Below are 113233 nucleotides of genomic sequence, written 5' to 3' on the forward strand. Positions count from 1 at the left end.
TAGAAGGTCCACATCCGGTAGAAGCGCTCGTCATACAGCGCGACAATGTCGTCGCGCGCCGCGATGGTGCGGTCGTACCAATGCTTGAGCGTATGCCCGTAATGCATCCGCAGCACTTCCACATCGGTCATGTAGAAGCGCAGCCCCTCATAACCCTTCGCGATCTCCGACAGCGCGGGGATATAGCCGCCGGGAAAGATATATTTGAGCGTGAACTTGTCGGTCACCCCCGGCCCGCCGGCGCGACCGATCGTGTGGAGCAGCATCACGCCCTGCGGCGTCAGCAGCTCGCGGCATTTGCGGAAGAAGGTGCGGTAATGCGGCGTGCCGACATGCTCGAACATGCCGACCGAGACGATGCGGTCGAACTGGCCGGTGACGTGGCGATAATCGATCAGCTCGAAACGGACCTTGTCGGCCACCCCGGCTTCGACTGCACGTCGCCGCGCGACCTTGAGCTGTTCCTCGGACAGCGTCACGCCCAGCACTTCGGCGCCGGTCCTGGCATGAAGATACAGCGCCATCCCGCCCCAGCCACAGCCGATGTCGAGCACGCGCATCCCAGGCTCGAGCGCCAGCTTGGCGGCGATATGCGCCTTCTTGTCGCTCTGCGCCTGCTCCAGGCTGTTCGCGGGGTCGGTGAAATAGGCGCAGCTATATTGGCGATCGATGTCGAGGAAGAGATCGTAGAGCCGGTCGGACAAGTCGTAATGATGCGCGACGTTGCGCTTCGATCGCTTCGCCATGTTGTAGCGCCCGATCCGGAACGCGGCGGCGCCGACCAGCCGTCGCAACGCCGTCGGGTTCAGCGTCGCCGTACCCGCTTCCCAGCGATGATTGGCGGTGATGAGGTTGAGCAGGCCGAGGATGTCGCCCTGCTCGATCACCAGCCTGCCGTCCATAAACGCTTCGGCGGCGCCCAGGCTCGGATCGCGCAGAATCGCGCCCGCCGCGCCCTTTGCCAGCCGGATCGTTACCGGCGGCAGGTCGAGCGATGGCGTTCCAAATTCGCGTTGCGTTCCGTTCGAGTGAAGTACGGTGAGTGTGCCTCGCCTGACCGCGTGGGCGAAAAACCGGTCGATCAACATCAGTAGACGTTCTCCAGGCTTCCCCGCCCCGTTGCGGCAAACCTAGGGATCGGGAAAGTTTCCGCAATGCGGAAAAAACGCGCCGGTCAGATTCCGGCGTACCATTCATAGCCGTTATAATCCTCCCAGAACCCGCCCTTGCCCTTGCCGATGCCGTCGAGCGTCGCCACCGCCTCGACTCGCATGACGTATTTCGCCTGCTTGTAACCAAGCTGGCGCTCGACCCGCAGCCGCACCGGCGCGCCGTGCCCGACCGTCAGCGGCGCGTCGTTCATCGCCCAGGCAAGGATGGTCTGGGGGTGGAAGGCATCGACCAGGTCGATCGATTCATAATAGGGCTGGCCGGCGATGCTGTCGCCGCAGTGCAGCACGATATAGCGCGCCTCGGGCCGGAGCCCTGCGAGCTGGAGCAAGGTCTCCAGCCGAGGCCCCTGCCACTTGCCGATCGCGCTCCAGCCCTCGACGCAATCGTGGCGGGTGATCTGCGCGCGCTGAGGCAGCGATCGCAGGTTGGCTAGGCTGAGCGACAGCGGGCGCGCGACCAGCCCGTCGACCGCCAGCCGCCAGTCGACAAAGCGATTGGCGGCCATCGCGGAATAGCTGGGGGTGTTGGGATTGGCGGTGCCGTTGACGCGGAAGCGCGGGCTCCTCTGGTCGGCGCGGAATTCGCGGGCCAGCGCCGCGCGCCCCACGATCGATCGCTGGAGGAAATGATGCGCCTCGTCCGCCGACATCAGCACCGGGCTGTCGCTCAGCGAATCGCATCCGGCGAGCAAGGTCGCGCCGCCGGTGACGAGCAGGTTGCGGCGTGTGATCATTTGCGCTCCCCCGTCCCCGGTACACGCCACCAGCCGGTGATCATCGACCGCACTTCGTCCAGCGGCCCGGCGAGCATCACCAGCGTCAGATGCACCAGCACGAAGCCGGTGAGCAGCGCCATCGCGATGAAATGCACCGACCGCGCCGATTGCCGCCCGCCGAACAGGTCCGCGATCCACGGCCACATCCCCGGCGCCAGCGCCAGCCCGCTGAGGATCAGCACCGGCAGCAGCACGAACAACACGCCGATGTACGACAGCTTCTGGAAGATATTGTAATCGCGCGGGCTCTCCGGATCATGGAAGCGCAGCGCGAGATGCGCGCGGAAATCGGCCCATAAATGCCGGCCCGAAAGCTCGCGGCGACGGATGCGCAGGTCGCGCTGGACATGGCGGTTGGCCAGGCTCCCCAGCAGATAGACGAGCAGCCCGAACGCCAGCACCAGCGCGAAGAAAAGATGCCAGTGGCGCGCGCCCGACAGGCTGTAGTGGCTGGGGATCGTCACCCAGCCCGGAAAGCGCGGCAGCTCCAGCCAGGCGGGGTCGTAATTCGCGCCGAAATGCCCCCAATAGAGCCGTGGATGCGCGTTGAAGATCATCAGCCCGCTGCCGATCATCACGAACACCGCCAGCGCGTTGATCCAGTGCCACAGGCGCGTGATCAGCCGATGGCGATATACCAAAGCATCCTTGCCCGAACCGGGATCGCTCGCCATGTCATCCCTTTCCCGTCCGCCTCGCCAATACGCCATTCGCGGTATCGGGCCAAAAGGTTTCACCGCTGATGCCCGATGCCGATTTCCATTTCTACGAGCCCGGCAAGGGCCATGGCCTCCCCCATGACCCGCTCAACGCCATCGTCGCGCCGCGCCCGATCGGCTGGGTCAGCACCGTCTCGCCGGACGGCGTCCGCAACCTCGCGCCGTACAGCTTCTTCATGCTGTTCAACTATCGCCCGCCGATCATCGGCTTTTCGTCGATGGGGTGGAAGGACAGCGTCGCCAATGTGCAGGCGACCGGCGAGTTCGTCTGGAACCTCGCCACCCGCGCGCAGGCGGAGGCGATGAATGCCAGCTCGGCGAGCGTCGCGCCCGAGATCGACGAATTCGCGCTGGCCGGGCTCGACGCGCTTCCCTCGACGCTGGTCCGCCCGAATCGCGTCGCGGGCAGCCCGGTGCAGTTCGAATGCAGGCTGACCCAGCTCGTCCGGCTGGAGACCAAGGAGGGCGCGGCGCTCGACCAATGGCTCGTGCTCGGCGAAGCCATTGGAGTGCATATCGACCGCGCAATGCTGGAGGACGGCATCTACCAGACCGCACGCCCGCACCCGATCCTGCGCGGCGGCGGCCCGGCGGACTATTTCGAGATTGGCGAGGATGCGCTGTTCAAAATGCCGCGCCCGCGCTGAATCTAGAAATAGGCGCGGCGGAAGAACACCAAAGTCGTCGCCGCCGTCACCAGCAGCGTCCAGATCCGCACCAGCCGGGGCGACAGCCGCTTGCCGAGCTTCGCCCCCAGCCAGCCGCCGACGATGCCGCCCGCGAGCATCGGCAGGCACGCCGACCACCGGATCAGCCCCGAAGCGACGAACACGAATGCCGCCGCCAGATTGGCCACCGCGAGCATCAGCGTGCGGATCGAGAAGAGCGAGCGCGGATCGGCCCCCGCGAGCAGCCCATAGGTCGCCGTGGTCATCAACCCCACGCCGCCGCCGAAATAGCCGCCATAGATCCCCAGCAGCGACTGCGCGACGACCAGCGTGCGCGGCCCGATCGCAACGCGCGCGCGCAGCCATTCCGACGCCACCCGCCCGAAGGCGATCGCCGCGAACGCGACAAGCAACAGCCACGGGATCAGCACGTCGAAGGTCCGGGTCGGCGTCACCACCAGCAGCATGCTCCCCGCCAGCCCGCCGGCAAAGGTGATCGCCGCCAGCGTCCGCACCCCGAGCCCGCCGACCGGCGCCAGTTCGTCGCGAAACGCCCATGCGCTCGCCCCCGCTCCCGGCAGCAGCGCGACGTTCGACGTGGCATTGGCGACATTGGCGGGCAGCCCCATCGCGATGAGCGCGGGCAATGTGGCAAAGGTCCCGCCCCCCGCCAGCGCATTCATCGCACCGCCGAGCATGCCCGCGGCGGCGGCGAGCGCCAGCCCGGCAAGGTCAACCAAGCGCGGCCATCTTCTCTTCGGCCTGGCGGTCCAGCTCGGCGCGGCTCTTCTTCTCGCTCGCGGTCTTCAACTGCCCGCATGCCGCATCGATGTCGCGCCCGCGCGGGGTGCGCGTCGGGGCGGAGATGCCCGCTTCGAACACGATGTTCGAAAACGCCTTGATCCGCTCCGGCGCGGAACATTCATAGGGCGCGCCGGGCCAGGGATTGAACGGGATCAGATTGACCTTGGCGGGCAGCTTGTACTTCTTGATCAGCCGGACCAGCTCGCGCGCATCGGCGTCGCTGTCGTTCTTGTCCTTCAGCATCACATATTCGAACGTGATCCGCCGCGCATTGTTCGCGCCGGGATAGTCGGCGCACGCCTGGAGCAGTTCCTCGATCCCGTATTTGCGGTTGAGCGGGACGATCTCGTCGCGGACTTCCTTGGTCACGGCATGGAGCGACACCGCGAGGTTGACGCCGATCTCTTCCCCCGCGCGTGCCATCATCGGCACCACGCCTGAAGTCGACAGCGTGATCCGCCGCTTCGACAGCGCGATCCCGTCGCCGTCCATCACCAGCTTCAGCGCATCGCGGACATTGTCGAAATTATACAGCGGCTCGCCCATCCCCATCATCACGATGTTGGTGAGCATCCGCCCCTCGGGCTGGCTCGGCCATTCGCCCAGCGAATCGCGCGCGAGCATCACCTGGCCGACGATCTCGGCGGGGAGCAGGTTGCGGACCAGCCGCATCGTGCCGGTGTGGCAGAAGCGGCAATTGAGCGTGCAGCCGACCTGGCTCGACACGCACAAGGTCCCCCGATCGGCGTCGGGGATGAACACCATCTCGTAATCCTGCGCATCGTCCGAGCGCAGCAGCCATTTGCGCGTGCCGTCGCTGGAGACCTGCGCCTCCACCACCTGCGGGCGGCTGATGACGAAACGCTGCGCCAGCCAGGGCTGCATCGTCTTGGCGATGTCGGTCATCAGCGCAAAGTCGGTGACCCCGCGATTATAGATCCAGTGCCAGAGCTGCTTGGCGCGCAATTTGGCCTGTTTGGGCTCGAGCTGCGACGTCTCCAGCGCCATGCGCAGGTCGAGCTTGGAAAGCCCGAGCAAGTCGATACGCCCATCGGCGCGCGGCACCAAGGCGCGCGGAACGGGCACGGGGTCGATGTGGCCGGGTATCTGCATCATTCTTCCTTGGCGTTCCGGCGTGGCAAGAAGCAATCACGAATGCCATCGACATGCTCGATGAGGTCTTGCGCCGCTCTCTGGTCGCCCATGCGATCCAGGATAACATCTATTCCCTCTCGCCGAGCGAGCTTGGCGGCGGGGACGAAATCGGCATCTGCCGCGACGATCACGATCTGATCGACCTGATGCTTGAAGGCCAGCGACGCGACATCCAGGCCCAGGCGCATATCGACGCCCTTCTGCTTGGTATCGACTTCGAAATCCTCGTCCATGGGCACGAAATCGGTCGGAGACTGGATCAACCGCGCGGTCGCGCTCTCGCTCAGGCGCCATCTGGACGTGTCGTTCAGGCGCCCCAGCCGCAGCGCAACTTTGCGAAGCTTGCGCACTTCGGCGTGAAGGTCGAGCCGAAACCGGGCCTCGACGGTCTTTCCCCAATCCACCGATTTGCGGGAAAGCGGCCGGTGCATCCGCTTCGTTAGCGGCGTGCAATCGTAAAAGAAAATCCGGTAGAAGTCGCGGGACTCGGAAAGCTGGAGTTCGTGCCCAGAAACCTGCTCGATCAGCAGAGGGTAGCCGATCCTGTGGCTCAAATGCCAATATGCCAGCAGGCCTAGGCCGTGCGCGACGCTTTTGGGATCGTTGCGATCATGGTCGGGGAAACAATGCTTGAAGCGACGCAAAAAGAACGCCCCATCAACCAGAATTGCCGTTGCCATCGCAATGTCCAGAAAACAAATTGTCCCCGGGAGCGGCCTTGAGCGGATACCTGCTCTTTCGAGCGCCTCAAGACGGCAAGCCGGGGACGGGATATGCTTTAAGTAGCAACATCCTCGGGAAAGTCAAGAATTCGCCTCCCACCGGGCCGCAGGGAGCCAATCCGCGCTTAGTGCGTATCTCCTATCCCGTGCAGGCAACGCACCGTCGCGGACAGACTTGCCATTTGCGTCCGCCGGAACCCAGCTTGACACGGGGGCGAACCGAATTTTGGAGAAAAACGTGATGCTTATCCGATCTATCGCACTGGGTGCGGCGCTGATGACCACCCCGATTGCCTTCGCACAGACCGCTCCGCAGACGACGCCGGGCACGCCGACGACGCCTGGGACCCAGACCATGCCGGGCACTCCCACGACGCCGGGAACCCAGACCATGCCGGGCACCCCGACCACGCCCACCACGCCAGGCACGCCCACGACCCCGGGCACGCCCATGACCCCGGACGCGACCGCCAGCGCGACCACGCCCGCCCCCGTCACCGACGCCGAAGTCACCCAGTTCGCCACCGCCGCGCTGGCCGTGACCAAGGTTCAGAGCGACGCGACCGTCCCGGCTGCGGACAAGAACGCCAAGTCGATCGAGGCGATCACCGCCGCCGGGATCGAACCGACGCGCTTCAACGAGATTTCGGAGGCGATGCGCAACGATCCGGCGCTCAACCAGCGGATTCAGACTGCTGCCGCGGCGATCACGACCCCGGCCCAGTAAGAGAACGGGGCGGTACGGCGTACCGCCCCCCTGTTGCGCGCCGGTAGCTTCACGCAGTCGCCGGTGCGATGCATCCGAGCCCGGCCAGCGACGCGCGCATCGCATCGTCGAGCGGCGTGTGCGGCTCCGATCCCAGAAATTCGACCAGCGCGGCATTGTCGAGCCGAAGCGGGTGCTGCCAGAACGGTCGCATCTCGCGCAGCTCACGCATCGTGGTGTTGAACGGCGCGATCAGCGCCAGCAGCGCCCAGGGCATCGCTTTCACCGTCGGCGTCGTGCCCGCAGCCCGCGCGATAGCGCCGGTGAACGCGCTGCCATCGGCATCCCAGACTCCGGCGAAGTGGAACCGGGCGAAACGCGGCAACGCGGCGTCACGGTCAAGCAATAGGGCAAAGGTCTCCGCCAGATCGGGCAGATACGCCCAGGCATGCCCCGCACCGGGCGCGCCCGGATATTGGATCGCGGCCACCGGCTGCCCCGGCTTGACCAGCCCCTGCGCCAGCCAGCCATTGCCGCACTTCGGCCCGAAGAAGTCCCCCGCCCGCACGATCAGCGCCGCGACGCCTGAGTCCTGAATGCGCCGCTCCATCGCAACCCGAATGCGCCCCTTGCGGGTCTGCGCCGATTGCGGCGAATCGGGCACAGCGACCGGGGTCACAGCGGGATCGTAATTGTAGATCGTGCCGGGCAGAACCAGCCGCGCATCGTTCGCCAGCGCGGCGGCGATGCTGTTCTCGACCATCGGCAGCACCAGCCTGTCCCAGTCGCGATAGCCCGGCGGGTTCACCGCATGGAACACCGCCGACACCCCCTCCGCCGCGCGCAGCACCGCGGCGCGGTCCATCGCGTCGCCCTCGAACCAGGTGATTGCGGGGTCCAGGCCAGGCCGGATGCCGCGCACCAGCCCGCGCACGGCCCAGCCGTGGCGGAGCAGCGCGCTTGCGGTTTCGCCGCCGACGCCGCCGGTCGCCCCCAGGATCAATATCGTCTTCTGCATGTCCGCCTCCATCGCTTCGATGCGTCCGGAGGTGGGCTCTTCGCGGCATGTTTGAAATTGTCGAACTTTGCCATCGCGCCTATATATTTTTGATGAGCCAGCGCGACCTCGCCACCGATTGGGAACGCCAGCGCGCCTTTCTCGCGGTCATCGACGAAGGCAGCCTGTCCGCCGCCGCGCGCCGGCTGGGCGTGGCGCAGCCCACCGTCCGGCGCCGGATCGCGGACTTGGAGGCGGTTGCCGGCGGCGCGCTGTTCACGCGATCACCCAACGGATTGCTCCCCACCGAGCGGGCGCTGCTGCTCGCCGACCATGCCCGCGCGATGGCGCTGGCGGCGGACGCCTTTGCCCGCTCGGCATCCGCCGACGCGCACGAGATCGCAGGGACGGTGCGCATCTCCGCCAGCGACGTGATCGCAGTCGAGGTGCTGCCGCCGCTCCTCGCGCCGCTGCTGGCGACACACCCCGCGCTGACGATCGCGCTGAGCCCGACCAACCGCGCCGAGGATGTGTTGCGTCGCGAAGCCGATATCGCGATCCGGATGGTCGCGCCGCGGCAGGAGGCGCTGGTCGCGCAGCGCGTCGGGACGGTGGTGCTGGGGCTGCACGCCCATCCCGGCTATCTCGCGGTGCACGGGACCCCCGCTTCGCTGGCCGAGGCGGGCGCGCACCGGTTCATCGGGATCGAGAATGATCAAGCCCTGTTGCGCGCGGTGCAGGCGCGGGGCCTGACGATTGCGCACAAGGATTTCGGCTTCCGCACCGACAGCGACCTCGCCCAGCTCGCCGCTATCCGCGCGGGCATCGGCATCGGCGTGTGCCAGGTCCCGCTCGCCCGCCGCGGCGGGCTGATCCGAGTCGCGCCCGATGCCTTCGCGTTCGACCTGGAAACCTGGGTGGTGTGCCACGAAGACATGCGCGGCATCGCGCGGGTGCGCGCGGTGTTCGACGCGCTGGTCGCCGGGCTGCGCGGCTATATGGCCAGCTAGCGCCCCGCGCAGCCCAGCGCCGCCGCGTCGATCGCCGTCGCCGCGCCCTTCAGCGCATAGGTGTCCGCGAATGGCGCGCCATTGGCGCCGACGCTCTCCACGCTCATGCTCCGCCCCGAACGGATCGCGGCGACCACCGCCGAATCGGTGCGCGAATCGGGCGCCCAGGCGTCGGCATCCCCCGCGGTCAGCTCGAACCGGCGCTCCCCGATCGACAGCGTCACGCGGGCGCTCGCCGCACGGGCGCGGCTCAGCCGGATATGGAGCTGGTTGCGCACACCGTCGCGCGGCCAGGTCGCGATGCTGGCAAAGGGGCGCGACGCCGCCTTGCGCCCCGCCGGCTCGGCGATCGCAAAGCAATGCAGCGGCGAGGGATCGCGAAACGCGCCCCAGCTGTCGAACACGCCCAGCGCATCGCGCGGCAGCATCACGAGCAGCAGCGCCAGCGCGATCATGCCGGCGCCGCGCCGCGCCCCGTGCCGGTATGGACCACCGTCTCGATGCCGTTCTCGATCCGCACCACCGATCCCTGGGGCAAATCGGGTGCGACGGCCGCGTCGAATTGCGGCATCACGTCGCGCCCGGTCATCACCCCGCGTAGGATGCGGCTCGACATGCCGTGCATGATCACCAGCCGGTCGCCGGGATCGTCATCGGTATCCGCCAGCCACGACGAGACCCGCGCGGCGATCGAATCATACCATTCGCCGCCGGGCGGGGGCCGCGAATACAGGCCATGCTCGACATCGAGGAACCCCGGCGCCTCGGCATGGAGATCGGCATAATAGCGCCCGCTCCATTCGCCCATGCCGATTTCGACCAGTCGGTCGTCGGTGCGCGCCTGGTGCCAGTCGAGCTCGAGATGCTCGGCGATCACCGCCAGCGTCTGGAGCGCACGCCCCGCGCTCGACGACCACAAGGTGATCGGCGGACGCGGGCCCAGGACCGCACGAAGCGCCACCCCCATCGCCTCGGCCTGCGCGAATCCGGCGCGGGTGAGCGGGGTGTGCGGGTGGTCGCCCTGCATCCGGCGGGCGATGTTGAACACGGTCTCGCCGTGCCGCGCGATGAAATCGCGTCCCTTGCGGTTGGTGGCCATGGTGCTTCTCCTCACTGGTCCGGATGCGAAACGCAATGTTTCGGTCGAAGTTCGTTTCGTTCAGGCAGGGGCAAGCTGCGGTACTCCACTAGCACACCCAGCCCGGGCACACGGGCTCGGTAAAAGAAATCAAGGGAGTATTCATGCGTATCTCACCCACGCTCGCGCGCCGCTAGCCCGCGCATCGGCATTGCCCGCGCACCGCGCCACGCACGCCGAAACCTTTTGCATTTTCGTGTTTTTCCGGCCGGCGCGGCTGCGCCCGGTCCTGTCTTGTCCTGCCCCATTCTGGGCCAGTCTCGCTTAAAGGGAGTATCCATATGCGTACCAAGATTTTCATCGCCGCCCTCGTCGCCAGCACCGCCTTCGCCGCGCCGGCCTTTGCCCAGACCGCCGATTCGGGCTTCACCGGCCCGCGCGTCGAAGCGATTGTCGGCTGGGACCATGTCGGCGACGATTCGCTGAACAATGGCTCGCGCGACGGCGTCACCTATGGCGGCCAGATCGGCTATGACGTCCAGATGGGCAGCGCGATCCTCGGCTTCGAGGGTGAGGCCACCGGCTCGACCACGCGCGATACCGCCAATGGCGTGCTCGTGGTGGGCGATCGGCTCCGCGCCAAGGCGGGCCGCGACCTCTATGTCGGCGGTCGCGTCGGCTTCCTCGCCAGCCCCAATGCGATGATCTACGCCAAGGGCGGCTACACCAATGCCCGGTTCGACACGAGCTACAACTCGGCGGCGACCGGCCTGATCGAGGACCATGACACGGTCGATGGCTGGCGCGTCGGCGCGGGCGCCGAGGTCAAGCTGAACCAGAAGGTCTATGTGAAGGCCGAATATCGCTATTCGAAGTATGACGAAGGCAATAACGGCATCGACGCGCATCGCCATCAGGTGCTCGGCGGCGTCGGCATCCGTTTCTGAGACGCTTTCCGCGCCGAATTTGGTGTGGATCAAAGGGTCGGGGCGCTTGCCCCGGCCCTTTTTGCCGTTAAGGGTAAGAATCGGCGAACTGCCACCGGCCGCACGGCTATTGGTGGAATAAGGGCGGCGGCCCGGGGGTTTGGAAGACATGAAGGCGACGATCGAACGCGCAACTCTGTTGAGGGGCCTCAGCCACGTCCAGTCGGTGGTCGAGCGGCGCAACACGATCCCTATCCTCTCGAATGTGCTGATCGAAGCGCAGGAGGGCGGCAGGATGCGGCTGATGGCGACCGATCTCGATCTCCAGATCGACGAGACGATCCCGGCGGCGGTGGACCAGCCCGGCGCGATCACCGTGTCGGCGCACACGCTGTTCGACATCGTGCGCAAGCTGCCCGAGGGATCGCAGGTCGAATTGTCGGCGGCGGAGGGGCGGATCACCGTCAACGCCGGCCGCGCCAAGTTCACGCTGTCGACGCTGCCGCGCGACGATTTCCCGATGATCGCCGAGGGCGAATTGCCGGTGACGTTCGAGCTGCCTGCGGAAACGCTCAAGCAGATCATCGACAAGACGCGATTCGCGATCTCGACCGAAGAGACACGCTATTATCTCAACGGCATCTTCCTGCACGTCACCGATGAGGCGACGCCGCTGCTGCGCGCCGCCGCGACCGACGGCCACCGCCTCGCGCGCGTCACCGTGGCGCGGCCCGACGGTGCCGAATCGATGCCCGACGTGATCGTGCCGCGCAAATGCATCGCGGAGCTGCGCAAGCTGCTCGACGAAGTCGACGGGTCGGTCGGCGTGTCGCTGTCCAATTCGAAGGTCCGCTTCGACCTGGGCCAGGCGATCCTGACGTCGAAGCTGATCGACGGCACCTTCCCCGATTATTCGCGCGTCATCCCGACTGCGAACGACAAGATCCTCAAGATCGACCCCAAGAGCTTCATGCAGGGCGTCGACCGCGTCTCGACGATCGCCACCGAAAAGACCCGCGCGGTCAAGATGGCGCTGGATCGCGACAAGGTGATCCTGTCGGTGACCAGCCCCGAAAACGGCGCTGCGGCGGAGGAAGTCCCCGGCGACTATACCTCGCTGCCGTTCGAGATCGGCTTCAACAGCCGCTATCTGATGGACATTCTCGGCCAGATCGAAGGCGATTTGGTCGAGGTCCACCTCGCCGACGCCGCTGCGCCGACGCTGATCCGCGAGAATGATTCGTCGCCCGCGCTGTACGTCCTCATGCCGATGCGGGTGTGACCTAAGCACCGTCCCTGACTTGAAATCGCGCTCGGGTCCCGCTATTTACATTCGTGTAAGTTAGCAGGATTCGAGACGATGGCGACTCAGGCACCCACCGCACCCCAGCCCGGGCTTCCGATGAAGCGCGAATGGGGCACTGCGCTGTCGGCGCTGCGCAAGCTGCTCGCGAACGGCGACGATACCACGCAGGTGTTCTACATCATGCGCGCGCTGAACGGCGACGTTACCCAGCGCAATTATCGCCGGCTGCTCACCGTCCCCGGTGGCGGCAGGATCGCCTATCGGCGGCAGGAGCTGGCGCAGCGCCTGTCGGACCGCGGCTGGATCGACGGCTTTGCCGAGGGCACCGTCGGCGCCACCTATCGCGCGTTCCTCGATGCGACCGGCTATTCGGCGCAGGGGCTGGCCGAGATCAGCATGGCCGAGGGCGCATTCCTGGGCGCCGATGTCGAGCATCCCTATGCCTGGATGGGCCGGCGCGAGCGCGACATCCATGACCTGTGGCACACGCTCACCGGCTACAAGGCCGACGAGCATCTGGGCGAGGCGTGCCTCGTCGCCTTTTCCTATGCGCAGACCGGCGGGCTCGGCTGGGGGCTGATCGCGGTCGGCGCGGCGCTCAAGAGCATCCGCGTTACCGGCAGGCTCGATTTCCTCAAGGCCGTGGTCGAGGGCTATCGCCACGGCAAGCGCGCGGCGTGGCTGCACGGCGAGGATTATGAAACGCTGCTCGCCGAGCCGCTTGATTCGGCGCGACGCCGCCTGCGCATCGCCGTACCGCGCGCCTATCGCGTCGCGCAGGCCAGTCTGTCGGCAGCGGGGCTCAGCGGAATCTGACGCGTCAGCGCGATGGCGGGGCACCCGACGCGGCGGCAGCCGCCTGGGTCCGCGCGCGTTCGGCGACGAGCCGCGCCTTGAGCGCTGGCACGGCCAGCACCGTCGGTGGCAGCGCGAAGATGTCGGTCGAGATCGGCGCCTTCTCGACGCTCGACAGCGTAAGCGCGGTCGCGAAGCGCAGCACCATGCCCTTGTCGAGCATCTCGGCGATCTTCTTCTCCAGGTTGCCCTGCCCGCCCTGGACCTGTGCCATGCCCGCCGCACCCAGCCGGGTCTGCATCGCCAGCGCGCTGCCGGCGTTCGCCAGCGCGGGGTCGCCGCTGATCACGGCCTCGATCGTCTCCGCAGGCGGCGCCTTGGGCGCGCGGACCTTCCACACATCGCCCGTCTGTCCGGCGATCGTCTCGGTGCCTTCCTTGACCAGCGCATAGTCCGGCTGCGGCCCCAGCCCGGTGGGCTTCATCCCCCCTTCGCGGGCCAGCGCCCCCATCACCGACACGAAATCGGCGATCCGCGCGGCATATTGCCCCTGGCTGTCGGCGATCAGCAGATATTCGGTGCCGCCCTTGCGGATCAGCGTCTGCCCCTGGCTGTCAACCCGCGCATCGCCATTGGCCGCCGCCTTGACCGTGATCGTCCCCGCTCCGCCGGCCAGCGCATAGCGCGCCGTCACGTCCTGCGGCGCTTTCTCGCACCCGGCGAGCAGCAGCAGCGCGGCCCCGATCAATGCCTTGCGGATCATGTGCACTCCTTTCCCCCGTCATCGGCGAAGCGGTGTTCGACGGCAAGGGGTTGGGCTAAAGGAGCGGCAATATGGCCGTAACCCGCCTGATCCTCACCGATTTCCGCAACCATGCCGAGGCGGCGCTGGCGCCCGGCAGCGGCTTCGTCGTGCTGACCGGAGAGAATGGGGCGGGCAAGACCAATGTGCTCGAGGCGGTGTCGCTGCTCGCCCCCGGCCGGGGCCTGCGCCGCGCCGCGCTGGGCGAGATGGCGCGACAGGGGGCCAGCGGCGGGTTCGGTGTCGCGGCGCGACTGGGCGATGTCGACATCGGCACCGGGACCCAGCGCGACGCACCCGAGCGGCGGCTTGTGCGAATCAACGGCGCGCCGATGCCCGCGACGACGCTGGCCGAATGGGTGACGGTGCTGTGGCTGACCCCCGCAATGGACCGGCTGTTCGTCGAGGGGCCGGGCGAGCGCCGCCGCTTCCTCGATCGGCTGACGCTGGCGCTGGCGCCTGCGCACGCGACGCATTCGACGCGCTACGAGGCGGCGATGCGCGATCGCAACCGCCTGCTCGCCGAGGATCGCCCCGCCGACCCCGAGTGGCTGGCGGCGCTGGAGGCACGGATGGTCGAGCATGGCGGCGCGATCGACGCCGCCCGGCGCGAGACCGTCGCGCTGCTCGCCGCGCGAATCGCCGCGCAGCCCGAGGGGGTGTTCGCCCGCGCCGGGCTGGTGCTGGAGGGGTGGCAGGGCGATGGCGCCGCATTGGCGCAGGCGTTGCGCGAAGGGCGCCGCCGCGATGCTGCGGCGGGCCGCACGCTGGCCGGACCGCACCGTACCGACCTGGCGGTCACGCATCTGGGCAAGGGCCAGCCCGCGCATCTCTGTTCGACCGGCGAGCAGAAGGCGCTGCTGCTGGGGCTCGTGCTCGCGCATGCCGAGCTGGTCGCCGATCGCATCGGGCGGGCGCCGGTGCTGTTGCTCGACGAAGTCGCCGCGCATCTCGACCCCGAACGCCGCGCCGCTTTGTTCGCCCGGCTGGCGGGGGCGGGGCAGGTGTGGATGACCGGCACCGAACCCGCGCTGTTCGACGGCATCGCCGGCGATGCGACGCGCTATACGCTTGGCGACGGGGCGATCCGGGGTGGCTGAGAGACCGTTTGGAAATTCGCGAAAGAGCGAATTTCAAGGCGGTGCCTCCCTCCGCACTCTTTCCAACGATGCTTCGCATCGCCGGAACCTTGGAGTGCTCCGCCCGCTCCCCCACCCGGCCACCCATAGAATAATGCCGTTGGGTGGCCGGGTGGGGGAGCGGGCAGGCACCGCGAAATGCGCCATGCGCATTTCAAAACGGGCTCTGACGCCGCGTGCCATTTTGCTTTCGTTCGGCGACTCGAATCCCTATATGCTCGCTATGGCAACAGACCCCAGCAACATTCCCAACAGCAATGATTACGGCGCCGATTCGATCAAGGTCCTGAAGGGCCTCGACGCAGTGCGCAAACGCCCCGGCATGTATATCGGCGATACCGATGACGGGTCGGGCCTCCACCACATGGTGTTCGAGGTGAGCGACAACGCGATCGACGAGGCACTGGCCGGGCATTGCGACCGGATCGTGATCCAGCTCAACGCCGATGGATCGGTCTCGGTCGAGGATAATGGCCGCGGCATCCCCACGGGTATCCACACCGAAGAGGGCGTGTCGGCAGCCGAAGTCATCATGACCCAGCTCCACGCCGGCGGTAAGTTCGAGAACACGTCGGACGACAATGCGTACAAGGTCTCGGGCGGTCTCCACGGCGTCGGCGTCTCGGTCGTCAATGCGCTGTCCGAATGGCTCGACCTCACGATCTGGCGCGACGGGCAGGAGCATTATATGCGCTTCGCCCATGGCGACGCAGTCGCCCCGCTCAAGATCGTCGGCCCGGCTGAGGGCAAGAAGGGGACACGCGTCACCTTCTTCGCGAGCCCGGCGACGTTCAAGATCACCGACTATGATTTCGACAAGCTCGAGCATCGTTATCGCGAGCTGGCATTCCTCAACTCGGGCGTCCGCCTGTTCCTGCGCGACGCGCGGCATGAGGAAGTCAAGGAAGTCGAGCTTTATTACGAAGGCGGCATCGCCGCGTTCGTGAAGTGGCTCGATCGCAGCAAGCAGCCGCTGATGCCCGATCCGATCGCGATCAGCGGCACTCGCGACGACGTGACGATCGACGTCGCGCTCGAGTGGAACGACAGCTATTACGAGAACGTCCTCGCCTTCACCAACAACATCCCCCAGCGCGACGGCGGCACCCATCTCGCCGCGTTCCGCGCGGCGCTGACGCGCACGCTGAACAACTATGCCGACAAGTCGGGCGCACTGAAGAAGGAAAAGGTCAGCCTCACCGGCGACGATATGCGCGAGGGGCTGACTGCGATCGTCAGCGTCAAGCTGCCCGATCCCAAGTTCAGCAGCCAGACCAAGGACAAGCTGGTCTCGTCCGAAGTCCGCCAGCCGCTCGAATCGCTGATGGCCGACAAGCTCGCCGAATGGCTGGAGGAAAATCCCGGTGTCGCGCGCCAGATCATCCAGAAGGTGATCGACGCCGCCGCCGCGCGCGAAGCCGCGAAGAAGGCGCGCGAGCTGACCCGGCGCAAGGGCGTGATGGACATTGCGTCCCTCCCCGGCAAGCTGGCCGATTGCCAGGAGCGCGATCCCGCCAAGTCCGAACTCTTCTTCGTCGAGGGTGATTCGGCCGGCGGATCGGCCAAGCAGGGCCGCGACCGCCATTTCCAGGCGATCCTACCGCTGCGCGGCAAGATCCTCAATGTCGAGCGTGCCCGCTTCGATCGCATGCTCGCCAGCCGCGAAATCGGCACGATCATCACCGCGCTCGGCACCGGCATCCGCGACGATTTCAATATCGAGAAGCTGCGCTATCACAAGATCGTGATCATGACCGACGCCGACGTCGACGGCGCGCATATCCGCACGCTGCTGCTCACCTTCTTCTATCGCCAGATGCCCGAGATCATCACCAACGGGCACCTCTATATCGCGCAGCCGCCGCTGTATAAGGCGACCAAGGGCCGGTCCGAAGTCTATCTGAAGGACGACAGCGCGCTTGACCAATATCTGGTCGATGCCGGTGTCGGCGGCAATGTCCTCGAAACCGCAGGCGGCACGCGCAGCGGCGAGGATCTGCGCGACCTCGTCGAACATGCCCGGCGGATGCGCACGCTGATGCGCTATGTCCCGCGTCGCTACGACCCGATGATCATCGAGGCGCTGGCGCTGGGCAACGGGCTCGATCCCGCCGCCTCGCGCGAGCAGCGCGCGCAGAGCCTGACGACGGTGGTGACGCGGCTCGACGCCGCCGATGCCGAGGCGCGCTGGTCTTCGCGCGTGACCGAGGATGGCGGCTATCATTTCGAGCGGCGCTGGCGCGGCGTGACCGACCATCACATCGTCGAGGCCGCGTTCCTCGTCTCGGCAGAGGCGCGCAAGCTCCATACGCTGGCGACCGAGCAAGCGCCGAGCTATTTGCTGCCGTCGAAGCTGGTCCCGTCCAAGTCGATCCCCGTGACCGAAGCCGATGCCGTCGAGGCGCTGGCCGAGGAGGGCGAGGAGCCCGTGACGCTGGCCAAGGGCGAAAGCCTGGTCTCGCGCCCGAGCCAGTTGCTCGACGCGATCCTGGCGGCGGGCCGCAAGGGCCTGGCGATCCAGCGCTACAAGGGGCTGGGCGAGATGAATGCCGAGCAGCTGTGGGAAACCACTCTCGACCCGCAGAACCGCTCGATGCTCCAGGTCGAGGTCGGCCAGGCCGATGTCGCCGACGCGATCTTCACGCAGTTGATGGGCGACGTGGTCGAGCCGCGCCGCGACTTCATCCAGGAAAACGCACTCAGCGTCGCCAATCTCGACGTGTGATATCGATTCCGCCGGCGCAACTGTTGCGCCGGCGAGTCGTTACGGCTGGGTTCGCTCCGCTGGAGAATTCCCATGCTCGTCGCCCTCGCCCTGCTCGCCGCCGCCCCGCTGGCGACTCCCGCTGTAGAGCCACAGGCGCGAAAGCATCGGGTGGTCCGCGCACGGCTGAGCCGGCGCACGGCGATTTCGGGGCTGACCCCCGCCGCATGCAGCGCCGATCCGAACTGCGCCAAGCGCCCCGACGAACGCTACCGGATCACGCCAGAGCCCGAGGCGAAGCTCGACCCGCAGCGTGAGGCCGCGGGCCAGAGTTGGAAGACGTGCGGCACCACGGGCATGCCGGTCTGCCCCAGCCGGGGCCGCACGCTGCTCAAGACCGGGCTGGACGATTAACCCGCGACGATGTGCATCCACATCGGCGCACCCGCCAGGCTGGGCGATCCGCGCAGCTTCTCCAGCGCATGCGTCACCGACCGCTCGGGCACTTCATGCGTGACGATCGCGACCAGAACGGCGCCGCCGGCCGTAGCGCCGCGCTGCATCAGGCTCTCGATCGAGACGCCCGCGTCGCGCATCGCGGCGGCGATTTCCGCCAGCACGCCGACCTTGTCCACCACTTCGAAGCGCAGATAATGCCGTCCGCGCCGCTCGCCAGTGTCGGCGGCGGGCTGGTCCGCCAGCGCGTCGGCGGGCATCGCATAGGGCGGACCGAATTCGCCGCGCGCAATGTCGATCAGGTCCGCGACTACGGCGCTGGCCGTGGGGCCATCGCCCGCGCCTGCGCCCTGGAACAACAGCCGCCCGACGAAATTGCCCTCGGCGACCACCGCGTTGGTGGACCCCACGACATGCGCGAGCGGGTGGCTGAGCGGGACCAGATGCGGGTGGACGCGCTGGAACAGCCCATGCGGCCCCGCATCCGCAACACCCAGCAGCCGCACGCGATAGCCGAGCGCCGCCGCCTCGGCGATGTCTGCGGCCATGACGTGGCGGATGCCGGTCGCGGCGACGTCGCCGAACGCAGGCTGCGCGCCGAACGCGATGCTGGCCAGGATCGAGAGCTTGTGCGCGGCATCGACGCCATCGATGTCGAAGCTGGGATCGGCCTCGGCATAGCCCAGCGCCTGCGCCTCGCTCAGGATATCGGCGAAGTCGCGGCCCTCTGCCTCCATCTTGGACAGGATGAAATTGCAGGTGCCGTTGAGGATGCCGTACACGCTGCCGATCACATTGGCCGCAGCGCCCTCGCGCAGCCCCTTGATCACCGGCACGCCGCCCGCAACCGCCGCTTCGAACTTCAGCGCGACCTGCGCCGCCTCCGCCGCGCGCGCCAGTTCGAGCCCGTGATGGGCAATCATCGCCTTGTTCGCCGTGACCAGGCTCTTGCCCGCACCCAACGTCGCGCGCGCCAATGCCAGCGCCGGGCCGTCCGACCCGCCGACCAGCTCGACCACCACGTCGATATCGGGATGCCGCACCAGCTCCGCCGGATCGTCGATCCAGGCAAAGCGCGACAAGTCGAAGCCGCGATCCTTGCCGCGATCGCGCGCCGACACCGCGACGACTTCGATCGCCCGCCCCGCGCGCCGCGCGATCAGTTCGCCATTGGCGTCGAGCAGGCGCACGACGCCCCCGCCCACGGTTCCCAGGCCAGCCAGCGCAATCCGCAACGGTTTCGTCATGCAATCTCCTCCGCGACGCCTGCCGCTAGAGGAAATCGCGCCCGCCTGACAACCACAAAGCCCTTAGCCTTTGTTTGGAAATGCGCCGTGGCGCATTTCGCGGCACCGGCCCGCTCCCCCGCCCGGCCACCCATAGAATACTGCCGTCGGGTGGCCGGGCGGGGGAGTGGGCTGGTGCCGCACTGAAATTCGCTCTTCCGCGAATTTCCAAACAGCCATTACTTCTTGATCAGCCCGATTTCGACCAGCCGCTCGTGCAGATAGTCGTGCGCGGTGATCGGCGAGGGATAGCGGTTCGGACGCGCGCCATCGATGCAGCCGGGCAGCGTCTCGATCAGGAAATCGGGTGCCGGGTGCAGGAAAAACGGCATCGAATAGCGCGAATGCCCGCGTCGCTCGGGCGGCGGATTGACGACGCGGTGCGTGGTCGAGGGCAGGACATGGTTGGTCAGCCGTTGCAGCATGTCGCCGACATTGACGACCATCGCGCCCTCGGGCGGTTTGATCGACAGCCATTTGCCATCGGCGTCGAGAAGCTCGAGCCCCGCTTCCTCCGCCCCGAGCAGCAGCGTGATGAGGTTGATATCCTCATGCGCCCCGGCCCGAACCTCGGGCGCGTCCGCATCGACCGGCGGATAGTGGAGCAGCCGCAATACCGAATTGCCGTCCTTCACCGCCGGATCGAACCAGTCCGGAGCGAGCCCGAGATAGCGGGCGATCGCAGACAATAGCCGGTCGCCGGCATCGTCGAACGCCTGGAACAGTTCGAGGAAGGTCTCGCGAAACCCCTCGGGCCGGTCGGGCCAGACATTGGGCGCCATCTGCGCGGCAAACCGATGCCCCGCAGCCAGTTCGCGCCCGACGTGCCAGAATTCCTTGAGGTCGACATGCGTCGCGCCCTTGGCAATCTCGGTCTTGAACGGCGTATAGCCGCGCGCGCCGCCGGCCCCGTCGAGGTACAACGCGCGCTTTTCGGCCTCCGGAAGCGCGAAAAACGCCTTGGTCATCGCCCAGGCGCGCTCGATCAGCGGCTGGGGAATGCCATGGTCACGCACGACCGCGAAGCCAAACTGCTGGAACGACTGGCCGAAGCGCTGGGCGAAGCCGTCCGGATCGGATGCCTGGTCGGCCAGCGAGAGCGCCGGGATTTCGGCGAGAGTGTCAAACATGTGAGTCTCCGAGTGTTGTCACCTCGTTAGACCCGCACGCCGGGTTCGAACAAGCCGCGCGTCCCCGGCTACCCCTGGACTTCGAGTACGCCCTTCGTCTTCTGCTCGCCGTCGCCGGCCAATCCCAGCGTGAAGCGATCGCCTTCGTCGGTCGTGCCCTTCAACCCGGTGCCGTCGGCCTCGACCTTGAACCCGCGCTGGATCATCGCGTCGCGAAACCATTGCGCGACGGTCGCCACCGATGCGGGGCTCTCGAAAGCGACCTTCACTGCGCCCTGGCTGCCGCCGGCGCCCGTGTCGCCGCCCGCGATGTGAAAATCGGTCACCGTCGATTTCGGATAGAGTTTGACGCCATTGAGGTCGAAATCCTCGGCGTTGATCGTGACCTTGGGGATCTTGAACGACCCCTGGAAGCCTTCGGCCTTGATCGCGACCTGGCCATTGCCGTCGGTGGTGATCGTCGCATTGTCTTCGCCGCTCGCGTCGATCGAAAAATTCGTGCCGGGCCCGGTCCCGTTGCACGCGGCAAGGGCTCCGGCGAACAGGACGGGCAGCAGCAGGGCGAATCGGCGCATCGGGCTCTCCACGGCGTATTATGACAATAATACACTATTCCGCGACGGCAAAGCGGTCAAGCAGGGGTGACGCACGCGCGCCGATGCGCCATGGCGCCCGCATGCAAACGCCGACTCTTCCCGCCGAAAGCAAGAACAACGCGCCGCTAGGGTTCGGCGAGTTCGTGAGCCTGATCGCCGCCATGATGGCGCTGACCGCATTGGGCATCGATTCGATGCTCCCGGCCCTCCCCGCGATCGGCGACAGCCTGGGCGTCACCGAAGCCAATCACCGCCAGTTCGTGATCACCGCGTACCTGATCGGGTTCGCGTTCGCCCAGCTCGCTTACGGTCCGCTTTCGGATCGCTATGGGCGGCGCCCGGTGCTCGGCATCGCGCTTGTATCCTATGTCGTCACCAGCGGCATCGCCGCCGTCTCGGGCAGTTTCGTACTGCTCCTCATCGCCCGCGCCGCGATGGGCAGCGCTGCGGCGGGAGCGCGGGTGATCACGATCGCGCTGGTCCGCGATTGCTATGCCGGGCGCGCGATGGCGCGGGTGATGAGCCTGGCGTTCATGGTGTTCATGGCCGCGCCGGTGCTCGCCCCTGCGTTCGGCCAGGGCGTGATCTGGGCCGGGGGATCGTGGCGGATGATCTTCTGGGGCGTCTCGGCGGTCTCGGCGGTCGTCGCCTTGTGGTTCTGGCTGCGCATGCCCGAGACGCTCGACCCCGCCGCGCGCCAGTCGCTTCGCCCGGCGCGCATCCTGGGCGACTATCTGATGGTGGTGCGCGATCGCGCCGCGGTCGGCTATACGCTGGCGATCGCGCTGCTCTCTGGCGGGCTGTTCGGGTTCATCGGCTCGATCCAGCAGATCATGGCGCAGGTGTTCGGGCGTCCCGACCTGCTCGTCTTCGTATTCGCGGGCGTCGCGGGCACGATGGCGTTGGGCTCGTTCCTCAATTCGCGGCTGGTGATGCAGCTCGGGACCCGCCGCATCTCGCATAGCGCACTGGCGATGGTGGTGCTGACCGCCGCCGTCCACCTTGGCGTCACGCTGGCGGGCCTGGAAAACCTGTGGACCTTCGCGGTCCTCCAGTCGCTGATGATGGGCTGTTTCGGGCTGGCGACGTCCAACTTCTCGGCGATGGCGATGGAGCGGATGGGGGCGATCGCCGGCACCGCCTCGAGCATCCAGGGCTTTGTCACGACGTTCGGTGGCGCATTGATCGGCGCCTATATCGGCCAGTTGTTCGACGGCACCACCATCCCGCTGTACAGCGGGTTTCTACTCATGGGCGTGGCCGCTTTCGTGGTAGTAGCGGTCACCGAGCGCGGGCGAATGTTTCGACCCACCTGAAAGCCAGGGAACGTCGGCGGCGGTTCGCCGTTCGCGCTCAGCCAGGGGAGCAAAGACCGCTCCCGCGCGAATGAGAGGACAGGCAATGGGCGGTTACCAGATTCCGGGCCAAGGCCCCGGCGATGACGGTTTCGACGAAGAAGGCTATGACGAGAGCCAGCGCGCCGAGATTCTCGAGGCGACCAATGACGGACCCACCGACGGGGCGATCCTGACCGACCTCGACCCCGATCTCGGCGACGATTCGGACGATGACGCCGACGACCTGCACATGGTCGACGACGAACTTGGCGAAGAAGATGACGACGTCGACGCCGACGAAGACGAGCAGGACGAGGATGAGGTCCAGGCGGATTTCGACGAGGACACGCTCGACGAGGACGACGATCTGGACGACGCCGACGACGAAGCGCTGAAGCCGTAAACCGATGGTGGACGCCACGCACTTCGCAGTGCGTGGCGGTCTGCATCTTCGCTTTCTCGGTGGCTCTTCGGGTGGTATGTTACACCATCGCAAGCAAGGAGAGGTGCCATGGTACGAACTGCCCGCATTGCCGAGCCCGTTCCCTTCAGCACGATCAACGTGACGCCGTTCATCGACGTGATGCTGGTGCTGCTCATCGTGATGATCCTCAGCGTCCCCATCGCCACCCACAAGGTGCCGATCGACTTGCCAGTCGGCGGCGAGGCGTCCGACCTCGAAGTACCCCACCGGCTGAGCATCGATCAGGCGGGTGCGCTTGCCTGGGACGGTCGTGCGGTGTCCGACGCCGCGCTACCGGGATTGCTGGCGACGATCCGGCGCGAGCCGGCGGCGGTGCTCCACATGCAGACCGACCCGGAGGCGCGGTACGAGCGCTTCGATTCGATACTGGCAGTGGTCAAGCGCGCCGGTATCGACCGGCTAGGCTTCATCGGAAATCGCCCGCTCGACGACTGATACCGGGAACAGGCGCATCCGGCCGGACGTTCGTTACGCATCCGATCGTCTATGAGGGATGGATGCGCCTGATTTTCCCGCTCGCAGCCTGCGCGCTCGCCGCCTGCTCCGCCCCGCCACCCGCCAACGATGCGGCCTCGAACGACAGCGTCGCGGGCGCGCCGACGCGGCTCGACATCGCCGAATCGCCCGCGGCGATGGCGAGCCCGGAGCCGCTCGATCCCCCCGCCCCCGGCGAACCCGGCGGGCTTCCCGACGATCGCACCCCGGTCAGCGAGGCGCCGTTTACCGAGGACAGCGCGCAGGGCGCGGCGAATGTCGTCCAGACCTATTATGCGCTGATCGGTGAGAAGAAATATCGCGACGCCTGGGCATTATGGAGCGAGGCCGGGCGGGCGTCGGGCATGAGCGCACAGGCATTTGCGGCAAGCTTCGACAAATATAGCGAGTATCACGCCAATATCGGCGCACCGGGCGCAATCGATGCCGGGGCGGGCCAGCGTTATGTGACTGTCCCGGTGCAGGTCTATGGCCGGCTCAAACAGGGTGCGCAGCCATTCAACATGCTGGGCTCGATCACGCTGCATCGAACCGCGAACATCGACGGCGCGACCGTCGAGCAACGCCGGTGGCGCATCCGTAGCGCCGACATCAAGCCTCGTCCTGGCGGCGCCGCGCCCGCCCCGTCGCCCGCGACTACGGTGGATAACCACTCGCGCGCCACCTATCGCTGCGTCGACGGGTCACGCCTCGTCGCGCGCTTCGACCCCGACAATCGCAGCGTGACGATCGAGGCGGGCGGCCAGCGCCGGACGCTCCGGCAGGAGCGCGTCGCATCAGGCATCCTCTATGCCCGGGACGGCTATGTGCTGGAGGGCAAGGGCGACCGCATGACCTTCTCCACGCCGCACATGCCGCCGCTCCCCTGCACGGTGAACCGCCGCTGAGGCTGTGCTAGGCTGGCGCCATGGCTCGCTTCACGACGCGTATCACCGCCTCCAATGCGGACATCGACATCCTTGGCCACGTCAACAACGCGGTCTGGGTGAAGTGGATTCAGGACGTGGCAGTCGCGCATTGGGATGCGGTCGCGCCGCCTGCGCACCGTGACGCCTATATCTGGGTCGTGACGCGGCACGAGATCGACTATCGCGGCAATGTTTCCGCAGGCGAGACCGTCACCGCCGAAACCTGGGTCGCAGAGCCGCCGCGCGGGGCGCGCTTCGACCGTCACATGCGCTTTACCGGCGACGACGGCCGGGTGCGGGTCGAGGCGCGGACGACCTGGGCACTGCTCGACCGCGCCAGCGGGCGGCTGTGCCGCGTTCCCGCCGACGTCGCCGCGCCGTTCCTCGATTAGCCGCTGTTGCGCAGTGCAGTGGCGATCGCGTTGATCGACAGCAAGATGCCCTCGCCGATCCGGGCATCCTCCTCGCCCGCACGATGGCGCTTGAGCAGCTCGATCTGGAGCAGGTTGAGCGGCTCGATATAGGGCAGCCGCAGCCGGATCGACGTTTCCAGCCCCGGATGCTTTTCCAGCAGCCGCGTCTGGCGCGTTACCGTCAGCAGCCCGTCATGCGTCGCCTGCCACCCGTCGCGGATGCGACCGAAGATCGAGGTTCGCAGCGCATCGTCCTCGACCAGCGCGGCATAATATTCGGCGACGGCCATGTCCGACTTGGCGAGCACCATCTCCATGTTCGCCAGCGCCGAGGCGAAGAAGGGCCAGCCCGCCGCCATCTCGCGCAGCAGCCCCTTGTCGGGGAACGCCTCCAGCGCGGCGCCGACGCCGTACCAGCCCGGCAGCATGATCCGCGCCTGCGCCCAGCTGAACACCCAGGGAATCGCGCGCAGATCCTCGATCGCGTCCGATTTCTTGCGGCTGGCGGGGCGCGACCCGATCTTGAGGCCGGCAATCTCGGCGATCGGCGTCGCCTGGCGGAAAAAGGTGCGGAACCCCTCGGTCTCGTACACCAGCCCGCGATAGGCGCGGAACGCCGTGTCCGACAGCGTGTCCATCGCCGCCGCGAAGCGCTCCGCATCGGCGGGGGCGAGCTTTTCGGGCTCCAGGCTGGCGATCAGCGTGGCGGAGGCCATCGCCTCCAAATTGGTCATCGCGCTTTCGCGGGTGCCATATTTGGCGGCGATCACTTCGCCCTGTTCGGTGATGCGGATGCGGCCCTGCACGGTGCCGCGCGGCTGGGCCAGAATCGCGGCGAACGACGAACCGCCCCCGCGCCCCACCGCGCCGCCGCGCCCGTGGAAGAGCTGCATCGCGATGTCCGCCTTCTCGAACACGGGCTTTAGCGCGGTCGATCCGCGCGAAAGCTGCCAGGTCGAGGTGAGGTAGCCGCCGTCCTTGTTCGAATCGGAATAGCCGATCATCACTTCCTGATGCCCGCGCTCGCCGGCGATCGCGGCGACTTCGGGCAGCCCGAGCCACGCCTCCATGATCGCCGGCGCGCTTTCGAGGTCGCCGATCGTCTCGAACAGCGGGATCGCCATGACGGCGGCGCTGGGCTTGTCGCCAGGGACGTACAGCCCGGCTTCCTTCAGCAGGACATGGACCTCGAGCAGGTCCGACACCGATTGCGCCATCGACACGATATAATGGGTGATGCACTGCCGCCCATATAGCCGGTGCGCCTCTGCGGCGGCCTTGACGATCGCGAGTTCGGAGGCGGTTTCCTCCGAATATTCGGCATAGGGGCTGGTCAGCAGCCGCGGGCTCTCCAACTCGCGGCGGAGCAGTGCGACGCGGGCCTCCTCGTCCAGCGCCAGATAATCGTCGGCGACCCCGGCGGCCTTGAGCAGTTCGGCCACCACGCGCTCATGCACCGCGCTGTTCTGGCGCATGTCGAGCGTCGCGAGGTGGAAGCCGAACGTCTCGACCGCGCGGATCAGCCGCCCCAGCGCGCCGCCGGTTGCCAGTGGCCCCGGCCCCTCGGCGACGAGCCCGCGCGCGATCTCCGCCAGTTCCTCGCGGAACTCGCCCGGCGTCGCATAGGGTGCACCCGAGATCGGCGCGGGGCGCGGCGCGGGCTTGCCGGTCAGCGCCTGATGCGTCGCCGACAGTCGCGCATAGATGCCCGAAAGCGCCCGTCGATAGGGCTCGTCCTCGCGGCTCTTCGCGGTGTCGTGGCTCGCCTCGGCCAGCTTGAGCACCCCGGCGCTGATGGGGGTATGCTCGGTCGAGATCGAGAGTTCCGCCCCCAGCGCATGGACCGACTCGAGATAATAGACGAGCACCGTCTCCGCCGAGCGCGCGAGCGCGAGCTGCATCGAATCGGCGGTGACGAAGGGATTGCCGTCGCGGTCGCCGCCGATCCAGCTTCCGGCCCGCAGGAAACTGGGTGCGCGCTCGCCCAGTGCCCGGTCCCATCGGGCATAGAGCGCCGGGAGCACGGGGAGGAACACGTCGCGCAGATAGGACAGCGCGGTCTCGACTTCGTCCGCCACGCCCAGCTTCTCGCGCCGCAGCACGCGCGTCTGCCACAACAGCGCGATCTGGCGCAGGATCGCTTCCTCGACCTTGTCGCCATCCTCGGTCTCGTCGCGGCCCAGATCCTTCAGCGCCATTAGTTCGGCGATGCGGTTCTTGTGGTCGATCATCGACTTGCGGCGAACTTCGGTGGGATGCGCGGTCAGCACCGGCACGATCAGCGCGTTTTCGAGCAGCGCCATCACTGCGTCCTCGCCGATCCCCTGCGCCTTGAGCCGCTTGAGCGCGTGGGGCACATCGGCATCCTGCTCGGTGGCGACGCCCTGGCGATCCTCGGCAAGGTTCGCGAGCATCGAAAACAGCATGAAGCCGCGGACGAAATCGAGCGTGTCGTCGAGCGAGAGCCGGTCGAGCCCCGAATCGATCGCCCCGGCGCCGGCAACGCCGCGATGCCGGTCGACCGAGGTCGCGCGGATATATTCGATCCGCTTGAACAATTCCTCCCCGCCATAGGCGCGGATGACGTCGCCGAGCAGGCGCCCCAGGAAGCGGATGTCGGGATTGTTGGTGATCGCAAGACTGGCCATGGCGAATTGCTGCACTGCGCAAGGCCGCGGGTCAACCGCGCGCTGCGGGGAAGCGCGCCGATCAGGGGGCGAGCGGTCGCTCCACCCAGTGCGCGCCTCGTGAATCGACCGAAACGGTGACGCCGACCTTGCCGCAATGGACCAGGAAGGCGCCCTGGCCGCAGGGAGTCGCGGGCGGCGTGGTCAGCCGCGCCTCGCGCAGCCGGGCATCCTCGGCACCGGCGCCGCGCTGCACAAAAGGCACGCGAAACCGGTCGGCGTTTCGCAGCGCACAGACCACGATCTCGTCATCCTGATCGGTGACGCGACACGGCACGTCGGCGCGGGTTTTCTCGCGATAGGCCGCCATGGCTGCCTCCAGCGTCATAGCGTCTTGTGCGAATATCAGCAGCATCGGCAACAACATCGCGAGACTCTCCCCATCCCTGATCGCAGGATTGCGGAAAGATATGGCAGAATTGCGGGACAAGCCGCGCCGACAACGTTAGCAGCCTCGACAGTCCATCCACCCGCACCTATCGCCGCCACACACATATGAGGGGTTCCCACCACATGCAGACCGCCAGCCATGTCCTAGATCGCGTCCTAGTGCTCGAAATGGTGCGCGTCACCGAAGCCGCGGCGATCGCCGCATCGACTTTGGTCGGGCGCGGCGACGAGAAGGCGGCGGACCATGTCGCGGTCGAGGCGATGCGCGAGGCGCTCAACCAGCTCTATATGGACGGCACCGTCGTCATCGGCGAAGGCGAGCGCGACGAGGCGCCGATGCTGTTCATCGGCGAAAAGGTAGGGTCGGCGATCGGCAAGGGACCGAAGATCGACATCGCGCTCGATCCGCTGGAAGGCACCACGATCACCGCCAAGGCCGGGCCGAACGCACTGGCCGTGCTGGCAGTCGCCGAGCAGGGCGGGCTGCTCAACGCCCCCGACGTGTATATGGACAAGATTGCGGTCGGCCCCGGCTATCCCGACGGCGTGATCGACCTGGCGAAGTCGCCGACCGAGAACATCAAGGCAGTCGCTGCGGCCAAGGGCGTGGCGCCCAACGAAATCATCGTGTGCGTGCTCGATCGTCCGCGCCACGAGGCGCTGATCGCCGAGCTGCGCGGGCTGGGCTGCGGCGTGATGCTGATCGGCGACGGCGACGTGGCGGGCGTGATCGCGACCACCGATCCCTCGACTACGATCGACGTCTATATGGGCTCGGGCGGCGCGCCCGAGGGCGTGCTGGCCTGCGCGGCGCTGCGCTGCGTCGGCGGGCAGTTCAAGGGGCGGCTGCTGTTCCGCAACGACGACGAACGCGCGCGTGCCCGCAAATGGGGCATCGAGGATCTCGACAAAATCTATGACCTCACCGAACTGGCCAAGGGCGACTGCATCTTCGCCGCGACCGGCGTGACCGACGGATCGCTGCTCGAAGGCGTCAAGCGCGTCGGCGGCAAGATGACCACCGAGAGCGTCGTGATGCGCGCCAGCTCGGGCACCGTCCGCTGGGTGAAGGGCGAGCACCGCATTTGATGCTGCTGCCGGCGCTGCTGCTTGCGGCAGCGCTGGCCGCCTGTATGCGCTTCGTCCGCAATGACGTGCGGTCGTTCGCGCGGTTCAAGGCGGCGGGCGACACCGGGGCGCGGCAGCGGAGCTTCCTCCGCTGGACCCGGCGCGCGGCGGTGACGTTCCTGGGGATGCCGCTGCTCGGACTTGCGCTGCTCGGGAGGCTGGACGCGATCCTCGCCTTTCCACCGGAATTCGCGCCTGCCATGGCGGCGGTTCCCGCGATGCCGTCGCTGTCGGCGGGGTACGCCGCCGGGGTCCTGGCCGCCGTGGCGGTCGGCGGGATCGTCGGCGGGCTCCTGGCGGCGCGGCGCAGGCCGGGACGCCCGAAGCGCCTCGACATCGATGCGATGGTCCCGCGCAACCGGGCGGAGGCGCTGCGCGTCGCGCTGCTCGGCGCCAATGCTGCGGTTTCGGAGGAGCTGTTCTTCCGCCTCTATCTCCCGCTGCTGGCCGCGCTGGTCGGCGCGGCGCCGTGGCTGGCGTTCCTGCTCTCGACGCTGCTCTTCGGGGCGATGCACCGGTATCAGGGCGCGCTGGGGGTGGTGTTGACGACGTTGCTCGGCGCGCTGTTCGCCTTTGCCGCGCTGGCCAGCGGGGGGCTGGCGGTGCCGATCCTGCTGCACCTGCTGGTCAACCTGAACGGGCTGATCCTGCGCCCCGCCGTCAAGGTGCTCGCCCGGCGCCGCGCCGATTGACAGCGGCGCGCGCGCCCCGTCTATTTCGCGCAACGCGAAAGGGACGTCATATGCGCAGCTTGCTCCTCCTCCTGGCATCGGTCGCCATAGCAGCACCGCTGGCATCGGCCCCGGCGCGGCAGGCGGCACCCGCCGCGCAGGCCGAGGGCGCAGCGTTCGTCGTCGAGGAAGCGATGATCCCGATGCGCGACGGCGTGAAGCTCCACACCGTCATCCTGCGCCCCGCCAACCAGACCGGCCCGCTGCCCATCCTGCTGGGCCGCACCCCCTATGGCGCCAGCAACCGCGCGCCGCGCACCGTGCCCGCGCAATGGGCGGCGCTGGCCAAGGACGGCTATATCTTCGTGACGCAGGACATGCGTGGCCGCTTCGGCTCCGAAGGCAGCACGTTCACGCTTTCGACCGAGGTCAAGAAGGGCAAGGGCGCCGTCGACGAATCGACCGATGCCTATGACAGCGTCGACTGGCTGGTGAAGAATGTGAAGCCCAACAACGGCAAGGTCGGGATGTGGGGGGTATCCTATCCCGGCTTCGCCGCCGCGATCGCGCTCGCCAATCCGCACCCCGCGCTGAAAGCCGTCAGCCCGCAGGCGGCGTGGATCGATTATTGGATCAACGACGATCTCCACCGCTATGGCGCAATGCGGCTGACCTATGCCACCGACTGGGTTTCCAGCCTTCAGATGAGCAAGGATAACTGGGAGTTCCCGTACGACCGGTTCGATACCTATCAATGGTTTCTGGAGGCCGGGTCGCCCGCCGATATCGAGGCCAAGTACTTCAAGGGCGGGTCGCCGCGCTATCAGGAGATGATCGATCATCCCGATTATGACGACCACTGGAAGAAGCAGCGCTGGTCCGACAGCCTGAAGCGCACCACCGTCCCGACGCTCAACGTCGCGGGCTATTGGGACCAGGAGGACCCATGGGGGAGCTGGCAGATCTTCTTCAAGCAGAAGCAGGACGATCCCAAGAACCTGTCGCTGATGGTCGCCGGTCCCTGGGCGCACGGCACCTGGCGCTCACCGGGCAATGCGCTGGGCCGCATCCCGTTCGGCGTGGACAGCGGGACGCAGTTCATGGCGCAGGTGGAGGCGCCCTTCTTCGCCTATTGGCTCCACGGCAAGGGGACCAAGCCCGATTACGCGATGAAGAGCTTCCAGAGCGGATCGTGGCAGTGGAAGACCTATGCCCAATATCCGCTGGCCGCCGCCAAGCCGACCGGGCTGTACCTCCACGCCAATGGCAGCCTGAGCTTCGAGGCGCCCGCCGCGGGCGAGCAGTGCCGCGACTATGTCAGCGATCCGGCGCGCCCGGTGCCGTTCCGCCCGCATCCGATGTCGGCGACCTATGCCACCCCCGACTGGCGCTGGTGGGAGGCGGAGGACCAGCGCTTCGTCGACGACCGGCCCGATGTGCTCAGCTATGTCAGCGCGCCGCTGACCGAGGATCTGACGATCACCGGCAATGTCGCGGCGAAACTGATGGCGTCGACCAGCGGCACCGACAGCGATTTCGTGGTCAAGCTGATCGACGTATTCCCGGAGGATTACGAGACCCCGAAGCGCGAGCTGGGCGGCTATGCCAAATCGCTCAACGGCTATGAGCTGCCGATCGCAATGGAGGTCCGGCGGGGGCGCTATCTGAAGAGCTTCGAGACGGCGACGCCGCTGGTGCCCGGCCAGGTGATCGCATGGGACGTGCCGCTGCGCGACCATGACCATGTGTTCAAGAAAGGGCACCGGCTGATGGTGCAGGTCCAGTCGAGCTGGTTCCCGGTGATCGACCGCAACCCGCAGCAATTCGTCCCCAATATCTACAAGGCCAAGCCGTCGGACTATGTGAAGGCGACGCAGAAAGTGTGCAGCGGGTCGGTGGTGACGCTGCCGGTGGTGCGCTGACCGGGCGACCCCGAAGTTTAGGAAGTTTAGGGTCCTCGCGGCTACCGGCGGTGTCCGGGCAAGAGGCGCGTCAGGCGCATACCGCCGGACGCGAGGGGGCCGACGCCTTGTAGGTCAGGATGAACTCGCAGTGCCCGAGCGCCTCCGACTTGGTCTGCGCGCCCTGCGCCACCGCCACGATGCGGTCGACGATCTCGGCGCCGACCTCGTCGAGGGTCCCGCGGCCTTCGAGGATGCGGCCCGCATCGACATCCATGTCGCCCACCATCCTTCGGTAAGTATCTGGATTTGCACTGATTTTTATCACCGGCGAGATCGCCGACCCGACCACCGAGCCGCGCCCGGTGACGAACAGGTTGACATGCGCACCGCTGGCGATCAGCTCGCCGATCTCGGCATTGTCGACGATATTGGGGAAGCCGAACTTCGGATCGCCCGGCGGCACCACGTCGAGCAGGTAGAGGCCGGGGCCGGGCACCGGCTCGGCGGGATCGATCACGCCGTCGATCGGGCGGCTGCCCGATTTGGCATAGGCGCCCGCGGATTTTTCCTCCTGGCTCGACAGCCCGCCCTCGGCATTGCCCGGCGCGAAGCTGCCATAGCCCATCGCGCGATAATAGACCTCGGCCTTGTGGACCGAGGCGATCAGCGCTTGGGCGACCTCGGGAGTCGCGGCGCGGCTGGCCATATGGCCCTCGCAGCCGATCATCTCGCCGGTTTCCTCGAACACGCAGGCTGCGCCCGCATCGATCAGCGTGTCGAACGCGCGGCCCACCGCCGGATTGCCGGTGATCCCGCTGGTCCCGTCGGACCCGCCGCAGATCGTGCCGATCACGAGTTCGGACAGCGCCATCGGCACGCGCGTCGCGCGCGCATCGGCGTCGGCGCGGACACGCTCGACTGCGGCGATCCCCACTGCGATCGCCGGCCCGGTGCCGCCCGCGTGCTGAATCACCACGGTCTCGACCGGGCGCTGGTGCGCGCGGGCATTGGCGGCCAGCGCCTCGCGGTTGAAACTCTCGCACCCCAGCGACATCAGCACGACGCCGCCGACATTGGGATGCGTGGTGAGCGCCTTCATCATCGCCAGCGCATAGTCATTGGGATAGCAGCCGGGAAAGCCGATCAGCTGGACGCGCGGATCGTCGATCTTGTCGACGATGCGCCGCGCGACATGATGCGCGCATTCGACCAGATAGACGACGACGATGGCATCGCGAATGCCCTTGCGCCCGTCGCTGCGCAGCCAGCCCGTCATTGCCGCGTGGTTCATGAATGGTCTCCTGCCGCGTCACGCAGGTGCGCGGGGATATAGTCGCTTTGCATATTGTGGATATGCACCCAGCCACCCGCCGGCACCGCCGCGGTCGCCGATCCGATCGGCATGCCATATTTGATGATCTTGTCGCCCGCTTCCAGGTGCGAAAGAGAAATCTTATGCCCGAGAGCGACAGGCTCGGTGATCGGAAGCGCCATGCCTTCGACCCGGATGGTTTCGCCGGGCACCAGATCGCGGCACGCGACCGCGACATTGTCGCTAGGCGAGATGCGGATCGCAGCGGCGGTCATCGCGGCGGCGCCGGCAGGGGTGCGTCGGCGCGGACGAGGCCGGTGCTGCGGAGTTCTTCCCAGAAGGCGAGCGGGATCGCCTCGCGATACAGGTCGACGGTCTGCGCCACGCGCGCGGCGCTGCCGATGCCGGGGATGACGCTCGCGACCAGCGGATGCGCGAGGACGAAGGCGAGCGCGGCGGCGGGGAGGCGGACCTTGTGCCGATCGGCCACCGCCTCGATCGCGCGGACGCGGGCCAGCACGGGTTCGGGCGCCGGGCCGTAATCATAATGGATCGTGTCTGCGCGCCGCGTGCCGGTGGCGAGGATGCCGCTGTTATACGGGCCGCCGATCACGATCGACGTGCCCGCCGCTGCGCAGGCCGGGAACAGCGCATCCAGCGCATCCTGTTCGAGCAGCGTATAGCGCCCGGCGAGCAGGATCGCGTCGAGCCGCGCTTCCTGCATCACCTCCAGGCACACCGCGATCTCGTTCACGCCGATACCGAAGCCCGCGATGCTGCCCTCGTCGCGCAGCCGCGCAAGCGCTTTCAGCCCGCCGCCGGTGGTGAGCTGCTGCCAATAGCCGTCCGCCGCCTCGCCATGCACGTACCCGCCGATGTCATGGACATAGAGCAAGTCGATCTTCGCCACCCCGAGCCGCTGGAGGCTGTGCTCGTGGCTGCGCAGGATGCCGTCATGGCTATAGTCGTAGCGCATCCGGAACGGCATCGGCGAGCGGAAGCCGTCGCGTTCGGAATCGTCAGTGACGGAGGGATCGGGGTCCATCAGCCGCCCGACCTTGGTGGAGATCACGGCATCGGGCTGAAGCCGCAGCGCGTCGCCGACGCGGCGTTCGGACAGCCCGCGCCCGTAATGCGGCGCGGTGTCGACATAGCGCAGTCCCGCGGCCAGCGCCGCATCGATCGCCGCGCGCGCGTCCGCGTCCGACACGGGATGATAGAGGTTGCCGAGCGACGCCGCGCCGAAGCCTAGTTCGGGAACGGTGAGGCCGGTGCGGCCGATCGGACGATGGGGAATGACGGTCACAGGTCGAGGTCCAATCGATAGAGGCGGTTGGCGTTACGCCCCCAAAGCGCGGCGCGTTCGTCGTCGGACAGCCCGGTGAGCAGCGCCTCATAGGCCGTAAGCGTCACGTCGAGCGGCGCGAACAGCCGGTCGGTGGGGAAGTTGCTGGCGATCATCACGCGGCGGGTGCCGAAGCGGTCGATCACTTCGTCGACGATCGGCGCAAAGGCGGCGACGTCGAACGGGGCATGGACGAAGCCCGCGCCCGAGAGCTTGATCGACACCTGCGGCATCGCCGCCAGCGCAGCGAGCCCGGCGCGCCACTGCTCCAGCCCGTCCGCCGGGATCGGCAGGCCGAGATGGTTGACGATCACCGGTACGTCGGGGTGCAGCGCGGCGGCCTCCGCCAGCCCGGCGAGCTGCGGCGGGAAGCCGTGAAAATCGTAGCGGAGGCCATGCCGCGCGAGCAGCCCGAAGCCGCGCCGCCACGCCGGATCGACCGTGAGATCGCGCGGGTAGGCCTGGCGGCTGGCATCGGGATGCCAGTTGACCAGATGGCGGACGCCGCGCACCCGAGGCCGCGCCGCCTGGCGTTCGAGCAGCCCCTCGACATCGGGCGCGTCGAGTTCGACGCGGGCGACGATCGCGGTCGGCAGGCCCGTGGCATCGGCGACGTCGTTCAGCCAGTCGGTCTCGCGCTCGCCATCGTCCGGGTGGGCGCCGGCATCGACATGCACGGCGCCCACCAGATTCCACTCGGCCGCCGCCGCGCGGTGATCCGCCACGGTGTAGGTGCCGGCGATCGACGCCTTGTCGGGCTCGTCGAGCCAGGGATAGCGCAGCCGATCCCGGTCCCACAGGTGCAGATGCGCGTCGACGAACGGAGGCCGCGCCATGTCAGCCGCGCGGTGCCCAGGCGATAAATTCCTGGCGCTGCTCGCCCAGTTTCTCGATGCCCAGGGTCACGACGTCGCCGGGCTTGAGATACCAGGGTTCGGGCTTTTGCCCCAGCCCGACGCCCGGCGGGGTGCCGGTGGTGATGATGTCGCCGGGCTCCAGCGTCATGAACTGCGAGCAATAGGCAATGATCTCGGCGACCGGGAAGATCATCGTCCGGGTGCTGCCGTCCTGCAGCCGCTTGCCATTGACGTCGAGCCACATCGACAGGTTCTGCGGATCGCCCACTTCGTCGGCGGTGACCAGCCAGGGGCCGACGGGTCCGAAGGTCGGGAAGCCCTTGCCCTTGTCCCAGGTCGCGCCGCGCTCGGCCTGCCAATGGCGCTCTGACACGTCGTTGATGACGCAATAGCCGGCGACATGCGCGAGCGCGTCCGCCGCCTCGACATATTCGGCGCGGGTGCCGATGACGACGCCCAGCTCGACTTCCCAGTCGGTCTTCTTCGAATCGCGCGGGATCACCACGGGGTCGTTGGGCCCTTGCAGGCAGCTCACCCATTTGTTGAACACCACCGGCTCTTCGGGGATCGGCAGGTTCGATTCGGCGGCGTGATCGGCATAGTTGAGCCCGATCGCGATGAACTTGCGCGTGCCCGCCACCGGCACGCCGTAGCGCGGCGCGTCCTCGACCAGCGGCAGGCTGGCCGCGTCGATCGCCGCGAGCGTTGCCAGCGCATCGGGGGCCAGCGCATCGGGCGAGAGATCGGTATGGCCAGCGAGCGACCGCAGCCGGCCCTCGGCATCGATCAGGCCGGGCTGTTCGTGCCCGGGGGCGCCATAGCGGCAGAGTTTCATCGCATATCCTTCGTAGCGGCCAGAATGGAACGGTCGATCTTCGGCGCGGCAACAACGCCGGCCAGCGCCAGTGCGACGCGCATTTTAGGGTCGACCCGAGCGCCGCGCGACGCCCAATAGTCATCGCATATGTGATAACTTGATATCATCGATCGTCAAGGACGCCGTCGCGGGGGCGGCGGCTTGCCAGCATCGGACCGATGTCGCTACCCATGTCGATTCAGTGCAAGGTGAAAGACTCCGATGGCCCAGCGGGACGAGACGACGACGCAACGCAAGGGCAGCTACAGCGCCCCCGCGCTCGACAAGGCGTTCCTGATCATCGAGCTGCTCGCGAACAATCCCCAGGGGCTGCTCGCCAGCGAAATGGCCACCGCGCTCGGGCGGTCGCTCGGCGAATTGTTCCGCATCGTCGTGGTGATGGAAGAGGCGGGTTATCTCCAGAAATCGCGAGTCACCGATCGCTACACGGTGACGTATAAATTCCTCGACGTCGCCTATCGCGCCACCCCGGCGCGCAAGCTGGTGGTGACGGCGCAGCCCGAGATGCAGGCACTGGCGGCGGCGATCGGCCAGTCGTGCCATCTGGTCGTGCTCCAGGGCGGCGAAGGGCTGATCATCGCGCGCGAGGAAAATCCGGGGGTGCGCGGTTTTGCGCTGCGCGTGGGGGCGTCGATCGACCTGGTGCGCAGCTGTTCGGGGAGCATCCTCCTCGCCTTCTCGTCGGAGGAAGTCGCCGAGCGGTTGCTGGCGCGCGCGGCGGCGCTGCGCAAGGAGCCGGTCGGCCATGGCGCGCTCTCGACGCGGCTGCAAAAGGTCCGGGCCGACGGCTATGTGCTGCGCGAGAGCGCCGTCACGCGCGGCGTGACCGATATCAGCTGCCCGATCTTTGGCTTCGACGGCGAATTGCTCGCCGCGCTCACCGTGCCGTTCATGGACCTGATCGACGGGTCGCAGCTCGTGTCGATCGAAGACGCCTGTGTCGAACTGCGCGCGACCGCACAGCGCATCTCCGTCGCGCTCGGCTGGCAGCCCCCGGGCGCGCAGGCGGACTGACGCGGCCGCCCGCCCCTCAGCTTTTCAGCCGATACCCCGTCCGGAAGATCGCGACGATCAGCCCCAGGCACAGCGCCAGGAACACGCCGGTGAACCCCAGGCTCCACGCGATGTCGACATCGCCCTTGCCGAAGAACGCCCAGCGGAAACCGCTGATCAGGTATACGACCGGGTTGAACAGGCTGACGGTGCGCCACGGCTGGGGCAGCATGTCGATCGAGTAGAAGGCGCCGCCGAGAAAGGTCAGCGGCGTCACCAGCAGCGCCGGCACGATGTTGAGCTGTTCGAACCCCTTTGCCCAGATGCCGATGATGAAGCCGAACATGCTGAACGTCACCGAGGTGAGCACCAGAAAGGCGAGCATCGCCGCCGGATGATCGATTCGCAGCGGCACGAACAGCGCCGACGTCGCGAGGATGATCAGCCCGATCACGATCGACTTGGTCGCCGCCGCGCCGACATAGCCGACCACCAGTTCCAGCGCCGAGATCGGGGCCGAAAGCAGTTCGAAGATCGTGCCGGTGAATTTGGGGAAATAGATGCCGATCGACGCATTGGCGATGCTCTGCGTCAGCAGCGAGAGCATGATCAGCCCGGGGACCAGGAAGCTGCCATAATTGACGCTGCCGATCGAATCGATCCGGCTGCCGATCGCGCCGCCGAACACGATGAAATAGAGCGACGTGGTGATGACCGGGGTGACGATGCTCTGCCACAAGGTGCGCAGCGTGCGCGCCATTTCGAAGCGGTAGATCGCCCAGATGCCATGGAAATTGATGCCGGTCATGCCGCTGCCTCCGCGCTGGCCGGTTCCTTGCGCTCGACAAGGTCGACGAAAATATCCTCGAGGCTCGATTTCGACGTGTCGAGATCGGTGAACCCGATGCCGTGATCGGCCAGCGCGCGGAGCAGCGAGGGGATGCCGGTGCGCTCCGCCTGCGCGTCGAAACTGTAGCGCAGCTTATGCCCCTCATCCTCGAGGCTGAGCTGCCATTCGGCCAGCGCGGGGGGAATCGCCGCCATCGGCTCGACCAGCGATATGTCCATCTGGCGCTTGCCCAGCTTCTGCATCAGCGCGGCCTTGTCCTCGACCAGCAGCAGCCGCCCCTTGTCGATCACGCCGACACGGTCGGCCATCTCCTCGGCTTCCTCGATATAATGCGTCGTCAGGATGATCGTGACGCCGCGTTCGCGCAGCGTGCCGATCAGCCGCCACATGTCGCGCCGCAGCGACACGTCGACGCCCGCCGTGGGCTCGTCGAGGAACAGGATGTCGGGTTCGTGGGACAGCGCCTTGGCGATCATCACGCGGCGCTTCATGCCGCCCGACAGCTCCATGATCTTGGCATCGCGCTTGTCCCACAGCGACAGATCCTTGAGGAGCTGATCGAGATGCGGCTGGTTGGGCGCGCGCCCGAACAGCCCGCGCGAGAAGCGCAGCGTCGAGGCGACCGAGGAGAACATGTCGACGGCAATCTCCTGCGGCACCAGCCCGATCCGCGAGCGCGCCTCGCGGGGCGCGCGGATCGCGTCATGGCCGTCGACCAGGATCGTCCCCGAACTGGGGGTGACGATGCCGCAAACGATGCTGATCAGCGTCGTCTTGCCCGCGCCATTGGGGCCGAGCAGCGCGAAAATCTCGCCGCGACGAATGTCGAGGTCGACATGCGAGAGCGCGACATGGCCCGAGCCATAGGTCTTGCTCACGCCCGAAAGCGATAGAATAGAATGCATGGCCGGGGGGAATCCGTAAAAGGAACGTAGCCGTTACGTAAGGAGCCCCCGGTCGGCGGGCAACCCGCGCCCCGCGCAATTACGCAGGGTTATTTGCCCGCGCGGGCCAGCGCGACGGCGTCTGCCAGCCCCTGATAATCGCGTGCGCCGTACAGCAGCTTGCCGCCGATCACCCAGCTGGGGGTGCCGGTCATCGCCAGCTGCTCGCCGAGCTTGTGGTTGGCGACGATCTCGCCCTCCACCGCGCGCGACCCAACCGCCTTTTGCGCAAGCGTGGTATCGAGCCCGGCCTTGGCCGCAGCGGCAACGATCGCCTCGTTGCTCGGCGATCCCGCGGCGTAGAGCGCCTCGTGGAACGCGCGGAACTTGCCCTGTTCGGCGGCGGCGAGCGCCCAGCGCGCGGCGACGACGCTTTCGGGGCCGAGCACCGGATATTCGCGATAGACGATCCGCACGCCGGGGTCCTTCGCGATCAGTTCGGCAATGCCGGGCAGGCTGGCGCGGCAATAGCCACAGGCATAATCGAGGAACGCGACGACAGTGACGTCGCCCTTGGGGTTGCCGGCAAACGCGCCGGCATAGGGTTTCTCGACGGCGGCGCGGTGCTGGCCGACGCCCTTCTGCGCGTCCGCCTGCGCCTTTTGCGCCCGCTCGTTCTCGCGCGCCTGAAGCCGCTCCATCGCCTCGGGAAGCACTTCGGGATGCTCGAGCAGATAGGCGCGGATCGTCTCGCCGGGGAGCGCGGGGCTGCGCTGCGCCAGCAGCTGCGTCGCCGCGAACAGCGCGGCACCGAGCAGCGCCGCGAGGAGGAGCGCCACGCCGAGCGCGAGGCGGCTTTGTGCGAGCCGATCGATCATTGCAGTCTCCGCCGCTTCTTCTTGTCGTTTTCCATCGCGGTTTGCGACACCATCATGATGTCCTGCGCGCGTATCCAGTCGACCGAGCCCTGCGGCAGCGCCGCCATCGCCGCGCGCGCGCTGAACAGAGCGGTGCGCGCGTCGCCCGTCAGGTCCGCGCGCTCGGCGGTGGCCAGCGCGGTGCGCGGCTCATCGCCCTTGCGCTCATAGACGGTGCCGAGCTGATACCAGGCAAAGGGGTTCTCGCGATCGCGCGCCACCGCCTGGCGCAGCACCTTTTCGGCTTCGGGCAGGTTGGCGGGATCGTCGGTCGCGAGCAGCGCATGGCCGAAGGTCGCGGCGATCAGCGGCTGATACCCCGTCTCCTCGGTCGCCTGGCGCAGCGGCGCCAGCGCGTCGGCGGGGCGCCCCGATTCGAGCAGGATCTGCCCCTCCAGCTCGAGGAAATAGGGGTCGGCGGGGGCGAGCTTGACCAGCGCCTCGGTCTCGGCACGCGCCTGATCGGGATAGCCCGATTTGTGATAGGCATAGGCACGGGCATAATGGGCAGGGGCCGACTGGTCGCTCTTGGGATAGAGCCGCAACGTCGTCTGCGGATCGTTGACATAGCCGCGCAGCTTGGCCTGGACGCGCTTGAAACGGCGTTCGAGATCGGCGTTGAGCGGCGTGTTCCACCCCGGCGCGGCCTGGAGATCGGCCTTGAGCGTCTCGACACGGTCGGCGGACATCGGGTGGGTCTGCGCGAACGGATCGACTTCGGGATCGGTGCTGTAAAAGCCATAGCGATGCTGAAGCGCGGTCAGCTTGTTGAAGAAGGACAGCATCCCCTTGCCGGTTATCCCGGCCTTGGTCAGATATTGCGCGCCCGCGGCGTCAGCGGAGCTTTCCTGGACGCGGCTGAACGCCAGATATTTGCCGATCGCGGCGCGCTGGCCCATCATCAGCAGCCCGGTGCCCGCTTCGGGCGACCCCGCCGCCATCGCGGCGGCGCCGAGCAACAGGCTGAGGATCGAGATGTTGGTATAGCCGCCGTCATTCTGCATGACCGCATGGCCGCCGACGATATGGCCGATTTCGTGCGCGATCACGCCCTGGACTTCGTTCGCGGTGTCCGCGGCGTCGATCAGCCCGGAATGGATATAGACGATCTGCCCGCCCGCGACGAAGGCGTTGATCGAGCCATCCTGGATCAGCACGACCCGCGCATTGGCGGGGGACAGCCCGGCGGCGGTGAACAGCGGCCGGGCCATGTCCATCAGCAGCGCCTCGGTCTCGGCATCGCGCAGCACCGACTGGGCGGCGGCGGGGCGCACGGCGAGGCTGGTCAGGCAGAGCAGCGCCAGCAGCGTGGCAAGGCGCCTGAAGGCCACGATCATCGTCCGAACTCCCTGTGCGGCACCCGCCCTCGCGCCTGCGCCCTGAACATGGGGTGAAGCGCGACCGCAGGAAAGGGGCGGCAACGGCGCCGCCCCTTTCCCACAGGCATTATGCGCCGAACGTCCGCTGCCACCAGCCGCGGCGCGGCGACCCACCCTCCGCCGAACCGGCGGAATCGGCGTCGTTCGCCTCGGCAGGAGTCAGGTCCTGCGCAACAGTCTCGGCCTGGGGCGAGGTAGTGGCGGAAGCAGCGGCCGGTGCTTCCGCCACCGCTTCTGCCACCGGATCCGCGCCGCCATCGGCAACCGCGTCGGCAGCGGCCGCCTTGCGACGCGGGGCGCGGCGCTTGGGCGCGGGCGCGGGGTCGGGCGCGGGCTCGGGCGCGGCTTCGACGACCGGGGCTTCGGCCTCGACCTTCTTCTTGCGCGTGCGCTTCGGCTTGACCGCAGGCTCGGCGACCGGCTCGGGCGCGGGCTCGGCTTCTACCGGGGCGGCTTCGACCGGAGCAGCTTCGGGCTCGGCGACCGGCGCGTCGGCATCGGCCTTTTTGCGGCGCGCGCGCTTCGGCTTGGGCGCAGGCTCGACTGCGACCTCTGCGGCCTCGACCTCGGGGGCCTCGACTTCGACCGGCTCGCCAACCTCGGCTTCGGGTGCGGCGTCGTCTTCGCTCGCCTCATCCGATCCGGTGTCGGCGCTGCTGCCGTCCTCGTTCAGGCCCGAAGCGCGACGTCCGCCACGGCGACCGCGACGGCGGCGCTTGCGCCCGCCTTCGGCCTCGCTTGCTTCGGCTCGCTCGACGACCGTCGCTTCGGTCTCGGCCACCTCAGCCTCGACCGACTCGCCGTCCTCGGGCTCGTCGCCCTCGGCATCGCCCTCGACGCGCTCGCCGCCTTCGCCGGCCTCGCCCTCACGGCGACGCCCGCGACCGCGACGGCGGCGACGACGCTTGCCGCGGCCCTCATCCTCGCCTTCGTCGCGGCGCTCGCGCGGCGGACGCGCGGCACGCGGCGCTTCGGCTTCCGCCTCGGTCTCGGCCTCTTCGACTTCCTCTTCCTCCTCGTCGATCTCCTCGACGAAATCCTCCTCGGGCTCCTCGATCAGGCGCTCGATCCGCGGGGCGTGCGTCGGCGGCGGGCCGGCGGCCTCGACCGACATGCGCGCGCCCTCCAGCTCGCCGTCCGACGCGACTTCGATCATGACGCCGTAGCGGTCCTCGATCTCGGCCAGCTCGGCGCGCTTGCGGTTGAGGACGTAGAGCGCAGCCTCCTGGCTGGCGCGGAGCAGCAGCTGCGAGCCGCGACCGCGCGCGGCCTCGTCCTCGATCATGCGCAGCGCCGACAGCCCCGCCGACGATGCGGTGCGGACAAGCCCGGTGCCTTCGCAATGCGGGCACTGGCGCGTCGAAGCCTCGAGCACGCCGGTACGCAGCCGCTGGCGGCTCATCTCCATCAGCCCGAAGGCAGAGATGCGGCCAACCTGGATGCGCGCGCGATCGTTCTTGAGCGCCTCCTTCATCGCCTTCTCGACCTTACGGACGTTCGATCCGTGGTCCATGTCGATAAAGTCGATGACGACGAGGCCCGCCATGTCGCGCAGCCGCAACTGGCGCGCGATTTCCTGCGCGGCCTCGAGATTGGTCTGAGTCGCGGTCTGCTCGATCGAATGCTCGCGGGTCGAGCGGCCCGAGTTGATGTCGATCGAGACCAAAGCCTCGGTCGGGTTGATCACCAGATAGCCGCCCGATTTGAGCTGCACCACCGGATGGTACATCGCCGACAGCTGTTCCTCGACGCCCGCGCGCTGGAACAGCGGCACGGCATCGGCATATTGCTTCACCTTGCGGGCATGGCTGGGCATCAGGAGCCGCATGAACTCCTTGGCCTGGCGATAGCCGTCCTCGCCCTCGACGATCACTTCGTCGATATCCTTGTTATAGATGTCGCGGATCGCGCGCTTCATCAGGTCGCTGTCGCCATAGACCAGCGCCGGCGCCGACGACTGGAGCGTCGTCTCGCGGATGCCGTCCCACAGCCGGGCGAGATAGTCGAAGTCGCGCTTGATCTCGACCTTGGTGCGCTGGAGCCCCGCGGTGCGGACGATGCAGCCCATCGTCGGCGGCAGCTTCAGGTCGGCCATGATCGTCTTGAGCCGCTTGCGGTCGGCGGCCGAGCTGATCTTGCGGCTGATCCCGCCGCCATGCGCGGTGTTGGGCATGAGCACGCAGTAGCGACCGGCGAGCGACAAATAGGTGGTCAGCGCCGCACCCTTGTTGCCGCGCTCCTCCTTGACGACCTGGACCAGCAGCACCTGGCGGCGGCGGATCACGTCCTGGATCTTGTACCGGCGGCGCAGGTTCATGCGGCGCTGGCGCAGCGCCTCCGCCTCGTCGCCGTTGCCGCCGCGCTTGCCGCGACCGCGACCACGACCGCCTTCGGACGCGGGCTCTTCGCCTTCCTCGGCGTCGGCGTCGTGCTCGCCCTCGTCATCCTCGGGACGCTCGAGCACTTCGACGTCGTCGTCGCCGTCATGGTCGTGATCGTCGTCGTCGCCATCCTCGTCGCGCAGCGCCGCTTCCTGCGCGGCATGCTCGGCCTCTTCGGCGAGCAGCGCGTCGCGGTCTTCCTTCGGGATCTGGTAGTAATCGGGGTGGATTTCGGAAAAGGCGAGGAAGCCGTGGCGGTTGCCGCCATAATCGACGAACGCCGCCTGGAGCGACGGCTCTACGCGGGTAACCTTGGCCAGATAGATATTGCCCTTGAGCTGCTTGCGCTCGGCGGACTCGAAATCAAACTCCTCGATCCGGTTCCCTTTGACGACGGCCACGCGGGTTTCCTCCCGGTGGCGTGCGTCGATCAGCATACGCATGGTCATTTAATTTTCTCCGGGCGCGCCGGCCTTGTCCGTCAAGGAGCTGGGGCGCGAGCGCGCGATGTACAATGCGGCCAGGGCCGGCGACGCCGGCTGCGGTCCCGCAGGTTTCAAAAGATGCTGTTGTCGCATGCGCACGCCCGGACCTGCGGTCCGGAAGCTCCACCGCCGTCGCATGGCCGGCCAGCATGGCCTGGGCGCGTGGACGGTGGGGAAATTGCCTCATGCAAACGTCAACCTGAACTGTCGCGACGAAGAAGTCGCGGATACGGCTCCCATATTATGACGGGAGCATCGACTGCGTAGCACCCCCCGCGCGGCGCGGCAACTCCGCGGAAACATCGGCAACTATCGCCGGCTGCGGCAACAAGCTGCAGGCTTGCCGGCAAAAACATGCCGAACGGCGGGTTAACCGCGCTGCTTCACCCCCGCTTGAGACGCCGACCCTAGCACGGTCCGGTCAGGGTAATTTCGGTGTCGAGTATCGTTGCATGGATTTGGGCTGGACCCCCCTCCTCCCGAGGCGCCATATCGCCCGGGTGTTCTTCCTGCTCGCCTTTCTCGCCGGCTGGCTGGCCGGGGTGCCAAGCTGGGCAGGCGTCGTGCAGGACGTGCGCGTGCGCGGCGACCGCGTCGTCGTCCGGTTCGACGCGCCGGTCGCGCGCGCCAGCGCCTTCCTGCTCGGCGGGCCGCAGCGGATTGCAATCGACATTGCGGGCGCCGGGCCGGGCAGCAGCGCCAGCGCAGGCGGCGCCGTCGCGGCGATCCGCCAGGGTGCGCAGGGCGAAGGCGGCGCGCGGATCGTGTTCGACCTGGCGCGCCCCGCAATCGTCACCGAGGGCCGCTTCGGGGCCGATGGCCGTACGCTGACGCTCCAACTGCGCACTGTCGACGATGCGCGATTCGCGCGCGCCGCGGCCGAACGGCGAATGAGCTTCCTGCCGCCCTTCACCTATCTCCAGCCCGCCGGGCGCCACAGCTACAGCGTGTCGATGCCGCTGCCGGTCCGCGCCCCCGCCGCCGCGCTGCCGCATGTCTATGGCGAGGCCGACCGCCCGCTGGTGGTGATCGATCCCGGCCATGGCGGGCATGATCCCGGCGCGATCTCTCCGTCGGGCGGGCTGCGCGAAAAGGACCTGACGCTCAAGGTCGCGCTGGCGATCCGCGACGCGCTGCTCGCATCGGGGCGCGTCCGGGTGGCGCTGACGCGCGAGGACGACCGGTTCCTGGTGCTCCAGGATCGCTATGGGCTGGCGCGCAAGCTCCATGCCGACCTGTTCATCTCGGTCCATTGCGACAGCGCGGGCAGCAGCGGCGCGTCGGGCGCGACGGTCTATACCCTGTCCGAAGTCGCGTCGGACAAGGAAGCGGCGCGGCTGGCGGCGCGCGAGAACAAGGCCGATATCCTCTCCGGCGTCGACCTCGGCGCGGCGAGCCCCGACATCTCGTCGATCCTGATCGACCTGACCCAGCGCGAGACGATGAACCTGTCCGCGAGCTTCGCGCGGCTGCTGGGCCGAGAGGCGCAGCCGCTGATCCCGATCAAGGAGAATTACCACCGCATGGCGTCGCTGGTGGTGCTCAAGGCCCCCGACATGCCGTCGGTGCTGTTCGAGACGGGCTATCTCTCCAACGACCGCGACGCCGAGTTCCTTGCCTCCGACGAGGGCCGGCGACGCGTGGCGAAGAGCGTGCGCAACGCCGTCGAAGTCCATTTCGCTACTCGCATGGCATCCCGCTGAACCCATCGCACCCTCCCCGCTCCCGCTCATTATAGGGCGTTCGGCGCAAAGGTGGTTACGGAGGTGTTTTGATCGGCTGGCATCCGCGGCGAAAGTTGCTACACCGCGCGTCCGATGGCCGACGAGACAGCTTCCCGTGTCAACTTCCGGATAAAGCGCGAGATCGGCGGGCTTCGCGGCGCTTATGCGCGCGTCCGCCACCGCTGGTGGTTCCGTGTCCTGGCTGTATTGGCGTTGCTCGCCGGATTGCTGATGTTCCTGCTGTGGCTGTTCGTCGCGCGCAATTTGCCGTCGGTCGACACGCTGCGCTCTTATGAGCCGCCGCTGCCGACCAATGTCCGCTCCGCCGAGGGGCTTCCGATCCACAGCTATGCGCGCGAGCGCCGCGTCCAGCTGAGCTTCGCCGAATATCCCAAGCCGATGGTCGATGCGATCCTGTCGGCCGAGGACAAGACGTTCTTCAGCCATCACGGCGTCGATTTCCCGGGGCTGGTCCGCGCGGTGGTGCAGGGCATGATGAGCGGATCGACGCCGCGCGGCACCTCGACGATCACCCAGCAGGTCGCCAAGAACCTGCTGGTCGGCAGCGAGCAAAGCTATTTGCGCAAGGCCAAGGAAGCGATCCTGGCGTGGCGGATCGAGGATACGCTGACCAAGCCGCAGATCCTCGAACTGTACCTCAATTCGATCGAGCTGGGCCGCAATGCCGGCGGCGTCGAGGCGGCGAGCCAGGCCTATTTCGGCAAGGAGCTGGCGCAGCTCACGCTGCCGCAATTCGCCTATCTCGCGATCCTGCCCAAGGGGCCGGCGAACTACGCCCCCGAACGCTATACCGAGCGCGCGCTGGAGCGGCGCAACTGGGTGCTGGGGCAGATGCTGTCCAACGGCTTCATCACCCCCGCGCAACATGCCGCGGCCGTCGCCGCGCCGCTGGGCACCGTCCCGCGCCAGACGCCCAAGTTCGAGCGGGTCGGCGGCTATTTCATCGAGGAAGTCCGCCGCCAGTTGATGGACAAGTTCGGCGAGAAGGCCGATTCGGGGCCGTACAGCGTCTATTCGGGCGGGCTGTGGGTGCGCACCTCGCTCGACCCGAAGCTCCAGCAATATGCCCAGAAGGCGCTGCGCGACGGGCTGTTGCGCTTCGATCGCGGGCGCGGGTGGAACGGGCCGCTGAACCCCGAACCGCTGGACCTGTCCAATGGCTGGCTCCAGCCGTTTCTCAACACCAATATCGGCGTGGATTACGAGAATTGGCGCGCCGCCGTGGCGATCGCGAAAGAAGGCGATTCATGGCAGATCGGGTTTGACGACGGCGCGACGGGCACGCTCCCAAAATGGGCGGCGGCGATGCCGGTGCGCAACAAGGGCGGCCAGGCGTTCAACGCGATCCGCGCGGGCGACATATTGGTCGTGGCACCCGAAAGCGCGGGCGTGTTCGCGCTGCGCAGCGTGCCCAAGATTTCGGGCGGCATGGTCGTCGAGGACCCGCGCACCGGCCGCGTGCTGGCGATGCAGGGCGGGTTCGATTCGCGCATCCAGAGCTTCAACCGCGCGACCCAGGCGCTGCGCCAGCCGGGCTCGACGATCAAGCCGTTGGTCTATGCCGCGGCGATGGAACAGGGGATGACCCCGGCATCGATCGTCGTCGATGGCCCGTTCTGCGTGTGGCAGGGCGCGGGGCTGGGCGAGAAATGCTTCCGCAATTTCGGCAATTCGCGCGGCGCCGGGCCGCACACGCTGCGCTGGGGCATCGAACAGTCGCGCAACCTGATGACCGTGCAGACGGCGAACCAGGCGGGGATGGACCATGTCGTCGACCTGATCCAGCGCGTCGGCGTGTCGCGGCAGAAGCTGCCCCCCTATCTCAGCTATGCGCTGGGCGCGGGCGAGACGACCGTGCTGCGGATGGTCAATGCCTATTCGATCCTGGTCAACCAGGGCCGCGCGCTCAATCCGACGCTGATCGATTTCGTCCAGAACCGCCGCGGCGAGGTCATCCTGCCCGAGAATTGGCGCCCGTGCGACCATTGCAACGCCCCCGATTGGGACGGCGGCGCGATGCCGCGCCCGGCGACGCGTGCGCGCCAGGTGGTCGATCCGATGAGCGCCTACCAGATCGTGCATATCACCGAAGGCGTCATCCAGCGCGGCACCGCGACCGTGCTGCGCGACCTGAACCGCCCGCTGATGGGCAAGACCGGCACCACCACCGGCCCCACCGACGTATGGTTCGTCGGCGGCGCGCCGCAAATGCTCGCGGGGCTGTATCTCGGCTTCGACGCGCCGTCGAACCTGGGCGGCTATGCCCAGGGCGGGTCGATCGCCGCGCCGATCTTCAAGGAATTCGCGATTCCCGCGTTCGAGGGGATGGACAAGCTGGCCTTCACTGCCCCCGCCGGCATCCGCATGGCGCGGATCGACCGCGCGAGCGGCAAGCGCGTGTTCGGCGCCTGGCCGACCAGCGACCCGCTGTCGCCGGTGATCTGGGAAGCCTTCAAGCCCGAAAGCGAGCCGCGCCGCGGCCGCCGCGGGGACCAGGAAGCCGCCGAGGCCAAGGCCGCCGAGAAGAAGGCGGCGCCCAAGGCCGACCGCCAGAGCGACAGCGACTTCTTGCAACGCGAGGGCGGAATCTACTAGCCGCGCCGTTTCGTCCCTATCTACCCCGTTCGGGCCGCCTTTGTGGCCGACAACATTGTTTGGAGAACACCCCATGCGCGCCGAAGCGCAGGCTCATGCCGACAAGATCAAGGCTGCGCTGGCATTGCTGCGCCGGTTCCTCGATTGGGATCGCGCGCTGCGGCGCCTCGACGAGCTGAATGCCCGCGTCGAGGACCCGAGCCTTTGGAATGACGCCAAGGCCGCGCAGGACGTGATGCGCGAGCGCCGCCGCCTCGACGAGGCGATCGGCGCGACGCGCGCGATCGAGACCGAGCTGAGCGACACCGCCGAACTCATCGAGATGGCCGAGGCCGAGGACGACGAGGCGATGGCGAGCGAAGGCACCGCCGCGCTCGCCGCACTGGCCGCGCGCGCCGAGATCGACAAGGTCAAGGCGCTGCTGTCGGGCGAGGCCGACGTCAACGACACCTATGTCGAGATCAATTCGGGCGCCGGCGGCACCGAGAGCAACGACTGGGCGGGCATGTTGCTGCGCATGTACACGCGCTGGGCCGAGCGGCGCGGCATGAAGGTCGAGCTGATCGACTATCACGCCGGCGAGCAGGCGGGGATCAAGTCCGCCACGCTGCTGATCAAGGGCGAGAACGCCTATGGCTATGCCAAGACCGAGAGCGGGGTCCACCGCCTCGTCCGCATTTCGCCCTATGACAGCGCGGCGCGGCGCCACACCAGCTTTTCGAGCGTGTGGGTCTATCCGGTGATCGACGACAATATCGACATCGAGATCAACGAAAGCGAGCTGCGCATCGACACCTATCGCGCATCGGGTGCGGGCGGACAGCATATCAACACCACCGATTCGGCGGTGCGGATCACCCATCTGCCCACCGGCATCGTCGTCCAGTGCCAGAACCAGCGCAGCCAGCACAAGAACAAGGCCGAGGCCTATAACCAGCTCCGCGCCCGGCTGTACGAGCGCGAACTGGCCGAGCGCGAGGCGGTGGCGGACGCGCAGAACGCGACCAAGACCGATATCGGCTGGGGCCACCAGATCCGCTCCTATGTCCTCCAGCCCTATCAGCTGGTGAAGGACCTGCGCACCGGGGTGACTTCCACTGCGCCCGGCGATGTGCTGGATGGTGCGCTGGACCCGTTCATGGCGGCGGCGCTGTCGCAGCGCGTGACCGGCGAGACGGTCGAAGTGGAGGATGTCGATTGAGGCTGGCCCTCGCCCTGGCGCCACTGGTTCTGCTCGTCGCATGCGACGGCGGCACCGTCGCGCCCAAGGACGAGCGCCGCGTCGAGGCGAAGACCGGCTTCCCCGCCGCCGATCGTCCGGTGGCGACGATCGTCTCCGCGCGCTGGTCGACCGAGGAAGCGCGCGACCGGCTGAACGAAGCGACCGAAGTGATGGACCTGGCCGGGATCAAGCCGGGGATGACCGTGGCCGATATCGGCGCGGGCGAAGGCTATTACACGATCCGCATGGCGCAGCGCGTCGGCGCCAAGGGCCGCGTCGTCGCCGAGGACATCGTCCCCGACATCATCGAGGAATTGGCCAAGCGCGTGGTGCGCGAGCGGCTGAACAATGTCAGCGTCCGGCTGGGCCTGCCCGCCGATCCGCGGCTCCCCGAGGGCAGCTTCGATCGCGTGCTGCTGGTCCATATGTATCACGAGATCGAGAGCCCGTATGAATTCCTGTGGCGGCTGCGCCCGTCGCTGACCGCCAATGGCCAGGTCATCGTCGTCGACGCCAATCGCCCGACCGAACATCACGGCACCCCGCCCACGCTGCTCAAATGCGAATTCGCCGCGGTCGGCTATGCGCTGGTCTCGTTCCGGCCGATGCCGTCGGCGGGGGGCTATATGGCGACGTTCGGCGCGGCGGGCGAACGCCCCGAGCCGAGCGCGATCAAGGCGTGCCGCAGCGGCGCGACCGCCGCGCCGATCATCGTCGAGCACGCCGAGGAACCGGCGCACTGAGCCGAGCGGCCCGCAGCCGGGCTACAGGAACCCCAATGCGCGGAAGCTGCTGTTCCCCGTGCTCGCGATGACCAGATGATCGACCAGCCGCACCTCCAGCGCGGCCAGCGCGCGCAGCAATTGCCGCGTCGCGTCGCGATCGGCGGCGCTGGGCGTGGGATCCCCGCTGGGGTGGTTGTGCTCGAGCACCACACCGCGCGCATCGAACGCGATTGCATCGGCGGCGATCGCGCGGATCGGCAGCACCATCCGGTCGCGCGACTCGCTGCGGGTGTGGCGCAGCCCCAGCACCCGCCGGTCCTCGGTCAGATAGGCGATCGCGATCACTTCATTGGGTTCGCTCGCCAATTGCGCGAACAGCGCGCCCGCGGCGGCGGAGCCGGTGATCCGGAGGGGCGGCGGTGCGAGCATCGCGGCCACGCTAGCGCAGTGGGGGCCTGGCCGGGCCGAATTCCCAATCCATTATGGCGGCCAGCTCGCTCCATTTCGGATGTCTGCCCCGCAACGCTTGGCGCGCGCCCGCCCCGCGGCTAGGCTGGGGCCATGCGTCAGTATCTCGATCTCATGGCCCGCGCGCTCGACCAGGGCGCCGAAACGATGGACCGCACCGGCACCGGCACGCTGTCGGTATTCGGGCACCAGATGCGCTTCGACCTGCGCGAAGGCTTCCCGCTGCTCACCACCAAGAAGCTCCATTTGCGCTCGATCCTGATCGAGCTGCTGTGGTTTCTGCGCGGCGACACCAATGTCCAGTGGCTGCGCGATCGCAAGGTGAGCATCTGGGACGAATGGGCCGATGCGGCGGGCGAGCTCGGCCCGGTCTATGGCAAGCAATGGCGCGACTGGGAGACCAGCGACGGGCGGCATATCGACCAGATCGCCGAATTGATCGAGACGCTGAAGACCAACCCCGCCTCGCGGCGGATGATCGTCTCCGCCTGGAACCCCGGCGACCTGCACGCGATGGCGCTGGCGCCGTGCCATTGCCTGTTCCAATGCCATGTCGCGAACGGGCGGCTGAGCCTCCAGCTCTATCAGCGCTCGGCCGATATCTTCCTGGGGGTGCCGTTCAACATCGCCAGCTACGCGCTGCTCACCCATCTGCTTGCGCAGCAGGCGGGGCTTGAGGTCGGCGAGTTCATCTGGACCGGCGGCGATTGCCACCTCTATTCGAACCATCTGGAACAGGCGCGCGAACAGCTTGGCCGCAAGCCCGGCCCGCTGCCCCGGCTCGAGATCCTCCGCCATGCGCCGTCGATCGACGCGTACGACTATGAGGATTTCGCGATCCATGATTATGTCGCGCAACCGCATATCAAGGCGGCGGTGGCGGTATGATCGTGTTTCACCTCGCGCGTGCCGACAATGGCGTGATCGGGCGCGACGGGGGCTTGCCGTGGCGGCTGCCCGCCGATTTGAAGCGATTCAAGGCACAGACCATGGGCAAGCCGATGGTGATGGGGCGCAAGACGTTCGAGAGCTTTCCCAGCCCGCTGCCGGGGCGGCGGCACATCGTGCTGACCCGCGACGCCGCATGGGCCGCGCCCGGCGCCGAAGTCGCGCATTCGCCCGAGGCGGCGATCGCGCTGGCGGGTGCGGGCGAGGTTGCGGTGATCGGCGGGGCGGAGGTCTTCGCGCTGTTCCTCGACCGCGCCGACCGCATCGAACTGACCGAAGTCCATGTCGAGGCCGAGGGCGACGCAAAGGTCCCGCGCTTCGGCCCCGAATGGCAGGAGACCGCGCGCGAGGATTATCCTGCGGAAGGGACGCACCCAGCCTATAGCTTCGTGACGCTGGAACGGAGCGCGTAACGACCAGCGACATCAAGGGGAGAGGCAAGATGCGCAAAGTCCTGTGGAGCGTGGCGGTACTGATCATCCTCGCCGCGATCGGGTTCTTCGGGATCGCCCCCGCCTGGGTGGAAAGCAGCATGAACAAGGTGGTGGCGACGCCGCTGCCGCCGGTCTCGCCCCAGACGCGGGCGCTGCATGCCGGGCTCCAGATCGCCGACATGCACGGCGATACGCTGATGTGGCGACGCAGCCTGCTCGACCGCGCCGGGCGGGGGCAGATCGACCTGCCCCGGATGATCGACGGCAATGTCGCGCTCCAGATCTTCTCGTCGGTGACCAAGACGCCGAAGGGCCAGAATTACGAGGCGAATGGCGCCGACAGCGACAATATCACGCTGCTGACCGTGGCGCAGCTCCAGCCGCCGCGTACCTGGGGCTCGCTGCTCCAGCGCTCGCTATGGCATGCGCAGAAGCTGGAGCGCGCCGCCGCGGGTTCGGGCGGGCAGTTGCGCGTGATCCGCACGCCCGCCGAGCTGGACCGACTGCTCGCCGATCGCGCGCGCGGGGCGAAGGTCGTCGGGGGCATGCTGTCGATCGAGGGGCTCCAGGACATGGAGGGCGACCTCGCCAATCTCGACCGGCTCTATGCCGCGGGGTTTCGCATGGCGGGGCTCGCGCATTTCTTCGACAATGACGTCGCGGGGTCGATGCACGGGTTGCAGAAAGGCGGGCTGACGCCGCTGGGGGTGCAGACGGTGCGGCGGATGGAGGCGATCGGGATGGTCGTCGACATCGCGCATTCGAGCCACGCCAGCGTCGCGCAGATACTGGCGATGGCGCGGCGCCCCGTCGTCTCCAGCCATGGCGGGGTGCAGGCGACGTGCAAGGTCAACCGCAACCTGACCGATGCCGAGATTCGCGGCGTCGCGAAGACCGGCGGCGTCGTCGGGATCGGCTATTGGGATGCGGCGATCTGTTCGACCGCGCCCGCCGCCGTCGCGGCGGCGGTGGCGCATGTCCGCGACCTGGTGGGGATCGACCATGTCGGGCTGGGATCGGATTTCGACGGCGCGGTGACGACCGGGTTCGACAGCGCCGGGCTCGTCGCAGTGACGCAGGCGCTGGTGAACCGCGGCTTCACGCGCGGCGAGATCGCCAAGGTTATGGGCGGCAACGTGCTGCGCGTCCTGCGCGCGGGGATGGTGCCCGCGCGATAGGCAGTCGGTGCAGCGAAGCATCCGACGACCCGGCGCCACGCGCGCCGGGTCGTCCCGGATTAGTTGTTGCTCTTGGGCAGCCCGGCCTTTTCCTCGGCCTGGATCGCGGCCTGCGGGTCCTTGCCCGGCGTGCCTTCGCCCGGCGCCGCCTGATTCGACAGCTCGGCGGGGCTGCCGCCCTCGGCGACGTTCGCCTCGGCTTCGGTGCCGGCGGCATCCGCTGCAGGGGCGGCGGGGAGCGGCAGGTTCGAGCCCTGGCTGTTCAGATAGGCGATGACATTGGCGCGCGCCTGCGGATCGGCGATGCCGGCGAAGGTCATCTTGGTGCCCGGCGCATATTTGCGCGGCGAGGTCAGCCAGGCATCGAGCGCGTCGAACGTCCAGTTGCCCGGAACCGACTTGAGCGCGTCCGAATAGGCGAAGCCCGCGACATGGCCATGGGCCTTGCCGACCGAGTCATACAGATTCGGGCCGATGCCCGAGGGTCCACCCTGGGCGATCGAGTGGCACGCCGTGCACTGCTTGAACACTTCGGCGCCCTTGGCCGGGTCCGCCGCGGCGAGGCGCGTCGCGATCGGCGCGACTGCTGCCGCACCGCCGCCTTCGCCTGCGCTCTCAACGCCTTCGATCGCATAGCCCATCTTTTCGGGGCGTTCCGAATGGAAGATCATGCCGCTCGCGATCGACAGCCCGAGCGCCGCTACGCCGCCAGCAAGTGCCCAACCTGCAATCGTATTGAACCGATCGTCCATCGCATGCCCCTGAGATAAGTCGTCGATCCTTTAGAACCGGCTTTAGCACACCGCAAGCCGGGGTTGCTCCGCAGCGCGCGCACGGCTAGCCCGCGCGGCGATGGAGAATTTCGCCGCCCCCGCCCGCCCGATCGTTGCCGACATGATTGCCAAGGCCGCCGCCGAGCCCGGTCAGGCAGTCGCTTTCCAAGGCGCGCCGGGCGCCAATTCGCATATTGCCGCGCTCGAAGCCTTTCCCGACGGGCTGCCGCTTCCCTGCTTTTCGTTCGAGGACGCGATCGAGGCGGTGCGGCTGGGCACCGCCGATTGCGCGATGATCCCGATCGAGAATTCGCTCCACGGCCGCGTCGCGGACATGCATTTCCTGCTCCCCGAATCGGGGCTGGCGATCACCGGCGAGCATTTCCTGCCGATCCGCTACGGCCTGATGGGCACGGGCACCGTCGATCAGGTGCGCGAGGCGATGAGCCACCCACAGGCGCTGGGCCAGTGCCGCCAGTGGCTGAAGGCGCATGGCATCGCGCCGCGCGCCTATCCCGATACCGCCGGCGCCGCAGCCGTGGTCGCCGAATTGGCCGACCCGGCCGTCGCGGCGCTCGCCCCGCCGGGGGCCGCCGCGCTCTATGGCCTGACGGTCTTTGCCGGCGACCTTGCCGATGCCGCGCACAATATGACGCGCTTCGTGGTGCTGGCGCGCGGCCCCAATCCGCTGGCCGGGCCGGGGCCGTTCATGACGACCTTCATCTTCGAAGTGAAGAACGTCCCCGCCGCCTTGTACAAGGCGCTGGGCGGGTTCGCGACCAACGGCGTCAACATGACCAAGCTGGAAAGCTATCAGCGCGGCGGCAGCTTCGCGGCGACCGAATTCTATGCCGATATCGTCGGCGCGCCGGGCGATCCTGCGGTGGACCGTGCGCTGGAGGAGCTGAAATTCCACACCAAATGGGTGCGCGTGCTCGGCACCTATCCCCAGGCGCGGGCGCGGCCCTGAACTAGGTCCCCTGCTCGTACCACGCCGTCAGCAGCGTATGGGCGATGGCATAGGTCGGGGGCGCAACGAACGGCGCGGCGGGATCGCAGGCGAGCGCCAGCCCGACTTCGTCGCGGGTGAACCAGCGGGCGTCCTCCAGCTCATGGACGTCGATCGTGATCGCATCGTCCAGCGCATCCGCGACGCAGGCGAGCATCAACGACGAGGGGAAGGGCCAGGGCTGGCTGGCGACATAGCGTACGGCGCCGGTGGGCACGCCCGATTCCTCGGCGATCTCGCGCCGCACTGCGTCCTCGATCGATTCGCCGACTTCCAGGAACCCCGCCAGCGCCGAATAGCGCCCCGGCGGCCAGGCGGGCTGGCGCCCCAGCAGCACCTGCCCGCGAAACTCGGCCAGCATGATCACCACCGGATCGACGCGCGGGAAATGCTCGGCGTGGCAATTGGGGCAGGTCCGGCCCCAGCCTGCGCGGAACATTTCGGTGGGGGTCCCGCAGACGGCGCAATAGCCATGGCGCGCATGCCAGTCGACCAGGCTGCGCGCCGCGGCATAGAGCGCGGCGTCGGCGGGCTGAAACCGGTCGAGCATCGCGAACAGCGCGGGCGATCGTCCGCCCGGCGCCGTCATCCCGCGTGGCAAGGCATTGGCGAACAGCGGCACCTCGCCATCGAAGCCGAGGAACAGCCGCTCGCCCTCGATCGTGTCGAGCCCGGTCCAGCCCAGCCGCCCCTCGCCGTCCAGCTCGGGATCGAGCCCGTGCAGGATCAGCAGCCGCGCACGCGGATCGTCCAGCGCCGCCTGGAGCAGCGCAGGCTCGTGCCGCACGCGGTCCGCCCGGTCGATCGTGCCGCCGGTAAAGCCCGGTGCCCTCATCGGGCGAGGTCGGCGTAGATCGCCCTGGTCAGGTCGGGCCGCAATTCGGTGTCCCCGAACAGGTTGATCATCGCAGTCACGCGCAGCTTGTGCACGGGATCGACGAACGCGATCGTCCCCGCCGCGCCGCCCCAGCCATAGGTGCCCTTGCCCGGCCCGCCAGCGCGATCGGCAAGATACACCGAGCCGCCCGCGCCGAACCCCATCGGAACCCCGCTCTTCGCCATTTCGTCGAGCAGCGTCTTGTCGACGCCCGCGGGCAGCAGGTCCGACATCGCCAGCCGCACCGTCTCGGGCTTCAGGATGCGGACGCCGTCGAGCTGCCCCTCGTTCACCAGCATGTGGAGGAAGCGGTCATAGTCGCGCGCCGACATCACCAGCCCGGCGCCGCCATAGGGGAAGCTGGGCGGCTGGAGCCACAGCGAGGTCGCGCCGGGATCGGCGGGCAGCCGGTTCGCGCCGACGCGGGCATAGTTGGTGGCGAGGATGCCGGCCTTGTCGGCAGGGACCGTCCAATAGCTCGACTGCATCTTGAGCGGGGCGAAGATGCGCGTGTTCACGAACTGGTCGAGCGGCATCCCCGACGCGACTTCGATCACCCGGCCGAGCAAGTCGAGGCTGATCGAATAGCTCCATTTGGCGCCCGGCTCGGCGATCAGCGGCAGCGTCGCGAGCCGATTCGCAAATTCCTCGAGCGAGGCGGGGCGCAGCGGGCGCATGCTCGCCTCCATCTGGACGTTCACCGCGGCGGGATTGATCCCCAGCCGGTTATATTCGTCGAGCAACGGCCCCTTGGTGATGATGTTATAGCCCAGCCCCGCAGTATGGGTCAGCAGGTTGCGCACCGTGATCGGGCGCGTTGCGGGGCGGCTGGTCAAGTCCTTGGCCGGGTCGACCAGGACCTTCATGTCCTTGAACGCCGGGATGAAGTCGCTGATCGGCTGGTCGAGCTTGAGCTTGCCTTCCTCCACCAGGATCATCGCGGCGATGCCGGTGATCGGCTTGGTCATCGAATAGACGCGCCACAGGCTGTCGGCATCGGCGCGCGGCGCAGTCGGCTCGGCGGCGATCCGGCCTTCCGCCACGACCATCGGCGCGGCGTCACCCACCCCGGTGACGACGACGATGCCGGGGACAGTGCCGTCGGCGACATAGCGCTGGGCGACGGCCTGTGCCCCGCTGGCGGGCGCCGGTGCGGTCTGGCTCCAGCCCGGCGATGCCGCCAGCAGCGCGATCCCCGCAACGCCCAACCCGAACCGATTCAGCATGACACTCTCCCGAAAACGCGCGCCGCCTTGGCGAAAACCGTCGGCAGCCCGGCGGACTCGATCGCATCGACCGGCCACCATTCGCCATCGGCGCCAAAATGCGCTGGGTCTGAATGCTCCGGGATCGTGACAGTCGCAAGCGTCACGTCGAGGGTGAAATGGGTGAAGCCGTGGCTGACCGTATCGGCCAGCAACTGCCAGTCGCCCGCGACGGGCGCGTCCGCCAGCCCCGGCGGCGCATCGCTCCACGGACCCGTAGGAAGCGCGCGCATGCCCCCCAGCAGCCCCTTGTCCGGACGACGGACGAGCAGCACCTCGACCCCGCGCCGAACCCAGAACATCGTGCCATAGCGCTGGGGCTTGGGCGCCTTCTTCGCCTTGACCGGAAACGCCTCGGGCGCGCCGGTGGCGAAGCCGTCGCAGTCGGGTCGCAGCGGGCAGAGCAGGCAACGCGGCGCGCGGGCGGTGCAGATGCCCGAACCGAGGTCCATCATCGCCTGCGCGAAATCGCCGGCGCGGGCATCCGGCGTGATCGTGTCGGTCAGCGCGCGGATGCGGGGCCGTGCGCCGGGCAGCGGCTCTGCGAGCGCGAACAGCCGCGTCACCACGCGCTCGACATTGGCATCGACCACCACGGCGCGCTGCCCGAACGCGATCGCCGCGATCGCGGCCCCTGTATACGCCCCGATCCCGCGCAGCTTGAGCAGTTCCGCCTCGGTCTCCGGCAGCCGGCCCAGCGCCGCGACTTCGCGGGCGCAGGCGAGCAGGTTGCGCGCGCGGGCATAATAGCCAAGCCCCGCCCAGGCGGCCATGACATCGGCATCGTCCGCCGCCGCCAGCGCCGCGAAACTGGGCCAGCGCGTCGTGAATGTCTCGAAATAGGGGATGACGCTCGCGACCTGGGTCTGCTGGAGCATCACCTCGGACAGCCAGACGCGATAGGGGTCGGGCGCATTGGCTCCGGGCGCCGCGCGCCAGGGCAGCACGCGCGCATGGGCATCATACCAATGGAGCAGCGGCGCAGCGATTGCGCGAGGGGCGTTGTCGGGCACGCCCCGCCTATGGCATGGACTGCACGCAATGACGAAGCCCCCCCGTGCCACCACGCGCCAGCCCAAGCCCGAAGCGCCGCGATCGAACCGTGCGCGCGCGGTGTCCGAGCTGTTGCCCGATGTCGGGCGGGCGGCGTTCCGCAAGTTCGGCTTCGTCCAGCACGCGATCGTCAGCCGCTGGAGCGAGATCGTCGGCGAACGCTATGCCCGCGTCTCGGTCCCCGAATCGATTCGCTTCCCCGTCGGCAAGCGCGCCGAGGGCGTGCTGAGCCTGATGGTGTCGGGCGCGCATGCCCCGATGATGCAGCATATCGCGCCCGAGATCGTCGAGCGCGTCAACCGCTTCTTCGGCTATACCGCCGTCGCCCGCCTCGCGATCCGCCACGGCGAAGTGAAGCGCGTCGAGAAGCGCGCGGCGCCGCCCAGCCTCAAGCCGCTGAGCCCCGCAATGGGCGACAGCCTGCGCGGGATCGCCGACCCCGAGCTGAAGGCCGTGCTCGAGGCGCTGGCGGCGGGCGTAGCGGCGAGCGACGAGAAGCTTCCTTTGGGACGAATCGACTGATGCGCCATTTGCTTGCCGCCGCCGCCGCCCTGTTGCTCGCAACCGGCGCCACACCCGCGCCCGCCGTCCAGAAAAAGGCGGCACCCGCCAATTGGCTGACGGTGATCGTCAAGACCCCCGCGGGCGGCTTTCGCCAGGGTAATCCCGATGCGCCGGTGAAGCTGGTCGAATATGGCTCGCGCACCTGCCCCACCTGTGGCCGCTTCGCCGCCGAGGGCATGAAGCCGCTGCGCGACCAATATATCGCGACGGGCAAGGTCAGCTACGAATATCGCGATTATCTGGTCCATGGCGGGCCCGATCTGGCGCTGGCGATCCTCAACCAGTGTGTTCCGACGGCGCGGTTCTTCGACACGCTCGACGCGATCTATGCCAGCCAGCCGATGTTCGCGGACCGCGTCGAGGCGCTGGTCCATGACACCCCTGCCGAAGCCGAGAAGATGCAGAACTTGCCCGCCCCGCAGGCGGCGTTGCGCTTTGCCGAATCGCTCGGCTTCCTCAAATTCATGGCGGCCCGCGGGCTTCCCGAGGCGCAGGCGCGCAAATGCCTGGGCAATGCCGCGCTGATCGGCGGGATCGCGACGGTCAACGCCAATGCCGCCACGCAATATGGCGTGAACGGCACGCCGACTTTCTTCGTCAACGGGCGCAAGATGCGCGCCAATAGCTGGGACCGGCTCCAGCCCGAACTCTGGGCCGCCGGCGCCTGATTACCCTGATCCAGTGGAGAAGTGACCCCATGCGTTTTGCCCTAGCCCTGCTCCCCCTCCTCGCGCTCGCCGGTTGCGGCGGTGGCGAGGGCAACAGCTCGACTCCGGTGACCTCGGCCACCGCCGTCGCGCCGGTTGCGGCGCCCGCGGGCAAGAACTGGGTCGAGACGGTCGAGAAGACCGCCGACGGCTATCGCCAGGGCAATCCCAACGCTCCGATCAAGCTCGTCGAATATGGTTCGCGCAATTGCCCGACCTGCGGCCGCTTCGCCGCCGAGGGGGTCGAGCCGCTGCGCGAGAAGTATATCTCGACGGGCAAGGTCTCGTACGAGTTCCGCGACTTCCTGGTCCATGGCGCCCCCGATTTCGCGGCGGCTCTGCTCAACCAGTGCGTGCCGACCGAGGCGTTCTTCGTCGTGCTCGACCAGTTCTTCGCGAACCAGGCGGCGTTCGCCGACCGCACCGAGCAATTGTTCAAGTCGCGCCCCGACCTGATCCAGCAGCTCCAGGCGCTTCCCGCGCCCCAGGCGGCGGCGGGCTTTGCCGATGCGCTCGGCTATGTCGATTTCATGAAGCAGCGCGGCGTGCCCGAGGCCAAGGCGCGCCAGTGCCTCTCCGACCAAAAGACGATCGCCGCGATCGCCAAGGTCAACGCCGAGGCGACGACCGTGCATAATGTCACCGGCACCCCGACCTTCTTCCTCAACGATCGCGTCGTCGCCGACGTCGCAAGCTGGCAGGCGCTGGAGCCCGCGCTTCAGGCGGCGGGCGCGCGGTAAGCGCGCCGGCCGGGGGGCGGGCGCGGCGCCATGCAGATCAAGCGGCTGCGGCTGACAGGCTTTAAGAGCTTCGTCGACCCGGCCGACCTGCGGATCGAGCCGGGGCTGACGGGGATCGTCGGCCCCAATGGTTGCGGCAAATCGAACCTTCTCGAAGCGCTGCGCTGGGTGATGGGCGAGACCAGCGCCAAATCGCTGCGCGGCGCGGGGATGGAGGACGTGATCTTCGCGGGGACCGCGACCCGCCCCGCGCGCGACTTCGCCGAAGTGTCGGTGCTCGCCGACCAGCCCGGCGACGAGGAGCTGGAGGTTGTCCGCCGGATCGAGCGCGGCGCGGGTTCGGCCTATCGCATCAACGGGCGCGACGTGCGCGCCAAGGATGTCGGCCTCGCCTTTGCCGATGCCGCCACCGGCGCGCACAGCCCCGCGCTGGTCAGCCAGGGGCGGATCGGCGCGATCATCGCCGCCAAGCCCGCCGAGCGCCGCGCGATGCTGGAAGAGGCGGCGGGGATCGCCGGGCTCCATGTCCGCCGCAAGGATGCCGAACAGAAGCTGCGCGCGACCGAGGCGAACCTGACCCGGCTCGACGAAGTGATCGGCGACCAGGAGGCGCGCGCCGCGGCACTCAAGCGACAGGCGCGGCAGGCCGAGCGATACCGCGAGCTGTCAGACAAGATCCGCGTCGCCGAGGCGCGGATGATCTTCGCGCGCTGGCGCGACGCCGCCACCGCCGCCGATGCGGCCAAGACCGAGGCTGCGGGCGCCGAGGCGCTGGTCGCGGCGCGGACGCAGGCGCATGACGAGGCAGCCGCCGCGCAACAGGCGGCGGCCGAGGCGCTGGCCGGGCTGCGCGCCGAATCGCTGGCGGTGCGCGACCGGGCGACCGATGCGATGCACCGGCTCGCGACGCTGCGCAGCGAGGCTGCGACGGTGGCGCGGCGGATCGCCGAACTGGACGCCGCCGATCGCCGGCTGGAGGAGGATCGCGGGCGCGAGGGCGCGCTGGCCCGCGACGCCGCCGATGCGCTGGCGCGGCTGGCGGACGAATCCGCGGCGCTGGATGCGCGAATCGCCGAGGCGGCGGCGCGAATGCCGATGCTCGAGTCGGCGCTGGCCGATGCCGAGCGGGCAGCGCGCGATGCCGAAGTCGCGCTGGCACAGGCACTGGCGGCGCAGGCGAGCGAGGCGGCGGAGGCGCGGGTCGCCGAGGCCGCGCTGGCCGCCGCACGCACCCGCGCCGACCGTGCGGGGCGCGATATGGCGCGGGTGACCGGCGAGAACGCCGCGCTGCCCGCTGCCGAGCCGCTGCTCGCCGAGCGCGCGCGTGCGGCGGAAGCGCGCGAACAGGCGGCGCGGCAGGGCGAGGCGGCGCGCGCGGGGCTGGCGGAAGCAGACGCCGCCGAGCGCGCGGCGATTGCCGGGCGCGATGCGGCGCAGTCGGCGCGTGCCGCGGCCCATGCCGAACTGACGCAGCTCGACAGCGAGGCGGCGGCATTGGCGCGCGCCACGCGCCCGAGCGGCAAGGACCGGCTGCTCGACCGGCTGAACGCCGATCCCGGCTATGAACGCGCGCTCGCGGCAGCCTTGGGCGACGATCTGGAAGCGGGCCTCGAGCCTGGCGGCGAGCGCCATTGGGCGGGTGCGGCGCCCCAGCCGGGCGATCCCGGCGCGGCACCGGGGACGACGCCGCTCGCCGCCTATGTCCGCGCGCCCGAAGCGCTGGCGCGGCGGCTGGCGCAGGTGCTGGTAGCGGGCGAGGATAGCGGCCAGCCGCTCGCCGTGGGGCAGAGGCTGGTGACGCTGGCGGGGACGATGCGGCGCTGGGACGGCTATGTCGCGCGATCGGGTGGGGCGGCGGCGGCGCAGCGGCTGGAGCAGCTTAACCGGCTGGCGGCGATCGAGCGCGCGCGCCCGGCGGCGGCGCAGGCGGTGCAGGCGGCGCAGGCCGAGCTGGCGTCGATCGAGACGAACATCGCCCACGCACGCAGTGCTGCTAGCGCGGCGCGACGGTCGCTAGACCAGTCCGAAATAGCGGGGCGCGAGGCCGGGCGCGCCGAGGATCGCGCCGTGGCCCAACTCGAACGGCTGGAGGCGCAGCGCGCCGATCTCGACGCCCGCCGCGCGCGCGTTGCCGCCGAGCAGGACGAAGCAGCGGGCGAAGTTGCGCGCGCCGAGGCGGCCAAGGCTGCGCTCCCCGACGGCAGCGCCACGCGCGAGCGCGTTGCCACGCTTTCGAGGGAAGCCGATACGCGCCGCGCCGCCGTCGCGACCGCGCGCGCCGAGCGCGGATCGCTGGAGCGCGAGATCGCCCAGGGCCGCGAGCGGCTCGCCGCCGCAGGGGCCGAGAGCCGGAGCTGGAAGGCGCGCGCCGGCGAGGCCGCGCGCCGCGCCGCCGACATGGACCGCCGCGCCGCCGAACAGGCCGAGGAGCGCGAGCAGATTGCGGGGCGCCCCGCCGAACTCGCCGCCGCCGTGACCGAAGCAGAGGCCGTGACCGAGGCCACGCGCGCGCAATCCTCCGCCGCACAGGCCGCCGAAGCCGGGGCCGAGGCGGCATTGCGCGGCACCGAGGCCGCCGTGCGCGCCGCGAACGAGGCGCTGTCGCAGGCCCGTGAGGCACGCGCAGGCGCCGTCGCGCGAGTCGAGAATCAGGAGATGCGCCGCGTCGAGATGGGCCGACTGTCGGGCGAGCGCTTCGAATGCCCGCCGCCGCTCCTGCCGCAGCGGGTGGGGTTCGAGGGCGATTCGGTCCGCGCGCCGCAGGACGAATCGACGGCGCATGAGCGGCTGGTGACGGATCGCGAGCGGATCGGGCCGGTCAATCTGGTCGCCGAGACCGAGCTGGCCGAGCTGGAGGCCGCGTTCACGAGCAACGCCGCCGAGCGGGACGAGCTGGCCCAGGCGGTCAACCGGCTGCGCGGCAGCATCGGCACGCTCAACCGCGAGGGGCGGCAGCGGCTGCTCGCGGCGTTCGAGGCGGTCGACACGCATTTCCGGCGGCTGTTCACCACGCTGTTCAACGGCGGGCAGGCGCATCTGGAGATGGTCGATTCGGACGACCCGCTCGAGGCGGGGCTGGAGATCATGGCGCAGCCTCCGGGTAAGCGATTGCAATCACTTACTTTGTTGTCGGGCGGCGAGCAGGCGCTGACCGCCGTCGCGCTGATCTTCGCGCTGTTCCTGACCAAGCCCGCACCGATCTGCGTCCTCGACGAAGTCGATGCGCCACTCGACGACGCCAATGTCGAGCGCTTCTGCGACCTGCTCGACGTGATGACCCGCGAGACCGCGACGCGCTATTTGATCGTCACGCACAATGCCGCGACGATGAGCCGGATGCACCGGCTGTTCGGCGTGACGATGGTGGAACGCGGGGTGAGCCGGTTGGTCAGCGTCGATCTGGGCGGGGCGGAGAGTTTGTTGGCGGCGGAGTAGGTGCGGGGGAGAGAAGTGTTTTCGCGCAAAGACGCTAAGGCGCTAAGAGAAGATTTGCCTTTCTAATCGCACCGTTGCGATCTCAGAAATGGAGCGGCGCAGCATAAGAAGAAGAATTCTCACACAAAGGCACAAAGACACGAAGAAAATTTCTATGCTCTTTGTGCCTTTGTGCCTTTGTGGCTTTGTGTGAGATATTTTTAGATCTAACGATCATCCCAAAATCTCATTGTAAAGCGCGATATACTTCTCTGCCATTGCTTCAACGGAGAAGCGCACCGCCACCGCCGCGCGGCAGGCGGCGCGATCGATGCCGCCAACCCGCTCGATCGCATCGACCGCCGCCTCCGCCGACGCCACCAGCAGCCCGGTCGTGCCGTCGTCGATCAGTTCGGGCATCGATCCGCGATTGACCGCGATCACCGGCGTCCCGCACGCCATCGCCTCGATCACCGAAAGCCCGAACGGCTCGTCGAAATTGATAAGATGGAGCAACGCCTTCGCACCACCCAGCGCCTTGAGCCGCGTATCGCCGCCGACCGGGCCGTGATAGACGATGCGGTCGTTCAGGTGCGGCACCACTTCGCGTTCGAAATAGCCCGAATCCTGGACGATCCCGTACAGGTCCAGCCGCCTTCCGCTGGCCTGGGCAACACGGATCGCTTCGCCCGCGCCCTTGTCCGGGTGCATCCGCCCGAAGAAGAGCAGGTCGTCGCTCCCCTCAGCATCGAACGGGAATTCGTTCAGCCGGATGCCGTGGTGGATCGTCGCGGCATAGCGCAGGCTGGGGTGCCGGTCGGCGTCGCTGATCGCGACATAGTGCACCCGGTCCTCGAACGGCTTGTACATCGGCAGGATGCGGTCGGACGAGAAGCCGTGGATCGTCGTCACCATCGGCGTGTCGACCAGCGGCGCAAAGGCGTGGGCGGGGAAATCGGCCTGGTTGTGGATCAGGTCGAACTCGCCGGCGCGGGAGAAGATGTGCGAGAGATGGGCATATTCCCAGACCTTCGCATCGATTGCCGGGTCCTCCTCATAGGGTGCGGGGACGACTCCGGCGAGCGTGCCCGAGGTCGCCGAATCCCGCGTCGCGAACAGCGTCACGTCGATGCCCTTCGCAACCAGCGCCTCGGTCAGCAGGCTGGTGACGAGCTCCCATGGCCCGTAATGGCGCGGCGGGGTGCGCCACGCGATGGGAGCGATCATCGCGATCTTCATGCCAGAACATAGCCCTCATGCGGCCCGAGCAGCGCCGGATCGGCGCCCCCCTGCGCGGCGGCGACCACCGCCAGTCCCTCGGCCCATTCGGGGATCGCGAAGGATTGCGGCGTGCCGCCCAGATTGAGCACCACGAGCACGCGATCCGTACCCAGCCGGCGTTCATAGGCGAGCAGGGCGCCCGATGCGGCAACCGGGTGATAGTCGCCCAGCGCCAGCGCGGGGTGCGCGCGGCGCAGCGCCAGCAGCTTCTGCGTCAGCCGCCACATCGATGCGGGGTCGCCGCGCTGCACCGCGACGTTGCGGCTAGCCCAGTCGGCATGGAGCGGCAGCCAGGGCGTGGCGCTGGTGAAGCTGGCGTTCGGGCCGACATCCCATGCCATCGGGGTGCGCACCGGATCGCGGCCCATGCCGATCCCGGGCTCGTTCAGCTCGCGCGGGTCCTGTACCTGTTCGGCGGGAATATCGACATCGGCGATCCCCAGCTCGTCGCCATTATACAACGTCGGGGTGCCGCGCAGCGTGAGCAGCAGCAGCATCGCCACCCGCGCCTGCTCCGCCCCCACCCGCGTCGCGATGCGCGGGCGATCATGGTTGCCGAGCACCCAGTTGGGCCAGCCGCCGGGGGGCAGCGCGGCTTCATAGGCGTCTATCATCGCCGCCAGCGCGGGCGCGTCCCATTCGGCACCGATCAGCTGGAAATTGAAGGGCAGATGCACGCCGGGCGTATCGACCGTGCCGTAATAGCGGACCAGATCGGGCACCGGCAGGTAGATTTCGCCGATCAGCACGCGCGCGCCATGTGCGTCGGCGATTTGCCGCATCTCGGCGGCGATGTCGTGGATTTCGGGCTGGTCCGCCGAATGCGTCTGATGGACGCGCATATAGTCGGGCATTCCCGGCTGCCATTCGGCGTTGACCGGATTGTCCGGGAAATCGGCATGCTTGACCATGTGCCACAGCACGTCGATCCGAAACCCGTCGATCCCGCGCGCGAACCAGAAGCGCAGCACGTCCATCATCGCGGCGCGCACCGCCGGGTTGCGCCAGTTGAGGTCGGGCTGTTCCTTCAGAAATGCGTGGTAATAATATTGGCCGGTGGCATCATCCCACTCCCAGGCCGATCCGCCGAAATCGCTGATCCAGTTGTTGGGCGGCCCGCCATCGGGGGCGGGATCCCGCCAGATATACCAGTCGCGCTTGGGATTGTCGCGCGACGACCGGCTCTCGACAAACCATGGGTGCTGATCCGAGCTGTGGTTGGGCACCAGATCGAGCAGCAGCTTGATACCGCGCGCGTGCGCCGCCGCGAGCAGCGAATCGAAATCGGCCAGCGTGCCGAAGCGCGGGTCGATCCCGCAATAATCGGCCACGTCATAGCCGAAATCGGCCATGGGGCTGGGGAAGATCGGCGAAATCCAGATCGCGTCGATGCCGAGTTCGACCAAAGTATCGAGACGGGCCTCGATGCCGCGAAGATCGCCGATGCCGTCGCCGTTCGAATCCTGGAACGAGCGGGGATAGATTTGGTAGATTATGGCGGATTGCCACCATGCTGCGTCGTTCATGTGTGGGTCCCTCGATATGCACTCCCCTTCCGCTCGCGGGAGGGGTTGGGGGAGGGCCTGAACGGCGTGAGTCGCGAGAGCCCCACCGTCGGGCCCTCCCCTAGCCCCTCCCGCGAGCGGGAGGGGGATTTTGTGGTCCTGCGCTTCACCGGAAACGCTCCTTGGTCAGATGGGTGATCCGGCAGGCGAGGTCGGCCTCGCCGCTCGCGACGATATAATGGCCGCCCGCATCCACGATGCCGGTGGTGAACACCACCGGGGTCGGCAGGTACATCTGGTGTGCGATATCGGCGGTCAGCGCCGGATTGGCCTCGAGCAACGGCGCCTCGTCCTCCTGCCGCAGGATGCGCGCGGGATCGTCGCGGTCGAGCAAGGCCCAGAAGCTGCGATAGACGCCGACCGACTCGCGCTTCTCGACGCCGTGATAGATCAGCATCCACCCCTCGGGCGTCAGCACCGGCGGGCTGCCGCCGCCGATCCGCTGGGTGCTGCTCGTCCCCCTGCGCGCGCGGATGCCGGGGGTGTCGAGCGGCTTCCAGTGCAGCCCGTCGGGGGATTGGGCCATGTGGATCGCGGGGCCGCCCAGCCACGGGCTGTCCTCGGGATAGGCGAAATAGCATTCGCCCAGCGGGCGGGTGAGCGCCATGAACTTGCCCCCCACCTTGCCCTCGAACAGCAGCATGTCCTTGTTCTGGTGATCGAGCACCACGCCGAGCAGCTTGTAATCCAGTCCGTTCACCGAATGGTACATCGCGGTGCAGTGGCGCTCGGCAGAGACGCCGCACACCGTCATCCACCAGCTTCCACCGACCAGGCTGATGCGGGCGTCCTCGACCCCATATTCGAGGAAGCTGGCCGAGGGCGCGATTGCCTTGTCATAATGGACCTTCACGATCGTCCGCGCGTCGCCGCTGATCTCGACCGGCAACAGCCAGGAAAGCGAGGTCAGCCCGAGCAGCGGCGGGCGGCGGTCCTTCAGCGCGAACTGGCGCGGGTCGCCCATGTGGATGCCCGAGACCGGATGGCGATCCAGCACATAGCCCGACGGCGTCCAGCGGATCGCCCGCGCGCAGTCGCCGTCCACCGGATCGACCAGCGCCTCCGCCACGCGCACCATCAGCAACAAATTGCCGCCCGGCAGCCGCGTCAGCCCGGGGTTGAAGGCGCCCAGCACATAGGTCGGCGCGTCGATCGACCCGCGCAGCGGCGAGCGCGTCAGGTCCACATCGTCCGGCCGAAAGATCAGGTAATCGTCGGACATTGCGGGCTCCCCTATGCTGTGCGCCGAACGGTGTCAGGCAGGCGTGGTTCCGCCTTGCAGCCGTTCGTGATGCCGGATCACTTCATCGATGATGAAGCGCAGGAATTTTTCGGAAAATTCGGGGTCGAGATCGGCCTGCTGCGCCAGCGCGCGCAGCCGCGCGATCTGGGCGTCCTCGCGGCCCGGATCGGCGGGGGGCAGGCCCGATTCGGCCTTGTACTGGCCGACCGCCTGGGTGACCTTGAACCGCTCGGCGAGCAGGAAGACCAGCGCGGCATCGATATTGTCGATGCTCTGGCGATAGCGTTGCAACATGTCGTCCGGCACCAGCGGCCCTCCCTTGGGCCCCTTTTGCGCGCGCCGCAGCCATGCGCAACCCCCAGACCCTTGCCTTTGCACCGCACAATCGCCAGAGCGCCTCTATGAGCGCTACCATCCATCGCTTGGGGCAACGGCCCGAGCCTTCGCTGGAACCCATGCTGTCGCTGGTCGCGCACGACATGAACCTGGTTAACGCGGTCATCCTCGATCGGATGCGGTCGGACATTCCGCTGATCCCCGAGCTGGCCGGGCATCTGATCGCGGGCGGGGGCAAGCGGATGCGGCCGATGCTGACGCTGGCGAGCGCGCAGTTGCTGGGCTATCCCGGCACGCGCCACCACCGGCTGGCCGCCGCAGTCGAGTTCATCCACACCGCGACGCTGCTCCACGACGACGTCGTCGATTCGTCGGACCTGCGCCGGGGGCGCCGCACCGCCAACCTCATCTGGGGCAATCCCGCCAGCGTGCTGGTCGGCGATTTCCTGTTCAGCCGATCGTTCGAGCTGATGGTCGAGGCCGAGAGCCTGAAGGCGCTCAAGATCCTGAGCAACGCCAGCGCGGTGATCGCCGAGGGCGAAGTCAACCAGTTGTCCGCGGTGCGCCGTCTCGACATTTCCGAGGAGCGGTATCTCGACATCATCGGCGCCAAGACCGCCGCGCTGTTCGCCGCCGCGTGCCGCATCGCCGCGGTCGTCGCGGAACGCAGCGAAGCCGATGAAGCCGCGCTCGACGCCTATGGCCGCAACCTCGGCATTGCGTTCCAGCTCGTCGACGACGCGATCGACTATGTTTCCGATGCGGGGACGATGGGCAAGGATGCGGGCGACGATTTCCGCGAGGGCAAGATGACGCTGCCGGTCATCCTGGCCTATGCGCGCGGCGACGAAGCGGCGCGCGCATTCTGGAAGGAAGCGATTTCGGGCCGCCGCATCGCCGACGAGGATTTCGCCGAGGCGATCCGCCTGGTCCGTGCCAGCCGTGCGGTGGACGACACGCTCGCCCGCGCGCGGCATTATGGGCAGCGCGCGATCGACTCGCTGGGCGGGTTCGCGTCGGGCGCCGCAAAGGACGCCATGGTCGAAGCCGTCGAGTTCGCCGTCGCGCGCGCCTATTAACGCCGGATCAAGCCTCGGCCTCCGGCTCGTCGCCGTCCTCGTCGACACCAAGCGCGTCTTCCTCGTCGCTGTCGAGCCGCTCCTCGATCGCTTCCACGATCAGGTCGAGCTGCTCATAGCTTGCCGAAAACTCCATCGTCTCGCCGTCTTCATCCTCGAGGTGGAGGACATATTCGCCCTCCGCATCGGTGGTGATCGTGAATTGCGCCAGGGTACGTGCCATGTCGAATGCTCCTTGCTTCGATTGCGCCTAACCCCGGTTTGGGGAATTGGTTGCGCGTGATGCCCGACAGCTTGCCGATCCATGCCGTGTTGCCCGACCTGCTAGGCGTGCTGCGCGAGTCGAGCAACGCCGTTCTCGTGGCGCCCCCCGGCGCGGGCAAGACGACGGCGGTGGCGCCCGCGCTGCTCGGCGAGGCGTGGTGCACGGGCGAGATCCTGCTGCTGAGTCCCCGCCGCCTTGCCGCGCGCGCCGCTGCCGAGCGGATGGCGGCGCTGGCGGGGGAGCCGGTGGGCAGGACCTTTGGCTATGCGACGCGGATGGACAGCAAGCGATCGGCGGCGACGCGCGTCACGGTGGTCACCGAGGGCATTTTCGTCAATCGCATCCAGTCCGACCCCGAGCTGGCCGGGGTTTCCGCCGTGTTGTTCGACGAAGTCCATGAACGCAGCCTCGACAGCGATTTCGGGCTCGCGCTCGCCCGCGATGCGCAAGGAGCATTGCGCCCCGATCTGCGGCTGGTGGCGATGTCGGCAACGCTCGACGGCGCGCGATTCGCCGGGCTGCTGGGCGATGCGCCGGTGGTGGAGAGCGAAGGCCGCAGCTATCCATTGACGCTGCGCCATATCGGGCGGGCGGCGGAGGGACGGATCGAGGATGCGGTGGCGGGCGCGATCCGAACCGCGCTGCGCGAGGCGGAGGGCGGGGTGCTGGCGTTCCTCCCCGGCGTGGCGGAGATCGAACGCACCGCCGAGCGGATCGCCGTGCCCGACGGCGCGGTACTCCACCGGCTCCACGGCAGCCTCGACCCCGGCGCCCAGCGCGCGGCGATCGCCCCCGATCCCGAGGGGCGGCGCAAGATCGTGCTGGCGACGTCGATCGCCGAGACCTCGCTGACGCTCGACGGCATCCGCATCGTCGTCGATTCGGGGCTGGCGCGCCGTCCGCGCTATGATCGCGCGGCGGGGATGACGCGGCTGGTGACCGAGCGCGCGAGCCAGGCATCGGCGACTCAGCGCGCGGGCCGCGCGGCACGGCAGGGGCCGGGGGTCGCCTATCAACTGTGGGAGGAAGCGGCGACCGCTGGGCTGCCGCGCTTCGACCCACCCGAGATACTCGAGGCCGACCTGTCGGCGCTGCTGCTCGATTGCGCGCTATGGGGCGTCGCCGATCCGCGCGACCTCGCCTGGCTCGACTCGCCGCCCGAGGCCGCGATCGCCGAGGCGCGCGCGCGGCTGACCGTGCTGGAGGCGATCGATAGCGATGGCCGCCCAACCGCGCATGGCAAGGCCATCGCCCGCCTGCCGCTGCCGCCCCGGCTGGGGCATATGCTGGTGCGCGCGGGCGAGCGCGGGATGGCGCGTACCGCGGCCGAAGTCGCGGTGCTACTCGGCGAGCGCGGGCTGGGCGGGAGCGATCCCGACCTCGAGCTGCGGCTGCGGCGCTGGCGGCAGGAGCGGGGGCCGCGGGCGGAGAATGGGCGCCGGCTGGCGGAGCGGTGGGCGCGGCTGGTGCCTGCAAAAGCGCCCCTTCCGCTTGCGGGAGGGGTTGGGGGAGGGCGTGACGGGCTCGCCGGGGATAGAGGCTCACCGTCGGCCCCTCTCCCCAGCCCTCTCCCCGCGAGCGGGGAGAGGGAGCTGGCTCTCGCCGCTTGCGTCGCGCTTGCCTTTCCCGATCGCATCGCGCGGCGGCGTGACGCTTCGGGCGAGACCTGGGCATCGGCGGGCGGGCGCGGGTTTCGGTTGGACGGGACGTCGCCGCTCGCACGCGCCGAATGGCTGGCGGTGGCCGAGACGCAGGGCATGGCGGCAGGCGCGCGCATCCTCTCCGCCGCGCCGATCGACACCGCTGCCGTCGAATCGCTGCTCGGCGATCGGATTGAGACGCGGCGGAGCGTGACCTTCGACGCCGGATCGGGCGCGGTGCAGGCGGTGCGCGAGCGGCGGCTTGGGGCGATCCGGCTGTCGAGCGGGCCCGACGCCGCCGCCTCGGCCGCCGAGATCGAGGCGGCGTTGCTGGAGGGGGTGCGGGTGCAGGGGCTGGGGTTGCTCCCCTGGTCCGACACCGCGCAGGCGCTGCGGATTCGCGCGGGCTTTACCGGCGACGAGACACTGGGCGATGCGGCGCTGCTCGCGGACCTCGACGAATGGCTGCCGCCGCTGCTGTCGGGCAAGCGCCGGCTGGACGCGATCGCGCCCGAGGGGCTGACCCAGGCGCTCCAGAACCGGCTTGGCTGGGACGGCCAGCGCGCGCTCGATCGGCTGGCGCCCGCGCGGTTCGAGACGCCAGCGGGGTCGAGCCACGCGATCAACTATGCCGCCGAGGGCGGGCCGCGCGTCGAACTGCGCGTCCAGTCGCTGTTCGGGCTGGCGACGCATCCGACGATCGGCAACGGCATCCCGCTGGTGCTCAGCCTCACCTCCCCCGCCGGGCGCCCGATCCAGACGACGCGCGACCTGCCCGGCTTCTGGGCGGGGAGCTGGACGGCGGTGGCGAAGGAAATGCGCGGTCGCTATCCGCGGCATCCCTGGCCCGACGATCCCGCCGGAGCCTCCGCAACACTGCGCACCAAAAAAGCCGATGCAAGACACGCCGGACCGCGTTAGAGCAGGCCCGAGTCCATTGGAGGCACGAGTGAAAACCGCCCGCATCTATCAGCGTCCCAAGAACGCCATGCAGTCCGGCCGCGCGCGGACCCAGAGCTGGGTGCTCGAGCTCGAATCGGGCCGCGCGCAAAAGGCCGATCCGCTGACCGGCTGGAACGGCGGCGCGGAGACCGTGAACCAGATCCGCCTGTCCTTCCCGACGCTGGAAGCCGCCAAGGCGCATGCCGAGCGCGAAGGCTATGCCTATCACGTGACCCCGGCGCCCGAGCGGAAGCTCAAGCTCCAGGCCTATGCGGATAATTTCCGCTAGACTGCTTACATCGGCGCTTGCACTCGGCGCCATGTTCGGCGGCGAGCTGGCCGTTGCTGCCCCGGGCGATCGCCCGTCAAAAACGCAAGCCAGCAAGCTGAACCGGAAAAACTCAGTGCCCCGTGCGCGGGAAGTTCAGAAAGCCGTGTACGCAAGTTGCGCAGACGCTCGAAAGGCCGGCGCTGCGCCGATCCGGCGGGGCGACACCGGATACAGCGCAAAACTGGATAGGGATGGCGACGGCGTCGCCTGCGAGCGTTAGCTCAGCCCAGCAGGCTCGGCCCCAGCACCAGCAGCAGCTTCCCGTCGATGGCATAGCCTTCCGCGCGCTTCGCCGCGACGAAGGCGGGAATGTCGGTCAGGGCTACGCGGTGGACGGTGATGTCCTCGCCGTCCACGCCGCCGCCGTCGCTCACGCGCGTCAGGCCCGTGGCGCGGGCGAGCGTGAAGCTCTCGCTCACCATGCCGGGCGACGGATAGAACGGGCCGATCAGCTCGACCGTGTCGCAGCGATAGCCGGCCTCTTCCTCCAGCTCGCGGCGGGCCGCTTCCTCGAACGTGTCCGAATCGTCATGGTCGCCGACGAGCCCCGCGGGCAGCTCGATCGAGCGTTTGCCCAGCGGCACGCGCATTTGCTCGACCAGCAGGACATGGCCGGCATCGATCGCGAGGATGGCGACGGCCCGCATGCCGCGCGCGCGGCCGACAAATTCCCATTTGCCCTGGCGTTTACCGACAAGCCATTTGCCTTGCCACATGATCTCGACGGGTTCTTCAGAGGTGCTCATAGCTCTATCAACCTATCCGGTAGCTCGTTGGTGTCACCCTCACTACGCGGGAAATGCTGCGCGAGCACAATACCGATTCGCGCTACCGCCTCGGCCATGCCGTCGCCGGGGCGCCCGTCCTTCACGGCGGCGACCAGAACCGCCATCGCCTCGCCCCAGACTTCCGCCGAAACCTTTGAGTGGATCGCGGCGTCGGCGATGATCTCGGCACGATGCTCGGCGAGGCTCAGATAGAGCAATACGCCCGTCGCCGCCTTGGTGCGATGCTCGGCGCTGGTGCGGAACAGCTTGAGCGCGCGGGCATGGACGCGCCGCGTCTTGGTCGCCCCCGGCGTCAGCAGCATCCGCAGCGCGTCGCGCGCGAGCAGCACCCGCACCACGAGGAAGGTCGCTGCGATCAGCACCAGCGCGAAGGTCAGATACCAATGCGGCGGCGTATCGGACCAGGGATCGATCAGCCGCGCGTGGAGCCACGCCACCGGCGCGGGCTGCCAGGCGAGCAGCGCCAGCACCAGCAGCATCCCCAGCACCGCCCAATGGAGCGCGACGTCGTGATAGGCATCGGAACGGCCCGCGACGATCGTGACGATCTCGCCATCGGTAGTGCGCTCCGCCTCGGTCACGGCAGCCGTGACGCGGGCGCGATCGGCTTCGGTCAATCGCATCACCAGCTCCCCGAGGCGCCACCGCCCCCACCTGAACCTCCGCCACCGGAGAAGCCGCCGCCGCCTCCGCCGCCACCCCAGCCGCCGCCGTCGCCACCGCCCCAGCCGCTTCCGCCGCCATGGCCGCCGCGGCTCAGCTCGCTGGCGATCGTCCAGAGCAGGATGGGCAGCGCGCCGCCATCGCCGCCGCTCCGGCGATAGGACCGCGATTCGCCCCACGGCCCACGCCGCGACTTGCGCCCGCTGCGCAGCATCGGAATCAGCACGAACGCCAGGATGATTCCCCAGAAGAGCAGCCCGACGGGAAACCCGCCGCTCTTGCGCTGGCGTTGCGCGGGCGCCTTGGCTGCGGCCTTGTCGCTCTCGGCCTTGGCGCGGGCCTCGGCGGCCTCGAGCGGCAATTTCATCTGTTCGGCGATCGCCTGCGCACCCGCCACGATGCCGCCGCCCATATCGCCCGCCTTGAAGCGCGGGGTTATGATGTCGCTGATGATCGTCCCCGACATCGCGTCGGTCATGATCGGTTCCAGCCCATAGCCGACTTCGATCCGCACCCGGCGGTCGTTGGGCGCGACGATCAGGATGATACCGTTATTGGCATCCTTCTGCCCGATCGCCCAAGCGCGGATCAACTGATAGCCATAATCCTCGATCGGATAGCCCTGCAGATCGGGGATGGTCGCGATGACGAACTGGCGCGACGATGCCTTCTCGACCTCGTCGGACAGCGCGGTCAGCTCCGCCTCCTGCGCCGGGCTGAGCAGGTTCGCGGCGTCGACGACGCGACCGGTGAGCTTGGGGAACGTCGGCTGTGCCTGCGCCGAGAACGGCAGCAGCAGCAACAGCGCGAGCAGGACGCGAACGATACTCATGCGGTGATCTCGCGGATAATCGAGGTGCTGCCGGCGACAATGCCGTCAGCCATCTTTCCCTGCCGGAAGTGCGGCAGGATGTCGGTATCAATGCGCAGCTCGCCCTCGGTGGGCGCGACGATCAGCGGCACGCCGTCCTCCGCTTCCACGCACCCGACACCCCGGGCGTTGCCGAGCGCGAGGCCATAATCCTCGCCCGGCAGGACGAGCGGCGGCGCCGGGATGCAAAGCCGGAGCGCCGCCGCCATCAGGACGGGTGTGAGGATCAGCTTGCGTTCCCGAAATCGACCGGCGGCGCGACGTCCGCCCCTGCCTTCGCCTCGAACGGCGTCATCGGCTTGGCGCCATAGAAGACCTTAGCGCCGATCGCGTCGGGGAAAGTGCGGATGCGGGTGTTATACGCCTGCACCGCGCCGTTATAGTCGCGGATCGAGATCGCGATGCGGTTCTCGGTCCCTTCGAGCTGGTCCATCAGCGTCTTGAAATTGCCCTGGCTCTGGAGCTGCGGATACGCCTCCTGCAGCCGCTGGAGCGACAGCGACAGGCCGTTCTGCGCCTGGTTGAACGCCGAGACCTTGGCCGGATCGGCCAGATCTTCGCCGCTGAGCTGGACCTGGGTCGCGCGGGCGCGGGCGCTGACGACGTCGTTCAGGATCTTGCCCTCGGACGCGGACGCACCTTTCACCGTCGCGACCAGATTGGGGATCAGGTCGGCGCGGCGCTGGTAGTTGGTCTGGACATCGGCCCATTTCGCCTTGGCATTCTCCTCGGCGGTGGGGACGCTGTTGAGCCCGCAGGCGGACAGCATCGCGGCTGCGGCAAGGGCAAGGGCGGCACGGAACTTCATCACTTGGCGATCCTCCGGATCATTATTCGCTGGTGTCTTATACGGTGGCAACACTGGAGCCCGAAAGCGAAATCGGACATGGTCCCGCCGATGGGCCGCGACAAGGAGGAACAGACGGCATGTTGAAGGAATTCCGGAGCTTCATCGCGCGCGGCAACGTGCTCGACCTCGCGGTGGGGGTGATCATCGGCGCATCGTTCGGGACGATCACCAAATCGCTGACCGACGACCTGATCATGCCGGTGATCGGCGCGATATTCGGGGGCTTCGATTTTTCGAGCTATTTCATCCGGCTGGGCGACGTGCCCGCAAACTACACCGGATCGCTCAGCAACTATGCCGCGCTAAAGGCCGCGGGGGTGCCGCTGTTCGGATATGGCGAGTTCATCACGGTGGTGATCAACTTCGTGATCCTCGCCTTCATGGTGTTCCTGCTGGTCCGCTTCGTGAACCGCGCGATCGCCGTGGTCGAGAAGGAAAAGGCCGAGGGCACTGCGGCCCCTGCGCCCGATCCCGAGGACATCAAGCTGCTCCGCGAAATCCGCGACGCGCTGGTCAACCGGCCCGCAGCCTAGGCCGCGGCGAGATCTTCCGCGACGGCATCGGCGAGGCTGGTGCCGTCCAGGATGCGCGCAGTCTCGTCGCGCACGCGCGCCATCGCCTGGCGGATCGCGCACGCAGCCTCGTCCTTGCAATCATTGCACGGGCGATAGGCGGTACGGCTGACGCAGGGAACCAGCGCGAGCGGCCCTTCAATCACCCGGATGATTTCGCCCAGCGAGATCAGGTGCGATGCGCGTGCCAGACGGTATCCGCCCATCTTCCCCCGCGTCGAGAACAGGAACCCCGCCTCGCGCAGATCCGCCAGGATGAGTTCCAGGAATTTGCGCGGGACATTGGCCTCCGCCGCGATCCGGTTCATCGGGATGGGGCTTCCGCTGGCGGGCTGTTCGGCGAGGAATAGCATTGCGCGGAGCGCGTAACGGGAACGCTGCGTCAACATGATGCAGTCCTCATGCCAATTTATTGCGGCCCTGTGAAGGCATCACCGGACCTTTTCCCAGGCCTTTTCATTGCGCGGCAACGCCCCTATATGCCGAATTGCCGGTTTCGACCGGCTATGGCGATAAAGGGTGTCGTAGACTAGATGCAGCGGACCCGGGGGCAGTACCCGGCGGCTCCACCATAAACCCCGGCGACGGGGCTTCTGACGGGGCCGAACCAGGATCGACGTGTATTGAAAGGCGATGTCTTTCGCTCGGAATGGGACCACCGTGACGGCCCATACACAAGTGCCAACGATAACGAAGCACTCGCTATTGCGGCGTAACCCCAAGGCTTAACGGCCTAAGGTTATTCTAAAATGCGCGGTTGGCCCGCACCGGGCAACAGAAGCGGAGTCCAGCGGTACGGGGAGCACCGGGCAACAGAAGCTCCCCACTTCCCCCTTTTGCCCAGCACGCGCGGGTCCGGTTCAGGCCGGAAGCGTCAGTTCCGCAGTCGTGCCCTGCCCGCCGTGGAGGCGGAAGCTGCCGCCCAATTGCGTCGCCAGCATCTTGGCAATCCCCAGCCCCAGGCTGGAACTGGCCTGCATGTCGAAATCCGCGCCCAGCCCCGCGCCGTCGTCGTGGACGGTGATCCGCAGCATGCCGCCATCCTGCGCACAGGTCAGTGCGATTCGCCCGCTGTCGCGCCCCGCAAAGCCGTGCTCGATCGCGTTGGCGACCGATTCGGCAACCACCAGTGCCACCGGCACCGCCGCATCGGGCGACAGCACCAGCGCTGCGGGATCGTGGATCGCGACCTCGACGCGCTTGCCCCCCGCCTCGACGATATCGGCGACCAGCGGGCCGAGCAGGTCGCCCAGCGGGATCGCGCCGCCATCCTCGCGATAGAGCTGGCGGCTGATCCGCCCGATTACGCCGATCCGCCGCGCCGATTCGTCGAGCGCGGCGCGGGCATCGGGATCGTCGATCCGGCGCTTCTGGAGCGTGAGCAGCCCGGCTGCGACCTGAAGATTGTTCGACACGCGGTGCTGAAGCTCGCGGAACAGAAGCGCGCGAGTCGTGGCGAGCGCACGATTGCGCTCGCGGGCATGGCGGAGACGGGCATTGGCGCGCTGCATCCAGAACACGATCGCGATGTCGGTCGCCGTGACGAACGCGTAGAAGGCCAGTGCCACGGCGGAGCCCAGCGTCAGGTTCAGCGTGCGCACCGGCGGGATGAAGAAATACCAGGCGAACAGCCCGCACAGCACCGCGGCGACCGCGCCCAGTTCGGCGCCGAACAGGAAGCTGGTCAGCAGCACCGCGGGGAAAAAGGTCAGATACGGGAAGCCGGGCGGCAGTACCCCGTCCGCCGCCAGCCGCGCCAGCAACGCAAGCCCGACCATGCCCAGCGTCGCCGCGACCGCCGCAAGCGGTCGGTCGCGCCAGATCGGCAGCCTTTCGATCCATCGGGTGGGTTCGGTTGGAAGCACATTACCTCATCAAGCCGGCTGCCGGAGACGCCGCCGCGACCACATAGCCTATCGGCAACCCGTCGTCGTGCGAAGCTGCATCTTTGGACCTGCAGCGAAAAGGGGCCCGCGTTGCCGCAGGCCCCCTTTGCTGTACGTCCGGGTGCGATGCGATCAGTCGCGATCGCCGGTCAGGAACGCGGGCAGGCCGATGTCGCCACCGTCCTCGCCCTTGCCGCCTTCCGAAGATTCGCGGCGCGGGCCACGACCCTCGGGACGCGGGCCGCGGTCGCCGCCGCCTTCGCGACGCGGACCACGCTCGCCGCCACGGCCGCCTTCGCGGCGACGGTCACCGCCGCGATCGGGGCGGTCGCCACGATCGCTGCGCGGACCACGGTCGCCGCCTTCACGCGGCTCGCGTGCCGGGCGGGTATCGGCCAGTTCTTCGCCGGTTTCCTGATCGACGACGCGCATCGACAGGCGAACCTTGCCGCGCGGATCGATCTCGAGGACCTTGACCTTGACTTCCTGGCCTTCGCTCAGGACGTCGGAGACCTTGTCTACGCGCTCGTTCTTGATCTCGGAGACGTGGACGAGACCGTCCTTGCCGCCCATGAAGTTCACGAACGCACCGAAATCGACGAGGTTGACGACCTTGCCGTTATAGACCTTGCCGACTTCGGCTTCCTCGACGAGGCCCTTGATCCAGGCGATCGCCGCCTCGATCTGCGCCGGGTCGGACGAGCTGACCTTGATCACGCCCTCGTCGTCGATATCGACCTTGGCGCCGGTCGTCGCGACGATCTCGCGGATCACCTTGCCGCCGGTGCCGATGACTTCCCGAATCTTCGACTTGTCGATCGTGAAGCTCTCGATCCGCGGCGCGTGCGCCGACAGTTCGCCGCGGGTCTCGCCCAGCGCCTTGGACATTTCGCCCAGGATGTGCGCGCGGCCTTCCTTGGCCTGGCTCAGCGCGACGCGCATGATCTCTTCGGTGATGCCGGCGATCTTGATGTCCATCTGCATCGTGGTGATGCCTTCGGACGTGCCCGCAACCTTGAAGTCCATGTCGCCGAGATGATCCTCGTCACCGAGGATATCGCTGAGGACGGCGAAGTTCTTGCCCTCCAGGATCAGGCCCATCGCGATGCCCGAAACCGGGCGCTTCAGCGGCACGCCGGCATCCATCATCGACAGCGAACCGCCGCACACCGTCGCCATCGACGACGAGCCGTTGCTCTCGGTGATGTCCGACAGGACGCGGATCGTGTACGGGAATTCTTCCTTGGTCGGCAGCACGGGGTGCAGCGCGCGCCATGCCAGCTTGCCATGGCCGACTTCGCGACGGCCCGGCGCACCGAAGCGGCCGACTTCGCCGACCGAATAGGGCGGGAAGTTATAGTGCAGCATGAAATGCTCGTAATTGAGCCCGTTCAGACCGTCGATCATCTGCTCGGCGTCGCGGGTGCCGAGCGTGGTGGTGCAGATCGACTGAGTCTCGCCGCGCGTGAACAGCGCCGAGCCGTGTGCGCGGGGCAGGAAGTGCACCATCGCCTCGATCGGGCGGATCTGGGTGGTGGTGCGGCCGTCGATGCGCTTGCCGTCCTTGAGGATGGCACCGCGGACGATTTCCGCCTCCAGCTTCTTCATCAGCTTGCCGGCGGCCATCTGGTCCTGCGGCGCGGCATCGGCGAACGCAGCCTTGCCCTTGGCGCGGGCTTCGTTGAGCAGGCCCGAACGCTTGGACTTGTCGGTCACCTTATAGGCGGCGGCAATGTCCTTGCCGATCAGCTTCTTCAGCTTGTCCTTGGCCGCCGACAAATCGGCCTGCTCGGCCATTTCCCAGGGGTCCTTGGCAGCCTTTTCGGCGAGGTCGATGATCGCGTTCACGGCCTGGCGGCACGCATTGTGCGCGAACTGGACCGCGCCGAGCATGACTTCCTCCGAAAGCTCCTTGGCTTCGGATTCGACCATCATCACGGCATCGCCAGTGGCCGCGACGACGAGGTCGAGATCGCCTTCCTTCACCTGATCCAGCGTCGGGTTCAGGATGTACTCGCCATCGACATAGCCGACGCGCGCGGCGCCGATCGGGCCCATGAACGGCACGCCCGAGATGGTGAGCGCGGCAGACGCGGCGACCATCGCCAGCACGTCGGGCTCATTCTCGCCATCATAGCTGAGCACCTGGGCGATCACGTTGATTTCGTTGTAGAAACCTTCCGGGAACAGCGGGCGGATCGGACGGTCGATCAGGCGGCTGGTCAGCGTTTCCTTTTCGGTCGCCCCGCGCTCGCGCTTGAAGAAGCCGCCGGGGATGCGTCCCGCGGCCGAATATTTCTCCTGGTAATGGACGGTGAGCGGAAAGAAATCCTGCCCTTCCTTGACCGAGCGTGCCGCCGTGACGGCGCAGAGCACGACGGTTTCCCCCAACGTCGCGAGGATCGCGCCGTCGGCCTGGCGGGCAACACGGCCCGTTTCGAGCGTCAGCGTCTTGCCGCCCCACTCGATTTCCACTTTCTTGATGTCGAACATTTTATTTCCTTCACTCCCCGCGCCCGATGCGCGAGGGGCCTATGAGCCGGACGTTCCGGCGAGGTGGCGGAGGGTTCCGCCGAGCGGCCCGCGCCGAATTGCGCCGGGCCGAAATGCAGAAACGGCGCCGCGAAGGCGCCGTCCCCAGTTTACTTGCGAAGCCCGAGCTTCGCGATCAGGTCGCCGTACCGGCCGGCGTCCTTCTTCTTCAGATAATCGAGCAGCGTGCGCCGCTTATTGACCATCAGCAGCAGACCGCGGCGCGAATGATTGTCCTTGCCGTGGATCTTGAAGTGCTCGGTCAGGTTGACGATGCGCTCGGTGAGGATCGCAACCTGGACTTCGGGGCTGCCGGTGTCGCCATCGGCGCGGCCATGTTCCTTGACGAGCGCGTCCTTGCGCTCCTGCGAAATCGTCATGTTTCTTCCTACGACATCGTTCTTACAGATTGAAGCCGCGGACGACCCGGACGATCCCGTCCTGAGCCTCCACCAGCGCGACCGGAGTCTCCCCCGCGCACGCAAAATAGTGGCCCGCTTCCGCAGCAATCCCGGCCAAGACCTGCCCCCTGCGGAGCAGCCCTGCCTGGTCGGGGGTGAGGGATAGAGCCGGGATGTCGTCCAGCCCCGCCCTCAACGGCAGGAGTATGTCTTCAAGCGTGCGGGCCTTACCCGCTTCGTGCAATTTGTCCAGCGAAATCGCGGAGTCGAGCGTGAACGGCCCCGCCTTGGTCCGGCGGAGCATGGTGACATGGCCGACCGTGCCGAGCGCCAGCGCGATATCGCGCGCGAGGCTGCGGATGTACGTGCCCTTGGAGACATGCGCGGTGAGGGTGATTTCCGAGAGGGGCACGCTGACGCGATCCTCCCCCGCCAGGGGGAGGTGGCCGCCAAAGGCGGTCGGAGGGGGAGGACTCCCGTCGGTTATTGAGTCGCTTCCTCCCCCTCCGTCACGCTTCGCGTGCCACCTCCCCCTGGCGGGGGAGGATTGCGTCAGCGAATGGATCGTCACATCCCGGCTCGGCAACACCACCTGTTCGCCCGCGCGGGCGAGGTCATAGGCGCGCGCGCCATCGACCTTCAGCGCCGAATAGGCCGGGGGCACCTGTGCGATCGGACCGGTGAAGCGCGGCAGCATCGCTTCTATCTCCGCCAGTGCCGGGCGCACCTCGGACTCGGCGATGACCGTGCCCTCCAGGTCGAGCGTATCGGTCTGCACCCCGAACCCGATCGTAAACTCATACACCTTGTCGCTGTCGAGCATCCGCCCCGCCAGCTTGGTCGCCTCGCCCACCGCGATCGGCAGCACGCCCGTCGCCAGCGGATCGAGCGTCCCGCCATGGCCGACCTTGAACTTGCCATAGCCGCCTTCGCGCAGCGCACGCTTGACCGCGCTCACGCCCTGGGTCGAGCCGAGCCCGAGCGGCTTGTCGAGAAGGATCCAGCCGTGCATCGCCTAGGCGATCCCGCCGGTGCGCTGCATGAAATGGCGGCGGCACAAGGCGACATAGCGTTCGTTGCCGCCAATCTCCTTCTGCGCGCCCTTTCGCACGGCGTTACCCGCCGCATCGACCCGCAGGTTCATCGTCGCCTTGCGCCCGCATTCGCACACCGACTTTATCTCGATCAGCGAATCGGCGATCGCCAGCAGTTCGGCTGATCCGGGGAAAAGCTTGCCCTGGAAATCGGTCCGCAGCCCGTAGCACAGCACCGGGATGCCCACTTCGTCAGCGATATGCGCAAGCTGGCGGACCTGCGCCGGCGCCAGGAACTGCGCCTCGTCGACCAGCACGCATGCCAGCGGCGCGGCAAAATGCGCCGCTTCGGTCGCGACGCGCAGGTCGGTTTCGGCATCGAACGGAGTCGCGCTCGCCTGAATCCCCAGCCGCGAATCGATGACGCCCCTGCCGCCGCGATCATGCACCCCGGCAGTGAACAGCAAGGTGCGCATGCCCCGCTCGCGATAATTGAAATCGGCCTGGAGCAGCGTCGTCGATTTGCCGGCATTCATCGAGGCGTAGTAGAAATAGAGCTTGGCCATCACCGCATGACACAGAAAGGTTGAGGAATGTCCAGTTCGCCGCCGCACCTGTACCCAGTGGTCGTGCTTCAGGACCGTTACGGGGGCACTTACAGTGGTGGGGCCTGGTTGGCGATCGCCAATGCCGACGATCCGGTTGGCGATGAGGGGGCCGCTCGCATCGTTTGGGCAATGGGCGAGGAGGGCCCGTCCGGCTGTGATCTCACCGCAGGCAGTTTCTGGAGCGAACCGCCACGCTGGATACAGGCAAGAGCGACACCGGACGCGGCAGTGGCTGCGCTGGAGGAGCGCGATTCTCGGGAGAGAGCGCAGGTGCTCCTTCCCGGCGCCTGAGCTATTCTCCGTCCCTCAAATCCTGTGCCACCTTCGGATCGCGGAGCAGCTTGTCGATATGGCTGCCTTCGTCGAAGCTCTCATCCGCCAGGAATTTGAGCTTGGCGGCATATTTCATCTTCACCCGCGCGGCGACTTCGCGCTGGAGATAGGCGGTGTTGGTGCGCAGCGCCTTGAGCACCGCGGCCTCGTCCTTGCCGAGCAGCGGCTTCACGAACACCGTGGCGTGGCGCAGATCGGGCGACATACGGACTTCGGTGACCGACACCAGATGCCGCGCCAGCGTCTCGTCATGGACGTCGCCGCGCTGGAGCACTTCGCTCAGCACGTGGCGCATCTGCTCGCCCACTTTCAGCAGGCGGACGGAGCGTGTTTCGGTGGTTTCGGTTTGACGCATCTTGTGACTTAGGCCGCTTTTCGCTATGTAGAGAGCACCACGACAGTCGAAGCTCCGGTGCTTCAACTTCCTGAGCCCGGGCGTTCCAGCGCTCGGGCTCAAATCATTTTGGGCTCCCGGCGTTCCAGCACCGAGAGCCCGCGCTGGATTACTTGCGGCTCAGCTCAATGAGCTTTGCCACCAGTCCAAGCAGCGCAACGACGAACGTCGCGCCACCCAGAACCAGAACCACGGCAGTCTGTGTCTCCAATATCCTCACCTCCTCTTCGGTCGCAGATGCAACCGAAGAGGAGCGTAACACAGTCAGCCTAGCACGAAAGAACAAAAGGGGTCCGCAAGGATCGCGGACCTTACAGCGTCCGTTCGCGCAGCTCGACTTCGTAGGTTTCCAGGAAATCGCCCGACTTGATGTCGGTGAAATTCTGGGTGAACGTCACGCCGCATTCCAGGCCCGCGCGCACTTCGGGGACGTCGTCCTTGAAGCGGCGGAGCGAGGCGATCTCGCCCTGGTAGATGATGACGTCGTCGCGCGTGATGCGCGCCTTGAGCGCCTTGCGGATGACGCCTTCGACCACGAGCAGACCCGCCGCCTTGCCATGCTTGCCCGCCGAGAAGACCTCGCGGATTTCGGCGCGGCCCACCACGGTTTCGAACGCTTCCGGCCCGAGCGTCCCGGCCATGCCGGCGCGGATCTCGTCGGTCAGGTCGTAGATCACGTCATAATATTTGAGCGCGACCTTCTGGCGATCGGCGATTTCCCGCGCCTTCGCATTCGGACGGACATTGAAGCCGATGATCGGCGCGCCGCTGGCACCCGCCAGCGTGACGTCGCTCTCGGTGATGCCGCCGACGCCGGCGTGCAGGATGCGCACCTTGATGTCGTCGGTGGAGATCTTGTTGAGCGAACCCACGATCGCCTCGACCGACCCTTGCGTATCGGCCTTGACCACCAGCGGATATTCGATCGCCTGCTTCTCCTTGAGCGCGGAGAACATGCTCTCCAGGCTGGCCGGCGCGTTGGTCGTGCGCTTTTGCAGTGCGACGCCCTGGCGATATTCGGCGACTTCGCGGGCGCGCGCTTCGTTCTCGACGACCTGCAACGGATCGCCCGACATCGGCACGCCCGACAGGCCGAGCACTTCGACCGGCATCGACGGACCCGCTTCCTTGATCTGGCGACCCTTGTCGTCGATCAGTGCGCGGACCTTGCCGCTCTCGGCCCCGACGACGAACACGTCGCCGACCCGCAGCGTGCCGCGGCTGACGAGCACCGTCGCGACCGGGCCGCGACCCTTGTCGAGCTTCGCCTCGATCACGCTGCCTTCGGCGGCGCGATCGGGATTGGCCTTGAGGTCGAGCAGTTCGGCCTGGAGCTGGATCTTCTCGATCAGCGCGTCGAGCCCGATCTTCTTGAGCGCGGAGACTTCGACGTCCTGCGTCTCGCCGCCCATTTCCTCGACCTGCACGTCATGTTCGAGCAGACGCTCGCGCACCTTCTGGGCATTGGCTTCGTGCTTGTCGATCTTGTTGATCGCGACGATCATCGGCACGCCCGCGGCGCGGGTGTGGTGGATCGCCTCGATCGTCTGCGGCATCAGCCCGTCATCGGCGGCCACCACCAGCACGACGATATCGGTGACATTGGCACCGCGCGCCCGCATTTCGGTGAAGGCTTCGTGGCCCGGCGTGTCGAGGAAGGTGATCTTCGACTTGTCCTTCAGCGTGACCTGATAGGCGCCGATATGCTGGGTGATCCCGCCCGCTTCGCCGCGCACGACATCGGTGCCGCGCAGCGCGTCGAGCAGCGAGGTCTTGCCGTGATCGACATGGCCCATGATCGTGACGACGGGCGGACGCGGCTGGAGCGCTTCCTCCGAATCGCCGCCGGTATCGATCGCGAGATCGACGTCCGAATCGCTCACACGTTCGATGTTGTGGCCGAATTCGGTGACCAGCAGCTCGGCGGTGTCCTGGTCAATCGTCGCGTTGATCGTGACGGGCATGCCCATCTTGAACAGCGCCTTGACTAGGTCCGCGCCCTTTTCGGCCATGCGGTTGGCGAGTTCCTGCACGGTGATCGCCTCGGGCACCACGACGTCGCGGACCTGCTTGGCCTGCGGCTCGCGCGGGCCGCCCATGCGGCGATGTTCCTTCTCGCGCGCACGCTTCAGCGCGGCGAGGCTGCGGGCGCGGGCGCCGTCATTGTCGCCCAGCGCACGCGTGACGGTGAGCTTGCCCGACTGGCGGCGATCGTCGCCGGGACGGCCACCGCGACCGGGACGCGCAGGCGGCTCGGGCCGCTTGGGCGCGACGCCCGCAGGCTGCGGACGCGCCGATTGCGGCTGCGCGGTTGCCGAAGGCGCCGGCGTGGCAGCCGTCGCGGCTTCGCGTTCGACCGGGGCCGGCTCGGGCTTGGGCGCGGGCTTGGGGATTTCGGGACGCTGGACCGGGGTGAAGCGGCGCGGCGCGGGACGATTGGCGTCGAGCGACAGCAGCGACGGCGCGGGGGGCGCAGGCGCACGCGGCGCCGGAGCGGCGGGCGCGGGCTTGGCGACAGGCGCAGCGGCGGCAGCCGGAGCCGGAGCCGGAGCAGCCGGCGGAGCGGCGGCAGCGACCGGCGCAGGCGCAACGGGCTTTGCCGCGGGCTCGGGTGCCGGGGCAGCCGCGGCGGGCGCAGGGGCTGGAGTCGGGACAGGGGCCACAACCGGCTCGGGCGCAGGCGCGGGCGCCGGCTCCGGAACACGCGCGGCCTCGGCCTCGGCGCGGGCGCGCTCTTCTACCCGCCGACGCTCTTCCTCGATCGCTTCCTGGCGCAGGCGCTCCTCGCGGCGGCGTGCCTCTTCGAGCGCCTGCATGCGCTGTTCATCGGCTTCGCGCAGCAGCTTGGCCTGGCGCTCCTGCGGCGACAGATTCTCCATCGGCGGACGCGGCGCGGGCGCAGCCGGGCGCGGCGCCGGCGCAGCGGGCGCGGCCTGGACGGGCTCGGCAGCCTGGGGCGCGGACGCTTCCTCGTGCCCAGCACCCTGCGGCCCGAGGACGCGGCGGCGCTTCACTTCCACCACCACGGTGTTCGAACGGCCATGGCTGAAGCTCTGCTTCACCTTGCCCGTCTCGACAGTGCGCTTCAGCCCCAGCGGCGCGCGCATGCCCAGTTTCGGCTTATCGTTATCGGTGTCGCTCATGCGGCTGCCTAAAGTCCTTCAATCTGTCGTTCGTCGTGCGGCACGTCCGAAGAATGCGCCGTTGCTCCCTGCGAGCCTGTTTCGCAAGGCTTGGGAGCGGGTTCGGGTCCGATAAAGTGCAGCCACCGGTCGAGCGCGTCGCCCACCCTCGCAGCCGCTTTGGAGTCGGTCAGGCCGACATGTACCACATTTTCGCGTCCAAGCGCCAAGGACAATATGGTGCGCGAGACGGGCAATGTTAACCCCTTGAGGTTGCTGCCCTCGCGATCCGATCCGACGCGCCATGCCTGGGCGAGTTTGCCCGCGCCATCCTCGCCCGCATCGCAGGCGTGGAGGAGCAGATGGAGCTTGCCCGATCGCGCCGCCACCGCCAGCTTTTCGCCGCCGGTCAGCAGGCTTCCCGACTTGGCCTCGAGCCCCAGCCGGTCGAGCGCACCGCGCTGGAGCGCCGCCGCGATGCGTTCGCCCAGATCATCGGGGATGCGCAGCTCGCCGGTCTTGAACGCCCGCGCGAGCGCGCCCTTCAGCTTGCCCTTTTTCTGCGCGGCTTCCAGCTCGGCGCGCGTCACGCCGATCCACGCGCCACGGCCCGGAGCCTTGGCGCGCACATCGGGCAAAATCTCGCCGTCGGGCGACAGCGCGAGGCGCACGAGATGGTCGCGCGCGTCATGCTCGCCCGAAAGGATGCAGCGGCGGAGGGGACCCTCCGCCACGTCATCCGCGCGGTTTACGCGAGCGGTATCATTGTTCGGATTCCGCAACTGCGTCCTCCGAACTTGCGGCCGGGGCCGCGTCTTCGTCTTCGAACCAATGCGCGCGGGCGGCCATGATGATCTCGTTGCCCTGCTCGTCGCTCAGCCCATATTCGGCCAGGACGCCGCCCTTGTCCTCGGCGCGCTTGGGCGCGTCCTCGTTGCGGCGGCGCGGTTCCTGGCGCTTCTTCTGGACCAGCTCGTCGGTGGCGAGATCGGCCAGGTCGTCGAGCGTCTTGATCCCCGCCTTGCCGAGCGTGACCAGCATCGCCTCGGTCAGATAGGGGATGGCCGACAGATCGTCGGACACGCCGAGCGCGCGGCGCGCCTCGCGATTGGCTTCCTCGCGGCGGTCGAGCGCTTCCTGCGCGCGGCTCTGCAGCTCGTCGACCAGTTCCTCGAGACCCTCGATCGAGGCCAGCTCGTCGGCCTCGACATAGGCGACTTCCTCGAGCGCGGTGAAGCCCTCGGCGACCAGCAGCTGCGCCAGCGTCTCGTCGACGTCGAGTTCCTTCTCGAACATCGCCGAACGCTCGACGAATTCCTTCTGGCGCTTCTCGCTGGCATCGGCCTCGGTCAGGATGTCGATCGCCTTGCCGGTCAGCTGGCTGGCGAGGCGGACATTCTGGCCGCGGCGACCGATCGCCAGGCTGAGCTGGTCGTCGGGGACCACCACTTCGATGCGGTCATCCTCTTCGTCGATCACGACGCGGCTGACATTGGCGGGCTGGAGCGCGTTCACGACGAAGGTCGCGGTGTCGGGCGACCAGGGGATGATGTCGATCTTCTCGCCCTGCATTTCCTGGACGACTGCCTGGACGCGGCTGCCCTTCATGCCGACGCACGCGCCGACCGGATCGATGCCGCTGTCATGGCTGATCACGCCGATCTTCGCACGGCTGCCCGGATCGCGGGCCGCGGCCTTGATCTCGATGATGCCGTCGTAGATTTCGGGGACTTCCTGCGCGAACAGCTTCTTCATGAAGTCGGGGTGCGCGCGGCTGAGGAATATCTGCGGCCCGCGATTTTCGCGGCGGACGTTGAGGATGATCGAGCGGACGCGATCGCCGACGCGGACGACTTCGCGCGGGATCTGCTGGTCGCGGCGGATCACGCCCTCGGCGCGGCCCAGGTCGACGACGACATGGCCGAACTCGACGCGCTTGACGACACCGGTGATGATCTCACCCATGCGATCCTTGAATTCCTCGAACTGGCGATCGCGCTCGGCGTCGCGCACCTTCTGGAAGATGATCTGCTTCGATGCCTGCGCCTGGATGCGGCCGAATTCGATCGGGGGCAGCGGATCGACGATATAGTCGCCGACGACGGCGCCCTTTTGCAGCTTCTGCGCGTCCTTGACCGAGACCTGCTTGAAATAATCATCGACCGCCTCGACGACTTCGACGACGCGCCACAACCGCAGGTCGCCCGAGACGGGGTCCAGCTTTGCGCGGATGTCGTTTTCGATGCCGTAGCGATTCTTGGCGGCGCGCTGGATCGCGTCTTCCATCGCCTCGATCACGATGGCGCGGTCGATCAGCTTTTCCTTGGCGACCGAATCGGCAATCGCGATCAGTTCGGCCTTGTTCGCGGAAATGGCAGTGGCCATCCTTGTTACCCTTCTACTTGTGCGTCGTCGGACGCATCGGCGTCGTCGATTTCTTCGAATTCCTCGGCCCCATCGGCCGAAAGCGGCGCCGTCGCGGCGAGCAGCGCGTCGGTCATCAGCAGCTTGGCGTCGGCGACCTGCGCGAACGGCAGCGTCACTTCGCGATGCTTGCGGACGTCGATCATGATCTGGCCGTCGGCGGCGCCCACCAATATGCCGGTGAGCTGCTTGCGATTATCCTCGGTCGGCTCGGTCAGGTTGATCCGCGCCTCATGCCCCTTCCAGTCCTCGAAATCCTGGAGCCGCGTCAGCGGGCGGTCGATCCCCGGCGAGCTGACTTCGAGCCGATAGGCATGGTCGATCGGGTCGCGACCCTCGGCCTCCAGCGCGTCGAGCTGTTCGGAGATGCGGCGCGACAGCGCGGCGCAATCCTCGATCGTGAGCTGGCGCGTATCGGGGCGCTCGGCCATCACCTGCAACGTCGGATCGCTGACCCCGCCGAACATCTTGACGCGCACGAGCGCCAGCCCGAGCGCCTGCGCCTCGGGTTCGATCAGCCTGGTCAGTAGGGCGATGTCCGCCATGCAGTCTCCGGTACAGGGATAAGCCGCTTCCGCGACCGCACCCGGTGGGTGCGGCCTCGATCATGTTTGACGATGTCGAGAAAGCAGGTGCGATATACGCGCTTGGCCCGATGGGAGCAAGGGGTTCCGGCACGGCGGATGCGATGCGACTTGACGCGGCCCTGCGCGTTACCGAGGCTGATCCCCGAAAAGGAGCGATTCCCGATGCCGAACCTTGCCCGCCTGACGCTACCCGCCTTCGCGCTGCTCGCGGCGTGCAATCCGCAATCCGAGGCCGAGGCGCAGGAAAACGCCGCGGCGCCGACGGGACTGCCCTTCACGGTGACGCAGATCGCGGATTTCGACTCGCCCTGGGCAATGACGTTCCTGCCCGACGGGCGGATGCTGGTGACCGAGAAGGCAGGCACGTTGCTGCTCGTCTCCGCCGACGGCAAGGCGCGCAGCGCGGTTGCGGGCATACCTGCGGTCGATTCGGCGGGCCAGGGCGGGCTGATGGACGTCGTCCTCCATCCGAAATTCGCGCAGAACCGGCTGGTCTATTTCAGCTATTCGGAAGCAAACGCGCAGGGGCTGAAGGGCGTGGTGCTGGCGCGCGGGACGCTGAGCGACGGCGCATCGCCTGCGCTCGGCAACGTCCAGACGCTGTTCCGCGCGAACAGCTATGTCGAGGGCAATGGCCATTATTCGGGGCGAATCGCGTTCGCGCCCGACGGCCATTTGTTCTTCACCAATGGCGAGCGCCAGAAATTCACCCCCGCGCAGGACCCCAAGGTGACGCTGGGTAAGGTGCTGCGGCTCAACGACGACGGCACCCCCGCCAAGGGCAATCCGCTGGCGGCGAAGGGGTTCGATCCGGCAGTGTGGTCCTATGGCCATCGCAATCTGCTCGGCATCGCGTTCGATTCGGCGGGCAATTTGTGGGAGCAGGAAATGGGGCCAAAGGGCGGGGACGAGGTCAATCTGATCCTGCCGGGGCGCAATTACGGCTATCCCAATGTCTCCAACGGATCGCATTATGACGGCCGCGACATCCCCGATCACGCCCCCGGCGACGGCTATGAAGCGCCCAAGGTCTGGTGGAACCCGGTGATCAGCCCCGGCGGGCTGATGGTCTATTCGGGCACGCTGTTCCCGCAGTGGAAGGGCGATTTGTTCATCGGCGGGCTGTCGAGCCAGGCGCTGGTGCGCGTCGACGTCAGCGGCACCAATGCGACCAAGGGCGACCAATGGCCGATGGGCGCACGCATCCGCGAAGTCGAACAGGGGCCGGACGGCGCGATCTGGGTGCTGGAGGATGGCGAGCGCGGGTCGCAGGGGCGGCTGCTGAAGCTTACGCCGAAGGGGTGAGCGTTACTTTTCTTTCCCCGTCATCCTGACGAAAGTCAGGATCCATTCGGTGCTCCGTCTGCGCTTTGTCTCAAGCCGAGCCCCGAATGGATACCAGCCTTCGCTGGGATGACGAATATTTGGGGAACTGCGCGACGGCACGCGTTATCGCACGATCAGATAGTTCATCCGTGCCGCCGCAATCGGGCGGTCGGGTTCATCCTGCCACGCGACCGCCTCGACATTGGCGACGCGCTTGCCCAGCCGGGTGACGGTGCCGCGGGCGCGGGTGGGTTTGTCGCGGCCGCCGCGCATATAGTCGAGGGTCAGGTTGATCGGCTTGACCTTGCCCCCGCCCTCGCTCTCCAGCGCCTGATGCAGCGCCGCGACCGCCGCCATCTCGAGCAGCCCGCCGATCGCGCCGCCATGGAGGAAGCCGGGGCGCCCCAGCACCGCGTCGGCAAAGGGCATCACCAGAGTCGGCGCGACCTCGCCGGGCTCGACGCTGAGCCCGAGCAGTTCGGCATAGGGAATGCTCACCAATAGCCCTCCACCGCCATGAACGTGCCCGCGACATGTGCGATCGGATCGGCGGGGTCGCCGTCATGCGCCTGTCCGCGCACGAACGCGATCGAGCGCGTCAGCCGATAGCATTCGCCGCGCCCGATCACCGTCTGGCCGACGCGCGCGGGGCGCAGATAATCGATCCGCAGGTCGAGCGTCGCATGGTTGCGAAAGCCTCCCGCCTTCAGCCACACCGAGACGCTGGCCGCCATGTCCATCGTCGCGAGGATCGGGCCCGAGGCGAGCACGCCTGAATCGGGGTCGCCGATCAGGTCGGCTGCATAGGGCAGGTCGAGCTCGCACCAGTCGGCGCCGTGCCCGCGATAGCCGAGGCCCAGCCGCCCGCCATGCCCGCCGCCGCCCTGCTTGCGGAGCTGGAAGAACCATCGGGGATCGAACCCCGGCGCTGCTGGCGTGGCGCTGTCGCTCATGCTGCCGGCTCCTAGCCTGCCCCCCGGCGGTGCGCAAACCGCCAGCGTTTCAGTGGAAGTCCCGCGACTTGACGGGAATCGCGTCCTCGCCGCGCGGGCGCCATGTGGCCTTGCGCTCGCGGGGATCGATCGTCCCGCCCTGCGTCGCGCCGTCGCCGGGGGCCGTCATCCGAGGCATATCGATCTCGCCCACGTCACGCAGCCAGCCGGTCAGGTCGGTCAGCGCATCGGCGACGACATGGATCACCAGCCCCTCGCGCTGCACCCGCCCGCGAATCGCCAGCATCGTCGCCGACATCACGGTGCGGCGATGCGCCTCGAACCGGTCGGGCCACAGCACGGCATTGGCGATCCCGGTCTCGTCCTCCAGCGTTACGAACACCACTCCCTTGGCGCTGCCCGGACGCTGGCGGACGAGCACCAGCCCGGCGACTTCGACGCGCGCGCCGTCCTTCATGCGCAGCAAATCGCCGCATGGCGCGATCCGCCGCGCCGCCAGCCGCGCGCGCAGAAACGCCACCGGATGCCCGCGCAGGCTGAGCTGGGTGGCGCGGTAATCCTCCACCACTTCGCGCCCGGCGGTCAGCGGCACCAGCGCGACGGGCGCCTCGACACTCTCGGGCCGGGTGGTCCCCTGGCGCAGGTCGGCGGCGCTGAACAGGTCGAGCGGCTTGTTCGCCAGCCCCTTGATCGCCCACAGCGCCTGGCGCCGGTTGAGCCCCAGCGCCTGAAACGCATCGGCACGCGCCAGCCGCTCCAGCGCGGCGGGCTTGACGCCCGAGCGGCGCCACACTTCGTCGATCGAGGTGAAGGAGCCGTGCGTGCGCGCTTCCAGGATCGCTTGGGCATCGGCCTGCGCCAGTCCCTGCACGATTCCCATGCCGAGGCGGAGGGGGAGGCGTTTCTGGTACTCCCCGCCGTTTGAGATCGCCTCGCCCTCACCCTTCCCACCGCCTATGGCGGCGGGCCCCTTCCCTCTCCCAAAGGGAGAGGGAGTTTCGCGTCCTTTCCCTCTCCCTTTGGGAGAGGGAGGGAGCGCCGAAGGCGCGGAAGGGTGAGGGTGACAACAGTGCAACCGCGTATCCCACTCGCTGTCGTTGATGCACACCGCGCAGATCTCGACGCCGTGGTCGCGCGCGTCGCGGACGATCTGGGCGGGGGCGTAGAAGCCCATGGGCTGGGCATTGAGCAGCGCCGCGCAGAAAATGTCGGGATGGTGGCATTTCATCCAGCTCGACGCATAGGCGATCTTGGCGAAGCTGGCGGCGTGGCTTTCGGGGAAGCCATAGCTGCCGAAGCCCTCGATCTGCTTGACCAGCCGCTCGGCGAACTCCGCGCTAATCCCGCGCGCGCGCATCCCCGACACCAGCTTCTCGTGGAATTCCCCCACCCCGCCGGTCGCCTTGAACGTCGCCATCTTGCGCCGGAGCTGGTCCGCCTCGCCGGGGGTGAACCCTGCCCCGATGATCGCGACCTGCATCGCCTGTTCCTGGAACAGCGGCACGCCCAGCGTCTTTTGCAGCACCTGTTCCAGCGCGGGCGAGGGATAGTCGATCTTCGCGCGCGGATTGTTGCGCAGCAATTCGCGGCGCTTGAGGTACGGGTGGACCATGTCGCCCTGGATCGGGCCGGGCCGCACGATCGCCACCTGGATCGCGATGTCGTAGAAATTCTCCGGGCGCATCCGCGGCAGCATCGACATTTGCGCGCGGCTCTCGATCTGGAACGTGCCCAGCGTATCGGCCCTTTGGATCATCGCGAAGGTGGCGGGATCGTCGACCTGGAGCGTGTCCGACGCCATCGTCATCCGCACCCCCTTGTGCGTCTCCAGCAAGTCGAACGCGCGGCGCATACAGCCCAGCATCCCCAGCCCGAGGATGTCGACCTTCATCAGCCCCAGCTCCTCGATGTCGAGCTTTTCCCACTCGACCACGCGGCGATCGACCATCGCGGCGGGCTCGATCGGCACCAGCGAATCGAGCCGGTCGCGAGTCAGCACGAAGCCGCCGGGATGCTGCGACAAATGGCGCGGCGTGCCGATCAGCTCGCGCGCCAGCTCGAGCGTCAGCGCAAGCCGCGGGTCGCTGCGGTCCAGCCCCAGCGCATCGGCATGGGCGTCGTCGACGGTGTTCGACCAGCCCCAGACCTGGCTCGACAGCGCCGCGGTCAGATCCTCGGGCAGCCCCAGCGCCTTGCCGACTTCGCGCAGCGCCCCGCGCGAGCGGAAGCGGCTGACCACCGCGGTCAGCGCGGCATGGTCATGGCCATAGGTTTCGTAGATCCACTGGATCACTTCCTCGCGCCGCTCATGCTCGAAATCGATGTCGATATCGGGCGGCTCGCCGCGATCCTCGGAGATGAAGCGCTCGAACAGCAGCTTGTGCTTGACCGGATCGATCGACGTGATCCCCAGCACGAAGCAGATCACCGAATTGGCCGCCGATCCGCGCCCCTGACACAGGATATGCTGGCTGCGGGCAAAGCCGACGATCGAGTGGACCGTCAGGAAATAGGGGGCGTAGCGCAGCTTGTGCACCAGCCGCAGCTCGTGGCGCAGCAGCGCGCGATAGCGCCGGGGCGGGCGCGTCGGGAAGCGGGCGTTGAGCGCCCGCCACGCCATCCGCTCCAATGCCTTTTGCGGAGTGTGGCGGTGCATCACGATCTCGTCGGGATATTGATAGTCGAGGTCGCGCAGCGAAAAGCTGCACCGCTCGACGATCGCCGCCGATGCGCGCAGTGCGTCCGGGTGATCGGCGAACCGGCGCGCCATTTCTTGCGGCGGCTTCAGATGGCGATCGGCATTGCGCTCGCGGCGAAACCCCAGCGCGTCGATCGTGCAACGCTCGCGGATCGCGGTCATCACGTCCTGGAGCATGCGCGTGTCGGGATGGTGGTACAGCACGTCGCCGGTCGCCAGCGGCGTGAGCCCATAATGCGCCGCCGCCTCCGCCAGCCGGTGCAGCCGCAGCGCGTCGCCGGGGCGGCGATGCTGAGTCAGCGCGACATGGCCGCGGTCCCCGAACACATCCGCCATCCATTCGAGCGCGCGATCGTGGCGAACATCGCCCATAGCGGGCACCAGCGCGCCGACCAGCCCCTGCGCCACCTCCGCCACATCCTCCCAATGGAGGAAGCATTTGCCCTTCTCGCCATGCTGCGGATCGGCGCGCGCCTTGCCCAGCGTCAGCAGCCGGGTGAGCCGGCTCCACGCCGCGCGATCCTCGGGCCAGACCAGGATCGCGGTGCCGTCGACCAGGTCGAGCCGGCACCCGGCGACCAGCCGCACCCCCGTCGCCTCGCTCGCCACCAGCGCGCGGACCAGCCCCGCCACCGAATTGCGATCGGTCACGCCCAGCGCGGGCAGCCCCATCGCCGCAGCGGTCGCGAACAGTTCGTCGGGGGCGGAGGCGCCGCGCAGGAACGAATAATGCGTCGTCACCTGAAGCTCGGCATAGCTCATCCGAACACCCCGTGGAGATACCAGCCGAGATCGCCGGTCACTGCGCGCTCGCCATCGCCGCGGCGGAACAGCCAGTAGCGGCGCCCGGCCTCGTCCTCGACGCGGAAATAGTCGCGGACGCTGTGGGTCTCGGCACGGCTGCGCCACCATTCGCCATGGATGCGCTCGGGCCCGTCGGCGCGGACGACGCGGTGGCTCTGCCCACGCCAGGTGAAGCGGCGCGGCGGCTGATCGGGGAGCAGCGCGATGACGTCGTCCACCCGCTCGGGGCGCAGCAGCAACCGGGCGGGACGCGGCCAATCGGGGTGCCAGACGGGCGGTGGCCCCGCCTGGTCGAGCCGGCGGACATCGTCGGCGCGCAGCGGGGCGGCCGCACGCGCCGGCGGATCGAGTACCCCCGCCCGCGCCACCGAACGTTCGGGCACGTCGCTCTCCACCGGGCGGCTGCGCCACATCCGCGCCATCCCGATCCGCGTCGCCAGCGTATCGACCAAAGGCGCAAGGTCGGGCGGCGCATCCTCGTCGAGCCGCTCGACGATCGCCTGCGCCCCCAGCGGCTCGGCGCGGCGGAGGTGGAGCCGCAGCGCGTCGATGCCATAGCCGGGCTCGATCCCCTCGATCCGCCGGGTGAGCAGGCGGAGCAGATGCGCAGGATCGCGATTGGCGCGCGCGAGGCCGATGGGCACGCATTGCGGCACGCCATCGACGCGGTCGGCGATCAGCTCGATATGCCGCGCCCCCAGCCCCGCCTGCGCCAGCGCCTCGGCAAAGCGCGCGACGAGCACGCCCATCCAATGCGCGATCGCATCGGGCGTGGCGATCGGCTCGGCGAAGCGCTCGACGATCAGGATCGGTTCGTGCGGCACCAGCGGGTCGAAGGGTTCGGGCAGCGCGCCCAGCGCCTGGTCGATCCGCGCGACCAGCGTCATGCCGAACCGCCGGGCAAGCGGCGCGCGCGGCATCGCCACCAGCGCGCCGATCGTCTCGACCCCCAGCCGGTGGAGCAGCTCGACTGCGCGCGGCTCGATCCGCAGCGCGGCGATCGGCAGCCCGGCCAGCGCCTCGCCTTGCCGCCCCGGCGGGCACAGTCCGCCGGGCGTATGGCGGGCGAGTGCATGCGCCGCGCCGATCGTGTCGGCCACGGCGATCCGCGCGCTGAACCCCGCGCGCGCCAGGAAGCGCAGGATGCGCCGCGCCATCGCCCCCTCGCCGCCGAACAGATGCGCGGTGCCGGTGAGGTCGAGCAACAGCCCGTCCTCGCCATCGGCCATCACCACCGGGCACCAGCGCCGCGCGGCACGGAGCGCGAGTCGGCGCAGCGCGGCACGATCCCCCGCCAGATCGGCGGGACGGATGTCGAGCCCCGGCACCTGCGCCCGCGCCTGGGCCAGCGGCATGCCGGGACCGATCCCCAGCGCGCGGGCTTGGCGGCAGGCGGCGGCGATCTCGACGCGGTTGCCGGTGCGCAGCGTGGTGACGAGGGGGGGGAGTTGCTCGGAGGGAGGCGTAGAAGGGTGTGACGGCTTACCGCCACCGCTTTTGGCGCCGTCATCCTGACGAAAGTCAGGATCCATTCGGTGCTCCGTCGGTGCTTCTGCTTCCGGCGGAGAGGCGAATGGATCCCAGCCTTCGCTGGGATGACGGGTCTTAAGCACGAGTGATGACCCTGCCCCGCCCCCTCCACCACCCGCTGCGCGGGCGGTCCCCAATGCGGATTTTACGGGCGCACCTCCCTCGTCGGAGCGCATCGCGCGCAATGGAGGGCTTGCCGCCACGTCGCTGGAAAAGGAACCCCCGTCATGCTGAACTTGTTTCAGCATCCAGTCCTCAACTTGCCTCGCCGTAGCTTGTGGGGCCTTGGATGCTGAAACAAGTTCAGCATGACGGCGGGAAGAAGCGACGTCCCATTCGCTATGCGGCGCCCCCAGGCTTCCCGAGCCCAATGCGGGAACGACCGGCACGCCCCCCTCATCGGAACGCATCGCCCGAAACGGCGCGCGCGCCGCCTCACTACGCCGCCCGATCTCATGCTTCCCCGGTTGCCGATGCGCCGGAACCTGTCCCTCGCGGGCCCAGCGCGCGCCGGGGCGCCAGCCGCCGCCGCGGGGCACCGAACAGGCATGTTCCTGTTCGGCCGCCGCCACTTGACCAAGCGCGTCCAGCGATGCGGGGGGCCGGGCCTCAGGCGGCCTGGCGGTCCGCTCTGCCTGTCGCAGCCGTTCGATGGCCCAATGCGGCAGGTAGAGCGCAGCGACCCGTTGCATCGCACGCCTCCACTATCTGTTCGAAACCCTCCCCCCCTTTTTGCCGCGCCAGCGTCAGCCGCCAGCGCGCACGTCCCACCCCGGCCACCGGCAACGGTGCCGAGGGCGCGCAGCCCACGCGCCAGCGCGTCACGGCGGCGGAGGGCACGCGGATCGGGTCCGAACCCTCGCGCGCGTGGCGCTTCATCAGCAGCGCGATCGTGCGCCCGCCCTCCGCCGCCAGTTGCAGCCGCCGCGTCGCGGTCATGTCCGCGCGCCGCGCCTCGCCGATCACCGCGCCCAGCCCGCGATGCCGCAACCCTTCCTCCATGATCGCCAGCAGCTCGGCATCGTCGGCGGCCTCGGCATAGATCAGCCGTTTCGGGTCGAGCCCCGATTGCGCCAGCCCCGGCGCGAACAGGTCGCGCCGCCGCACCACCCACAGCACCGGTCCCCAGGCGCGCGCCGCGATCCCGCTGACGAACAGCGTGGCGGCGCAATCCTCGGCCATGTCGGGCGCGGCGGGGGCAATCTCATGCAGCGCGTCGAGCCGCAGCCCGCCATCCGCCAGCCGCGAATCGATCGGCGCCAGCCCGAAGGGCAGCACCGGGCGACGCCGGAAACCCCCGGTCTCAAGCCCGGCCAGCGTCTCGCGCAATTGCTTCAGAACGGCAGGATCGGCCATTATCGTCACGACTCGGATGCGGAGTATGTTCTTATTCTGTTCCGATTGGCGCAAGAGTCAACGCCCGCGCGATCCTATTTTTCAGGACAGCGCTACTGACCTACTCGACAGCGCTCGTGAAATTTTATAACAAGACTTTTATCGAGTCCGTGCGTTCCTCAGGCGCAACGGATCAACCTGCTGGAGAGTCCATGACCGCGCCGCGCGCCAATCTGCCGCCGCTTTCGCTGCATGTGCCGGAACCCCGCTTCCGCCCCGGCGACGAGGCGGATTTCAGCGACGTCGTGGTGCCGCCCGCGGGCAGCGGCCGCCGTCCGGACACTGCGGCCGCGGCGGACAGTTTCCACGAACTCGCTTATGGCCTGGTCCGCGTGCTCGACGATATGGGCCACGCCGTCGGCCCGTGGGACCCGCGCCTCGACGCCGATGCCAAGCGCAAAATGCTGCGCAGCATGGCGCTGACCCGCGCGTTCGACGAGCGCATGTTCCGTGCGCAGCGCCAGGGCAAGACCAGCTTCTACATGAAGTCCACCGGCGAGGAGGCGGTGTCGGTCGCCGCCACGATGGCGCTGGCCAGCGACGACATGTGCTTCCCCAGCTATCGGCAGCAGGGCATCCTGATCACCCGCGGCTATCCGCTGGTGACGATGATGAACCAGATTTATTCGAACCGCGGCGATCCGTTGCAGGGGCGCCAGTTGCCGATCATGTATTCGGCGAAGGACCATGGCTTCTTCTCGATCTCGGGCAATCTCGCGACGCAATATCCGCAGGCGGTGGGCTGGGCGATGGCGAGCGCGGCCAAGGGCGACAGCCGCATCGCCGCGACCTGGTGCGGCGAGGGCAGCACCGCGGAGGGCGACTTCCACTCGGCGCTGACCTTCGCGACGGTGTACAAGGCGCCGGTCATCCTCAACATCGTCAACAATCAATGGGCGATCAGCAGCTTTTCGGGCTTTGCCGGCGCCGAGGCGACGACCTTTGCGGCGCGGGCGATCGGCTATGGCATTGCCGGGCTGCGGGTGGACGGCAATGACGCGCTGGCGGTCTATGCGGCGACGCAGTGGGCGGCGGAGCGCGCGCGGACCAACCAGGGGCCGACGCTGATCGAGCATTTCACCTATCGCGCCGAGGGGCATTCGACGTCGGACGATCCCACCGCCTATCGCTCGGCGGGCGAGCCCAATGCCTGGCCGCTGGGCGACCCGATCCGGCGACTCAAGGATCATCTGATCGCGACCGGCGAATGGGACGATGCCCGCCAGCAGGCGATGGACCTCGACCTCGCCGAACAGGTCAAGGCGGCGCAGAAGGAAGCCGAGAAGAACGGCATCCTCGGCCATGGCATGCACCAGCCGTTCGAGACGATGTTCGAAGGCGTGTTCGAGCATATGCCCTGGCACCTCAAGGAACAGAGCGAGCAGATGATGGCCGAGCGCAAGGCGGCGGGGATATGAACGCGATCCTCACCCGCCGCGCGCTGTTGCAGGGTGCGGTCGCGCTGGGCGGGCTGGCGCTGCTGCCCCCCGGGCTGCTCCACGCGCAGACTGCGGGGCCGGAGACGATCGACCTCGCGGTATCGTCGGCGCGCAGCACCACGCTGACCCTATGGCGCCCGGCGGGGTCGCCGCGCGGCGTGCTGTTGTTCTCGACCGGCCATGGTTCGTGGCCCGAACGCTATGCGGCGATGGTGCAGGCGCTGGTCGCCGATGGCTATGCGGTGCTCGCGCCGCTGCATGTCGATTCGACGCGCCATCCCGATCGCGCGAAGTTCGATTCGCGCCAGGGCTTTTTCGAGCGGATCGCCGATATGCGCGCGACCAGCGCCCATGCCGCCAAGACATTCCCCGACCTGCCCGTCGCGGCGATGGGGCATAGCTATGGCGCGCTGATCGCCTTGGGGATGGGCGGCGCGCTCGCCAATCTGCTGCCGATGCGCGATGCGCGGGTCGGCGCGGTGCTGGCCTTTTCGTCGCCGGGCGCGATTCCGGGGCTGGTGCGGCCCGGCGCCTATGCCGCGCTGGCGGTGCCGACGATGCTGATCACCGGCACGCGCGACCTGGTCGAGGGGTTCGTGACCGATCCCGCCGACCATCTCCAGCCGATCGAACAGAGCCCGGCGGGGGACAAATATGCACTGGTGATCGCAGGCGGCGAGCATGGCCTCGTCTATGCGGCGGGCACCCCCGGCTTTGCGCGGGCGCGGGTGGCGGCGGGCGATTTCCTGGCCGCCTATGTCCCCGCCAATCCCGCCGCCAGGGCAAGGCTGGCCGAGATGCGCGTGGCGCCCGGCGACCGCTTCATCGTGCGCGAGGGCTGAAGATGACCGACACCGAAACCGCCGCGCCCGACGCCGGCACCACCAGCCGCATGACCATGATCCAGGCGATCAATTCCGCCATGGACGTGATGATGGCACGCGATCCCGACGTCGTCGTGATGGGCGAGGATGTCGGCTATTTCGGCGGCGTGTTCCGCGCGACCGCGGGCCTGCAGACCAAATATGGCAAGACTCGCGCGTTCGACACGCCGATTACCGAGATCGGCATCGTCGGCGTCGCGATCGGCATGGCCGCATATGGCCTGCGCCCGGTGCCCGAGATCCAGTTCGCCGACTATATCTACCCCGCGCTCGACCAATTGGTGAGCGAGGCGGCGCGGCTGCGCTATCGCTCGAACGGGGACTTCATTGCGCCGATCACGGTGCGCAGCCCCTATGGCGGCGGCATTTTCGGCGGGCAGACGCACAGCCAGAGCCCCGAGGGCATCTTCACCCATGTCTCGGGCATCAAGACGGTGATCCCGTCGACCCCCTATGACGCCAAGGGGCTGCTGATCGCCGCGATCGAGGATAATGATCCGGTGCTCTTCCTCGAGCCCAAGCGTATCTATAACGGCCCGTTCGACGGCCATTATGACCGCCCCTCGCGCAACTGGAGCGCGCATCCGGCGGGCGCGGTGCCCGAGGGGCATTACCGCATCGAACTGGGCAAGGCGGCGACGGTGCGCGCGGGCGAGGCGGTGACGGTCCTCTGCTATGGCACGATGGTCCATGTCGTCGAGGCGACCGTCGAGGCAATGGGCGTCGATGCCGAGATCATCGACCTGCGCACGCTCGTCCCCCTCGACATCGCGGCGATCGAGGCGTCGGTGCAGAAGACCGGGCGCTGCATGATCGTGCACGAGGCGACACGCACCAGCGGCTTTGGCGCCGAATTGTCAGCGCTCGTCCAGGAACGCTGCTTCTATCACCTGGAGGCGCCGATCGCGCGCGTCACCGGGTTCGACACGCCGTATCCCCACAGCCTCGAATGGGCCTATTTCCCCGGCCCGGTGCGCATCCGCGAGGCTTTGACCAAACTCCTGAAGGACTGACCGGCATGGCCCGTTTCACATTCCGCCTGCCCGACATCGGCGAAGGCATCGCCGAGGCCGAGATCGTCGCGTGGCACGTCAAGGTCGGCGAGCGCGTCGAGGAGGATCAGCAGGTCGCCGATATGATGACCGACAAGGCGACGGTCGAGATGGAGTCCCCGGTTTCCGGCGTGGTGGTCGCGCTGGCGGGCGAGGTCGGCGACCAGGTCGCGATCGGATCGGCGCTGATGGTGGTCGAGACCGACGACGCGGGCGAGGATACGCCGGTCGAGGCGGAGACGCCGGGGGTGGAGGAGGGGGTGGAGCCGTCTCCCCTCCCTGCAAGGGAGGGGCCGGGGGTGGGTGGCGAGCGCAGCGAGCCCCCGGCGCCCGAGGCAAAGCCGACGCCTTCGGCATCGGCACCCACCCCCGACCCCTCCCTTGCAGGGAGGGGAGAAGAGCGAATCCTCGCCTCCCCCGCCGTCCGCGCCCGCGCCGCCGACCTCGGCGTCGACCTCGCCCAGGTGAAGCCCGCCGAGGGCGATCGCATCCGCCATGCCGATCTCGACGCGTATCTGCGCTATGGCAGCGGACAGGGCTACCACGCCCCGCACGCGTCGCGCGCCCGCGACGACCAGCCCATCAAGGTCATCGGGATGCGCCGCCGCATCGCCGAGAATATGGCCGCATCGAAGCGCGCGATCCCGCATTTCACTTATGTCGACGAACTCGACGTGACTGCGCTGGAGGCGATGCGCGGCGACCTCAACGCGCATCGCGGCCAGCGGCCCAAGCTGACGATGCTGCCCTTCCTGATCGTCGCTTTGTGCCGCGCGCTGCCCGGCTTCCCGATGCTCAACGCGCGCTATGACGATGAGGCGGGAGTGGTGACGCGCCATGGCCGCGTCCATCTGGGCATGGCGACGCAGACCGATGCCGGACTGATGGTGCCGGTGATCCGCGACGCGCAGGACCGCAATGTCTGGCAGCTCGCCGCCGAGATCACCCGGCTGGCCGAGGCCGCGCGCATCGGCAAGGCGAAGTCCGAGGAGTTGAGCGGCTCGACGCTCACCGTTACGTCGCTCGGGCCGCTCGGCGGGATCGCGACGACCCCGGTGATCAACCGCCCCGAAGTCGCGATCATCGGCCCCAACAAGATCGTCGAGCGCCCGGTCTTCCGGGGCGACGAGGTCGTCCGCGCCAAGCTGATGAACCTGTCGATCAGTTGCGACCACCGCGTCGTCGATGGCTGGGACGCGGCGAGCTTTGTCCAGGCGGTGAAGAAGCTGGTCGAGACGCCGGTGCTGCTCTTCGCGGACTGACGGCGATGCGCTGGCGAGCGATGGAGCCGGGCGACCTCGACGGTGTGGCCGCGGTGGCGCGGGTGGCGTTTCCCGACCATCCGGAGGACCGCGCGTGCTTCGCCGAGCGGCTGGCGTTGTGCCCGTCGCTCTGCTGGGTGCTCGACGCGGGGGGCGTGGTAGCCGGGTATCTGATCGCCTATCCTTGGCCGCTGGGCGCGGTCCCGCCGCTGAACGCGCTGCTGGGCAGCCTGCCTGCGCACGCCGACGCCCATTATCTCCACGACCTCGCGCTGCTCCCCGCGGCGCGCGGCGGGGGCCATGCGGCGGCGGGGCTGGCGCTGCTGTTCGCGCGGGTCGCGACGCCGATCGCGCTGGTTTCGGTCAACGAATCGGCGGCGTTCTGGCGAGGACACGGCTTTGCGGTCGTCGATCGCCCGGATCTGCGCGCCAAGCTTTTCAGCTATGGTGATGCCGCGCGCTATATGGTGCGCGAGCCTGCGCGCGGCTAAAGGCCCCCCATGCATTTCGACCTCATCCAGTCGCTCAGCCTCGCCGGCAACCCCGCCACCCCCAATGACGATCGCGCCGGCACCGGCGACACCCATGGCTGGGTGATCGATGGCGCGACCGACCTTGGCCCACCGGGGCTGGTCGGGGCGCGCGGCGGCGCGGCGTGGCTCGCCGACCGGGCGCAGCGCGCCTTTACCGGCGCCGCGCCCGCCGAGTCGATCGAGGGCCTGTGCGAAGCCGTCGCCGCGCAACTCGCCGCCGACTATGCCGCCGCCCGCACCCGCGACCCGCTCGATCGCTGGGAGCTGCCGATCGCGGCGTTCCTCGCGGTGCGGATCGGCGACGGCGCGCTCGAATGCGGCTGGCTGGGCGATTGCGTCGGGCTGCACCGGCGGGGCGACAGCGTCACGCGGATCGGCCCCCCGCGCGAGGCGGGCGAGGCCGAGGCCCAGAGCGCCGCCAGCCTCGCACAGCATGGGCTCGGCAGCGTCCAGCGCAGCGCCCCGATCCTCGACGCGCTGCGCGCCTCGCGCAACCGGCCGGGCCGCACCGTGCTGGGCGTCGAGCCCGAGGTGATGACGCGGCTGCGGACGCTGCGAATCGATTGCGCGCCCGGCGATACGCTGTTGCTGATGACCGACGGATTCGCCGCGCTTATCGACTCCTATGCCGCGTTCGACGAGCCCGGGCTGATGGCCGCGCTCGACGAGCAGGGCCTCGACGCGCTCGCCACCCGGCTCCGCGCGATCGAGCGCGAGGATGCGGCGTGCGCGCGCTATCCGCGGTTCAAGCGCTCCGACGACGCGACGGCTTTGTGGCTCCGGATCGGCGGCTGATCGCTCAGGACAGAAAGATCGAGCGTTCGAGCGCGGTGCGGACCAGGTCGCGTCCTTCTTCGCGGCGGGCAGCGGCCTCGCGGGCGTCGCGCGCCATCGCGGCGGCGATCTCGATCCGCCGGGCGGTCAGCGCCTTGAATAGTGCCCCATCGGCGGCGCTTGCAAAACCGAAATAGCCGCCTGCGTTCACCCAGCCGCGCCGCGCGAGCAGCACGCACAATTCGCTGCTCGACTCGAGCATCGCGCGCTGATTGGCCAAGACGCGGTCGTCGCCGGGCGCGCCGATCGCCATCAGCGCGACTCCGCGCCGCGCGTCCTCGGACAGCGAGGCGCCGGCGATCGCCGCGCGCAATGCGGCGTCGCTGGCCTTGCGCCGCGCCGCCTGTTCCTCTGCCAGCGGGATGATCCGGGCAATCGCCGCGCAGTCGGTGATCGGGCGCGGGTCCTGCTGGAGCAGATAGGGGCTGTTGAGATTGCCCAGCGCGACTCCCGCCAGCGCCTTGCCGAAGGCTGCCGCATCGGCGCGATCGGACTGGAGCGCGTCGACATAGAGCCGCGAGAGCGGCCCGCGCCCCGCCGCTCCGGCGGGCGGCATAGGATCGCCATTGGGGCCGAACTCGGCATCGGCAAAGCTGCTCGCATCGGCGCGTGCGCGCGTCTGATACTGGCCATGCGCGACCAGCGCGGCAGCGGCGCCCGCGACGAGCAGGATGGCCAGCGACCCGATCTTCCAGCCGATCGCGGCATGGCGCACCGTCACCACCAACCCGACCAGCCACGCCGCCGCGCCGATCGCCACGCCCGCTGCCAGCAACGTCGCCAGCGGCTGTTGCGGCACCAGCCACGGCGCGGCGACGGCGACGACCACAAGGATCGCACATCCCGCCAGCGTTGCGGTTACGGGCTGTGCTTCCGGCGCATGGCCATATTCTTCGATGTCGGACATGAATTCCCCCCGCGCCAAGTCTAGCCCGAGTATTGGCGCAGGCAATAGTTGGCCCGCGCCATTTCTGTGCGTGCCGGCGCAGCGCGGCTTGCGCGCCGGCACGGGATCGGCTCAAGCGCGGGGATGAACCGTTCCACTCTTCCGGACGCAAAGGGGCTCGCGCTCGGCGTCGGCGCCTATGTCGTCTGGGGGCTGCTCCCGCTCTATTTCCACGCGCTGAAGGGCGTGCCGGCGCTCCAGGTGCTTGCGCACCGCGTGCTCTGGTCGGTCGTACTCCTCGCGATCACCGTCGTCGCGCTGCGCCGGGCGCGGACGATCCGTGCCGCCGCGCGCGGGCGGACTTTGCTCCTGCTCGCGGCGAGCGCGGCGCTGATCGCGGTCAACTGGCTGGTCTATATCTGGGCGGTCCAGCACAACCATGTGCTCGAGGCGAGCCTGGGCTATTTCATCAACCCGCTGTTCAACGTCGCGCTGGCCGTCGCGGTGCTGGGCGAGCGACTGCGGCGGTGGCAGGGAATCGCGATCGGCGTCGCAGGGCTGGGCGTCGCGATCCTCGCGGCGAGCGGCGGCGGGTCGCTGTGGATTTCGCTCATCCTCGCAGTGACGTTCGGGCTGTACGGGCTGCTGCGCAAGGTCGCGGCGATCGATGCGCTGGGCGGGCTGGCGGTCGAGACGATGATGCTGGCGCCGATCGCCCTCGGGCTGGTGTGGCAGGCATCGGCGGCGGGCACCGGCAGTTTCGGGCATTCGCTCGGCACGGACCTGCTGCTTATCGCCTCGGGCGCGGTCACCGCGGCGCCTTTGCTGATGTTCGCGGCGGCGGCGCGGCGGATGCCCTATGCGACGCTGGGGCTGATCCAGTATATCGCGCCGACGCTCCAGTTCACCGTGGCGGTGCTGCTCGGCGAGCCGGTGCGCCCGGTGCATCTGCTTACCTTCGGGCTGATCTGGGCCGGATGTGCGCTCTATGCGGCGGACAGCATCCGCGGCGCGCGGACGCCGCCGGTGATGGCGCCCGACTGAGCGAGCCGCGGACCGCTAACGCGCGCGCTGGGTCGCGGCGACCACGCGGCGCAGCACGATGCGCGGGGTAAGCCGCGTCGCGAATGCCATCGCCGCATTCGCCGCGCCGGAGACCTTCACCGCGCGGTTCGCGGCGAGCGCCGCCAGCCCGTCGCGCACCACTTTGGCCGGGTCGCCCGCCAGCTTGCTGAGCGCCGAGCTGCCCCCGACCCCCGCCGCGTTGAAAAACTCGGTCGCGGTCGGCCCCGGACACAGCGCGGTCACGCGCACCCCGTCGCGCCGCACTTCCTCGTGCAGCGCCTCGGACAGGCTCAGCACGAACGCCTTGGTCGCATAATAGACCGCCATCCCCGGCCCCGGCTGGAACGCCGCGGTCGAGGCGACATTGAGGATCGCGCCGCGCCGCATCTGGATCATCCCCGGCAGCACTGCATGGCACAGCTCGGTCAGGCTGCGGCAATTGAGCGCGATCATTCGCGCGAGCTGGCTGCGATCCTGCGCGGCAAAGGCGCCGCCCAGCCCGAACCCGGCATTGTTGACGAGCAGGTTGACCGCCAGCCCGCGCGCGGCGATTTCGGCCATCAGTGCATCGGCCGATCCCGGCGCCGCGAGGTCGAGCGCGATCGTGTCCACCGCCACGCCATGCGCCGCGCGCAGCCTCTCGGCCAGCGCGCCCAGCCGGTCGCCCCGCCGCGCGGTGAGGATCAGCGCATGGCCGTCCGCCGCCAGCGCCTCGGCAAACAACACCCCCAGCCCGGCGGATGCGCCGGTCACCAATGCCGTGCCCTTGGTCATGCGATTCGCTCCCTCACCCGCACGGCGATCATATGCCGTTTGGAAATGCGCTGATGCGCATTTCGCGGCACCGGCCCGCTCCCCCGCCCGGCCACCCCTAGAATATTATCGTTGGGTGGCCGGGCGGGGGAGCGGGCCGGTGCCGCCTTAAAATTCGCTCTTTCGCGAATTTTCAAACGGCCTGCTTACACGATCTCGAACAGCCCCGCCGCACCCATGCCGCCCGCAGTACACATCGATACCACAACATGGCGCACGCCGCGCTTGCGTCCCTCGATCAGGGCGTGGCCGACCAGCCGGCTGCCGCTCATCCCGAACGGGTGGCCGATCGCGATCGCGCCGCCATTGACGTTGAGCCGCTCGGGATCGATCCCCAGCGCGTCGCGGCAATAGAGGCACTGGCTGGCGAACGCCTCGTTGATCTCCCACAGCCCGATGTCGGCGACGCTCAGCCCGGCGCGGGCGAGCAGCTTGGGGATCGCGAAGACCGGGCCGATGCCCATTTCCTCGGGACCGCAGCCCGCGACCTGGAAGCCGCGATAGACGCCCAATATTTCCTTGCCCTCAGCCTCCGCAGTGGCGCGGTCCATCAGGATTTGCGCCGAGGCGCCGTCGGAAAGCTGGCTGGCATTGCCCGCGGTGACATATTGGCCCTCGGCCACGAACGCGCCGTCCTTCCACACCGGCTTGAGCCCCGCGAGCACTGCCTCGGTCGTGCCGGCGCGGATGCCCTCGTCCTGCGCCAACGTCACCGTCTCGGTGCCGGTGCGGTTGCCCTGCTTGTCGAACAGCGCCTTGTCGACGGTGATCGGCACGATCTCCTCGGCAAAGGCGCCCGCCTCGACGCCTGCTGCGGCGCGCTGCTGGCTGCGTGCGGCGAAGGCGTCCTGCGCGGCGCGGCTGACCTGATAGCGTTCGGCGACGATCTCGCCGGTCTCGATCATCGGGATATAGGCGGCGGGCTCGCGCGCGAGCACCGACTGGTTCACATAGCGCGGCACGTCGCGCATCGTCATGCTGATCGATTCCATGCCCCCTGCCAGCGCGACATCGACTTCGTCGGTCATGATCGATCGCGCCGCCAATGCGATGGCGGTGAGCCCCGACCCGCATTTGCGGTCGAGACTGAAGGCGGGCACGCTGTTGGGGATGCCCGCAGCGAACAGCGCCATCCGCGCCATGTTGCCGCCCTGCGTCCCCCATTGGTTGCCCATGCCGTAGAAGACATCGTCGATCCGCGCCGGATCGATCCCCGCGCGCGCGACCGCGGCGTTCATTGCGTGCGCGGCGAGCACCGGCGCCTCGGTGTCGTTGAAGGCGCCGCGTCCGGCCTTGCCGATGGGGGTGCGGGCGGTGGCGACGATCGCGGCTTCACGCATGGAAAAGTCAGTCCTTTCGAGTTTTGGGTATGGCGGAGGTAAGTCAGTCGGTGAAAGTGGGCGCGCGCTTCTGCATATTGGCCATCACCGCCTCGATCTGGTTGGGGGTGCGCAGCAGCGCAGCCTGTTCGTCGCTCTCGGCGGCGAGGATCGCGGCGGCGTCGCCATCCTGGTTGGTGAGCCGCTTGGCGGCGCGGATCGCGTGCGGGTTGCGCCCCGCAATCGCCTTCGCCAGCGCCATCGCCTCTTGATGCGGGTCGTCGGCGATGCGCGTGACGAAGCCCAGCGCCTGCGCCTCCGCCGCATCGAATTCGCGCGCGGTATAGATCAGTTCGCGCAGCACGTCGTCGCGCACGCATCGGCGCCACAGCGCATAGCCCGCCATGTCGGGGACGATCCCCCATTTGAGCTCCATCACCGAGAACCGCGTGCCCGGCGCGGCGATGCGGATATCCGCCCCGCTGGCGATCTGGAGCCCGCCGCCAAACGCCATGCCGTGCACCGCCGCGATCACCGGCACCGCCAGCATGCGCCAGCCCCAGGCGACCTGCTGATAGTCATTGGCGACGCCATGGGTCCGCACCGCCAAATCGGTGCCCGACCCGGCATTCGCCATGCTCGCCATGTCGAGCCCCGCGCAAAAGCCGCGCCCCTCGCCCGACAGCACCACGCAGCGCAGCCCCGGCGTCGCGCCCAGCTGCGCGATCGCGTCGATGATCCCGGCGAACATCGCCGGATCGAGCGCATTGAGCTTGTCCGGCCGCGCCAGCCGGACATCGGCAATGCCGTCGGTGACGGTCAGGGTTATGCGAGGTTCCATATGCTCTCTCCGCCGTCCAGCGCCTTCAGAATAGTCCGGGGAGATAGGCCAGATCGGCGCTTTCGAACATAGGGAATGGCGTCAGCCGGCCTCGACGGTCTGTTCGATCGTGCCGAAGATCGGGTGGTGCCGCTCATCCTCGGCCCAGATCCGCACCGTGTCGCCCGCCTTGAGGAAGGGTGTTTCGGGCGCACCGCGCAGGATCGTCTCGACGGTGCGGACCTCGGCGATGCAGCAATAGCCCAGCCCACCCTCGGCGATCGGCTTGCCCGGGCCGCCATCGGCGTCGCGGTTCGATACGGTCCCCGACCCGATGATCGTCCCCGCCCCCAGCGCGCGGGTCTTCGCCGCATGCGCGATCAGCGTGCCGAAGTCGAAGGTCATGTCGGCGCCGGCATCGGCGCGGCCAAAGGGCTTGCCGTTGAGGTCGACCATCAGCGTGCCGACCAGCTTGCCGTCCTGCCAGCGATCGCCCAGCGTGTCGGGCGTCACGAACACCGGCGAGAATGCGCTCGCGGGCTTGGACTGGAAGAAGCCGAAGCCCTTGGCCAGCTCGCCCGGGATCAGGTTGCGCAGCGACACATCGTTGGTCAGCCCGACCAGCCGGATCGCCGCCAGCGCCTCGTCGCGCGTCGCGCCCAGCGGCACGTCGCCGGTCACCACCACGACTTCGGCCTCAAGGTCGCATCCCCAGGCCTCGTCGCGCAGCGGGATCGCGTCGCGCGGCCCCAGGAAGCCGTCGGAGCCGCCCTGGTACATCAGCGGATCGTGCCAGAAGCTGTCGGGCATCTCCGCCCCGCGCGCCTGCCGCACCAGCGCGACATGGTTCACATAGGCCGAGCCATCGGCCCATTGATAGGCGCGCGGCAATGGCGCCGCCGCCAGCCGCTCGTGAAAGCGCATCATCGGGATCGCTTCATGCTCAAGGTCGGTGGCGAGGTTGGCGAGGTCGCCCGCGACGCGGTCCCACGCGTCGAGTGCGGCCTGGAGCGTCGGCGCGATCGCGCTCGCATCGGCGCACCACGCCAGGTCGTTCGACACCACGACGAGCTTGCCGTCGCGGCCGTGCTTCAGGCTGGCCAGTTTCATACACTCTCTCCTTCACTGGGGCGGGCATAGAACAAGTTTCGCCGCCACGGAACCATGGCGGGTCTCGCCGCAAATTGTTGACTTCGTCCGGCGGGTTACGCATCGCTGGCCGGATGGGCGCCGCGCTGAGATTCCTGGATCATGGCGGCGAGATGGCCCGGCGGATTCGCGCGCAGGACTGGGCGGCGACCCCCTTCGGCCCGATCGAGGGCTGGCCCCAGCCGCTGCGCTTCGCGCTCGGCGTCGCGCTCGGCTCCAGCTTCCCCAGCGCGATCTATTGGGGCCCGGATTTCCGCCTGCTCTACAACGACGCCTGGGCGCCGATCCCCGCCGAGCGCCACCCCTGGGCGCTCGGCCGGCCCGGCGCCGAGGTCTGGGCCGATATCTGGCATCTGGTCGGCCCCCAGATGGAGCATGTCATGGCGACCGGGGAGGGGCTTTCGCTGTTCGACCAGATGCTGCCGATCGAGCGCGACGGCAGCGCGCAGGAGACCTGGTGGAACTACAGCTTCACGCCGATCCGCGACGAGCATGGCGTGGTGGTCGGCGTGCTCAACCAGGGCAGCGAGACCACGCGCGTCGTGCTCGCCGAACGCGCGCGCGTCGCGGAGGTCGAGCGGCTGCGCGACCTGTTCCAGCAGGCGCCGGGCGCCGTGGCGTTGCTGCACGGCCCCGACCATGTCTTCGAAATCGCCAATGCGGCCTATCTCGAGCTGATCGGCCGCGACGACGTGATCGGAAAGTCGGTCGCGGAAGCCTTGCCCGAAGTGCGCGAACAGGGCTTCGTCGCCTTGCTCGACCGCGTCTTCGCCGAGGGCGAGGCCTATCGCGGCACCGGGGTCCCGATCCAGCTCGCGCGCGGCCATGGCGCGCCGCTCGAGACGCGGATGCTGGATTTCGTGTATCAGCCGATCCGCGGCGCCGGGGGCGGGACCAGCGACATCTTCGTCCAGGTCACCGACGTGACCGAGCGCGTCGCCGCCGAGGAAGCGCTCCGCCGCAGCGAGGAGCGGCTGCAACTGGCGCTCAATGCCTCGACCGGCATCGGCACCTGGGACTGGGACGCGGAGACTGGGCGGATCACCGGCGATGCACGGTTCGCGCGGCTGTTCGGAATGCGCCCCGAACGCCTTGCCCAGGGGCGATCGTTTCGCGGCGTGCTCCCGCTGATCCACCCCGACGACCGCGCGCTGCTGCGCACTGCGGTCCGCGCCGCGATCCGCGACGGCGCGCCGCTCTCGGTCGAGATCCAGGTCTTTCGCGCCGATGGCGCGGTGCGCTGGCTGCTGATGCAGGGGCGCGCGATCCACGACGCGGAGGGCAGGCCGGTGCGCTTCCCCGGCGTCAGCTTCGACATCACCGAGCGCAAGGCCGCGGAGGACGCAGCGCGCGCCACCGCCGCCGAACTGCGCGAGGCGACCGAGACCCAGGCGTTCATCTATGCCCTGGCCGAACGCCAGCGCGCGCTCGACACGCCCGACGCGGTGATGCGCCACACCGCCGAGGCGCTCGCGCGGCAACTGGGCGCGGCGCGAGTCGGCTTTTATCGCGTGATCGACGAGCGGATGATTCTGTTCGGCCCGTGCGCGGTCACCGGCGATATGCCGTTGCTCTCGGGCACGGCGGACGTCGCGGGCGTCGGCGAAGCGGCGATCGCGACCTATCGCGCGGGGCGGACGCTGGTCGTCGCCGATACCGCACAGGCGGAGGGGATCGGCGAGGACATCCCCTCCCGCGCCGCCGCCGCGATCGGCGTGCCTTTGGTCCGCGGCGGGCATTGGGTGGCGACGCTCTATGTCAACGAACCCCGCCCCCACATATGGACCGCGGAGGAAATCGCATTTGTCGAGGCGGTCGCGGAGATTTCGTGGGACGCCGTCGAACGCGCGCTCGCGCTCGTCGCGCTGCGCGACAGCGAAGAGAAATTCCGCGCGATCGCCAATTCGATCGACCAGACGATCTGGTCGACCCAGCCCGATGGCTATCACGATTATTATAATGATCGCTGGTATGAATATACCGGCGTTCCCTATGGCTCGACCGACGGCGCCGGGTGGAACGACGTGTTCCACCCCGAGGACCAGGCGCATGCCCGGAGGCTGTGGACCGCATGCCTCGCGACCGGCGACACCTATCACATCGAATATCGGCTGCGGCACCATAGCGGCGCCTATCGCTGGGTGCTGGGCCGCGCCAAGCCGGTGCGCGACGATTCGGGGCGGATCACGCGCTGGTTCGGCACCTGCACCGATATCCAGGACATCGTCGATGCCCGCGAAGTGCTGGCCCGCTCGCGCGAGGAGCTGGAGGGGCTGGTCCAGGAACGCACCGCGCAGCTGATGGCCGCCGAGGAGCAGCTCCGCCAGGCGCAGAAGATGGAGGCGGTCGGCCAGCTGACCGGCGGCATCGCGCACGACTTCAACAATATGCTCGCGGTGGTGATCGGCGGGCTCGACCTGCTCGAACGCCGGCTGGCGCAGGGCAACACCGATGTCGAACGCTACGTCACCGCCGCGCGCGACGGCGCCACTCGCGCCGCGGCGCTGACCCAGCGGCTGCTCGCCTTTTCGCGCCAGCAACCGCTGGCCCCCGCGCCGATCGACGTCAACGAGATGATCGACGGGATGGTCGAGCTGCTCGTCCGCACGATCGGCGAGGGCGTCACCGTCGAGACCCGGCTTCCCGCCGCGCTGCCGCTGGCAATGGCCGACCGCAACCAGCTCGAGAATGTCGTGCTCAATCTCTCGGTCAACGCGCGCGACGCGATGCCCGAGGGGGGCACGCTGTCGATCGCCACGGCGCAGGTGACGCTCGACGCCGGATCGGCGCGCGCGCTCGATCTTGCGCCGGGGGACTATCTTCGGATCGCGGTGACCGACACGGGCAGCGGCATGCCACCCGAGGTTGCCGCGCGCGCCTTCGACCCCTTCTTCACCACCAAGGGCGTCGGCAAGGGCACCGGGCTGGGGCTCAGCCAGGTGTTCGGCTTTGCCCGCCAGTCGGGCGGCGCCGTCGCGATCGATACCGAGGCGGGGCGCGGCACCACCGTATTGCTGTACCTGCCCCCGCATCGCGGCGCCGCGCCGCTGGTCGCGCGCGCGGACACGCCGCGCACCGCCCCGCGCGCGCGCGCGGGCGAATCGGTGATGGTGGTCGAGGACGAGGAGCGCGTCCGCAGCTATTCGATCGAAGCCCTGCGCGAGCTCGGCTATTTCGTGATCGACGCGCGCGACGGGCGCGAGGCGCTCCGCCTGATCGATCGCGGCCAGCGCGTGTCGCTGCTGTTCACCGATGTCGTGATGCCCGAGATGACCGGGCGCGAACTGGCCGCCCGCGCGCGCGCCAAGCTGCCGGGGCTGAAGGTGCTGCTCACCAGCGGCTATGCCCCCGATGTCGCGGGTG

General features: G+C 68.2%; 105 protein-coding genes and 1 other RNA gene (2 of these 106 cut by a window edge). 45 read left to right on the forward strand and 61 right to left on the reverse strand.

Features of this window, described 5'->3' with window-relative positions; genetic code table 11:
* The 3 genes from TS85_RS17665 to TS85_RS17675 form a co-directional block, all read right to left on the reverse strand.
* Window positions 1-1091: the 5' portion of an SAM-dependent methyltransferase gene (locus TS85_RS17665; protein ID WP_044333965.1), read on the reverse strand. 175 nt of this gene lie to the left of the window's left edge; only the first 1091 of its 1266 coding nucleotides appear in the window; the start codon lies at window positions 1089-1091; the stop codon falls past the left edge of the window.
* Window positions 1092-1174: 83 nt separating this feature from the next.
* Entirely contained in the window at window positions 1175-1906 is a 732-nt protein-coding gene (locus tag TS85_RS17670) for a molybdopterin-dependent oxidoreductase (protein WP_044333967.1), read from the reverse strand.
* Complete coding sequence (locus tag TS85_RS17675; RefSeq protein WP_044333969.1) at window positions 1903-2622, reverse strand: cytochrome b/b6 domain-containing protein; 720 nt, start codon at window positions 2620-2622, stop codon at window positions 1903-1905. The genes TS85_RS17670 and TS85_RS17675 overlap by 4 nt, the downstream gene beginning before the upstream one ends.
* A gap of 68 nt (window positions 2623-2690) precedes the next feature.
* On the opposite strand from TS85_RS17675, the gene TS85_RS17680 reads away from it, so the two are divergent.
* A complete protein-coding gene (locus tag TS85_RS17680) occupies window positions 2691-3314 on the forward strand; it encodes a flavin reductase family protein (protein WP_044333971.1) in 624 nt (207 codons plus the stop codon).
* A 2-nt stretch (window positions 3315-3316) separates the two neighbouring features.
* Here the strand turns inward: TS85_RS17680 and TS85_RS17685 are convergent, their stop codons facing one another.
* Genes TS85_RS17685 through TS85_RS17695 form a run of 3 tightly spaced genes read right to left on the reverse strand, consistent with a single transcriptional unit; the run spans window position 3317 to window position 5974 of the window.
* Window positions 3317-4075: a sulfite exporter TauE/SafE family protein gene (locus tag TS85_RS17685; protein ID WP_227698528.1), complete on the reverse strand. Its 759-nt coding sequence runs from the start codon at window positions 4073-4075 to the stop codon at window positions 3317-3319.
* A complete protein-coding gene (gene rlmN, locus TS85_RS17690; protein WP_044333972.1) occupies window positions 4068-5252 on the reverse strand; it encodes a 23S rRNA (adenine(2503)-C(2))-methyltransferase RlmN in 1185 nt (394 codons plus the stop codon). The genes TS85_RS17685 and rlmN overlap by 8 nt, the downstream gene beginning before the upstream one ends.
* Complete coding sequence (locus tag TS85_RS17695; RefSeq protein ID WP_044333974.1) at window positions 5252-5974, reverse strand: NYN domain-containing protein; 723 nt, start codon at window positions 5972-5974, stop codon at window positions 5252-5254. The genes rlmN and TS85_RS17695 overlap by 1 nt, the downstream gene beginning before the upstream one ends.
* A gap of 283 nt (window positions 5975-6257) precedes the next feature.
* Between TS85_RS17695 and TS85_RS25800 the strand changes: the two genes are divergently transcribed.
* Window positions 6258-6743 (forward strand): DUF4168 domain-containing protein, encoded by a 486-nt coding sequence (locus TS85_RS25800; RefSeq protein ID WP_052507997.1) that lies wholly within the window; start codon window positions 6258-6260, stop codon window positions 6741-6743.
* Window positions 6744-6792: 49 nt separating this feature from the next.
* Here TS85_RS25800 and TS85_RS17705 read toward each other — a convergent pair whose 3' ends face one another.
* The gene (locus tag TS85_RS17705; RefSeq protein WP_155006472.1) at window positions 6793-7740 is read right to left on the reverse strand and encodes an NAD(P)H-binding protein; all 948 of its coding nucleotides are present in this window, start codon (window positions 7738-7740) and stop codon (window positions 6793-6795) included.
* Between the two features lie 92 nt (window positions 7741-7832).
* Here TS85_RS17705 and TS85_RS17710 point away from each other — a divergent pair, with 92 nt between their 5' ends.
* Window positions 7833-8729 carry a LysR family transcriptional regulator gene (locus TS85_RS17710; RefSeq protein ID WP_044336553.1) on the forward strand — a complete coding sequence of 299 codons (897 nt, stop codon included), beginning with the start codon at window positions 7833-7835 and terminating at the stop codon, window positions 8727-8729.
* On the opposite strand, the gene TS85_RS17715 is transcribed toward TS85_RS17710, so the two are convergent.
* Window positions 8726-9184, reverse strand: coding sequence for an invasion associated locus B family protein (locus tag TS85_RS17715; protein WP_044333978.1), 459 nt, complete (start codon window positions 9182-9184; stop codon window positions 8726-8728). The genes TS85_RS17710 and TS85_RS17715 overlap by 4 nt on opposite strands.
* Window positions 9181-9828: a histidine phosphatase family protein gene (locus TS85_RS17720; protein ID WP_044333980.1), complete on the reverse strand. Its 648-nt coding sequence runs from the start codon at window positions 9826-9828 to the stop codon at window positions 9181-9183. The genes TS85_RS17715 and TS85_RS17720 overlap by 4 nt, the downstream gene beginning before the upstream one ends.
* A 320-nt stretch (window positions 9829-10148) precedes the next feature.
* On the opposite strand from TS85_RS17720, the gene TS85_RS17725 reads away from it, so the two are divergent.
* The 3 genes from TS85_RS17725 (at window position 10149) to TS85_RS17735 (ending at window position 12855) form a co-directional block, all read left to right on the forward strand.
* Window positions 10149-10754, forward strand: coding sequence for an outer membrane protein (locus TS85_RS17725; protein ID WP_044333982.1), 606 nt, complete (start codon window positions 10149-10151; stop codon window positions 10752-10754).
* Between the two features lie 148 nt (window positions 10755-10902).
* Complete coding sequence (gene dnaN / locus TS85_RS17730; protein ID WP_044333983.1) at window positions 10903-12015, forward strand: DNA polymerase III subunit beta; 1113 nt, start codon at window positions 10903-10905, stop codon at window positions 12013-12015.
* A gap of 78 nt (window positions 12016-12093) precedes the next feature.
* Window positions 12094-12855 (forward strand): Coq4 family protein, encoded by a 762-nt coding sequence (locus tag TS85_RS17735; RefSeq protein WP_044333984.1) that lies wholly within the window; start codon window positions 12094-12096, stop codon window positions 12853-12855.
* 4 nt (window positions 12856-12859) lie between these two features.
* Here TS85_RS17735 and TS85_RS17740 read toward each other — a convergent pair whose 3' ends face one another.
* Window positions 12860-13597, reverse strand: coding sequence for a hypothetical protein (locus TS85_RS17740; protein WP_044333985.1), 738 nt, complete (start codon window positions 13595-13597; stop codon window positions 12860-12862).
* A gap of 71 nt (window positions 13598-13668) precedes the next feature.
* Here TS85_RS17740 and recF point away from each other — a divergent pair, with 71 nt between their 5' ends.
* The 3 genes from recF to TS85_RS17755 all read left to right on the forward strand — a co-directional run bounded on the left by recF (window position 13669) and on the right by TS85_RS17755 (window position 17893).
* Window positions 13669-14736, forward strand: coding sequence for a DNA replication/repair protein RecF (gene recF / locus TS85_RS17745; RefSeq protein WP_044333986.1), 1068 nt, complete (start codon window positions 13669-13671; stop codon window positions 14734-14736).
* Between the two features lie 262 nt (window positions 14737-14998).
* Window positions 14999-17500: a DNA topoisomerase (ATP-hydrolyzing) subunit B gene (gene gyrB, locus TS85_RS17750; protein WP_044336555.1), complete on the forward strand. Its 2502-nt coding sequence runs from the start codon at window positions 14999-15001 to the stop codon at window positions 17498-17500.
* A 72-nt stretch (window positions 17501-17572) separates the two neighbouring features.
* Window positions 17573-17893: a hypothetical protein gene (locus TS85_RS17755; RefSeq protein ID WP_044333988.1), complete on the forward strand. Its 321-nt coding sequence runs from the start codon at window positions 17573-17575 to the stop codon at window positions 17891-17893.
* On the opposite strand, the gene TS85_RS17760 is transcribed toward TS85_RS17755, so the two are convergent.
* The 3 genes from TS85_RS17760 to TS85_RS17770 all read right to left on the reverse strand — a co-directional run bounded on the left by TS85_RS17760 (window position 17890) and on the right by TS85_RS17770 (window position 20926).
* Window positions 17890-19182, reverse strand: a complete 1293-nt coding sequence (locus TS85_RS17760; protein WP_044333990.1) for a homoserine dehydrogenase — start codon at window positions 19180-19182, stop codon at window positions 17890-17892. The two genes, TS85_RS17755 and TS85_RS17760, sit on opposite strands and share 4 nt — an antisense overlap.
* Window positions 19183-19400: 218 nt before the next feature.
* Window positions 19401-20351 carry an isopenicillin N synthase family dioxygenase gene (locus TS85_RS17765; RefSeq protein ID WP_044333992.1) on the reverse strand — a complete coding sequence of 317 codons (951 nt, stop codon included), beginning with the start codon at window positions 20349-20351 and terminating at the stop codon, window positions 19401-19403.
* Window positions 20352-20419: 68 nt separating this feature from the next.
* Complete coding sequence (locus TS85_RS17770) at window positions 20420-20926, reverse strand: hypothetical protein (RefSeq protein WP_044333994.1); 507 nt, start codon at window positions 20924-20926, stop codon at window positions 20420-20422.
* Between the two features lie 101 nt (window positions 20927-21027).
* On the opposite strand from TS85_RS17770, the gene TS85_RS17775 reads away from it, so the two are divergent.
* The 5 genes from TS85_RS17775 (at window position 21028) to TS85_RS17795 (ending at window position 24563) form a co-directional block, all read left to right on the forward strand.
* Window positions 21028-22263: a multidrug effflux MFS transporter gene (locus tag TS85_RS17775; protein WP_044333995.1), complete on the forward strand. Its 1236-nt coding sequence runs from the start codon at window positions 21028-21030 to the stop codon at window positions 22261-22263.
* Window positions 22264-22348: 85 nt separating this feature from the next.
* Window positions 22349-22687: a hypothetical protein gene (locus tag TS85_RS17780; protein ID WP_044333997.1), complete on the forward strand. Its 339-nt coding sequence runs from the start codon at window positions 22349-22351 to the stop codon at window positions 22685-22687.
* A 108-nt stretch (window positions 22688-22795) separates the two neighbouring features.
* Window positions 22796-23203, forward strand: coding sequence for an ExbD/TolR family protein (locus tag TS85_RS17785; RefSeq protein ID WP_044333999.1), 408 nt, complete (start codon window positions 22796-22798; stop codon window positions 23201-23203).
* Window positions 23204-23265: 62 nt separating this feature from the next.
* On the forward strand, window positions 23266-24150 hold the full coding sequence (locus tag TS85_RS17790) for an MliC family protein (RefSeq protein WP_162184739.1): 885 nt from the start codon (window positions 23266-23268) through the stop codon (window positions 24148-24150).
* 20 nt (window positions 24151-24170) lie between these two features.
* A complete protein-coding gene (locus tag TS85_RS17795; RefSeq protein WP_044334001.1) occupies window positions 24171-24563 on the forward strand; it encodes an acyl-CoA thioesterase in 393 nt (130 codons plus the stop codon).
* On the opposite strand, the gene ppc is transcribed toward TS85_RS17795, so the two are convergent.
* Together ppc and TS85_RS17805 are read right to left on the reverse strand one after the other, a co-directional pair.
* The gene (gene ppc / locus TS85_RS17800) at window positions 24560-27232 is read right to left on the reverse strand and encodes a phosphoenolpyruvate carboxylase (RefSeq protein ID WP_044334003.1); all 2673 of its coding nucleotides are present in this window, start codon (window positions 27230-27232) and stop codon (window positions 24560-24562) included. The two genes, TS85_RS17795 and ppc, sit on opposite strands and share 4 nt — an antisense overlap.
* A 61-nt stretch (window positions 27233-27293) precedes the next feature.
* A complete protein-coding gene (locus tag TS85_RS17805) occupies window positions 27294-27626 on the reverse strand; it encodes a hypothetical protein (RefSeq protein WP_227698529.1) in 333 nt (110 codons plus the stop codon).
* 158 nt (window positions 27627-27784) lie between these two features.
* On the opposite strand from TS85_RS17805, the gene glpX reads away from it, so the two are divergent.
* From glpX to TS85_RS17820, 3 genes are read left to right on the forward strand one after another with little or no spacing between them, the layout of a single operon-like run.
* Window positions 27785-28750 (forward strand): class II fructose-bisphosphatase, encoded by a 966-nt coding sequence (gene glpX, locus TS85_RS17810; protein WP_044334005.1) that lies wholly within the window; start codon window positions 27785-27787, stop codon window positions 28748-28750.
* Window positions 28750-29481, forward strand: a complete 732-nt coding sequence (locus TS85_RS24265; protein ID WP_052507999.1) for a CPBP family intramembrane glutamic endopeptidase — start codon at window positions 28750-28752, stop codon at window positions 29479-29481. The genes glpX and TS85_RS24265 overlap by 1 nt, the downstream gene beginning before the upstream one ends.
* Window positions 29482-29531: 50 nt before the next feature.
* Window positions 29532-31382, forward strand: coding sequence for a CocE/NonD family hydrolase (locus TS85_RS17820; RefSeq protein WP_044334007.1), 1851 nt, complete (start codon window positions 29532-29534; stop codon window positions 31380-31382).
* A 70-nt stretch (window positions 31383-31452) separates the two neighbouring features.
* Here TS85_RS17820 and TS85_RS17825 read toward each other — a convergent pair whose 3' ends face one another.
* The 5 genes from TS85_RS17825 to TS85_RS17845 are packed head-to-tail and all read right to left on the reverse strand — an operon-like array spanning window position 31453 to window position 35713.
* Window positions 31453-32655: a UxaA family hydrolase gene (locus tag TS85_RS17825; RefSeq protein ID WP_173426244.1), complete on the reverse strand. Its 1203-nt coding sequence runs from the start codon at window positions 32653-32655 to the stop codon at window positions 31453-31455.
* A complete protein-coding gene (locus TS85_RS17830; RefSeq protein WP_044334008.1) occupies window positions 32652-32951 on the reverse strand; it encodes a UxaA family hydrolase in 300 nt (99 codons plus the stop codon). The genes TS85_RS17825 and TS85_RS17830 overlap by 4 nt, the downstream gene beginning before the upstream one ends.
* Window positions 32948-33982, reverse strand: coding sequence for an aldo/keto reductase (locus TS85_RS17835; RefSeq protein ID WP_044334010.1), 1035 nt, complete (start codon window positions 33980-33982; stop codon window positions 32948-32950). The genes TS85_RS17830 and TS85_RS17835 overlap by 4 nt, the downstream gene beginning before the upstream one ends.
* The gene (locus TS85_RS17840) at window positions 33979-34857 is read right to left on the reverse strand and encodes an amidohydrolase family protein (protein ID WP_044334012.1); all 879 of its coding nucleotides are present in this window, start codon (window positions 34855-34857) and stop codon (window positions 33979-33981) included. Before TS85_RS17840 ends, TS85_RS17835 begins: the two co-directional genes overlap by 4 nt.
* Before the next feature lies 1 nt (window position 34858).
* Window positions 34859-35713, reverse strand: coding sequence for a fumarylacetoacetate hydrolase family protein (locus TS85_RS17845; protein WP_044334014.1), 855 nt, complete (start codon window positions 35711-35713; stop codon window positions 34859-34861).
* 243 nt (window positions 35714-35956) lie between these two features.
* Between TS85_RS17845 and TS85_RS17850 the strand changes: the two genes are divergently transcribed.
* Entirely contained in the window at window positions 35957-36769 is an 813-nt protein-coding gene (locus TS85_RS17850) for an IclR family transcriptional regulator (RefSeq protein WP_044334016.1), read from the forward strand.
* 16 nt (window positions 36770-36785) lie between these two features.
* Here TS85_RS17850 and TS85_RS17855 read toward each other — a convergent pair whose 3' ends face one another.
* From TS85_RS17855 to TS85_RS17875, 5 genes are all read right to left on the reverse strand, one after another.
* Entirely contained in the window at window positions 36786-37556 is a 771-nt protein-coding gene (locus TS85_RS17855; RefSeq protein ID WP_044334017.1) for an ABC transporter permease, read from the reverse strand.
* Window positions 37553-38503, reverse strand: coding sequence for an ABC transporter ATP-binding protein (locus TS85_RS17860; protein ID WP_044334018.1), 951 nt, complete (start codon window positions 38501-38503; stop codon window positions 37553-37555). The genes TS85_RS17855 and TS85_RS17860 overlap by 4 nt, the downstream gene beginning before the upstream one ends.
* 89 nt (window positions 38504-38592) lie before the next feature.
* A complete protein-coding gene (locus TS85_RS17865) occupies window positions 38593-39360 on the reverse strand; it encodes a DsbA family protein (protein WP_044334019.1) in 768 nt (255 codons plus the stop codon).
* Window positions 39357-40736 carry a M48 family metalloprotease gene (locus TS85_RS17870; protein WP_044334021.1) on the reverse strand — a complete coding sequence of 460 codons (1380 nt, stop codon included), beginning with the start codon at window positions 40734-40736 and terminating at the stop codon, window positions 39357-39359. The genes TS85_RS17865 and TS85_RS17870 overlap by 4 nt, the downstream gene beginning before the upstream one ends.
* A gap of 109 nt (window positions 40737-40845) precedes the next feature.
* A complete protein-coding gene (locus tag TS85_RS17875; RefSeq protein ID WP_044336566.1) occupies window positions 40846-43596 on the reverse strand; it encodes an Rne/Rng family ribonuclease in 2751 nt (916 codons plus the stop codon).
* A gap of 500 nt (window positions 43597-44096) precedes the next feature.
* On the opposite strand from TS85_RS17875, the gene TS85_RS17880 reads away from it, so the two are divergent.
* The 4 genes from TS85_RS17880 (at window position 44097) to TS85_RS17895 (ending at window position 49949) form a co-directional block, all read left to right on the forward strand.
* Entirely contained in the window at window positions 44097-45347 is a 1251-nt protein-coding gene (locus tag TS85_RS17880) for an N-acetylmuramoyl-L-alanine amidase family protein (protein ID WP_044334022.1), read from the forward strand.
* A gap of 114 nt (window positions 45348-45461) precedes the next feature.
* Window positions 45462-47984 (forward strand): penicillin-binding protein 1A, encoded by a 2523-nt coding sequence (locus TS85_RS17885; RefSeq protein WP_044334024.1) that lies wholly within the window; start codon window positions 45462-45464, stop codon window positions 47982-47984.
* Between the two features lie 73 nt (window positions 47985-48057).
* Window positions 48058-49185: a peptide chain release factor 2 gene (prfB, locus tag TS85_RS17890; protein WP_044334026.1), complete on the forward strand. Its 1128-nt coding sequence runs from the start codon at window positions 48058-48060 to the stop codon at window positions 49183-49185.
* The gene (locus TS85_RS17895) at window positions 49182-49949 is read left to right on the forward strand and encodes a class I SAM-dependent methyltransferase (protein ID WP_044334028.1); all 768 of its coding nucleotides are present in this window, start codon (window positions 49182-49184) and stop codon (window positions 49947-49949) included. Before prfB ends, TS85_RS17895 begins: the two co-directional genes overlap by 4 nt.
* A gap of 21 nt (window positions 49950-49970) precedes the next feature.
* Here TS85_RS17895 and TS85_RS17900 read toward each other — a convergent pair whose 3' ends face one another.
* A complete protein-coding gene (locus tag TS85_RS17900; RefSeq protein WP_044336567.1) occupies window positions 49971-50360 on the reverse strand; it encodes a JAB domain-containing protein in 390 nt (129 codons plus the stop codon).
* Between the two features lie 132 nt (window positions 50361-50492).
* Here TS85_RS17900 and TS85_RS17905 point away from each other — a divergent pair, with 132 nt between their 5' ends.
* The 3 genes from TS85_RS17905 to TS85_RS17915 are packed head-to-tail and all read left to right on the forward strand — an operon-like array spanning window position 50493 to window position 52959.
* The gene (locus tag TS85_RS17905; RefSeq protein ID WP_044334030.1) at window positions 50493-51287 is read left to right on the forward strand and encodes a thymidylate synthase; all 795 of its coding nucleotides are present in this window, start codon (window positions 50493-50495) and stop codon (window positions 51285-51287) included.
* Entirely contained in the window at window positions 51284-51760 is a 477-nt protein-coding gene (locus tag TS85_RS17910) for a dihydrofolate reductase (RefSeq protein ID WP_044334032.1), read from the forward strand. Before TS85_RS17905 ends, TS85_RS17910 begins: the two co-directional genes overlap by 4 nt.
* A 29-nt stretch (window positions 51761-51789) precedes the next feature.
* Entirely contained in the window at window positions 51790-52959 is a 1170-nt protein-coding gene (locus TS85_RS17915) for a dipeptidase (RefSeq protein WP_044334034.1), read from the forward strand.
* Window positions 52960-53018: 59 nt separating this feature from the next.
* On the opposite strand, the gene TS85_RS17920 is transcribed toward TS85_RS17915, so the two are convergent.
* Window positions 53019-53711, reverse strand: a complete 693-nt coding sequence (locus tag TS85_RS17920) for a c-type cytochrome (protein WP_044334037.1) — start codon at window positions 53709-53711, stop codon at window positions 53019-53021.
* 100 nt (window positions 53712-53811) lie between these two features.
* Here TS85_RS17920 and TS85_RS17925 point away from each other — a divergent pair, with 100 nt between their 5' ends.
* The gene (locus TS85_RS17925) at window positions 53812-54702 is read left to right on the forward strand and encodes a prephenate dehydratase (RefSeq protein ID WP_044334039.1); all 891 of its coding nucleotides are present in this window, start codon (window positions 53812-53814) and stop codon (window positions 54700-54702) included.
* Between the two features lies 1 nt (window position 54703).
* On the opposite strand, the gene nudC is transcribed toward TS85_RS17925, so the two are convergent.
* From nudC to TS85_RS17940, 3 genes are read right to left on the reverse strand one after another with little or no spacing between them, the layout of a single operon-like run.
* Window positions 54704-55576, reverse strand: coding sequence for an NAD(+) diphosphatase (gene nudC, locus TS85_RS17930; RefSeq protein ID WP_044334040.1), 873 nt, complete (start codon window positions 55574-55576; stop codon window positions 54704-54706).
* Entirely contained in the window at window positions 55573-56844 is a 1272-nt protein-coding gene (locus TS85_RS17935) for a serine hydrolase domain-containing protein (RefSeq protein ID WP_044334041.1), read from the reverse strand. Before TS85_RS17935 ends, nudC begins: the two co-directional genes overlap by 4 nt.
* Complete coding sequence (locus TS85_RS17940; RefSeq protein WP_044334042.1) at window positions 56838-57896, reverse strand: A/G-specific adenine glycosylase; 1059 nt, start codon at window positions 57894-57896, stop codon at window positions 56838-56840. The genes TS85_RS17935 and TS85_RS17940 overlap by 7 nt, the downstream gene beginning before the upstream one ends.
* Before the next feature lie 28 nt (window positions 57897-57924).
* Here TS85_RS17940 and TS85_RS17945 point away from each other — a divergent pair, with 28 nt between their 5' ends.
* Genes TS85_RS17945 through TS85_RS17960 form a run of 4 tightly spaced genes read left to right on the forward strand, consistent with a single transcriptional unit; the run spans window position 57925 to window position 63382 of the window.
* On the forward strand, window positions 57925-58458 hold the full coding sequence (locus tag TS85_RS17945) for a DUF721 domain-containing protein (RefSeq protein ID WP_044334043.1): 534 nt from the start codon (window positions 57925-57927) through the stop codon (window positions 58456-58458).
* The gene (locus TS85_RS17950; protein ID WP_044334044.1) at window positions 58458-59168 is read left to right on the forward strand and encodes a thioredoxin domain-containing protein; all 711 of its coding nucleotides are present in this window, start codon (window positions 58458-58460) and stop codon (window positions 59166-59168) included. Before TS85_RS17945 ends, TS85_RS17950 begins: the two co-directional genes overlap by 1 nt.
* 29 nt (window positions 59169-59197) lie before the next feature.
* Window positions 59198-59947 (forward strand): thioredoxin domain-containing protein, encoded by a 750-nt coding sequence (locus TS85_RS17955; RefSeq protein WP_044334046.1) that lies wholly within the window; start codon window positions 59198-59200, stop codon window positions 59945-59947.
* 30 nt (window positions 59948-59977) lie between these two features.
* Entirely contained in the window at window positions 59978-63382 is a 3405-nt protein-coding gene (locus TS85_RS17960) for a chromosome segregation SMC family protein (RefSeq protein WP_044334048.1), read from the forward strand.
* 213 nt (window positions 63383-63595) lie between these two features.
* Here the strand turns inward: TS85_RS17960 and TS85_RS17965 are convergent, their stop codons facing one another.
* From TS85_RS17965 to TS85_RS17980, 4 genes are all read right to left on the reverse strand, one after another.
* Window positions 63596-64600, reverse strand: coding sequence for a glycosyltransferase family 4 protein (locus TS85_RS17965; protein ID WP_044334050.1), 1005 nt, complete (start codon window positions 64598-64600; stop codon window positions 63596-63598).
* Window positions 64597-66168: an alpha-amylase family glycosyl hydrolase gene (locus TS85_RS17970; protein ID WP_044334052.1), complete on the reverse strand. Its 1572-nt coding sequence runs from the start codon at window positions 66166-66168 to the stop codon at window positions 64597-64599. The genes TS85_RS17965 and TS85_RS17970 overlap by 4 nt, the downstream gene beginning before the upstream one ends.
* A gap of 145 nt (window positions 66169-66313) precedes the next feature.
* Complete coding sequence (locus TS85_RS17975; protein ID WP_044334054.1) at window positions 66314-67429, reverse strand: glycoside hydrolase family 130 protein; 1116 nt, start codon at window positions 67427-67429, stop codon at window positions 66314-66316.
* 33 nt (window positions 67430-67462) lie between these two features.
* The gene (locus TS85_RS17980; protein ID WP_044334057.1) at window positions 67463-67756 is read right to left on the reverse strand and encodes a chorismate mutase; all 294 of its coding nucleotides are present in this window, start codon (window positions 67754-67756) and stop codon (window positions 67463-67465) included.
* Between the two features lie 95 nt (window positions 67757-67851).
* Between TS85_RS17980 and TS85_RS17985 the strand changes: the two genes are divergently transcribed.
* Window positions 67852-68865: a polyprenyl synthetase family protein gene (locus tag TS85_RS17985; protein WP_044334059.1), complete on the forward strand. Its 1014-nt coding sequence runs from the start codon at window positions 67852-67854 to the stop codon at window positions 68863-68865.
* 7 nt (window positions 68866-68872) lie between these two features.
* On the opposite strand, the gene TS85_RS17990 is transcribed toward TS85_RS17985, so the two are convergent.
* Entirely contained in the window at window positions 68873-69088 is a 216-nt protein-coding gene (locus tag TS85_RS17990; RefSeq protein ID WP_044334060.1) for a hypothetical protein, read from the reverse strand.
* Between the two features lie 59 nt (window positions 69089-69147).
* On the opposite strand from TS85_RS17990, the gene hrpB reads away from it, so the two are divergent.
* From hrpB to TS85_RS26155, 3 genes are read left to right on the forward strand one after another with little or no spacing between them, the layout of a single operon-like run.
* Entirely contained in the window at window positions 69148-71691 is a 2544-nt protein-coding gene (gene hrpB / locus TS85_RS17995; protein ID WP_044334061.1) for an ATP-dependent helicase HrpB, read from the forward strand.
* 28 nt (window positions 71692-71719) lie between these two features.
* Window positions 71720-72001: an ETC complex I subunit gene (locus TS85_RS18000; RefSeq protein WP_044334063.1), complete on the forward strand. Its 282-nt coding sequence runs from the start codon at window positions 71720-71722 to the stop codon at window positions 71999-72001.
* A gap of 31 nt (window positions 72002-72032) precedes the next feature.
* Window positions 72033-72263 carry an excalibur calcium-binding domain-containing protein gene (locus TS85_RS26155; RefSeq protein WP_227698530.1) on the forward strand — a complete coding sequence of 77 codons (231 nt, stop codon included), beginning with the start codon at window positions 72033-72035 and terminating at the stop codon, window positions 72261-72263.
* Between the two features lies 1 nt (window position 72264).
* On the opposite strand, the gene TS85_RS18005 is transcribed toward TS85_RS26155, so the two are convergent.
* From TS85_RS18005 to TS85_RS18025, 5 genes are read right to left on the reverse strand one after another with little or no spacing between them, the layout of a single operon-like run.
* Window positions 72265-72789: an NUDIX hydrolase gene (locus TS85_RS18005; RefSeq protein ID WP_044334065.1), complete on the reverse strand. Its 525-nt coding sequence runs from the start codon at window positions 72787-72789 to the stop codon at window positions 72265-72267.
* Window positions 72786-73454 carry a TPM domain-containing protein gene (locus TS85_RS18010; RefSeq protein ID WP_044334067.1) on the reverse strand — a complete coding sequence of 223 codons (669 nt, stop codon included), beginning with the start codon at window positions 73452-73454 and terminating at the stop codon, window positions 72786-72788. Before TS85_RS18010 ends, TS85_RS18005 begins: the two co-directional genes overlap by 4 nt.
* Window positions 73454-74326, reverse strand: a complete 873-nt coding sequence (locus tag TS85_RS18015) for a TPM domain-containing protein (RefSeq protein ID WP_044334069.1) — start codon at window positions 74324-74326, stop codon at window positions 73454-73456. Before TS85_RS18015 ends, TS85_RS18010 begins: the two co-directional genes overlap by 1 nt.
* Complete coding sequence (locus TS85_RS18020) at window positions 74323-74574, reverse strand: TPM domain-containing protein (protein WP_044334071.1); 252 nt, start codon at window positions 74572-74574, stop codon at window positions 74323-74325. Before TS85_RS18020 ends, TS85_RS18015 begins: the two co-directional genes overlap by 4 nt.
* Window positions 74575-74591: 17 nt before the next feature.
* The gene (locus TS85_RS18025; RefSeq protein WP_044334072.1) at window positions 74592-75173 is read right to left on the reverse strand and encodes a LemA family protein; all 582 of its coding nucleotides are present in this window, start codon (window positions 75171-75173) and stop codon (window positions 74592-74594) included.
* Between the two features lie 119 nt (window positions 75174-75292).
* On the opposite strand from TS85_RS18025, the gene mscL reads away from it, so the two are divergent.
* A complete protein-coding gene (gene mscL / locus TS85_RS18030; RefSeq protein ID WP_044334073.1) occupies window positions 75293-75748 on the forward strand; it encodes a large conductance mechanosensitive channel protein MscL in 456 nt (151 codons plus the stop codon).
* Here mscL and TS85_RS18035 read toward each other — a convergent pair.
* On the reverse strand, window positions 75745-76176 hold the full coding sequence (locus TS85_RS18035; RefSeq protein ID WP_044334074.1) for an RrF2 family transcriptional regulator: 432 nt from the start codon (window positions 76174-76176) through the stop codon (window positions 75745-75747). The genes mscL and TS85_RS18035 overlap by 4 nt on opposite strands.
* 60 nt (window positions 76177-76236) lie before the next feature.
* Here TS85_RS18035 and ssrA point away from each other — a divergent pair.
* Window positions 76237-76576, forward strand: a transfer-messenger RNA (tmRNA) gene (ssrA, locus tag TS85_RS24825).
* Window positions 76577-76647: 71 nt separating this feature from the next.
* Here the strand turns inward: ssrA and TS85_RS18040 are convergent.
* From TS85_RS18040 to rimP, 10 genes are all read right to left on the reverse strand, one after another.
* Entirely contained in the window at window positions 76648-77652 is a 1005-nt protein-coding gene (locus TS85_RS18040; protein ID WP_044334076.1) for a sensor histidine kinase, read from the reverse strand.
* Between the two features lie 153 nt (window positions 77653-77805).
* On the reverse strand, window positions 77806-80166 hold the full coding sequence (gene pnp / locus TS85_RS18045) for a polyribonucleotide nucleotidyltransferase (protein WP_044334077.1): 2361 nt from the start codon (window positions 80164-80166) through the stop codon (window positions 77806-77808).
* Between the two features lie 149 nt (window positions 80167-80315).
* Entirely contained in the window at window positions 80316-80585 is a 270-nt protein-coding gene (gene rpsO / locus TS85_RS18050) for a 30S ribosomal protein S15 (protein WP_044334078.1), read from the reverse strand.
* A 22-nt stretch (window positions 80586-80607) separates the two neighbouring features.
* The gene (gene truB / locus TS85_RS25885) at window positions 80608-81618 is read right to left on the reverse strand and encodes a tRNA pseudouridine(55) synthase TruB (RefSeq protein WP_044334079.1); all 1011 of its coding nucleotides are present in this window, start codon (window positions 81616-81618) and stop codon (window positions 80608-80610) included.
* A 3-nt stretch (window positions 81619-81621) separates the two neighbouring features.
* Window positions 81622-82206 (reverse strand): thymidine kinase, encoded by a 585-nt coding sequence (locus TS85_RS25890; RefSeq protein WP_044334080.1) that lies wholly within the window; start codon window positions 82204-82206, stop codon window positions 81622-81624.
* 334 nt (window positions 82207-82540) lie between these two features.
* Window positions 82541-82936: a 30S ribosome-binding factor RbfA gene (gene rbfA, locus TS85_RS18070; protein ID WP_044334082.1), complete on the reverse strand. Its 396-nt coding sequence runs from the start codon at window positions 82934-82936 to the stop codon at window positions 82541-82543.
* 350 nt (window positions 82937-83286) lie between these two features.
* A complete protein-coding gene (gene infB / locus TS85_RS18075) occupies window positions 83287-86118 on the reverse strand; it encodes a translation initiation factor IF-2 (protein ID WP_044334083.1) in 2832 nt (943 codons plus the stop codon).
* 8 nt (window positions 86119-86126) lie between these two features.
* Window positions 86127-86831 carry a DUF448 domain-containing protein gene (locus tag TS85_RS18080; RefSeq protein WP_044334084.1) on the reverse strand — a complete coding sequence of 235 codons (705 nt, stop codon included), beginning with the start codon at window positions 86829-86831 and terminating at the stop codon, window positions 86127-86129.
* Window positions 86832-86859: 28 nt separating this feature from the next.
* Complete coding sequence (gene nusA / locus TS85_RS18085) at window positions 86860-88482, reverse strand: transcription termination factor NusA (protein ID WP_044334085.1); 1623 nt, start codon at window positions 88480-88482, stop codon at window positions 86860-86862.
* A gap of 5 nt (window positions 88483-88487) precedes the next feature.
* The gene (gene rimP, locus TS85_RS18090) at window positions 88488-89066 is read right to left on the reverse strand and encodes a ribosome maturation protein RimP (RefSeq protein ID WP_044334086.1); all 579 of its coding nucleotides are present in this window, start codon (window positions 89064-89066) and stop codon (window positions 88488-88490) included.
* A 204-nt stretch (window positions 89067-89270) separates the two neighbouring features.
* Between rimP and TS85_RS18095 the strand changes: the two genes are divergently transcribed.
* Window positions 89271-90413: a PQQ-dependent sugar dehydrogenase gene (locus TS85_RS18095; protein ID WP_044334087.1), complete on the forward strand. Its 1143-nt coding sequence runs from the start codon at window positions 89271-89273 to the stop codon at window positions 90411-90413.
* 144 nt (window positions 90414-90557) lie between these two features.
* On the opposite strand, the gene TS85_RS18100 is transcribed toward TS85_RS18095, so the two are convergent.
* From TS85_RS18100 to TS85_RS18120, 5 genes are all read right to left on the reverse strand, one after another.
* The gene (locus tag TS85_RS18100; RefSeq protein ID WP_044334088.1) at window positions 90558-90932 is read right to left on the reverse strand and encodes a PaaI family thioesterase; all 375 of its coding nucleotides are present in this window, start codon (window positions 90930-90932) and stop codon (window positions 90558-90560) included.
* Window positions 90929-91387 carry a PaaI family thioesterase gene (locus tag TS85_RS18105; RefSeq protein ID WP_044334089.1) on the reverse strand — a complete coding sequence of 153 codons (459 nt, stop codon included), beginning with the start codon at window positions 91385-91387 and terminating at the stop codon, window positions 90929-90931. The genes TS85_RS18100 and TS85_RS18105 overlap by 4 nt, the downstream gene beginning before the upstream one ends.
* Window positions 91388-91436: 49 nt before the next feature.
* Complete coding sequence (locus TS85_RS18110) at window positions 91437-94847, reverse strand: error-prone DNA polymerase (RefSeq protein ID WP_044334090.1); 3411 nt, start codon at window positions 94845-94847, stop codon at window positions 91437-91439.
* Window positions 94844-96421 carry a DUF6504 family protein gene (locus tag TS85_RS18115; protein ID WP_052508000.1) on the reverse strand — a complete coding sequence of 526 codons (1578 nt, stop codon included), beginning with the start codon at window positions 96419-96421 and terminating at the stop codon, window positions 94844-94846. The genes TS85_RS18110 and TS85_RS18115 overlap by 4 nt, the downstream gene beginning before the upstream one ends.
* 607 nt (window positions 96422-97028) lie before the next feature.
* Window positions 97029-97775: an ImuA family protein gene (locus TS85_RS18120; RefSeq protein WP_044336572.1), complete on the reverse strand. Its 747-nt coding sequence runs from the start codon at window positions 97773-97775 to the stop codon at window positions 97029-97031.
* Window positions 97776-97966: 191 nt separating this feature from the next.
* Between TS85_RS18120 and TS85_RS18125 the strand changes: the two genes are divergently transcribed.
* The 6 genes from TS85_RS18125 to TS85_RS18150 are packed head-to-tail and all read left to right on the forward strand — an operon-like array spanning window position 97967 to window position 103779.
* A complete protein-coding gene (locus TS85_RS18125; RefSeq protein WP_044334091.1) occupies window positions 97967-99232 on the forward strand; it encodes a 3-methyl-2-oxobutanoate dehydrogenase (2-methylpropanoyl-transferring) subunit alpha in 1266 nt (421 codons plus the stop codon).
* Window positions 99229-100095: an alpha/beta hydrolase family protein gene (locus TS85_RS18130; RefSeq protein WP_044334092.1), complete on the forward strand. Its 867-nt coding sequence runs from the start codon at window positions 99229-99231 to the stop codon at window positions 100093-100095. The genes TS85_RS18125 and TS85_RS18130 overlap by 4 nt, the downstream gene beginning before the upstream one ends.
* Window positions 100096-100145: 50 nt before the next feature.
* Window positions 100146-101150, forward strand: coding sequence for an alpha-ketoacid dehydrogenase subunit beta (locus tag TS85_RS18135; RefSeq protein ID WP_044336574.1), 1005 nt, complete (start codon window positions 100146-100148; stop codon window positions 101148-101150).
* 5 nt (window positions 101151-101155) lie between these two features.
* Complete coding sequence (locus TS85_RS18140) at window positions 101156-102451, forward strand: dihydrolipoamide acetyltransferase family protein (protein ID WP_044334093.1); 1296 nt, start codon at window positions 101156-101158, stop codon at window positions 102449-102451.
* Window positions 102452-102456: 5 nt separating this feature from the next.
* A complete protein-coding gene (locus tag TS85_RS18145; protein WP_227698531.1) occupies window positions 102457-102942 on the forward strand; it encodes a GNAT family N-acetyltransferase in 486 nt (161 codons plus the stop codon).
* Window positions 102943-102951: 9 nt separating this feature from the next.
* Window positions 102952-103779 (forward strand): protein phosphatase 2C domain-containing protein, encoded by an 828-nt coding sequence (locus tag TS85_RS18150; protein WP_044334096.1) that lies wholly within the window; start codon window positions 102952-102954, stop codon window positions 103777-103779.
* A 4-nt stretch (window positions 103780-103783) separates the two neighbouring features.
* Here the strand turns inward: TS85_RS18150 and TS85_RS18155 are convergent, their stop codons facing one another.
* Window positions 103784-104725, reverse strand: a complete 942-nt coding sequence (locus TS85_RS18155; protein WP_155006474.1) for a hypothetical protein — start codon at window positions 104723-104725, stop codon at window positions 103784-103786.
* Between the two features lie 123 nt (window positions 104726-104848).
* Between TS85_RS18155 and rarD the strand changes: the two genes are divergently transcribed.
* Window positions 104849-105748, forward strand: coding sequence for an EamA family transporter RarD (gene rarD / locus TS85_RS18160; RefSeq protein WP_044334100.1), 900 nt, complete (start codon window positions 104849-104851; stop codon window positions 105746-105748).
* A 15-nt stretch (window positions 105749-105763) separates the two neighbouring features.
* On the opposite strand, the gene TS85_RS18165 is transcribed toward rarD, so the two are convergent.
* The 4 genes from TS85_RS18165 to TS85_RS18180 form a co-directional block, all read right to left on the reverse strand.
* The gene (locus tag TS85_RS18165) at window positions 105764-106543 is read right to left on the reverse strand and encodes an SDR family NAD(P)-dependent oxidoreductase (RefSeq protein ID WP_044334102.1); all 780 of its coding nucleotides are present in this window, start codon (window positions 106541-106543) and stop codon (window positions 105764-105766) included.
* 185 nt (window positions 106544-106728) lie between these two features.
* A complete protein-coding gene (locus TS85_RS18170; RefSeq protein ID WP_044334104.1) occupies window positions 106729-107922 on the reverse strand; it encodes an acetyl-CoA C-acyltransferase in 1194 nt (397 codons plus the stop codon).
* 43 nt (window positions 107923-107965) lie between these two features.
* The gene (locus TS85_RS18175) at window positions 107966-108742 is read right to left on the reverse strand and encodes a crotonase/enoyl-CoA hydratase family protein (RefSeq protein ID WP_044334105.1); all 777 of its coding nucleotides are present in this window, start codon (window positions 108740-108742) and stop codon (window positions 107966-107968) included.
* Between the two features lie 81 nt (window positions 108743-108823).
* On the reverse strand, window positions 108824-109831 hold the full coding sequence (locus TS85_RS18180) for a fumarylacetoacetate hydrolase family protein (protein WP_044334106.1): 1008 nt from the start codon (window positions 109829-109831) through the stop codon (window positions 108824-108826).
* 74 nt (window positions 109832-109905) lie between these two features.
* Between TS85_RS18180 and TS85_RS18185 the strand changes: the two genes are divergently transcribed.
* Window positions 109906-113233, forward strand: the 5' portion of a protein-coding gene (locus TS85_RS18185; RefSeq protein ID WP_227698532.1) for a PAS domain-containing protein. Its footprint extends 80 nt past the window's final position; the window shows 3328 of its 3408 coding nt (coding positions 1-3328); its start codon is at window positions 109906-109908; its stop codon lies beyond the right edge, outside the window.

Source organism: Sphingomonas hengshuiensis (assembly GCF_000935025.1).
In the GTDB taxonomy this organism is placed as follows: domain Bacteria; phylum Pseudomonadota; class Alphaproteobacteria; order Sphingomonadales; family Sphingomonadaceae; genus Sphingomonas; species Sphingomonas hengshuiensis.

Bases quoted from the DNA above. Each gene is read 5' to 3' on its own strand.
- TS85_RS17945 (WP_044334043.1), top strand. From the start codon at position 57,925: ATGACGAAGCCCCCCCGTGCCACCACGCGCCAGCCCAAGCCCGAAGCG.
- TS85_RS18125 (WP_044334091.1), top strand. From the start codon at position 97,967: ATGACCGCGCCGCGCGCCAATCTGCCGCCGCTTTCGCTGCATGTGCCG.
- rpsO (WP_044334078.1), bottom strand. From the start codon at position 80,585: ATGACGATTTCGCAGGAGCGCAAGGACGCGCTCGTCAAGGAACATGGC.
- TS85_RS18120 (WP_044336572.1), bottom strand. From the start codon at position 97,775: ATGGCCGATCCTGCCGTTCTGAAGCAATTGCGCGAGACGCTGGCCGGG.
- glpX (WP_044334005.1), top strand. From the start codon at position 27,785: ATGCAGACCGCCAGCCATGTCCTAGATCGCGTCCTAGTGCTCGAAATG.
- TS85_RS25800 (WP_052507997.1), top strand. From the start codon at position 6,258: ATGCTTATCCGATCTATCGCACTGGGTGCGGCGCTGATGACCACCCCG.
- TS85_RS17925 (WP_044334039.1), top strand. From the start codon at position 53,812: ATGGAGAATTTCGCCGCCCCCGCCCGCCCGATCGTTGCCGACATGATT.
- TS85_RS17765 (WP_044333992.1), bottom strand. From the start codon at position 20,351: ATGTTTGACACTCTCGCCGAAATCCCGGCGCTCTCGCTGGCCGACCAG.
- TS85_RS17780 (WP_044333997.1), top strand. From the start codon at position 22,349: ATGGGCGGTTACCAGATTCCGGGCCAAGGCCCCGGCGATGACGGTTTC.
- rarD (WP_044334100.1), top strand. From the start codon at position 104,849: ATGAACCGTTCCACTCTTCCGGACGCAAAGGGGCTCGCGCTCGGCGTC.
- TS85_RS18175 (WP_044334105.1), bottom strand. From the start codon at position 108,742: ATGGAACCTCGCATAACCCTGACCGTCACCGACGGCATTGCCGATGTC.
- pnp (WP_044334077.1), bottom strand. From the start codon at position 80,166: ATGTTCGACATCAAGAAAGTGGAAATCGAGTGGGGCGGCAAGACGCTG.
- TS85_RS17840 (WP_044334012.1), bottom strand. From the start codon at position 34,857: ATGGCGCGGCCTCCGTTCGTCGACGCGCATCTGCACCTGTGGGACCGG.
- TS85_RS17710 (WP_044336553.1), top strand. From the start codon at position 7,833: ATGAGCCAGCGCGACCTCGCCACCGATTGGGAACGCCAGCGCGCCTTT.
- TS85_RS17915 (WP_044334034.1), top strand. From the start codon at position 51,790: ATGCGCAAAGTCCTGTGGAGCGTGGCGGTACTGATCATCCTCGCCGCG.
- infB (WP_044334083.1), bottom strand. From the start codon at position 86,118: ATGAGCGACACCGATAACGATAAGCCGAAACTGGGCATGCGCGCGCCG.
- TS85_RS17785 (WP_044333999.1), top strand. From the start codon at position 22,796: ATGGTACGAACTGCCCGCATTGCCGAGCCCGTTCCCTTCAGCACGATC.
- TS85_RS18170 (WP_044334104.1), bottom strand. From the start codon at position 107,922: ATGCGTGAAGCCGCGATCGTCGCCACCGCCCGCACCCCCATCGGCAAG.
- TS85_RS17955 (WP_044334046.1), top strand. From the start codon at position 59,198: ATGCGTTTTGCCCTAGCCCTGCTCCCCCTCCTCGCGCTCGCCGGTTGC.
- TS85_RS18155 (WP_155006474.1), bottom strand. From the start codon at position 104,725: ATGTCCGACATCGAAGAATATGGCCATGCGCCGGAAGCACAGCCCGTA.
- TS85_RS17825 (WP_173426244.1), bottom strand. From the start codon at position 32,655: ATGAACCACGCGGCAATGACGGGCTGGCTGCGCAGCGACGGGCGCAAG.
- TS85_RS17935 (WP_044334041.1), bottom strand. From the start codon at position 56,844: ATGCTGAATCGGTTCGGGTTGGGCGTTGCGGGGATCGCGCTGCTGGCG.
- TS85_RS17740 (WP_044333985.1), bottom strand. From the start codon at position 13,597: ATGATCCGCAAGGCATTGATCGGGGCCGCGCTGCTGCTGCTCGCCGGG.
- TS85_RS17910 (WP_044334032.1), top strand. From the start codon at position 51,284: ATGATCGTGTTTCACCTCGCGCGTGCCGACAATGGCGTGATCGGGCGC.
- TS85_RS17865 (WP_044334019.1), bottom strand. From the start codon at position 39,360: ATGATCGATCGGCTCGCACAAAGCCGCCTCGCGCTCGGCGTGGCGCTC.
- TS85_RS17805 (WP_227698529.1), bottom strand. From the start codon at position 27,626: ATGCTGCTGATATTCGCACAAGACGCTATGACGCTGGAGGCAGCCATG.
- TS85_RS17760 (WP_044333990.1), bottom strand. From the start codon at position 19,182: ATGACGAAACCGTTGCGGATTGCGCTGGCTGGCCTGGGAACCGTGGGC.
- TS85_RS18025 (WP_044334072.1), bottom strand. From the start codon at position 75,173: ATGAAGTTCCGTGCCGCCCTTGCCCTTGCCGCAGCCGCGATGCTGTCC.
- TS85_RS17975 (WP_044334054.1), bottom strand. From the start codon at position 67,429: ATGTCCGACGATTACCTGATCTTTCGGCCGGACGATGTGGACCTGACG.
- nudC (WP_044334040.1), bottom strand. From the start codon at position 55,576: ATGAGGGCACCGGGCTTTACCGGCGGCACGATCGACCGGGCGGACCGC.
- TS85_RS17775 (WP_044333995.1), top strand. From the start codon at position 21,028: ATGCAAACGCCGACTCTTCCCGCCGAAAGCAAGAACAACGCGCCGCTA.
- TS85_RS17735 (WP_044333984.1), top strand. From the start codon at position 12,094: ATGGCGACTCAGGCACCCACCGCACCCCAGCCCGGGCTTCCGATGAAG.
- TS85_RS17960 (WP_044334048.1), top strand. From the start codon at position 59,978: ATGCAGATCAAGCGGCTGCGGCTGACAGGCTTTAAGAGCTTCGTCGAC.
- dnaN (WP_044333983.1), top strand. From the start codon at position 10,903: ATGAAGGCGACGATCGAACGCGCAACTCTGTTGAGGGGCCTCAGCCAC.
- TS85_RS17870 (WP_044334021.1), bottom strand. From the start codon at position 40,736: ATGATCGTGGCCTTCAGGCGCCTTGCCACGCTGCTGGCGCTGCTCTGC.
- TS85_RS17965 (WP_044334050.1), bottom strand. From the start codon at position 64,600: ATGAAGATCGCGATGATCGCTCCCATCGCGTGGCGCACCCCGCCGCGC.
- TS85_RS17950 (WP_044334044.1), top strand. From the start codon at position 58,458: ATGCGCCATTTGCTTGCCGCCGCCGCCGCCCTGTTGCTCGCAACCGGC.
- ppc (WP_044334003.1), bottom strand. From the start codon at position 27,232: ATGGCCAGTCTTGCGATCACCAACAATCCCGACATCCGCTTCCTGGGG.
- hrpB (WP_044334061.1), top strand. From the start codon at position 69,148: ATGCCCGACAGCTTGCCGATCCATGCCGTGTTGCCCGACCTGCTAGGC.
- TS85_RS17670 (WP_044333967.1), bottom strand. From the start codon at position 1,906: ATGATCACACGCCGCAACCTGCTCGTCACCGGCGGCGCGACCTTGCTC.
- TS85_RS17845 (WP_044334014.1), bottom strand. From the start codon at position 35,713: ATGAAACTCTGCCGCTATGGCGCCCCCGGGCACGAACAGCCCGGCCTG.
- TS85_RS17820 (WP_044334007.1), top strand. From the start codon at position 29,532: ATGCGCAGCTTGCTCCTCCTCCTGGCATCGGTCGCCATAGCAGCACCG.
- TS85_RS18015 (WP_044334069.1), bottom strand. From the start codon at position 74,326: ATGAGTATCGTTCGCGTCCTGCTCGCGCTGTTGCTGCTGCTGCCGTTC.
- TS85_RS17985 (WP_044334059.1), top strand. From the start codon at position 67,852: ATGAGCGCTACCATCCATCGCTTGGGGCAACGGCCCGAGCCTTCGCTG.
- TS85_RS17755 (WP_044333988.1), top strand. From the start codon at position 17,573: ATGCTCGTCGCCCTCGCCCTGCTCGCCGCCGCCCCGCTGGCGACTCCC.
- TS85_RS24265 (WP_052507999.1), top strand. From the start codon at position 28,750: ATGCTGCTGCCGGCGCTGCTGCTTGCGGCAGCGCTGGCCGCCTGTATG.
- TS85_RS18180 (WP_044334106.1), bottom strand. From the start codon at position 109,831: ATGAAACTGGCCAGCCTGAAGCACGGCCGCGACGGCAAGCTCGTCGTG.
- TS85_RS17790 (WP_162184739.1), top strand. From the start codon at position 23,266: ATGCGCCTGATTTTCCCGCTCGCAGCCTGCGCGCTCGCCGCCTGCTCC.
- TS85_RS17830 (WP_044334008.1), bottom strand. From the start codon at position 32,951: ATGACCGCCGCTGCGATCCGCATCTCGCCTAGCGACAATGTCGCGGTC.
- TS85_RS18020 (WP_044334071.1), bottom strand. From the start codon at position 74,574: ATGGCGGCGGCGCTCCGGCTTTGCATCCCGGCGCCGCCGCTCGTCCTG.
- TS85_RS18115 (WP_052508000.1), bottom strand. From the start codon at position 96,421: ATGGATCCTGACTTTCGTCAGGATGACGGCGCCAAAAGCGGTGGCGGT.
- TS85_RS17885 (WP_044334024.1), top strand. From the start codon at position 45,462: ATGGCCGACGAGACAGCTTCCCGTGTCAACTTCCGGATAAAGCGCGAG.
- TS85_RS17715 (WP_044333978.1), bottom strand. From the start codon at position 9,184: ATGATCGCGCTGGCGCTGCTGCTCGTGATGCTGCCGCGCGATGCGCTG.
- TS85_RS18145 (WP_227698531.1), top strand. From the start codon at position 102,457: ATGCGCTGGCGAGCGATGGAGCCGGGCGACCTCGACGGTGTGGCCGCG.
- TS85_RS17705 (WP_155006472.1), bottom strand. From the start codon at position 7,740: ATGCAGAAGACGATATTGATCCTGGGGGCGACCGGCGGCGTCGGCGGC.
- TS85_RS17860 (WP_044334018.1), bottom strand. From the start codon at position 38,503: ATGCATTCTATTCTATCGCTTTCGGGCGTGAGCAAGACCTATGGCTCG.
- TS85_RS26155 (WP_227698530.1), top strand. From the start codon at position 72,033: ATGTTCGGCGGCGAGCTGGCCGTTGCTGCCCCGGGCGATCGCCCGTCA.
- TS85_RS17880 (WP_044334022.1), top strand. From the start codon at position 44,097: ATGGATTTGGGCTGGACCCCCCTCCTCCCGAGGCGCCATATCGCCCGG.
- TS85_RS17900 (WP_044336567.1), bottom strand. From the start codon at position 50,360: ATGCTCGCACCGCCGCCCCTCCGGATCACCGGCTCCGCCGCCGCGGGC.
- TS85_RS18110 (WP_044334090.1), bottom strand. From the start codon at position 94,847: ATGAGCTATGCCGAGCTTCAGGTGACGACGCATTATTCGTTCCTGCGC.
- TS85_RS17770 (WP_044333994.1), bottom strand. From the start codon at position 20,926: ATGCGCCGATTCGCCCTGCTGCTGCCCGTCCTGTTCGCCGGAGCCCTT.
- rbfA (WP_044334082.1), bottom strand. From the start codon at position 82,936: ATGCGTCAAACCGAAACCACCGAAACACGCTCCGTCCGCCTGCTGAAA.
- TS85_RS18140 (WP_044334093.1), top strand. From the start codon at position 101,156: ATGGCCCGTTTCACATTCCGCCTGCCCGACATCGGCGAAGGCATCGCC.
- mscL (WP_044334073.1), top strand. From the start codon at position 75,293: ATGTTGAAGGAATTCCGGAGCTTCATCGCGCGCGGCAACGTGCTCGAC.
- recF (WP_044333986.1), top strand. From the start codon at position 13,669: ATGGCCGTAACCCGCCTGATCCTCACCGATTTCCGCAACCATGCCGAG.
- TS85_RS18105 (WP_044334089.1), bottom strand. From the start codon at position 91,387: ATGAGCGACAGCGCCACGCCAGCAGCGCCGGGGTTCGATCCCCGATGG.
- rlmN (WP_044333972.1), bottom strand. From the start codon at position 5,252: ATGCAGATACCCGGCCACATCGACCCCGTGCCCGTTCCGCGCGCCTTG.
- TS85_RS17920 (WP_044334037.1), bottom strand. From the start codon at position 53,711: ATGGACGATCGGTTCAATACGATTGCAGGTTGGGCACTTGCTGGCGGC.
- TS85_RS17795 (WP_044334001.1), top strand. From the start codon at position 24,171: ATGGCTCGCTTCACGACGCGTATCACCGCCTCCAATGCGGACATCGAC.
- TS85_RS17875 (WP_044336566.1), bottom strand. From the start codon at position 43,596: ATGCTGATCGACGCACGCCACCGGGAGGAAACCCGCGTGGCCGTCGTC.
- TS85_RS18165 (WP_044334102.1), bottom strand. From the start codon at position 106,543: ATGACCAAGGGCACGGCATTGGTGACCGGCGCATCCGCCGGGCTGGGG.
- TS85_RS17680 (WP_044333971.1), top strand. From the start codon at position 2,691: ATGCCCGATGCCGATTTCCATTTCTACGAGCCCGGCAAGGGCCATGGC.
- TS85_RS18135 (WP_044336574.1), top strand. From the start codon at position 100,146: ATGACCATGATCCAGGCGATCAATTCCGCCATGGACGTGATGATGGCA.
- TS85_RS17720 (WP_044333980.1), bottom strand. From the start codon at position 9,828: ATGGCCACCAACCGCAAGGGACGCGATTTCATCGCGCGGCACGGCGAG.
- prfB (WP_044334026.1), top strand. From the start codon at position 48,058: ATGCGCGCCGAAGCGCAGGCTCATGCCGACAAGATCAAGGCTGCGCTG.
- TS85_RS17695 (WP_044333974.1), bottom strand. From the start codon at position 5,974: ATGGCAACGGCAATTCTGGTTGATGGGGCGTTCTTTTTGCGTCGCTTC.
- rimP (WP_044334086.1), bottom strand. From the start codon at position 89,066: ATGGCGGACATCGCCCTACTGACCAGGCTGATCGAACCCGAGGCGCAG.
- TS85_RS18130 (WP_044334092.1), top strand. From the start codon at position 99,229: ATGAACGCGATCCTCACCCGCCGCGCGCTGTTGCAGGGTGCGGTCGCG.
- truB (WP_044334079.1), bottom strand. From the start codon at position 81,618: ATGCACGGCTGGATCCTTCTCGACAAGCCGCTCGGGCTCGGCTCGACC.
- TS85_RS18010 (WP_044334067.1), bottom strand. From the start codon at position 73,454: ATGCGATTGACCGAAGCCGATCGCGCCCGCGTCACGGCTGCCGTGACC.
- TS85_RS18150 (WP_044334096.1), top strand. From the start codon at position 102,952: ATGCATTTCGACCTCATCCAGTCGCTCAGCCTCGCCGGCAACCCCGCC.
- nusA (WP_044334085.1), bottom strand. From the start codon at position 88,482: ATGGCCACTGCCATTTCCGCGAACAAGGCCGAACTGATCGCGATTGCC.
- TS85_RS18095 (WP_044334087.1), top strand. From the start codon at position 89,271: ATGCCGAACCTTGCCCGCCTGACGCTACCCGCCTTCGCGCTGCTCGCG.
- TS85_RS17905 (WP_044334030.1), top strand. From the start codon at position 50,493: ATGCGTCAGTATCTCGATCTCATGGCCCGCGCGCTCGACCAGGGCGCC.
- TS85_RS17990 (WP_044334060.1), bottom strand. From the start codon at position 69,088: ATGGCACGTACCCTGGCGCAATTCACGATCACCACCGATGCGGAGGGC.
- TS85_RS25890 (WP_044334080.1), bottom strand. From the start codon at position 82,206: ATGGCCAAGCTCTATTTCTACTACGCCTCGATGAATGCCGGCAAATCG.
- TS85_RS18035 (WP_044334074.1), bottom strand. From the start codon at position 76,176: ATGTTGACGCAGCGTTCCCGTTACGCGCTCCGCGCAATGCTATTCCTC.
- TS85_RS17725 (WP_044333982.1), top strand. From the start codon at position 10,149: ATGCGTACCAAGATTTTCATCGCCGCCCTCGTCGCCAGCACCGCCTTC.
- TS85_RS17855 (WP_044334017.1), bottom strand. From the start codon at position 37,556: ATGACCGGCATCAATTTCCATGGCATCTGGGCGATCTACCGCTTCGAA.
- TS85_RS17675 (WP_044333969.1), bottom strand. From the start codon at position 2,622: ATGGCGAGCGATCCCGGTTCGGGCAAGGATGCTTTGGTATATCGCCAT.
- TS85_RS17850 (WP_044334016.1), top strand. From the start codon at position 35,957: ATGGCCCAGCGGGACGAGACGACGACGCAACGCAAGGGCAGCTACAGC.
- TS85_RS18005 (WP_044334065.1), bottom strand. From the start codon at position 72,789: ATGAGCACCTCTGAAGAACCCGTCGAGATCATGTGGCAAGGCAAATGG.
- gyrB (WP_044336555.1), top strand. From the start codon at position 14,999: ATGGCAACAGACCCCAGCAACATTCCCAACAGCAATGATTACGGCGCC.
- TS85_RS17970 (WP_044334052.1), bottom strand. From the start codon at position 66,168: ATGAACGACGCAGCATGGTGGCAATCCGCCATAATCTACCAAATCTAT.